The organism is Pandoraea morbifera, from assembly GCF_902459575.1.
GTDB classification, from domain to species: domain Bacteria; phylum Pseudomonadota; class Gammaproteobacteria; order Burkholderiales; family Burkholderiaceae; genus Pandoraea; species Pandoraea morbifera.
Window position 1 is genome coordinate 1 of record NZ_CABPSD010000015.1, and the last position, 102,482, is coordinate 102,482.

The 102,482-nt window shown below is 64.7% G+C and carries 86 protein-coding genes, 1 tRNA gene and 1 pseudogene; 59 read left to right on the top strand and 29 right to left on the bottom strand.

Features of this window, described 5'->3' with window-relative positions; translation table 11 throughout:
- Positions 1–408 (top strand): electron transfer flavoprotein subunit alpha/FixB family protein (locus tag PMO31116_RS19875; RefSeq protein ID WP_217424764.1); only part of this gene is annotated, 408 nt, incomplete at its 5' end.
- 180 nt (positions 409–588) lie between these two features.
- Positions 589–1,710 carry an NAD(P)/FAD-dependent oxidoreductase gene (locus PMO31116_RS19880; RefSeq protein WP_150568204.1) on the top strand — a complete coding sequence of 374 codons (1,122 nt, stop codon included), beginning with the start codon at positions 589–591 and terminating at the stop codon, positions 1,708–1,710.
- 267 nt (positions 1,711–1,977) lie between these two features.
- On the opposite strand, the gene PMO31116_RS19885 is transcribed toward PMO31116_RS19880, so the two are convergent.
- The gene (locus PMO31116_RS19885) at positions 1,978–2,373 is read right to left on the bottom strand and encodes a transposase (protein WP_150568205.1); all 396 of its coding nucleotides are present in this window, start codon (positions 2,371–2,373) and stop codon (positions 1,978–1,980) included.
- Between the two features lie 726 nt (positions 2,374–3,099).
- On the opposite strand from PMO31116_RS19885, the gene PMO31116_RS19890 reads away from it, so the two are divergent.
- The 3 genes from PMO31116_RS19890 to PMO31116_RS19900 all read left to right on the top strand — a co-directional run bounded on the left by PMO31116_RS19890 (position 3,100) and on the right by PMO31116_RS19900 (position 7,233).
- Positions 3,100–3,915 (top strand): IclR family transcriptional regulator, encoded by an 816-nt coding sequence (locus PMO31116_RS19890; protein WP_150568206.1) that lies wholly within the window; start codon positions 3,100–3,102, stop codon positions 3,913–3,915.
- A gap of 790 nt (positions 3,916–4,705) precedes the next feature.
- Positions 4,706–5,788: a porin gene (locus tag PMO31116_RS19895; protein ID WP_150568207.1), complete on the top strand. Its 1,083-nt coding sequence runs from the start codon at positions 4,706–4,708 to the stop codon at positions 5,786–5,788.
- An 89-nt stretch (positions 5,789–5,877) separates the two neighbouring features.
- The gene (locus PMO31116_RS19900) at positions 5,878–7,233 is read left to right on the top strand and encodes an MFS transporter (protein ID WP_150568208.1); all 1,356 of its coding nucleotides are present in this window, start codon (positions 5,878–5,880) and stop codon (positions 7,231–7,233) included.
- 97 nt (positions 7,234–7,330) lie between these two features.
- On the opposite strand, the gene PMO31116_RS19905 is transcribed toward PMO31116_RS19900, so the two are convergent.
- The 3 genes from PMO31116_RS19905 to PMO31116_RS19915 all read right to left on the bottom strand — a co-directional run bounded on the left by PMO31116_RS19905 (position 7,331) and on the right by PMO31116_RS19915 (position 10,975).
- Complete coding sequence (locus PMO31116_RS19905; protein ID WP_150568209.1) at positions 7,331–8,341, bottom strand: AraC family transcriptional regulator; 1,011 nt, start codon at positions 8,339–8,341, stop codon at positions 7,331–7,333.
- A gap of 137 nt (positions 8,342–8,478) precedes the next feature.
- Positions 8,479–9,246, bottom strand: coding sequence for an SDR family NAD(P)-dependent oxidoreductase (locus PMO31116_RS19910; protein ID WP_150568210.1), 768 nt, complete (start codon positions 9,244–9,246; stop codon positions 8,479–8,481).
- A gap of 67 nt (positions 9,247–9,313) precedes the next feature.
- Positions 9,314–10,975 carry an AMP-binding protein gene (locus tag PMO31116_RS19915; RefSeq protein ID WP_246185396.1) on the bottom strand — a complete coding sequence of 554 codons (1,662 nt, stop codon included), beginning with the start codon at positions 10,973–10,975 and terminating at the stop codon, positions 9,314–9,316.
- 444 nt (positions 10,976–11,419) lie between these two features.
- Between PMO31116_RS19915 and PMO31116_RS19920 the strand changes: the two genes are divergently transcribed.
- From PMO31116_RS19920 to PMO31116_RS19930, 3 genes are all read left to right on the top strand, one after another.
- Positions 11,420–12,553, top strand: coding sequence for an acyl-CoA dehydrogenase (locus PMO31116_RS19920; protein WP_150568211.1), 1,134 nt, complete (start codon positions 11,420–11,422; stop codon positions 12,551–12,553).
- 105 nt (positions 12,554–12,658) lie between these two features.
- Positions 12,659–13,843, top strand: coding sequence for an enoyl-CoA hydratase/isomerase family protein (locus PMO31116_RS19925; RefSeq protein WP_150568212.1), 1,185 nt, complete (start codon positions 12,659–12,661; stop codon positions 13,841–13,843).
- A 64-nt stretch (positions 13,844–13,907) separates the two neighbouring features.
- Positions 13,908–14,465 (top strand): YggT family protein, encoded by a 558-nt coding sequence (locus tag PMO31116_RS19930; protein WP_150568213.1) that lies wholly within the window; start codon positions 13,908–13,910, stop codon positions 14,463–14,465.
- On the opposite strand, the gene PMO31116_RS23790 is transcribed toward PMO31116_RS19930, so the two are convergent.
- Positions 14,439–14,849: a hypothetical protein gene (locus PMO31116_RS23790; protein ID WP_174971520.1), complete on the bottom strand. Its 411-nt coding sequence runs from the start codon at positions 14,847–14,849 to the stop codon at positions 14,439–14,441. The genes PMO31116_RS19930 and PMO31116_RS23790 overlap by 27 nt on opposite strands.
- A gap of 424 nt (positions 14,850–15,273) precedes the next feature.
- Between PMO31116_RS23790 and PMO31116_RS19940 the strand changes: the two genes are divergently transcribed.
- From PMO31116_RS19940 to PMO31116_RS20005, 14 genes are all read left to right on the top strand, one after another.
- Positions 15,274–16,413 carry a MurR/RpiR family transcriptional regulator gene (locus PMO31116_RS19940; RefSeq protein WP_150568214.1) on the top strand — a complete coding sequence of 380 codons (1,140 nt, stop codon included), beginning with the start codon at positions 15,274–15,276 and terminating at the stop codon, positions 16,411–16,413.
- Positions 16,410–17,366, top strand: a complete 957-nt coding sequence (locus tag PMO31116_RS19945; RefSeq protein ID WP_150568215.1) for an isoaspartyl peptidase/L-asparaginase family protein — start codon at positions 16,410–16,412, stop codon at positions 17,364–17,366. Before PMO31116_RS19940 ends, PMO31116_RS19945 begins: the two co-directional genes overlap by 4 nt.
- 114 nt (positions 17,367–17,480) lie before the next feature.
- Complete coding sequence (locus tag PMO31116_RS19950; protein ID WP_150568216.1) at positions 17,481–19,367, top strand: dipeptide ABC transporter ATP-binding protein; 1,887 nt, start codon at positions 17,481–17,483, stop codon at positions 19,365–19,367.
- A 207-nt stretch (positions 19,368–19,574) separates the two neighbouring features.
- Positions 19,575–21,134: a glutathione ABC transporter substrate-binding protein GsiB gene (gsiB, locus tag PMO31116_RS19955; protein ID WP_150568217.1), complete on the top strand. Its 1,560-nt coding sequence runs from the start codon at positions 19,575–19,577 to the stop codon at positions 21,132–21,134.
- A gap of 95 nt (positions 21,135–21,229) precedes the next feature.
- Positions 21,230–22,150 carry a glutathione ABC transporter permease GsiC gene (gene gsiC / locus PMO31116_RS19960; protein WP_023596953.1) on the top strand — a complete coding sequence of 307 codons (921 nt, stop codon included), beginning with the start codon at positions 21,230–21,232 and terminating at the stop codon, positions 22,148–22,150.
- Positions 22,151–22,160: 10 nt separating this feature from the next.
- Positions 22,161–23,069 carry a glutathione ABC transporter permease GsiD gene (gsiD, locus tag PMO31116_RS19965; RefSeq protein WP_150568218.1) on the top strand — a complete coding sequence of 303 codons (909 nt, stop codon included), beginning with the start codon at positions 22,161–22,163 and terminating at the stop codon, positions 23,067–23,069.
- Between the two features lie 20 nt (positions 23,070–23,089).
- Complete coding sequence (locus PMO31116_RS19970; protein WP_174971523.1) at positions 23,090–24,220, top strand: DmpA family aminopeptidase; 1,131 nt, start codon at positions 23,090–23,092, stop codon at positions 24,218–24,220.
- Positions 24,221–24,244: 24 nt separating this feature from the next.
- Positions 24,245–25,063, top strand: a complete 819-nt coding sequence (locus PMO31116_RS19975; RefSeq protein ID WP_150568219.1) for a M55 family metallopeptidase — start codon at positions 24,245–24,247, stop codon at positions 25,061–25,063.
- Between the two features lie 255 nt (positions 25,064–25,318).
- Positions 25,319–26,200, top strand: coding sequence for a DUF4118 domain-containing protein (locus tag PMO31116_RS19980; protein WP_174971528.1), 882 nt, complete (start codon positions 25,319–25,321; stop codon positions 26,198–26,200).
- Positions 26,201–26,202: 2 nt separating this feature from the next.
- Positions 26,203–27,072: an alpha/beta hydrolase gene (locus PMO31116_RS19985; protein ID WP_150568221.1), complete on the top strand. Its 870-nt coding sequence runs from the start codon at positions 26,203–26,205 to the stop codon at positions 27,070–27,072.
- A 147-nt stretch (positions 27,073–27,219) separates the two neighbouring features.
- A complete protein-coding gene (locus PMO31116_RS19990; RefSeq protein ID WP_150568222.1) occupies positions 27,220–28,407 on the top strand; it encodes an ABC transporter ATP-binding protein in 1,188 nt (395 codons plus the stop codon).
- 85 nt (positions 28,408–28,492) lie between these two features.
- The gene (locus PMO31116_RS19995; RefSeq protein ID WP_150568223.1) at positions 28,493–29,797 is read left to right on the top strand and encodes an ABC transporter substrate-binding protein; all 1,305 of its coding nucleotides are present in this window, start codon (positions 28,493–28,495) and stop codon (positions 29,795–29,797) included.
- A 93-nt stretch (positions 29,798–29,890) separates the two neighbouring features.
- The gene (locus PMO31116_RS20000; protein WP_246185397.1) at positions 29,891–30,787 is read left to right on the top strand and encodes a carbohydrate ABC transporter permease; all 897 of its coding nucleotides are present in this window, start codon (positions 29,891–29,893) and stop codon (positions 30,785–30,787) included.
- The gene (locus PMO31116_RS20005) at positions 30,784–31,668 is read left to right on the top strand and encodes a carbohydrate ABC transporter permease (RefSeq protein WP_246185398.1); all 885 of its coding nucleotides are present in this window, start codon (positions 30,784–30,786) and stop codon (positions 31,666–31,668) included. The genes PMO31116_RS20000 and PMO31116_RS20005 overlap by 4 nt, the downstream gene beginning before the upstream one ends.
- 107 nt (positions 31,669–31,775) lie before the next feature.
- On the opposite strand, the gene PMO31116_RS20010 is transcribed toward PMO31116_RS20005, so the two are convergent.
- The 3 genes from PMO31116_RS20010 to rarD form a co-directional block, all read right to left on the bottom strand.
- On the bottom strand, positions 31,776–32,237 hold the full coding sequence (locus PMO31116_RS20010) for a universal stress protein (RefSeq protein WP_023873578.1): 462 nt from the start codon (positions 32,235–32,237) through the stop codon (positions 31,776–31,778).
- A gap of 306 nt (positions 32,238–32,543) precedes the next feature.
- Complete coding sequence (locus PMO31116_RS20015; RefSeq protein ID WP_150568225.1) at positions 32,544–32,798, bottom strand: hypothetical protein; 255 nt, start codon at positions 32,796–32,798, stop codon at positions 32,544–32,546.
- Between the two features lie 128 nt (positions 32,799–32,926).
- Positions 32,927–33,847, bottom strand: coding sequence for an EamA family transporter RarD (rarD, locus tag PMO31116_RS20020; RefSeq protein ID WP_150568226.1), 921 nt, complete (start codon positions 33,845–33,847; stop codon positions 32,927–32,929).
- Positions 33,848–34,057: 210 nt separating this feature from the next.
- Between rarD and hisN the strand changes: the two genes are divergently transcribed.
- Positions 34,058–34,867 carry a histidinol-phosphatase gene (gene hisN, locus PMO31116_RS20025; RefSeq protein WP_150568227.1) on the top strand — a complete coding sequence of 270 codons (810 nt, stop codon included), beginning with the start codon at positions 34,058–34,060 and terminating at the stop codon, positions 34,865–34,867.
- Positions 34,868–34,932: 65 nt separating this feature from the next.
- Here the strand turns inward: hisN and PMO31116_RS20030 are convergent, their stop codons facing one another.
- Together PMO31116_RS20030 and PMO31116_RS24145 are read right to left on the bottom strand one after the other, a co-directional pair.
- Positions 34,933–36,264, bottom strand: coding sequence for an MATE family efflux transporter (locus PMO31116_RS20030; protein WP_150568228.1), 1,332 nt, complete (start codon positions 36,262–36,264; stop codon positions 34,933–34,935).
- 36 nt (positions 36,265–36,300) lie between these two features.
- Positions 36,301–36,501: a hypothetical protein gene (locus PMO31116_RS24145; protein WP_246185399.1), complete on the bottom strand. Its 201-nt coding sequence runs from the start codon at positions 36,499–36,501 to the stop codon at positions 36,301–36,303.
- Positions 36,502–36,520: 19 nt separating this feature from the next.
- Between PMO31116_RS24145 and PMO31116_RS20035 the strand changes: the two genes are divergently transcribed.
- The 5 genes from PMO31116_RS20035 to PMO31116_RS20055 all read left to right on the top strand — a co-directional run bounded on the left by PMO31116_RS20035 (position 36,521) and on the right by PMO31116_RS20055 (position 44,748).
- Positions 36,521–36,853 carry a hypothetical protein gene (locus tag PMO31116_RS20035; RefSeq protein WP_246185400.1) on the top strand — a complete coding sequence of 111 codons (333 nt, stop codon included), beginning with the start codon at positions 36,521–36,523 and terminating at the stop codon, positions 36,851–36,853.
- Positions 36,854–37,663: 810 nt separating this feature from the next.
- Positions 37,664–39,352, top strand: a complete 1,689-nt coding sequence (gene aspT, locus PMO31116_RS20040; protein ID WP_150568230.1) for an aspartate-alanine antiporter — start codon at positions 37,664–37,666, stop codon at positions 39,350–39,352.
- A 182-nt stretch (positions 39,353–39,534) separates the two neighbouring features.
- Positions 39,535–41,220, top strand: a complete 1,686-nt coding sequence (aspT, locus tag PMO31116_RS20045; protein ID WP_150568231.1) for an aspartate-alanine antiporter — start codon at positions 39,535–39,537, stop codon at positions 41,218–41,220.
- Positions 41,221–41,355: 135 nt separating this feature from the next.
- A complete protein-coding gene (locus PMO31116_RS20050; protein WP_150568232.1) occupies positions 41,356–42,969 on the top strand; it encodes a bifunctional aspartate transaminase/aspartate 4-decarboxylase in 1,614 nt (537 codons plus the stop codon).
- A 486-nt stretch (positions 42,970–43,455) separates the two neighbouring features.
- A complete protein-coding gene (locus PMO31116_RS20055) occupies positions 43,456–44,748 on the top strand; it encodes a ShlB/FhaC/HecB family hemolysin secretion/activation protein (RefSeq protein WP_150568233.1) in 1,293 nt (430 codons plus the stop codon).
- Here the strand turns inward: PMO31116_RS20055 and PMO31116_RS20060 are convergent.
- Positions 44,732–45,271 (bottom strand): SLOG cluster 4 domain-containing protein, encoded by a 540-nt coding sequence (locus PMO31116_RS20060; protein WP_246185401.1) that lies wholly within the window; start codon positions 45,269–45,271, stop codon positions 44,732–44,734. The two genes, PMO31116_RS20055 and PMO31116_RS20060, sit on opposite strands and share 17 nt — an antisense overlap.
- Positions 45,272–45,582: 311 nt before the next feature.
- On the opposite strand from PMO31116_RS20060, the gene PMO31116_RS20065 reads away from it, so the two are divergent.
- Positions 45,583–46,059, top strand: coding sequence for a hypothetical protein (locus PMO31116_RS20065; protein ID WP_150568234.1), 477 nt, complete (start codon positions 45,583–45,585; stop codon positions 46,057–46,059).
- A 351-nt stretch (positions 46,060–46,410) separates the two neighbouring features.
- On the top strand, positions 46,411–47,259 hold the full coding sequence (locus PMO31116_RS20070) for an EamA family transporter (protein ID WP_150568235.1): 849 nt from the start codon (positions 46,411–46,413) through the stop codon (positions 47,257–47,259).
- Positions 47,260–47,368: 109 nt separating this feature from the next.
- Here PMO31116_RS20070 and PMO31116_RS20075 read toward each other — a convergent pair whose 3' ends face one another.
- The 7 genes from PMO31116_RS20075 to PMO31116_RS20105 form a co-directional block, all read right to left on the bottom strand.
- Positions 47,369–47,602, bottom strand: coding sequence for a formate dehydrogenase subunit delta (locus PMO31116_RS20075; RefSeq protein ID WP_023596929.1), 234 nt, complete (start codon positions 47,600–47,602; stop codon positions 47,369–47,371).
- Positions 47,603–47,839: 237 nt separating this feature from the next.
- The gene (gene fdhF, locus PMO31116_RS20080; RefSeq protein WP_150568236.1) at positions 47,840–50,704 is read right to left on the bottom strand and encodes a formate dehydrogenase subunit alpha; all 2,865 of its coding nucleotides are present in this window, start codon (positions 50,702–50,704) and stop codon (positions 47,840–47,842) included.
- Positions 50,705–50,717: 13 nt separating this feature from the next.
- Positions 50,718–52,310, bottom strand: coding sequence for a formate dehydrogenase beta subunit (locus PMO31116_RS20085; protein ID WP_150568237.1), 1,593 nt, complete (start codon positions 52,308–52,310; stop codon positions 50,718–50,720).
- Entirely contained in the window at positions 52,307–52,774 is a 468-nt protein-coding gene (locus PMO31116_RS20090; protein WP_150568238.1) for a formate dehydrogenase subunit gamma, read from the bottom strand. The genes PMO31116_RS20085 and PMO31116_RS20090 overlap by 4 nt, the downstream gene beginning before the upstream one ends.
- A gap of 561 nt (positions 52,775–53,335) precedes the next feature.
- Positions 53,336–54,049 (bottom strand): GntR family transcriptional regulator, encoded by a 714-nt coding sequence (locus PMO31116_RS20095; RefSeq protein ID WP_039366703.1) that lies wholly within the window; start codon positions 54,047–54,049, stop codon positions 53,336–53,338.
- A 29-nt stretch (positions 54,050–54,078) separates the two neighbouring features.
- Complete coding sequence (locus tag PMO31116_RS20100) at positions 54,079–54,297, bottom strand: hypothetical protein (RefSeq protein ID WP_150568239.1); 219 nt, start codon at positions 54,295–54,297, stop codon at positions 54,079–54,081.
- Between the two features lie 630 nt (positions 54,298–54,927).
- The gene (locus tag PMO31116_RS20105) at positions 54,928–55,944 is read right to left on the bottom strand and encodes a 2-dehydropantoate 2-reductase (RefSeq protein WP_150568240.1); all 1,017 of its coding nucleotides are present in this window, start codon (positions 55,942–55,944) and stop codon (positions 54,928–54,930) included.
- A 752-nt stretch (positions 55,945–56,696) separates the two neighbouring features.
- On the opposite strand from PMO31116_RS20105, the gene oxlT reads away from it, so the two are divergent.
- The 6 genes from oxlT (at position 56,697) to PMO31116_RS20135 (ending at position 64,682) form a co-directional block, all read left to right on the top strand.
- Positions 56,697–58,043: an oxalate/formate MFS antiporter gene (gene oxlT, locus PMO31116_RS20110; protein WP_150568241.1), complete on the top strand. Its 1,347-nt coding sequence runs from the start codon at positions 56,697–56,699 to the stop codon at positions 58,041–58,043.
- 184 nt (positions 58,044–58,227) lie between these two features.
- On the top strand, positions 58,228–60,018 hold the full coding sequence (gene oxc / locus PMO31116_RS20115; protein WP_174971532.1) for an oxalyl-CoA decarboxylase: 1,791 nt from the start codon (positions 58,228–58,230) through the stop codon (positions 60,016–60,018).
- A 25-nt stretch (positions 60,019–60,043) separates the two neighbouring features.
- The gene (gene frc / locus PMO31116_RS20120; protein ID WP_150568242.1) at positions 60,044–61,294 is read left to right on the top strand and encodes a formyl-CoA transferase; all 1,251 of its coding nucleotides are present in this window, start codon (positions 60,044–60,046) and stop codon (positions 61,292–61,294) included.
- 267 nt (positions 61,295–61,561) lie between these two features.
- Complete coding sequence (locus PMO31116_RS20125; RefSeq protein ID WP_150568243.1) at positions 61,562–62,002, top strand: PAS domain-containing protein; 441 nt, start codon at positions 61,562–61,564, stop codon at positions 62,000–62,002.
- A gap of 539 nt (positions 62,003–62,541) precedes the next feature.
- Positions 62,542–63,789 (top strand): formyl-CoA transferase, encoded by a 1,248-nt coding sequence (frc, locus tag PMO31116_RS20130; protein WP_023596918.1) that lies wholly within the window; start codon positions 62,542–62,544, stop codon positions 63,787–63,789.
- 122 nt (positions 63,790–63,911) lie between these two features.
- Positions 63,912–64,682: a fumarylacetoacetate hydrolase family protein gene (locus PMO31116_RS20135; RefSeq protein ID WP_150568244.1), complete on the top strand. Its 771-nt coding sequence runs from the start codon at positions 63,912–63,914 to the stop codon at positions 64,680–64,682.
- Positions 64,683–64,789: 107 nt separating this feature from the next.
- Here PMO31116_RS20135 and PMO31116_RS20140 read toward each other — a convergent pair whose 3' ends face one another.
- On the bottom strand, positions 64,790–65,779 hold the full coding sequence (locus tag PMO31116_RS20140) for a LysR family transcriptional regulator (protein WP_150568245.1): 990 nt from the start codon (positions 65,777–65,779) through the stop codon (positions 64,790–64,792).
- A 264-nt stretch (positions 65,780–66,043) separates the two neighbouring features.
- On the opposite strand from PMO31116_RS20140, the gene PMO31116_RS20145 reads away from it, so the two are divergent.
- From PMO31116_RS20145 to PMO31116_RS20175, 7 genes are all read left to right on the top strand, one after another.
- Positions 66,044–66,418: an HAD family hydrolase gene (locus tag PMO31116_RS20145; protein ID WP_145863293.1), complete on the top strand. Its 375-nt coding sequence runs from the start codon at positions 66,044–66,046 to the stop codon at positions 66,416–66,418.
- 42 nt (positions 66,419–66,460) lie between these two features.
- Positions 66,461–67,591 (top strand): Re/Si-specific NAD(P)(+) transhydrogenase subunit alpha, encoded by a 1,131-nt coding sequence (locus tag PMO31116_RS20150; RefSeq protein ID WP_023596914.1) that lies wholly within the window; start codon positions 66,461–66,463, stop codon positions 67,589–67,591.
- Between the two features lie 15 nt (positions 67,592–67,606).
- Positions 67,607–67,951 carry an NAD(P) transhydrogenase subunit alpha part 2 gene (locus PMO31116_RS20155; RefSeq protein ID WP_023596913.1) on the top strand — a complete coding sequence of 115 codons (345 nt, stop codon included), beginning with the start codon at positions 67,607–67,609 and terminating at the stop codon, positions 67,949–67,951.
- Between the two features lies 1 nt (position 67,952).
- Positions 67,953–69,395: an NAD(P)(+) transhydrogenase (Re/Si-specific) subunit beta gene (locus tag PMO31116_RS20160; protein ID WP_023596912.1), complete on the top strand. Its 1,443-nt coding sequence runs from the start codon at positions 67,953–67,955 to the stop codon at positions 69,393–69,395.
- Positions 69,396–69,509: 114 nt separating this feature from the next.
- On the top strand, positions 69,510–70,460 hold the full coding sequence (locus PMO31116_RS20165; RefSeq protein ID WP_150568246.1) for a LysR family transcriptional regulator: 951 nt from the start codon (positions 69,510–69,512) through the stop codon (positions 70,458–70,460).
- Between the two features lie 423 nt (positions 70,461–70,883).
- Positions 70,884–72,374 carry an ankyrin repeat domain-containing protein gene (locus tag PMO31116_RS20170; protein WP_150568247.1) on the top strand — a complete coding sequence of 497 codons (1,491 nt, stop codon included), beginning with the start codon at positions 70,884–70,886 and terminating at the stop codon, positions 72,372–72,374.
- Positions 72,375–72,637: 263 nt separating this feature from the next.
- Positions 72,638–73,855: an MFS transporter gene (locus PMO31116_RS20175; protein WP_174971536.1), complete on the top strand. Its 1,218-nt coding sequence runs from the start codon at positions 72,638–72,640 to the stop codon at positions 73,853–73,855.
- Positions 73,856–73,907: 52 nt separating this feature from the next.
- Here PMO31116_RS20175 and PMO31116_RS20180 read toward each other — a convergent pair whose 3' ends face one another.
- Positions 73,908–74,669 (bottom strand): 2-keto-4-pentenoate hydratase, encoded by a 762-nt coding sequence (locus tag PMO31116_RS20180; RefSeq protein ID WP_150568249.1) that lies wholly within the window; start codon positions 74,667–74,669, stop codon positions 73,908–73,910.
- Positions 74,670–74,980: 311 nt separating this feature from the next.
- On the opposite strand from PMO31116_RS20180, the gene PMO31116_RS20185 reads away from it, so the two are divergent.
- Positions 74,981–75,697, top strand: coding sequence for a GntR family transcriptional regulator (locus PMO31116_RS20185; RefSeq protein ID WP_150568250.1), 717 nt, complete (start codon positions 74,981–74,983; stop codon positions 75,695–75,697).
- Between the two features lie 19 nt (positions 75,698–75,716).
- Here PMO31116_RS20185 and PMO31116_RS20190 read toward each other — a convergent pair whose 3' ends face one another.
- Entirely contained in the window at positions 75,717–76,391 is a 675-nt protein-coding gene (locus PMO31116_RS20190; protein WP_150568251.1) for a GntR family transcriptional regulator, read from the bottom strand.
- Between the two features lie 186 nt (positions 76,392–76,577).
- Here PMO31116_RS20190 and PMO31116_RS20195 point away from each other — a divergent pair, with 186 nt between their 5' ends.
- The 4 genes from PMO31116_RS20195 (at position 76,578) to PMO31116_RS20210 (ending at position 81,494) form a co-directional block, all read left to right on the top strand.
- On the top strand, positions 76,578–77,372 hold the full coding sequence (locus PMO31116_RS20195) for an enoyl-CoA hydratase-related protein (RefSeq protein WP_150568252.1): 795 nt from the start codon (positions 76,578–76,580) through the stop codon (positions 77,370–77,372).
- A gap of 1 nt (position 77,373) precedes the next feature.
- Positions 77,374–78,612, top strand: coding sequence for a CaiB/BaiF CoA transferase family protein (locus tag PMO31116_RS20200; protein ID WP_150568253.1), 1,239 nt, complete (start codon positions 77,374–77,376; stop codon positions 78,610–78,612).
- A 307-nt stretch (positions 78,613–78,919) separates the two neighbouring features.
- Complete coding sequence (locus tag PMO31116_RS20205; protein ID WP_150568254.1) at positions 78,920–80,788, top strand: glycoside hydrolase family 15 protein; 1,869 nt, start codon at positions 78,920–78,922, stop codon at positions 80,786–80,788.
- Positions 80,789–80,951: 163 nt separating this feature from the next.
- Positions 80,952–81,494 (top strand): hypothetical protein, encoded by a 543-nt coding sequence (locus tag PMO31116_RS20210; protein WP_150568255.1) that lies wholly within the window; start codon positions 80,952–80,954, stop codon positions 81,492–81,494.
- Between the two features lie 91 nt (positions 81,495–81,585).
- Here the strand turns inward: PMO31116_RS20210 and PMO31116_RS20215 are convergent, their stop codons facing one another.
- A complete protein-coding gene (locus PMO31116_RS20215; RefSeq protein ID WP_150568256.1) occupies positions 81,586–82,842 on the bottom strand; it encodes an ABC transporter substrate-binding protein in 1,257 nt (418 codons plus the stop codon).
- Between the two features lie 346 nt (positions 82,843–83,188).
- Between PMO31116_RS20215 and PMO31116_RS20220 the strand changes: the two genes are divergently transcribed.
- Positions 83,189–83,884 carry a response regulator gene (locus tag PMO31116_RS20220; RefSeq protein ID WP_150568257.1) on the top strand — a complete coding sequence of 232 codons (696 nt, stop codon included), beginning with the start codon at positions 83,189–83,191 and terminating at the stop codon, positions 83,882–83,884.
- Positions 83,885–83,890: 6 nt separating this feature from the next.
- Here PMO31116_RS20220 and PMO31116_RS20225 read toward each other — a convergent pair whose 3' ends face one another.
- From PMO31116_RS20225 to PMO31116_RS20245, 5 genes are all read right to left on the bottom strand, one after another.
- A complete protein-coding gene (locus PMO31116_RS20225) occupies positions 83,891–85,669 on the bottom strand; it encodes an ATP-binding response regulator (protein ID WP_174971538.1) in 1,779 nt (592 codons plus the stop codon).
- Between the two features lie 508 nt (positions 85,670–86,177).
- On the bottom strand, positions 86,178–86,936 hold the full coding sequence (locus PMO31116_RS20230; protein WP_246185402.1) for a PqiC family protein: 759 nt from the start codon (positions 86,934–86,936) through the stop codon (positions 86,178–86,180).
- The gene (locus tag PMO31116_RS20235; RefSeq protein WP_150568259.1) at positions 86,933–88,594 is read right to left on the bottom strand and encodes a PqiB family protein; all 1,662 of its coding nucleotides are present in this window, start codon (positions 88,592–88,594) and stop codon (positions 86,933–86,935) included. The genes PMO31116_RS20230 and PMO31116_RS20235 overlap by 4 nt, the downstream gene beginning before the upstream one ends.
- Entirely contained in the window at positions 88,587–89,231 is a 645-nt protein-coding gene (locus tag PMO31116_RS20240) for a paraquat-inducible protein A (protein ID WP_150568260.1), read from the bottom strand. The genes PMO31116_RS20235 and PMO31116_RS20240 overlap by 8 nt, the downstream gene beginning before the upstream one ends.
- Positions 89,228–89,869, bottom strand: a complete 642-nt coding sequence (locus PMO31116_RS20245; protein WP_246185403.1) for a paraquat-inducible protein A — start codon at positions 89,867–89,869, stop codon at positions 89,228–89,230. The genes PMO31116_RS20240 and PMO31116_RS20245 overlap by 4 nt, the downstream gene beginning before the upstream one ends.
- 206 nt (positions 89,870–90,075) lie before the next feature.
- Between PMO31116_RS20245 and fdnG the strand changes: the two genes are divergently transcribed.
- The 7 genes from fdnG (at position 90,076) to PMO31116_RS20280 (ending at position 99,329) form a co-directional block, all read left to right on the top strand.
- Entirely contained in the window at positions 90,076–93,144 is a 3,069-nt protein-coding gene (fdnG, locus tag PMO31116_RS20250) for a formate dehydrogenase-N subunit alpha (protein ID WP_150568261.1), read from the top strand.
- A 9-nt stretch (positions 93,145–93,153) separates the two neighbouring features.
- Positions 93,154–94,104, top strand: coding sequence for a formate dehydrogenase subunit beta (fdxH, locus tag PMO31116_RS20255; RefSeq protein ID WP_150568262.1), 951 nt, complete (start codon positions 93,154–93,156; stop codon positions 94,102–94,104).
- Between the two features lie 2 nt (positions 94,105–94,106).
- Positions 94,107–94,754 (top strand): formate dehydrogenase subunit gamma, encoded by a 648-nt coding sequence (locus tag PMO31116_RS20260; RefSeq protein ID WP_150568263.1) that lies wholly within the window; start codon positions 94,107–94,109, stop codon positions 94,752–94,754.
- 45 nt (positions 94,755–94,799) lie between these two features.
- The gene (gene fdhE, locus PMO31116_RS20265) at positions 94,800–95,837 is read left to right on the top strand and encodes a formate dehydrogenase accessory protein FdhE (RefSeq protein WP_174971542.1); all 1,038 of its coding nucleotides are present in this window, start codon (positions 94,800–94,802) and stop codon (positions 95,835–95,837) included.
- 31 nt (positions 95,838–95,868) lie between these two features.
- Entirely contained in the window at positions 95,869–97,308 is a 1,440-nt protein-coding gene (selA, locus tag PMO31116_RS20270) for an L-seryl-tRNA(Sec) selenium transferase (RefSeq protein WP_150568277.1), read from the top strand.
- A complete protein-coding gene (gene selB / locus PMO31116_RS20275) occupies positions 97,305–99,218 on the top strand; it encodes a selenocysteine-specific translation elongation factor (RefSeq protein WP_150568264.1) in 1,914 nt (637 codons plus the stop codon). Before selA ends, selB begins: the two co-directional genes overlap by 4 nt.
- A gap of 15 nt (positions 99,219–99,233) precedes the next feature.
- Positions 99,234–99,329 (top strand) — tRNA-Sec (locus PMO31116_RS20280).
- A 75-nt stretch (positions 99,330–99,404) separates the two neighbouring features.
- Here PMO31116_RS20280 and PMO31116_RS20285 read toward each other — a convergent pair.
- Together PMO31116_RS20285 and PMO31116_RS20290 are read right to left on the bottom strand one after the other, a co-directional pair.
- Positions 99,405–100,361, bottom strand: coding sequence for a tyrosine-type recombinase/integrase (locus PMO31116_RS20285; RefSeq protein WP_246185404.1), 957 nt, complete (start codon positions 100,359–100,361; stop codon positions 99,405–99,407).
- Between the two features lie 121 nt (positions 100,362–100,482).
- Positions 100,483–100,719, bottom strand: coding sequence for a DUF4224 domain-containing protein (locus PMO31116_RS20290; protein WP_150568266.1), 237 nt, complete (start codon positions 100,717–100,719; stop codon positions 100,483–100,485).
- Between the two features lie 208 nt (positions 100,720–100,927).
- Here PMO31116_RS20290 and PMO31116_RS20295 point away from each other — a divergent pair, with 208 nt between their 5' ends.
- The 3 genes and pseudogenes from PMO31116_RS20295 to PMO31116_RS24150 all read left to right on the top strand — a co-directional run.
- Positions 100,928–101,164: a hypothetical protein gene (locus PMO31116_RS20295; RefSeq protein WP_150568267.1), complete on the top strand. Its 237-nt coding sequence runs from the start codon at positions 100,928–100,930 to the stop codon at positions 101,162–101,164.
- Positions 101,165–101,681: 517 nt separating this feature from the next.
- Entirely contained in the window at positions 101,682–101,915 is a 234-nt protein-coding gene (locus PMO31116_RS20300; RefSeq protein ID WP_150568268.1) for a hypothetical protein, read from the top strand.
- A 469-nt stretch (positions 101,916–102,384) separates the two neighbouring features.
- A pseudogene (locus PMO31116_RS24150) lies at positions 102,385–102,482 on the top strand (DUF1153 domain-containing protein); the annotation flags it as partial.

Genomic DNA, 102,482 nt, shown 5'->3' on the forward strand with positions numbered 1-102,482 from the left:
TCGCAGTTCGTGGGGCGGGAAGTGACGAAGCTGGACCGTCCGGAGCTCACGAGCGCGAAGATCATCGTCTCGGGCGGCCGTGGGCTGGGCAGTGGCGAGAACTACACGAAAGTGCTGGAGCCGCTGGCGGACAAGCTGGGTGCGGCGCTGGGCGCGTCGCGCGCGGCGGTGGACGCGGGTTACGTGCCGAACGACTACCAGGTGGGCCAGACGGGCAAGATCGTGGCGCCGCAACTCTACGTCGCGGTGGGTATCTCGGGTGCGATCCAGCATTTGGCGGGGATGAAGGATTCGAAGGTGATCGTGGCGATCAACAAGGATCCGGAGGCGCCGATTTTCTCGGTGGCGGACTACGGCCTGGTGGGAGACCTGTTCACGGTGGTGCCGGAGCTCACGGGCGCCCTGTAAGCCGGCGAGGGCAGTGAAGTCGTGACGTTGCGGGGCTGGCCTTGGCATGAGCATCCGAGCCGGAGCCGGCCCCGCAACCGATCCGCATGAGGAGGCGTGGCGGTCACGTCGGAGCGTCTTCATGCGAATCGGAAGCGCCGGGGCATTGCCGGGGTATCGAAAGGGAATCAGGGAAGAGCAATGGACAAGGTCGATTGCGTCGTGATCGGCGCGGGCGTGGTGGGATTGGCCGTCGCGCGGGAAATGGCGATGGCGGGTCGTGAGGTGGTCATTCTCGAGGCCGAGCGAGCGATCGGTACCGGCACGAGTTCGCGCAACAGCGAAGTGATACATGGTGGCATCTACTATCCGCCCGGCTCGCGCAAGGCAACGCTGTGCGTCGAGGGGAAGCATCGGCTCTACGAATTTTGCGCTTCGCACGGCGTGGAGCATCGTCGCTGCGGCAAGTTGATCGTCGCGACCACCGATCGCCAGGTGGGCGAACTCGAAGCGATTGCGGCGAACGCGCGAGCCTGCGGCGTCGACGACCTTCAGTGGCTTACTGCCGACGAGGTGTCGTGCCGCGAGCCGGCATTGCGCACGTTCGGGGCGTTATTGTCGCCGTCCACGGGCATCGTGGACAGTCACGGTCTCATGCTTGCCTTGCAGGGCGATGCGGAGAACGCCGGCGCGATGCTCGCGTTCGACGCGCGTGTGGTCGGCGCGCGCGTGGGAGGCATCCACGGCGTCCAAGGTACTCATGGCATCGAGCTGGACGTCGAGACCGGCGGCACGCGCTCGACGCTGCTCGCCGACACGGTGGTCAACAGTGCCGGGCTGTTCGCGGTCGACATTGCGCGCACGTTCGACGGACTGGCGCCCGAGCATATCCCGCAGCGCTACTTCGCCAAGGGCAGCTATTTCTCGTGCGCACAGCGTGCACCGTTCACGCACCTGATCTACCCGGTTCCGGAGCCCGGAGGACTGGGCGTGCATCTCACGCTGGACCTCGCCGGACAAGCGCGTTTCGGTCCCAACGTGGAATGGGTGAGCGAGATCGACTACACGGTCGATCCGTCGGAAGGCGATGGATTTTACGCGGCAGTGCGCCGCTATTGGCCTGGGCTGGCAGACAACACGCTGCAGCCAGGCTACGCGGGCATTCGGCCGAAGATCAGCGGGTCGGGAGAGCCGGCTGCGGACTTCCGTATCGATGGGCCCGAAGTGCACGGCGTTGCCGGGCTCGTCAATCTGTTCGGCATCGAATCCCCGGGATTGACGGCATCGCTGGCGATCGCCAAGGCGGTGCGCGCCTTGCTCTGACGCTGTAATAACGCCAGCCACGGCGACTTTACGCCGGTCAGCGCACGGATTCCGCACAAATTCGGCGTAGGGACGGCGCGGCGTCGAAGCCGCGCTGGCGCAGGAGGCGACAGGCACCGCTGCCGGTCGCGTCCAGTACATGTCGACGCCCTGACCAACCCCGTCGGTCTCGAACCACGGTGCCGCGAGCGTGGCGCGGCATGCCTGAGGTGGGAGAACCTTATGATGGCGGGTGCCGAAGCGGCACTGGCGCCATGCGCGCCTCGTTCAGCGCACGGCGACCGGGGGCTTCCAGGACGCCGGGTTCGTCCAGAACACACCACGCAGGCGATCGGTGTCGCCACACGGCGTGCTGCGCGCCGGCTTGCTGACCTGACCTGCGCAGGCGCTGATGTCGCGGCCCGACTGTTGCAGGCGTTTCAGAATCGTATCGAGCATGCCCGACTCGCGCCATTCGTTCAGCTTGCGGCGGCAAGTCGGAACGGAAGGATACTGCATGGGCAGTTTGGACCAGCTCTCGCCAGTGAACAGCACCCACAAGACAGCATTGGTCAGCGTGCGCTGCTCGACTTGAGGGCGCCCGCGTCGTTCCGTACGGACCGGTCGGTCGCAAATCAGATCACGCAGGGCGTGCCATTCAACGTCGCTCAGTTCAGTAAACATAACACCTCGACCCAAAACAAACGGAGGCGCCGCAGGGGGCGAGTCCGGGCTTCACGATTGCGCGGCACCCGTGCTATCCGGTGCGTGCTTCTCTGTGAAACCTCGGCCAAGGCGGCGTCGTTCCCCGATGCTGGAAATACAAGCAACAAGCATGCCAGGGCATCGGGTTCTCTCGTGAAGAACGCCGAGGGCGGGTCGAACCACACTGCGAAGGGAGCGTTTGGCCAGCAAAAAAACGCCCACTTGGCAGGTGGGCGCAGCTCCTGGGCGGCTATTGGGATAGGCAATCGCAAAAGCGTCAGGAGAAAAGGGATACGGCGGTTTGGCCAGTCCGGATCGTTTGTTTTTCTCGGCTCCGGCCATGATGTCTCGCTCCACTTGCGCCAGCTTGTCAAGCTTGCAGCCGCAATGATGACAAAAAGCGGAAGTCGACGCGCTTCGGAATTACCCCCATTGCGGTGCATGCCCCTCGCAGAGGGCGACTCGCCCAAGATGGGTGCCCGTCTGCGCCCATCTTGGGCACCGTGTCGCGCGAACGGGCGCAACCCGGCACACGAAGGGCGCAACCGGTTATCGCCGGGTGAGAAAGTGGCCCGGCGACCGCTTGCGTCACCGTCATGGTCGGGCGACGAGACCGTAGCCTATAATGTGCGCCTCCCATGGATATCGTCTATCGGTCGCGCGGACTCGCCCGCACGCCGGTCGGCGCCACTGTGCGCAAACGGCATGAGCAACGACAGCGATAATAAATATTCCGTACCGGGCCTCGAGCGAGGCCTGCGCATTCTGATGACGTTTTCGGCGCGTGAGCCGGTGCTCGCCGGCGCGGATCTCGCGCGGCGTCTGGACATTCCCCGCTCGACGGTTTTCCGGCTGTTGCAGACGCTCGAAGCGGAGGGTTTCATCGAGAAGGCGGGCGACGACCGTCATTACCGGCTGGGGGTGGCTGTGCTCCGGCTGGGTTTCGAGTATCTGAATTCGCTGGAGCTGACGGATCTCGGCACGCCGGTTATCGAGAAGCTGCGCGACGCGACGGGCTTCTCGAGCCACATCCTGATTCTGGACCAGCGCGATGCGGTGTTCGTGGCGAAGGCGGCCAGCCGCGAGCTGGTGTTCGGCACGGTGCGCGTGGGCACGCGTCTGCCCGCGCACGCGACGGCCGTTGGGCACATTCTGCTCGGGGATTATTCGCTGGCGTCCCTCAAGCAACTCTACCCGGAGCGCAAGCTCGAGGCCTACACAGCACATACCCCGACGACGGTCGAAGCGCTTTACCGCGTAGTGCAGGAAGATGTCGCTCGCGGCTACAGCATGAGCCAGGCGTTCTTCGAGCAGAATATTTCGACGATCGCCGCCCCCGTGCGCAATCACCGCGGCCAGATCAGCGCGGTGATCAGCGTGACGATTCCCCAGGCCCGTGTGGAAGCGGATCTGTTGGAGAGCGGGATCGTCGAGAAGGTCGTCTCGGCGGCCGACGAACTTTCTCACAAGCTCAATTACCGGGGCCACGGAGCAGAGGCCTTGCGCTCGAGCGCGAAGTAGCGTCGGCTGCCCGATCGGCTGGCGCGTCGTCTCGCGCCAATCCACCGCGGCATCGCACGCCGGTAGGCGGGGGCGCTTGGCCTTGCGCGGCGGCCTCCCGTGCTCTGTGCTTTGCGCTTCGTGGAGGCGTGCTATACGGCGGTGCCTATCGCGTCCTATCGCACCCTCTTGCTTCGCTGCGGTTCCACCCCCGGGCACGCCCATTCCCGAACCGTTGACTCCGCGCTCATGCCCTTTGGGTCTGCTGCCCCGGCAAAATGGGTGTCGACCTCCCTCCCAAGCGCTTCACGTGCCGATGCCTGAGTGGATCGATGACTCCCACCGGTGCCCATAAGATGTCCCTGGCCTCGGCCCGTCGGACCCCGATGCATTCGTCATCCGGCGTCCTGGGCGTATCCCGACGATGTATCGGCGTCTTCGTCCTGTCGCGCTCGCTGCTTTTCTGGTACGCATTCAGGCATGGCCTGCGACGCGATCGCCCCATCTCGTGGGGGATTTCAAGCGAGCACCTGACCTGCCCCACCGCCGGCGCAACTCAATTTCAACGCAGTTCGTTTTCACGAGCGGGCGCAAGTTTTGTCATCAGCATTTGCGCAACATCAACGACCTTCCACTAATTTTCTGCTTGTCTCGCGAAATCCTCTTCGACATAATTGTCTCACCTATTAACCATTGTTTCATAGGTAAGACAAAATGACGCGTTAGACGAAACGTCGAGGACGTCGGCAGTTTCGGCCCAACGGGGGCGCAGCCGGCCCCGACGCGTCAGGAAGCTCAACAGGAGTCGAAGGTGAAGAGACACAGTATTGGCATGGCCTGCGTTTTGGCATGCTTTGGCACGGCACACGCCGCGGGCAATTCGTTGCAGATTTACGGAACGGTCGACGATGGCCTCACGTACGTGAGCAATCAGGGCGGCGGTCGCTTGTTCAAGACGGATGCCGGTATCGGACAACCGGATCGTTTCGGTCTGAAGGGGCGGGAAGATCTCGGCGGTGGACTGGCAGCGGTGTTCCAACTGGAGCAAGGCTTCAACACGAGCACTGGCGCGCTGATCAACAGCGGTGTGCTATGGAATCGTCAGGCATGGGTCGGTCTGTCGAGCGACCGGTTCGGGACGGTGTCGATCGGCCATCAAACCGATTTCATGCAGGATGTCTCGATTCGCTATTCGAACGGCTTCTGGCAACACAATCTGTACGCTTACCATCCAGGAAACCTGGACAATCTGGCCAATTCGTCGCAGATCGATAATGCGGTGAAGTGGAACAGCGCGAGCTTCCACGGTTTGACCGGTGGGCTGATGTACGGCTTTGCCGGCGGCAACGCGCTGGGTCGCACGATGGGTGCGTACCTGAAGTATGACAATGGACCGCTGTCCGTGGCGGCGACCTACGTGAGCATCAATAAGCGGACCTTCGATTTCTCGTCGCGTCTGGGCATCTCGTCGATCTTCGGCCAGTCAGGGCTGTCGGCGACGAATGTCTTCAAGTCCGACGCCGTGAACAATACGGGCATCGGTGCCTCGTACCGTATCTCTTCGCGTTGGAATGTACACGCGCTCTACACGCGCAGCGAGGTTCGCGCCCCGGGCGGCTCGGGCAACATGTTCAATTACGATGTAGGCACCGAGTACCGTGTGACGGAAGCGAATGCGCTCACACTGGGCTATTCGTATTCGTCGTTCAACCACACGCACTACAACCAGATGGAAGCGGGCGATCTGTACTCGTTCTCGAAGCGCACCCAGTTGCAGGCGCAAGTGACGTATATCGCCGCAGCGGGCAACAACCACGCCGCGTCGTATCCGATCGGCGCATCGAGCAATCACGATCAGGTATTGCTGCGTCTGGGCATGTATCACAGCTTCTAAGTCGCCACGTCGTCCGGCGTGGGCGACCGCAGGTTTTCCCGCGGCGGGGTTCGACCCCGCGCGCATTGCCTGATTCAACGAGACTCATCATGTCAGTTTCTCCGACCCCATCATCCTCGCAACGTCCGTCGCGTGTGCGCTACTGGATGCTCTTTCTGGTTTTTGTCGGCACGGTCATCAACTACGTCGACCGGGCCAATCTTTCCGTGGCTGCACCGATGCTCAAACAGGAGTTCGGTCTGGGCCCCGTGGAGCTCGGCTTCATTTTCTCGGCGTATGCGTGGACGTATGTCATTGCCAACATTCCCGGCGGCTGGGTCATCGACCGGTTCGGTACGCGCGCCATCTACGGAATTGCCATCCTGAGCTGGTCGGTGTTGACGTTCCTGCAGGGGTTCACGTCGCGTTTCGCCACGCTCTTCGGCATGCGCCTCGGCGTGGGCGTTGCCGAAGCGCCGACGTTCCCGGTGAACAACCGCGTGGTGTCGATCTGGTTTGCGCAGCGCGAGCGCGGCGTGGCGACGAGCATTTATCTTGTCGGCCAGTACATCGGCATGGCGGCGCTCACCCCGCTGCTGTTCTGGATCGCGCATACGTGGGGCTGGCGTGAGATCTTCTACGCCACCGGATTGATGGGTATCGTCTGGGCCGGTGTCTGGTTCGTGGGCTATCGTGATCCCGACAAGTGCTCCTGGGTGAATGCTGCCGAACTCGCGCACATCCGCAGTGGCGGCGCGCTCGTCGAATCGCGCTCCGAGGCGCGCGCGGCGCCGCAGAAGTTCCCTTGGCGCAAGCTGCTGGTGCTGTTCCGCAACCGCCAGATCATTGCGATCTGCGTGGGCAAGTTCGCGTCGTTGTCATCGCTGTACTTCTTCCTGACCTGGTTTCCGACCTATCTGATCACGGAACGTCACATGACGGTGCTCAAGGCTGGGGGCGTGACGTCGGTGCCGTTCGTCGCGGCGTCGATCGGCGTGGTCTGCGGCGGTCTGCTCTCGGACTGGTTGCTGCGTCGCGGGGTGGCCGTGGGGACGGCGCGCAAGACGCCGATCGTGACCGGACTGTTGCTGGTGCCAACGATGTCGCTCACCGTGCTCACGGACGCCAACTGGCTCGTCATCGCGATCATGTCGTTCGCGTTCTTCGCGCAAGGCGTGGCTTCGGCATCGTGGTCGCTCGTTGCCGACATCGCTCCTAAGGGCATGGTCGGAATCACTGGCGGGGCCGTGAACTTCGCGGGCAATCTCTCGGGCATCGTTACGCCGATCGCCATTGGGTTCATCGTCAAGGCCACCGGATCGTTCGGTTGGGCACTGGGCCTCATCAGCCTGTTCGCGATTGCGGGCGTGCTTTGCTATCTGCTTCTGCTCGGCGAAGTCAAACGCATCGAACTCGATGACGACGCACAGGACAACCCGGCGCAAGCCAAGGCAAGTACCGTCTGAAGTCGGGTTCGCCAAGCGGCTGCAGCCCGGCGCGGTGGGGGCGGGATGACCGGCGTCGGTCAGGTCAGGTCGGAGTGGGGGGCGGTCGCGCCCCGCGTCAGGCCTCCACGGCCTGGCGTCGGTAATCGCCGGGCCGAGCCCCCGTCCACTTTCGAAACGCGCGAAAAAAAGCGCTCGGATCGGCAAAACCCAACGACAGCGCGATCTCCATCATCGGCTTGGACGTGTGGCACAGCGCGTGGATCGCGAGATCGCGACGCAATTGATCCTTGATCGACTGATACGACTGGCCTTCCTCTTCCAGTCGACGCCGCAACGTCGAGGCGGTGGTGTGGAATTCGCCTGCCAACGCTTCGAATGCCGGCCAACTGTCTGTCGGCATCGCCTTCAGCCGTCGCCGCACCCGAGCCACCATTCCCTTCGTATTCTTGTACTTGAGGATGATATTGCCCGGCGCGGCGCGCAGAAAGTCCTTCACCGAGATTTCGTTCTGTACCACCGGCAACGCGAGGCACGTCGCGTCGAATTCGATGGCCGTGTGCGACGCGTTGAAGACCAGCCGCGGCGAGTACATCGTCCGGTATTCGTCGCTGTACACGGTCTCCGGATAGGCAAAGTAGGCGGTGCTCAACGGCACACGGCGGGCGATCAGCCAGCAGGTCAACGCGTAGAACAGAATCAGCAGGGTTTCATGACCGAAGATCCTCGGCGCCCGCGCATCCGCGCGCTCATGCACTTCGAGCCGCGCCAGATCGCCGTCCTGCACGAGTCGCATTTCGAGATCGTCGAGCAGCAGGCCCATGAAACGGCAAGCACGCTGCAACGCCTGCTCCAGCGTATGGCACGCGACAACGCTGTAACACAGCATCGCAAAACTGCCGACTTTCATGCGGCGCGAATCCTGCCCGAAGAATTCGTCGTCGAGTGCGAGGCTGATCAGTCGCCACAAGTGTGCATAGCGGTCGGCCGACACGCGGCCCTGGGGATGGGTGAGCAACGACGGCGCGATGTCGGCGGCACGCAACAGTGCCGCCGGATCGCCGCCGAGCCGTTCGACGTGCGCCAATGCGTTGATAACGAAATGTATCGAGATGCTGCCTTTTTCCATGCGTCGCGAAACGGAACGTCGTAGCGGGAGGACGCAAGGATTCTAGCAGTGCGAGCCTCGTCGACGAATCCGGCGCCATCCGAAACACGGATCGGCGCCGTCCGATTTCGCTTGCGGCGCAGGTTGTTCAGGCGAAATTATTTCGGCGCCATGCGCAGTGCGCCGTCAAGGCGGATCACTTCTCCGTTGAGCATGGTGTTCTCGACGATATGGCGCACCAGCGCCGCGTACTCCGACGGACGGCCCAACCGGGGAGGGAAGGGCACCGAGGCGCCCAGCGCGGCCTGCACTTCCGGCGTCATGCCGGCCATCATGGGCGTCTCGAAAATGCCCGGTGCGATCGTCACCACGCGCACGCCCACGCGCGCGAGTTCGCGTGCCGCGGGAAGCGTGAGGGCGGCCACGCCGCCTTTGGACGCCGCATACGCCGCCTGACCGATCTGCCCGTCGAACGCTGCTACCGACGCCGTGTTGACGACCACCCCGCGCTCGCCTTCGGCGTCCGCCTCGCCTTCTGCCATGGCGGCGGCCGCGATTCGCAGTACGTTGAATGTGCCGATCAGATTGACGTTGATGATCCGCGCGAAGCTGTCGAGCCGGTGCGGACCCTGCTTGCCCAGAATGCGTTCGCCGGTGACGAGGCCCGCGCAGTTGACCACCCCGTTCAGTTGCCCGAAGGCCGACTTCGCCGTGTCGACGAGACGCTGCACGTCCTCCTCCCGGGTGATGTCGGTCGCAACGAAGCGGGCGGCAGTGCCCAACGCGTCGGCCTGTTTCGCGCCCGCCTCGGCGTTGATGTCGCCGAGCACCACGCTGGCGCCGGCCTCGACAAACATGCGGGCGGTGGCCGCACCCAAACCCGACGAGGCACCGGTGACGAGAAAAACACGATCCTTGATTTGCATGAGTTGCGAGTCCTGTAAGTGATATGGCACGGCGAGGCGCGAAGCCCGCGATGTGTCGGGTTGAGACTCAGTGAGTGCCGCCCGACGCCTGTGCGGCCTTGGCGATTTCCTGATTGCGCAGGATGAATCGCTGGAGTTTGCCGCTCGGCGTTTTGGGCAACTCGGCGACGAATTCGACTTCACGCGGATAGGCGTGCGTGGACAGGCGGTGTCGGACATGCTCCTGCAGCTCGCGCGCGAGGGTGTCCGTTGGCGCGAATTGCGGGTGCAGCACCACGAAGGCCTTGACCAGCTCGGTGCGCTCGGGGTCCGGTTTGCCGACCACGGCAGTCTCGACCACCGCAGGGTGCTCGATCAGGGCGCTCTCGACATCGAACGGGCCGATGCGATAGCCCGCCGATGTGATCACGTCGTCGTTGCGCCCGACGAAGCTGATGCTGCCGTCTTCGTTACGCTCGACGGTGTCGCCAGAGAGGTAGTAGTCGCCAACGAATGCCGGCGTTTCCCGCTCCCAGTAGCCGCCAAACCACATCAGCGGCGACTGCTTTCTGTCGAGCGCGAGCACGCCGGGCTGGCCGACCGCGCATTCGCGGCCCTCGTCGTCGAGCACGACCACGCGATGGCCGGGCGAGGCGAAGCCGGCGGCGCCCGCCTGCACGGGATGCGACAGCGCATGATGGTTGCACACCACCATGCCGAGTTCGGTCTGGCCATAGTGGTCGTGAATCGTGACGCCAAGATGCTGCGCGAACCAGCGAATGACCTCGGGGTTGAGCGGCTCGCCGGCGCTCGACACCGCGCGCAACTGTCCCTTGAGTGGGGCGGCCGCCTTGTCGCCGCCGGCGATCAGCAGACGATAGGCGGTCGGCGAGCCTGCAAGGTTGGTGACGCCCAGCTTCTGAATGATCCGGTAGGTGCTCTCGACCGTGAACGGCCCGTCGTAGAAGGTGGTGGGGATGCCCAGCGCCAGTGGCCCCGTCACGGCGTAGTAGAGCCCGTAGGCCCACCCCGGATCGGCGATGTTCCAGAACGTGTCGGTCGGTCGCAGATCGACGGCGTCGCGCATGTAGCCGGCGAATGCGATGATGGCGCGAAGCGGCACCATGACCGGTTTGGCCGCGCCCGTGGTGCCCGAGGTGAACATCATCAGGAAAGGGTCGTCGCCGCGGCGCATGACGGGTTCGAAGTCGGCGCCGTGCTGCTCGACCTCGTGCCAGAAGCTGAAGTCGCCGCGTCGCACGCCCTCGCCGCGGGGGCCGCCGACCGTCGCCACCGACGGGCAGTTGGCCACTGCTTCGAGCTTGGCGCGGTTGGCGCCGTCAGTGACGACGAGCTTGCTTTGCGCGCTGCTCAGCCGGTGTTCGATGGCCTTGGGGCCGAATGCCGTGAACAACGGCTGATACACCGCCCCCGCGCGCCAGGTGCCGAGAATCGTCACGAGCAGCTCGGGAGTGCGCGGGAGCAGGCCGCTCACGCGATCGCCCGGCTGCACGCCCTGTTCGCGCAGGAAGTTGGCGAAGCGTGCGGAGAGTGTCTGCAGTTGCCGGAACGTCCACGTCTGGCTCGTCCCGTCCTTGCCCTCCCAGAAAAGGGCGATGCGCCCGGGCAGCGCGTGGCGGTCGCAGCACTCGACGCAGGCGTTCATCGCCTCGAGATTGCCGTGCAGCACCGCGCGCACCGTGGCATCGAGGTCGAACGTCCGGTACGTGTCGGCGTAATCCGAAATCATGGGTTTGTCTCCTGTAGTCGGAAGCCGGTCGTCGGGGGATTCGCGCATCGGGCGAATCCCTGCCGCCGACCGCCCCTTGCGCCGTCTGAGTAGGGGCGCGACGCTATCGGGGCTGGGTGGGGCAAAGTCGAAATTCATCGTAATGCGTGGCGTCCGGCACAGGCAATGTCCAAACGGGTCAGAGTTGGTGAGGGATTTATCCACTCCGAAACCCGCGTGGGGACCGGGCGACGGGCGTTACAGCGACTTGCCCCGATCATTGTGTCAGACGCGGTAAGGGTTTTACCGAGGGGGAAATCGGCCGATTCCGATGGCAATTCCGCTCATGCAATTTGCCGTTTTTGGCTATGGTGCCAATACGGCGCGATCCCTAAACTGGATCCATCGACATTGCAAAGGCGCCGGCGCTCCATTCGGACAACGTCATGGTGCAGGAGACGGAACATGGATTTCTATACCGAAGATCAACGCATGATTCGCGACATGGCGCGCACGTTTTCCAGCGAGCAGCTGGCGCCGAACGCCGCGCAATGGGACCGGGACTGTGCACTGCCCGACGCCATGGTCGCGCAGATGGGCGAGCTCGGCCTGCTTGGCATGATGGTTCCGGAGCAGTACGGCGGTTCTTACACCGATTACACCGCCTACGCGCTGGCCATGGAGGAAATCGCGGTCGGCTGCGCATCGACCGCGACGATGATGTCCGTCCACAATTCCGTGGGGTGCGCGCCGATCCTGAAATTCGGCACGGATGCGCAGCGCCGGCGCTGGCTGCCTGATCTTGCCGCCGGCCGGAAGATCGGTGCGTTCTGCCTTACGGAGCCCCAGGCCGGATCCGAGGCGAACAACTTGCGTACGCGCGCCGAGCGCCGCGGCGACAAATGGGTGCTCAACGGCAGCAAGCAGTTCGTGACGAACGGCAAGCGGGCCGGCGTGGCGATCGTGTTCGCGGTGACGGACCCGGCGGCGGGCAAGCGCGGCATCTCGGCGTTCATCGTGCCGACCGACACCCCGGGCTTCGAGGTGGGGCGTCCCGAACACAAACTCGGCATCCGGGCCTCCGACACCTGTCCGATCACCCTCGTCGATTGCGAAGTCGGCGGCGACGCGATGCTGGGCGAGCCGGGGCAGGGACTGAAGATCGCATTGTCGAATCTCGAAGGGGGGCGCATCGGCATTGCGGCACAGGCGCTCGGTATTGCGCGCGCGGCATTCGAGGCGGCGCTGCAATATGCGAACGAGCGTCAGCAGTTCGGCAAACCGATCCGCGAACACCAGAGCATCGCCAACATGCTGGCCGACATGACCACGCGCATCAATGCGGCGCGATTCCTGATTCTTCACGCGGCGGCGCTGCGAACGCAGGGCATGCCGTGCCTGTCGGAGGCGTCGCAGGCCAAACTCTACGCTTCCGAGCTGGCCGAGTGGGTGTGCTCGCATGCGATCCAGATCCACGGCGGATACGGGTATCTCGAGGACTATCCGGTGGAGCGTCACTACCGCGACGCCCGTATCACCCAGATTTACGAAGGCACCAGTGAAATTCAACGCCAGGTGATTGCCCGCGCGCTGGGCTGAGCCTCGCAACGTTGCCGGCAGCGGCGCGAGACGAACGAATTCGCGAGACAACCCCCGTTGGTGCGAGCAGCGCATGCCGCGGGGCATGACCCGGAAGGAGGGCGAGTGAATTTGCGTGACGGCGCCGTCGAGGCGCAAGACGAGGTGTTGTTCGACGTGATCAACGGGTTCGGTGTCATTACGCTGAACCGGCCGCGCGCCTTGAATGCGATCACCCATGGCATGGTGCGCAGCATGTGGACGCAGCTCAATGCGTGGGCTCTCGATCCGTCGGTGCGTGCGGTACTGATCGAAGGTGCCGGGGAGAAGGCGTTCTGTGCCGGCGGGGACGTCCGGGCGCTATACGACAGCCGCATCCAGCACCGCGACGCTCATCAGGCGTTCTTCGTCGACGAGTATCGCCTGGACTATCTGATCCACCGATATCCGAAACCGTATATCGCGCTGCTCGACGGCATTGTGATGGGCGGCGGCATGGGGGTTGCGCAGGGGGCCGCGCTGCGCATCGTGACAGACCGCACGCGCCTGGCAATGCCAGAGACGGGGATCGGGTTGTTCCCCGATGTGGGGGCGAGCTGGTTCCTTGGACATCTCGCGCCCACGATCGCACGCTATTTAGGACTGTCAGGGGCGACCGTCACCGCCGCCGACGCTCTGTACTGCGGGCTGGCGGATGTCTGGCTGCAGGGCGATGCACCGGAGCGGCTGCGCGAGTTGATCCGCCGGTTCGATTGGTCCGCGAGGCCCGCGGTCCATCGGGCTGGCGATAGGGTGAGTCATTTGACGGGCAATTTGACGGGCGATCCGTCGGACGCCGACGATCCGCTCGCGCAACTGCGCGCGGCGATCCTGCCGCTGGGCCGGACATGGGCGGACGCCGCGCCGCTCGCGCAAGTGCGCGCCACGCTAGACCGACATTTCAGCGCACTCGATGTGCACGGCATCGTGGCGTCGCTCGCCGAAGATGCGCAGACGCCATGGGCCGCCGAGACACTGGCCATGCTCATGCAACGCTCACCGCTGAGCCTGTGCGTGACCGATCGGCAGTTGCACAAGGGACGCCGTCTCGATCTGGCCGATGCGTTTCGCATGGAGCTGGGGCTCGGCCATCATGCGTTCGCTACCGGAGACTTCGTCGAGGGCGTACGCGCACTGCTGATCGACAAGGACAAGCAGCCGCGCTGGCGTTACGCCACGTTGGCCGATGTCCCGGCGTCCGCCGTCGAGGCTTTCTTTGTCTCACCCTGGACGGACGAGGCACATCCACTCAAAGCGTTAGGACACGATTGAACTCTGGCAAACGCGTGCGACAATGCCGGTTTTGCGGAAGACCGCACTATCCGTTGGAGTCCAGATGCTCGTCGAAATCGCCCGTCTGTTGCTAGACCTCGTGTTCTCGCTGTTCGGCGCCTTGTTGCTGCTGCGTGTGTGGATGCAGGCCACCCGTCTGCCGCCGCGTAATCCGCTCTCGCAAGGGGTATTTCAGTTCACGAACTGGATCGTGTTGCCATTGCGCCGTGTTCTGCCGGGCGTTGGCGGGATCGACTGGGCGTGTGTGGTCGGCGCCTGGCTTTGCGCCATCGTCTATCTGGTGCTGATCACCGCGGTCGTGGGCGTGTCACCCGTATCGGTGTTCCCCCGTGGTCTTCTGGTGGCACTGGTGCTGGTGGCCAAGTGGGGCGCCAACCTCGTGATGTGGCTCACGCTGCTGATGGCCGTGCTGTCGTGGGTCAACCCGCGCGCGACCGCGATGCCGATTCTGCAACACCTGCTCGATCCGCTGCTGCGCCCCATCCGCCGCGTCATTCCGATGGTTGGCGGGTTCGATTTGTCGCCGTTGGGGCTGTTCCTGCTGATGCAGATCCTGCTGATCGTGCTGGCGCGCCTAAGCCTGTTTTTCGCGACGCTCTGACGCGTCGGTGGGCAGCGCCGCTGCCCGCCTCGATTCACGGACGGTTCCGGTTGGAGGCGGCGCGTCGAACGATGCGCTTGCCGATTCGATGTCCGGCCTCGTTGCAAGCCGTCCGCTCCCATGTTTTTCAGCTCCTCCCGAATTGCGCACCATGCGCGACGCGTCGCCGCGTTCGCCAACCGGGCGCTCGAGGCCCAGACGACGCAATACGCGATGACCGTCTTCGGTCACGATCACTTTCGCTTGCCCCGCATCGACGTCGACATGTACCAGGCGCGCCTGTTCGAGCGCGGCAAGTTCCGGCGGCTCGAGCGCGTCGGCATCGATGGGTCCAAGGGATGCGGCTGCCAGCAACAGCGTGGCAATTTCATGCGGGCTCAGCATGGTCCTACTCCTTGAGGCGAATTCTCGTCAGCGTACCGGGCCGAAACCGGCCCTTGGCTACGCGATGTTTACCGCACGTTACGACTCGCCTCCGACCAAGCCTCCCCAGGCGGTCCTGCGACTGTCCGGTGAATTTGCTGCCTGACGTTTCGCGACGGACGCATGGCCGTCGCGAGGTAGTGCGTGGACTGCAACTGTCCTGATATCGGATCGCAAAGCGACCGGCAAGTTCGTGCATTCGGGTTTCCCCTAGTATGCCCGCATTTTACGTATGGCGGGGACGTGTCCCCCTTGTTTTGACAGGGTTTGGAAGGTTTTCGTCCGAGCGGCGTCATGCCATCGCATCATTTGAACTATTTTTTTTCTTTTGACGGGGTGTTGATGAAAATATACTTTCTTTCACTCCGATCGATTACCTACCTTCATGATGGACGCCGACTCGTTGCCCGCCGATTTGCCGCTCACCGAGCGCATCGTGCGAGCGATGCCCGAACTGACGCCCGCGCAACAGCGCATGGCGGCGTTCGTGCTCGACAACACGTTTCGTGCGGCGACCATGCGCATCGACGAATTCGCCGATGCCGTCGGCGTGTCGCTGGCCACGGTCAATCGATTTTCGCGTGCCCTGGGGTTTGACGGCTATCCGCAATGCCGCGCCGCCATGGTGAGGGGGTTCGAAGCCACGCTCGCGCCGATCGAGAGCCTGCGCACGAGCAAGGCACAGGTAAGCGCGAGTGCCGATGTCATGGCGGCAGCGTTGGCGCAGGCGATCGAGAATCTCGACTGGACGCGCCGCAACCTCGATGCCGCGACGTGCGAGCGTGCCGTCGATGCGATACTTCACGCGCGCCGCATCTATGTGCTCGGCCTGGGCGCGAGCGGCTATCTTGCCGGTCTGCTGCACCACGGGCTCGATCCGTATTGCGAAAACGTGCAGGCTGTCGTGGGTGTGGGCGGATCGACGCATGCCGCACGACAACTTTTCAAATTGCGCGAGGGCGATCTGGTGATCGCGCTCGGATTCCCGCGATATGTCTCGGACACCATCACGCTTTGCCGGCGCCTGAGAGGGCGTGGCGTACCCGTGATGGTGCTGACCGACAGCCCGACGTCGCCGCTCGCGCCGCTGGGCGACATCGTGATGTTCGTGCGCAGCAAGCCGCGGTTGTCGAGCAACTCCGAGGCGAGCGTGCTGGCCATGATCGACGCGTTGTGCGACGCCGTGGCCCAGCGCGCCAAACACGCGGTCGATCGCGCTACAGAGATGACGGATTTCCTGTTGCCCTGGCTCGACTCGGCGTCGCTTGCGCCTGCGGTGCCGGGCCGGGCTCCGGTGAACGCGCCGGCCAATGCGCCGGCGGCCACCGCTGCCTCGGTGATGGGACGCGTCGCCGCCGCCCAGGGCGTGCCGGCTGCGAATGCGAGCGGCGCCGCGCGGGCGAGCGCCGGAACGGCGGCTCGGACGACCCAGACAGCCAATGCAACGAGCGTCGCCACGCAAGGCACACCGAACACGCCCCGCCCGGTGCCGGGCAATCAGGACAGAAAGGACAAAGCATCATGAGTCACGCGCAACGCGCGGTCATCGCCATCCACGGCGGTGCCGGCACCATCAGCCGCGATACGCCGCCGGAAGAACTCAAGGCCTATCACGATGCGCTCGCCGAAGTGCTGCGCGCCGGTCAGGCCGTACTGGCCGCGGGCGGCTCGGCCCTCGACGCAGTCACCGAAGCCGTGCGTCATCTGGAGGATTGCCCCCGGTTCAACGCAGGTCGCGGCGCGGTCTTCACGCATGAAGGCACGCACGAACTCGACGCCGCGATCATGGAGGGTGCCACGCTCGAAGCGGGCGCCATCGCGGGCGTGCATCGTGTGCGCAATCCGATTCTTGCGGCACGCGCGGTGCTCGAGCACAGCCCGCATGTGCTGCTCATCGGCGACGCGGCACAAGCTTTCGCCGCCGCCCACGGCGCAGTGCTGGTCGATCCGTCGTACTTTTACACCGAAGCGCGGTACGCTCAGTGGCAGCGCGCGCTGGCGGACAGCGCGGTCGCCCTCGATCACGACTTTCCGCTCAAGCGCGAGCCGATCGACCCGGATACCAAGTTCGGCACCGTCGGGGCCGTGGCGTGCGATGTCCACGGGCACGTGGCTGCCGCGACGTCCACGGGCGGGATGACCAACAAGGCGGTCGGTCGCGTGGGCGACTCGCCGCTGATCGGCGCCGGTTGTTATGCCAACGACGCCACCGCCGCCGTGTCGGCGACGGGCACGGGCGAAGCGTTCATTCGCACCGTGGCCTGCTACGACGTGGGGGCGTTGATGGCCTATGCCGGATTGTCGCTGGCCGACGCGGCCGAGCGCGTGATCCATGAGCGCTTGCCGCGCGTGCAGGGCCGCGGCGGCCTGATCGCCGTGGACGCCCAAGGCAATGTGGCGCTGCCGTTCAACACGGAAGGCATGTATCGGGGAGTGGCGCGCGTGGGCGAAACGCCCGTCACGGCCATCCACGCGTAGGGACGCACGTAGGACACCCGTAGGACACGCGCGAGCGGACACGGGCCACTTGGCAGTGGCAAGACCCCGCGCATCAGAATCAGATTCAGCAAGCGAAGATTAGCGAGGACAGGCGTGGCAGAGCGCAAGACAACCCCAACGATTTCGTTGCCCGACGAGCGCGTGCTCGACGTGAGCGGCATCACCGTGCAGTTCGCGACGTCCGAGCGCGTGGTCACGGCCGTGCGCGACCTGTCCTTCCATGTCGACCGCGGCGAAACGCTCGCCATCGTGGGCGAATCGGGCTCGGGCAAGTCGGTGACGTCGCTTGCTGCGATGCGTCTGGTCGAGAACGGCGGTGGCCGTATCACGCAGGGTTCGATGATCATGCGCCGGCGCAACGGCAAACTCGTCGACCTTACGCGCGCGAGCGGTCACACCATGCGCAGCATTCGCGGCGCGGACATGGCGATGATCTTTCAGGAGCCGATGACCTCCCTCAATCCGGTGTTCCCGGTGGGGGAGCAGATCGCCGAATCGATCCGGCTGCACCAGGGCAAGGACGCCGCCGCCGCGCGCGCCGAGGCGTTGCGCATGCTGGAGCTCGTGCGCATTCCGGAGGCCCGGCGTGTGCTCGGCCGCTTCCCGCATCAGCTCTCGGGCGGCATGCGCCAGCGCGTCATGATCGCGATGGCGCTGTCCTGCAAGCCCGGACTGCTGATCGCCGACGAGCCGACCACGGCGCTCGATGTGACCATCCAGGCGCAGATCCTGCAACTGATCCGCGCACTGCAGGACGAGATGCACATGGGCGTGGTGTTCATCACGCACGACATGGGCGTGGTGGCCGAAGTGGCCGATCGGGTGCTGGTCATGCATCGGGGCGACAAGGTGGAGGAGGGGCCGTCGGCCGAGATCTTCGCCGCGCCGCGCGAGCGCTACACGCAGGCACTGCTCTCTGCCGTGCCGCGTCTGGGTTCGATGCAGGGCACCGACCTGCCGGCACGTTTTCCGCTGTTGCGCTACGACGCCCCGGCGGACGCCAAGCCCGCTGCCGAAACGCCGCAGCAGACCGTGCGTACCGACGCCGGCCCGATCCTGCGCGTCAAGGACCTCGTGGCCCGGTTCGACGTGCCGTCGGGCTTCTTCGGGCGCGTCAGGCAACGCGTGCATGCCGTCGAGCGGGTGAGTTTCGACTTGTATCCAGGTGAGACGCTCGGCCTGGTGGGCGAGTCCGGCTGTGGCAAGTCGACCACGGGGCGCGCGCTGCTGCGCCTCGTCGCCAGTCAGGGCGGCTCCATCGAATTCGGCGGCAAGCCGATTCACGATCTCGCCGGTCGCGCACTGCAAACGTTGCGTCGCGATATCCAGTTCATTTTCCAGGATCCGTTCGCGTCGCTCGATCCGCGCCTGACCGTTGGCTTCTCGATCATGGAGCCGCTGCTGGTGCACGGGGTGGCGAGCGGTGCGCAAGCCGAAAGGCGCGTGGCGGAGCTTCTCGAGCGCGTGGGATTGCCGGCCGAGTATGCCCAACGCTATCCACACGAATTCTCGGGTGGACAGCGTCAGCGCATCGCCATTGCACGAGCCCTCGCGCTCAAGCCCAAGGTCGTGATTGCCGACGAATCCGTATCCGCACTCGATGTCTCGGTGCAGGCCCAGATCATCAACCTGATGCTCGACCTGCAAAAGGAGTTCGGCATTGCGTTCCTGTTCATCTCGCACGACATGGCGGTGGTGGAGCGTATCAGTCACCGCGTGGCGGTGATGTATCTCGGCCAGATCGTCGAGATCGGGCCGCGCCGCGCCATCTTCGAGAATCCGCAACATCCGTACACGAAGAAGCTGATGTCCGCCGTGCCGATCGCCGATCCGGCCCGCCGTCACGCCAAGCGCGAGTTGCTCACCGAAGAGATCCCGAGCCCGATTCGCGCGATCGGCGACGAGCCGCAGGTGCAACCGCTCGTGGAAGTCGGTGCCGGGCATTATGTCGCGCGTCATCGCGTGGCCGGCGCCTATTGAGCCGCTTCGACGCATCGGGGCGGCGTCCGGGCGCATCCGGAGGGCCGTGCCCGATGCGAGTTTTGCCCGGAACGTCGATCGATGCGACGTTCCGGCGGTTCAGGTAGTCCCAAGTTGCAGTGCAAGTCGTAGCCATTATGCCCGCCAAGGTGCGCAGTCCCGAGACTCGCTCGCGGCGAACCCGTCAGACCAGAAGGAGAAAGACAGATGTCGAAAAACGCTTTGTTGGGCGCTCGCTGGAAAACCGCGCTCGCTTCCGTCGCCGTGGCGTCCGCCGTATTCGGTGCAGCCCCGGCGTTCGCTGCCAAGGATGTCGTGATGGCCGTGCAGTCCACGTTCACGACGATGGACCCGTACGACGCGAACGATACCCTGTCGCAAGCCGTTGCCAAGTCGTTCTACGAGGGCATGTTCGGTTTCGACAAGGACATGAAGCTCATCAACGTGCTGGCCGACAGCTACACGGTGTCGCCCGACGGGCTCGTCTACACGATCAAGCTCAAGTCCGGCGTGAAGTTCCAGGACGGCACGAATTTCGACGCCGCTGCCGTCAAGGCGAACTTCGACCGTGTGACGAACCCCGAGAACAAGCTCAAGCGTTACAACCTGTACAAGGAAATCGCCAAGACCGAAGTGGTGGATCCGCATACGGTGAAGTTCACGCTCAAGGAGCCGTTCTCGCCGTTCATCAATACGCTGGCCCACCCGTCGGCCGTGATCATCTCGCCCGAGGCGCTCAAGAAGTACGGCAAGGACATCGCCTCGCACCCGGTCGGCACGGGCCCGTTCGAGTTCGTCGAGTGGAACCGCACCGACTACGTGAAGGTGAAGAAGTTCGACGGCTACTGGAAGAAGGGTTACCCGAAGGTGGACACGATCACCTTCAAGCCGGTGGTCGACAACAATACCCGTGCCGCCGTCATGCAGACTGGCGAGGCGGGCTTCGCCTTCCCGGTGCCGTATGAGCAGGCTGAAGGTCTGAAGTCGAGCGGCAAGGTCGACGTGATCGCCGGCCCGTCCATCATCCAGCGCTACATCAGCTTCAACACGAAGCAAAAGCCGTTCGATGACGTGCGCGTGCGCCAGGCCATCAACTACGCCATCAACAAGGATGCCCTGGTGAAGGTGGCCTTCGCCGGTTACGCCACCCCGGCCGACGGTGTGGTGCCCAAGGGCGTGGACTATGCGGCCAAGACCGGCCCGTGGCCGTACAACCCGGCCAAGGCGAAGGAACTGCTCAAGGAAGCGGGTTACCCGAACGGGTTCGAGACCACGCTGTGGTCGGCCTATACGTACACCACTGCGCAGAAAGTGATCCAGTTCGTTCAGCAGCAACTGGCGCAGGTCGGCATCAAGGCGCAGGTACGCGCGCTCGAGGCCGGTCAGCGTGTCGATCTGGTCGAGTCCGCTCCGGACCCCGAGAAGGCGCCGGTGCGTATGTACTACGTGGGCTGGTCGTCGTCGACCGGCGAAGCCGATTGGGCGCTGCGTCCGCTGCTGTCCTCCGAGTCGTTCCCGCCGAAGCTGTTCAACACGGCGTACTACAAGAACGACACCGTGGACGCCGACTTCAACAAGGCACTGCAAACGACCGACCGTGCAGAGAAGACCAAGCTCTACACCGACGCGCAGCAGAAGATCTGGAACGACGCGCCCTGGGCGTTCCTCGTGACGGAAAAGCTGCTTTACGCGCGCAACAAGAACTTGTCGGGCGTGTACACCATGCCTGACGGTTCGTTCAACTTCACCGACATCTCGATGAAGTAAGCGCATCGCGCTGAAGTGAAGTTCCCGCGCCGCCCGAACCGGGTGGCGCGGCCAACCGCAAGACTTAGTTTGGCAAGACGTTCGGCAAGACTGCGATGCTCAATTACTTTCTCAAACGCCTGCTCGGCCTGATCCCCACGCTGCTGATCGTGGCAGTGCTGGTGTTCGGCTTCGTGCACATGCTGCCGGGCGACCCGGCGCGTCTGGCCGCCGGGCCTCAGGCGGACGAGGCTACAGTGGCGCTGGTGCGCCAGGATCTGGGTCTCGACAAGCCGCTGCTCACCCAGTTCACCCATTTCATCACGCACGCGGCGCGCGGCGACTTCGGGCTGTCGATGCGCAGCAAGCAACCGGTCTCCGAAGAGATCGGCAGCCGGTTCATGCCGACCCTATGGCTCACGCTGGTAAGCATGATCTGGTCGGTGATCATCGGCATGGGTCTCGGCGTGGCCTCGGCCGTCTGGCGCAACCGTTGGCCCGACCGGCTGGGCATGACGTTCGCCGTCTCGGGCATCTCGTTCCCGGCGTTCGCGCTGGGCATGCTGCTCATGCAGGTGTTCTCGGTGCAGCTCGGCTGGCTGCCCACGATGGGCGCCGATTCGTGGAAGAGCTACATCCTGCCGTCGATCACGCTGGGCGCCGCGGTGGCCGCCGTGATGGCACGTTTCACCCGCTCGGCCTTCGTCGAAGTGCTGCACGAGGACTTCGTGCGCACCGCTCGTGCGAAGGGCCTGAACGAGATGCGCGTGGTGTTCAAGCACGCGCTGCGCAACGCGATGATTCCCGTCGTCACGATGATGGGATTGCAGTTCGGCTTTCTGCTCGGCGGCTCGATCGTCGTCGAAGTGGTGTTCAACTGGCCCGGTCTGGGGCGCTTGCTGATCGATTCGGTCGAGATGCGCGACTACCCGGTGATCCAGGCGCTGGTACTGCTGTTCTCGCTCGAGTTCATTCTGATCAACCTCGTGGTCGACGTGCTGTATGCCGTCATCAACCCGACCATTCGCTACAAGTGAGGCACGCATCATGAACGCGGGTCAAACCACTACCGCCGCCAATGGCGCGGCCGTCGCCAGCCAAGGTCGCGTGCGCACGCCGTGGCGCGAATTCTGGCGCAAATTCAAGAAGCAGCACATTGCCATGGTGGCCGGGGCGTTCGTGCTGCTGCTGGTCATCATCGCGATTCTCGCACCGCACCTCGTGCCGTTCGATCCGGAAAACTACTTCGACTACGACGCGCTCAATGCGGGGCCGTCGGCCACGCACTGGTTCGGGGTCGACTCGCTCGGTCGAGACATTTTCAGCCGGGTGCTGGCAGGCACGCGCATTTCGCTGGCCGCCGGCTTCGGCTCGGTCGCGCTCGGCGCCGTGATCGGCACGGTGCTCGGACTGCTCGCCGGATACTACGAGGGCTGGTGGGACCGCATCGTCATGCGCATCTCCGACGTGCTCTTCGCCTTCCCGGGTATCTTGCTGGCCATCGGCGTGGTGGCCGTGCTGGGCAACGGCATGATCAACGTGATCGTGGCGGTGGCGATTTTCTCGATTCCGGCGTTCGCTCGCCTGGTGCGCGGCAACACGCTCGTGCTCAAGCATCTGACGTACATCGAGGCGGCTCGCTCCATCGGGGCCTCCGACTGGACGATCATCATGCGTCACATCCTGCCGGGCACGGTGTCGTCGATCGTGGTTTACTTCTCCATGCGTATCGGCACGTCGATCATCACGGCGGCAAGCCTGTCGTTCCTGGGACTCGGCGCGCAACCGCCCACGCCGGAGTGGGGGGCCATGCTCAACGAAGCCCGCGCCGACATGGTCAACGCGCCGCACATCGCGATCTTCCCGAGCCTCGCCATCTTCCTGACGGTGCTCGCTTTCAACCTGCTGGGTGACGGGTTGCGCGACGCGCTCGATCCGAAGCTCGACCGACACTGACGATCCCGCCGGAGCGTGACATGACGCAGCCGTCCGACACTCGCGAGGCCTTGTTCGGCGCCCCCTATGTGGGGCTTCTGCCCGCGGGGCCGCGCCAGGCGATCTCGGACGTACCGGGTGTTTTCGTGGGGCACGCCACGCTGGCCGACGGTCCGTTGCAGACCGGCGTGACCGTCGTGTGTCCAACGCCTTCCCCGTCCGGCGGCGGTGCGGCAGCGTCGCTGGCGGCCTCGGTCCCCGATACGCGATGGGACCCGTTCCGCAGCAAGATTCCGGCCGCCACCGCGGTGATCAACGGTTTTGGCAAGAGCGTCGGTCTGATGCAGATCGACGAGCTCGGCGTGATCGAAGCGCCGGTCGCGCTTACCAACACCTTTTCCGTCAGTCATGTGGTGCTCGGCCAGTTGCGCGAGGCCATCTCCGCCAATCCCGAAATCGGGCGAGGCGGTCCGTCGCTCAATCCGACCGTGCTCGAGTGCAACGACGGGTACCTCAATGACATGCAGGCGCTTGCCGTGACCGAGGCGCACTATGCGCAGGCGCGCGCGAGCGCGCAAGCCGACTTCGCGCAGGGCGCGGTCGGCGCGGGGCGCGGCATGTCCAGCTTCGGGCTCAAGGGCGGCATCGGGTCCGCATCGCGTGTCGTCGAGACGGCCGGGGCGACCTTCACCGTCGGTGTTCTCGTGCTGTCGAATTTCGGGCGCCCATCGCAGTTGACGATCGCCGGCCGCCACGTCGGGCCGGTGCTCGACGAGCGGCTCGCACAGCCGGCGCAGCGCGCGGCGCCGGAGCGGGGGTCGATCATCATGCTGGTGGCGACCGACGCGCCGCTCGACGCGCGCCAGTTGCGCCGCGTGGCCACGCGCACCGGCGCCGGGCTGGCGCGTACCGGGTCGGTCTACGGACACGGCAGCGGCGACGTGGCGCTGGCGTTTACCACCGGCTACACCGTACCGCACGATGCCATGGGGCGCGTCGCCCCGGTCGCGCTCGTGCCCGACCCCCTTCTCGATCCGATTTTTCAGGCCACGGCCGACGCCACCGAACAGGCGATTCTGCACGCACTCTTCGCGGCGGAATCGGTGCTCGGGCGCGACGGGCACGTGCGACGCGCCCTTGCCGACGTCCTGCCCGACTGGGCGACGCTGTGAGCCTTTCCCGACAGGGCTGACATCATGCGAATCCTGATCTCCACCGATATCGAAGGCGTCGCCGGCGTATTCCACGCCGAGCAGACCCGCGCCGGCAACGGCGAGTACGAACGTGCGCGCCGCTGGATGACGCGCGAAGCGAACGCGGCCGTCGAAGGGGCCTTCGCGGGCGGGGCCACCGAAGTCATGGTGAACGACTCGCACGGCGGCTTTCGCAACCTGCTGCCCGACGAACTCGATCCGCGCGCCCGCCTCGTGCTGGGCAAGCCGCGTTACCTCGGCATGGCCGCCGGGGTCGAGGCGGGATGCGACGCCATGTTCATGATCGGTTATCACGGCAAGTCGCAAAGTGCGGGAATTCTGGCGCACACGATCAACAGCTTCGCCTTCGCACGTGTCTGGCTGGCCGGCGTGGAAGCCAGCGAGGCCGCGCTCTACGGCGCGCTCGCGGGCGAGCGCGGGGTGCCGGTGGTCATGGCCAGTGGCGACGATGTTTTCTGCGAAGAAACGCAACTGATCTTCCCGCACGCGCGCTTCGTGCAGACGAAAGCGGCCTGGGGGCAGGGCAGCGGCATGACGCTCAGCCCCAGCGAGTCCTGCGACCTGATCCGCGACGCGGCCAGGGAAGCGCTCGCCGATCCGCGCAAATGGCATGCGTTCAAGGTGGAGACGCCGGTGGAAGTGCGTTTGCAGGCGCAGACCACGGCACTGGCCGATCTCTTTTGCCAATGGCCGACGCTGGAGCGGATCGACGGCGTGACGCTGCAGTTCCCCGCACCGAGCGTCGAAGCGGCCGTGCGCATGCTCAATTGCCTCTCGGCCATGTCGTTCATGCTGCGCTGAACGATGCGGCTGCTGGGGGAATCCGCGCGGTCGGGCCTTCGTGATTTCCCTGACAACCGCGTCGGCGCCGCGCGCGAACCCGCGCCGATGCTGGGCCGCCTACGCCTTGTTGTTAAGGCGCCACTGAATTAGGGTTCCCCGCGTCGGAACGTCAAGGGGCGGCGTGCGATAATCCGTAATATTTTGTAACAGCAGCACCGTATGATCGGTGCCAAGTGCGGATCATCGAGCGCCGGGACATATCGGCGAGGAATCATGGATATCAAAAACGCCCGACGCTGGGCGGAGCCCGGCGCGAAACGATACGTCGGCGCATTAATGGTGGTACTGGCAGCGTTCCTCGTTCGCAGCCTTTTGCATCCGGTGCTCGACCACGCGATGCCAGGCATATTTTTCGCCTGTGCGGTCATTATCGTCGAATTCCTCTGGGGACTCGGGCCGGCGGTCATGGCGATGATCGTCAGCATCCCCATCTTCGATTTCTTCTTCGTGCCGCCGTTTCGCGACGTCACCCAACTGGACCGTCGCGACGCGATGATCGTCGCGGGCTTCCTGATGATCACGCCGCTCGCGGTTGCCCTGATCGAGCGCTTGCGGCGCGCCCAGTATCGCGCGGAGTTGCTTGCCGAGGTATCCCAGACGCGCTACGAAATGCTGCTGCGCGCCGAGAACGAGCGCATGGTGCTGTCCGATTCCGTGCAATTGGGCAACGCACTCATGACGTATCTGACCCGACACCTCGATACGATCTTCTATCTGGCCAATCCGGCCACCCACTACGAATTCCTTGACGAGCACTTCCGGCTGGCGACCGGTGTGGCCCCGGACGTCGCCAGGCGCGACGGCTTGCGGGCCTTGCTCCACCCGGACGATGCGGTGCGACTGGCAGGGCTTTTTTCGGCGGACGGCGAGCGCCCGCAACACGGTGCGCACAATCTGCGCATCCGCACTCGCGAAGGCGGCTACGAGATGTTCCATTGCGAGCTGCAGTATTTTCGCGCCCACGTGGGCACGTACGTGATTCTGCGTCTGCACGCGGGGCCAACCGTGCGTCCCGTCACGCCGCTGCATGCGCTCGCGCCGGCGGCCAATGCGCGCGATGTTCATGAGACGCCGGTCGTCTCCGGCGGGGTTTGACGATGTTCCAGGAAGATATCTTCTACAAGGGCGGTGAGCACGCCGTACTGCTGTTGCCGGGGCTCTCCAGCACGCCGCTCGAGATGCGTCCGGTGGCCAAGGCGTTGCAACGTGACGGCTATACCGTATCGGTGCCGCATATTGCCGGTTACGGACTTGGCTCGCCGTGCACGGACTGGCGTGCCTGGATCGAAGCCGCGCGCGCGAAGTTTCGCGCGCTGCGCGAGACGCACGAGACGGTATCGATCTGCGGTCTAAGCATGGGGGCCACGCTGAGCCTGGCGGTCGCGCAGGCGGAGCCGGACGTGACGGCGCTGTCGCTGTTGGCCGTCACGCTGGTGTATGACGGCTGGACCATCCCCTGGTATTACCCGCTTATCGACCTCGTGTTTCATACGCCGCTGCGCCATCGCTATCGCTATCAGGAGAAGGCGCCCTACGGGCTGAAGAATGAGGCGTTGCGCGCGCGCGTCGCGAAGTCGATGTCGTTGCACGATGCCTCCGAGATCGGATCGGCCTCGTTGCCCCTCGCGCATCTCTATAATGCGCGGCGGCTTGCCGCGCACGTTCGCGCAGGCCTCGAACGTGTAACGGCGGACTGCCTGATCGTGCACGCGGTCGACGACGACACCGCCAGCCCGCACAATGCGCGCATCGTGTACGACGGCGTGTCGTCCGAAGTCAAGCAGAAGTGCCTGCTCGGCGAGAGTTATCACATCCTCACGATGGACAACGAGCGTGAGACCGTGGCGGACGAAACACGTCGCTTCTTCCGCGACGCGATTACCCGGCACACCGGGGCCGCGAGCCCCGAGACCCGCATCATTTCCAAGGCACTGCTGCGCGCCAAACGCCGTCAGGCCGTGGCCTGACGGTTGCCCGCACGGGCAGCACGTCGCCTCGCCGGCGGCCTTCATCGGGGCTAGCGCGACCGTAATGTCATCAAAATGCCATCGATCGGCGGTTAATGTCGGGCTTTTCCGATTTCGCCGTCTCCGAACGGCCGCCGCGCGCCTGCCATGTCATCGCTCGTCATCGAATCCGTCAGCAAGCAGTGGGGCAACACACACGCGCTCGACGACGTGAGCTTTACCGCCGATGCCGGCACGCTCGTCGTTCTGCTCGGTCCGTCGGGTTGCGGTAAATCGACGCTGCTGCGCATGATCGCTGGGCTCGAGACACCCAGTGCCGGACGCATCCTGATCGGCGGCAACGACGTGACCGGACTGCCGCCCGCACGCCGCAAGCTCTCGATGGTGTTTCAGTCCTACGCGTTGTTTCCGCATCTGTCGGTGCGCGAGAACCTGCTGTTCGGGTTGCGCGTGCGCGGCGAGCCGGCACGGGACTATGCCCGGCGTCTGTCGCGCGTGGCGTCGTTGCTCGGCCTGGAACCCTATCTCGAGCGCAAGCCGTCCCAGCTCTCGGGCGGTCAACAGCAGCGCGTGGCGCTGGGCCGGGCCGTGATCGCCGAAACGTCGGTCTGTCTCATGGACGAACCGCTCTCGAACCTCGACGCGCAATTGCGCCAGGAAATGCGTCGCGAGATTCGCGCGCTGCAACAGCAGCTTGGCATGACGCTCATCTACGTCACGCACGATCAGACCGAGGCAATGAGTATGGCCGACCGCGTCGTGCTGCTGCGCAATGGCCGCATCGAACAGAACGATGCGCCGCACGCGCTCTACAGCACGCCGGCCACGCGCTTTGCCGCAAGCTTCATCGGCACGCCGCCGATGCACCTGCTCGAGCTCGAGCGCTGCGGCGATGCGCTCGTGCCCGCTGGGCAGACCGGTCCGGCGCTGGCGCCAGCCGGACCGCTCGACGCCGCGTTGCTCGGCCTGCGTCCGGAGGATGTGCGTGCGGTGTCGCCGACGTCGATGGGGGCGGTGCTCGCCACGGTGAGCGCCGTCGAATACCTCGGGGCGGACACGCTTGTCGCCTGCAGGCTGGGCGCGGCGGGAGAGGTCGCCACACGCGTGCCGGGGCACCGCCCCTTCGTGCCGGGCGACGCCATCGGGTTGCAGTGGCGTGTCGAGGACCAGCATCTGTTCGACGTGACGACCGGCGTGCGCATGAACCTCGACGCGCCGCGTGCAAAGGTCGCGCCGCCCGGTGCGCGAACGAGCGGCGCGCAGGCAACGTCCCCGGCGGCGCTCGCACTGGCCCCGACGGTCGCGGCGGCGTATGCGCCGGAAACGCACGCCTGAGCCTGGGCCCAGGACCGACGGGCCATCGTGGCCCACATCCATTTCAGTCACACCACCACAACGCTTACATGGGGAACCAAGCGATATGCGACGCACGATTCTGAAAACGTTTGCAGCCACTCTGGCCACGCTGGCATTGGGCGGCCTGACGGGCACGGCCGTGGCACAACAGAAGCCGGTCGAACTGACGTTCTATTACCCGGTCGCGGTGGGCGGGCCCGTCACGAAGATCATTAACGATCTGGTGGCGGACTTCGAGAAGACGCATCCGACGATCAAGGTCAAGCCGGTGTACGCCGGGACGTATCAGGATTCCGTCGTCAAGGCATTGACGGCGGCAAAGGCGGGTACGCCGCCGCAGGTCGCCGTGCTCGCCGCCGCCGACGTCTTCACGCTGATCGACGAAGACGCCGTGGTGCCGATCGACAGCATTGCGAACACACCGGCCGACAAGCAGTGGCTCGACAGCTTCTACCCGGCGCTGATGATGAATTCGCGCATCGACGGTCACACCTGGGGCGTGCCGTTCCAGCGCTCGACCATCGTGATGTACTGGAACAAGGACATGTTCCGCGAGGCCGGCCTCGACCCCGAGCGCGCACCCGCGAACTGGACCGAGCTCGCCAGCTACGCACAGAAGCTCACCCGGCGCGATGCTTCGGGCAACGTCACGCAGTGGGGCATCAAGGTGCCGTCGACGGGCTTCGGCTACTGGCTGTTCCAGGCGTTCACCACGCCGGCCGGAATCGAGCTGATGAACGCGTCGGGCAACAAGACGTTCCTCAACGCGCCGCAGGCCGTGGAGTCGCTTCAGTTCTGGGTGGATCTCGCGGCGAAGTACAAGGCCATGCCGACGGGATCGATCGAATGGGGCACCACGCCGAAGGACTTCCTGGAGAAGAAGGCGGCCATCATCTACACGACGACCGGCAACCTGACCAACATTCGCACCAACGCGACGTTCCCGTTCGGCGTGGGCAAGATGCCGTCGAAGGCGCGGGGCGGCAGCCCGACCGGTGGCGGCAACTTCTACGTATTCAAGAAGAGCACGCCGCAGGAGAAGGAGGCGGCGATGACGTTCATCAAGTGGGCCACCACCCCGGAGCGCGCCGCGCAATTCGGCATCGACACGGGCTATGTGGCGGTAACCCCAGCCGCGTGGGAGACGCCGGCGATGAAGGACTATGTGCGGAAGGTGCCTGCCGCCGCGGTGGCGCGCGACCAGCTCGGCAGCAGCGTGGCGGAGTTCTCGACGCACGATAATCAGCGCGTGACGAAAGCCCTCAACGACGCGCTCCAGGCGGCGTTGACCGGCACCAAGTCGCCGAAGCAGGCGCTCGACGACGCGCAGCGCGAAGCGGATCGCATCTTGCGTCCGTACGCACGCTGATCGCCGCCGCCATGCCATGACTTGTGGGGCCGGCGCCGTGCGTCCGACATCGCTCGTGCGCCGGTCCCACGCATCGATTCGATGGACCGTTCCGTGAACCGTACCTTGACTCGCGCCGATCTGCGCTCCCCGTCATGGGTGCCGTGGCTGCTGCTGGCGCCGGCGCTCGTGCTGCTCGTTGCCTTCACGCACTATCCGGCCGTCGCCACGGTGTGGCACAGCGTCTTTTCGACCGCGCGCGCCGGCGCGCCGTCGATCTTCGTCGGCACCGAGAACTATCAATTGCTGCTCGATGACCCGGTCTTCTGGCAGGCGCTGCGCAACAACGTGCTGTTTGCACTGGTCACCGTGCCCGTGGCGATCGGGCTGTCGATCGCCATGGCCTTGTGGGTGCATCGCGAGGTGCCCGGGCGCGCGCTGCTGCGTCTGGCGTATTTCACGCCGGCGATCCTGCCGATGATCGCGGTGGCGAACATCTGGCTCTTCTTCTACACGCCGCAGTACGGACTGATCGCTCAGATCTCGCAGGCGCTGGGCTGGGGCGATCACAACTGGCTCGGCCAGCCCGGCACGGCGCTCCCGGCACTCATGGTCGTGACGATCTGGAAGGAAGCCGGCTTCTTCATGATCTTCTATCTGGCCGCGCTGCAACAGATCTCGCCCACGCTCGCAGAAGCCGCCGCACTGGAGGGCGCCTCGCGCTGGCAGTTCTTCCTCAGGGTGCAATGGCCGCTGCTCATGCCCACGACCGTTTTCGTGGTGATCAATGCCCTCATCAATGCGTTCCGGCTCGTCGATCATGTGGTGGTGATGACGCGCGGCGGGCCGGACAACGCCACGCAACTGCTGCTGTACTACGTCTATCAGGTGGCCTTCAGCTTCTGGGACACTGCCTATGCGGCGGCACTCACCGTCGTGTTGCTCACCCTGCTCGCCATCGTGGCCCTCGTGAAATTCCGTCTGCTCGACTCACGCACGCACTATCAATGACGACTTCCGCCCATCCGTGCGCCGCGCGCGGCGCATCGGCCAGCGCCCGCGCCGCGCAGCCGGCGTTTTCCGTGACCGGCCACACCGGTTTTCCCGACGTGGCAGGGGCCTGGCTGCTCGGCCTGCTGTGGCTGCTGCCATTGCTCTATGCGTTGTGGAGCGCGTTTCATCCGTCGGCCTATGCCACGCGGTTCTCGCCAAGCGCACCGCTCACGCTCGAGAACTTCGTGCATGCATGGCACGCCGCGCCGTTCGGGCGTTATCTGGTCAACACGTTCGTGCTTGTGACGGTGATCCTGGCGGCTCAACTGGTACTCGCCACGCTGGCGGCCTACGCGTTCGCTCGCTTCACGTTCCGAGGTAGCGAGGTCGCGTTCATGGTCGTGCTCCTGCAATTGATGGTGATGCCCGACGTGCTGATCGTGGAGAACTACCGCACGATCGCCTGGATGGGATTGCGCGACACGATCCTCGGCATTGCGCTGCCGTATTTCGCCTCGGCATTCGGCATATTCCTGTTGCGTCAGGCTTTCAAGACGGTGCCGCGCGAGCTCGACGATGCCGCGCGTGTGGAAGGGGCCAGTGCGTGGCAAGTGCTTTGGCGGGTGTACGTGCCGCTCGCGCGTCCGGTCTACGTGGCCTATGCACTGGTATCGATCAGTCACCACTGGAACAACTTCCTTTGGCCGCTCATCGTGACGAACTCGGTCGAGACGCGACCGCTCACGGTCGGGTTGCAGGTGTTTTCGTCGACCGATCAGGGCATCGACTGGTCGCTGATCACGGCCGCGACGTTGATGACGGCAGCGCCGCTGTTCATCGCATTTCTGCTGTTCCAGCGCCAATTCGTGCAGTCGTTCATGCGCGCCGGGATTCGCTGACGGCGCGGTGCTGACGCCGCGCCAAAAAACAACGGCACGCGCGAGGCGTGCCGTTTTCATTTGCGCCGGACGTATCGGCCGGCGTATGCGCGTGCGGGCTTGCGAAGTTACTTGTCGCTCGCCTTCACGAGCAGCACGGGCAAGGTGGTGATGCGCAGCAGCGTTTCCGCCACGCTGCCGAGCAGCAGGCGGTTGATGCCGCGTCGGCCATGCGTGCCCAGCACGATCACGTCGGCGTTCCATTCCTGCGCTTCGCGCAGTACGGCGTCGGCGATTTCGTCGGTGCCGGCCTCCAGCGTGATCATCTTTGTCTCGGCGTCGACACCGCGCTTCTTCAGGTCGGCCTGCGCCGTGGCGAGAATCTCGTGCGTTTCCTTCTCGAACGACTCCTGGCTCTCGAGCGGCACGAACCCGCTGTAGGCGCCGGCGGCGTAGGCGTTGGCGAGCGACGGAACAACCGAGACCAGGCGGATCTTGCCCTGGCTGAGCGCGACGAGCTTGACCGCTTCGTCGATGGCACGGTTCGAGGGCGTGCTGCCGTCGATCGAAACCAGAATGCGTTCGTACATGATGGTGTCCTCTTTGGGCTGGGATTGCGTGAGATGCCTGCCTGACGTGATGCCGCTTCGACGTCGCTCCCCAAGGGGCGGGGGAGGCGGCCGGATGCTTTCGTAGCCGGGTGGCCGGCGGGAACGCTTCAGGATGTTTTCATTCTCGCACCGCGCGTGGCCAAAGTCATCCCGCGCAACGACGGGGAGTTGACCGCGCGCAATAACGCATCGTAATGCCAACGGCCGGCGCTTGCACGCCAGAGGTGTGCGGTTCCGGCAGGTGGTACGCCCCGGAGCGGGGCGATAACGTGCCAACGACCGCGATCAGCTCGGCTGGCAGGCAATCACGATATTGGCGATGCCGCCGCTCACGTCGCGCGTGAGCACGTCGTAGCCCTTTTGCTGGCATTGGGTGCGCGCCCGCTGGTCGCAATCGCCGGCCACGGTGGCCGAGCATTGGATTTGCTGGGTCGGACGGCCGTCCGACGTAAACAGCGGGGCAGACGAGCCGCAGGCGGACAGGGTGGCGGTGAGAAGCCCCGAGGACAGCAGAATGGCGATCTTGGCGAGAGTTTTCATAGTGGTCGTCTTACAAGCTCACGCGAGTATAACGCGGCGATTCGACAGTGCACGCCGGGCGGCCGGCGGTTTTCGCCGCGTCGGTTTCCGAATGCGCTGGCCGACTGCCCGGACCGCCGGTCCCCCGGTCAGGTCGACGGCGGCGTACCCCCGATTGCGCCGACGACCCGCTGGCGGCGCAGCGTGCGCAGGCTGTCGAAGACGATCAATGCCACGCCGATCCAGATGGGGACGTATGTCCACAGGCCGCGTTCGGTGAAGGCCTCTCCCAGCAGGAAGACGGAAACGGCGAACAGCAGCACCGGCTCCACGTAGCTGAGGATGCCGTACACGCCGATGGGCAACATGCGCGCGGCGGCCAGCGTGCTCGCGAGCGCACTGGCGCTGAGCAGTCCGAGCGCGGGTAGCCAGAACCAGAAGCGCGGCTCGGCGATCACACGGGCGTTCTCCGGCCATGCCTGCCACAGCACGACCGCGGCCACGGGCGTCATGGCAAGCAATTCCATGATGAACGCGCTCAGCGCGTCGAGCCGCAAGCGGCGGCGCAGCATGAAATATGGCGGGTAGCCGAACATGATGAGCGCGGTGACCCACGACACGGCACGCGTTGCCCAGAGTTCGTGGGCGACGCCCAGCGCGGCGGCGGCGACGGCGGCCGTCTGTAGCGCGGTGAGCCGTTCCTGGTAGACGGTGCGGCCCGCCAGCACCATGGTCAGCGGCAAGAGGAAGTAGCCCAGTGAGACGTCCAGCATGCGTTGCTGTAGCGGTGCCCAGACGAAAAGCCACAACTGGACGCTCAGCATCGCGGCGCAAAGCAGCACGGCGCCAAGCAGGCCGGGGCGATGAAAGACGTGGGAAAACGTGCTGACGAGCACATTCGTGCGGCGCAGCGCGGCCACGATGACCAGGGTGCCCGGCAGCGTGAGCAGGATACGCCAGGCGAAAACGTCCAGCCCCGACAGGGGCGCCAACTGCGCAACGAGCGCCGGCATGACCGAAAACATGACCGACGCCGAGACGGAGAGCATGACGCCGCGACCGGAAAGCATGGGAATCCTGTGAGATGAGGCTGAATGGGGCGGGGCGCCCCCGGAATCAGGCCGCGAGCATAGCAAATTTGCACCAGATTCGGGCGTTTGTCATACATCCGGCCCAGCCTGGCACGTTCGTACGCGCGTATGATCGCGCTTGATCGAACGTTTTACGAAACGTTTCCCATTGTTGCCGCCTCGTGCGGCTTCCCAGCAGGAGATTCGTGTATGTCGTCCGCCCCCGCCACCCCTGCCGTTGCCGAATATGCTGCGTTTGCCGCCTCGCTCGCCGACGCCGTACGCCCGCTGTCGCTGGGTTGGTTCCGTCGTCGTCTTGCCGTGGACGACAAAGCGGACGAGAGTCCGGTCACGATCGCCGACCGGGAGGTTGAGACCGCGCTTCGCGACAGGATCGCGGCGCGCTATCCGTCGCACGGCATCTGGGGCGAGGAGTTCGGAAAGACCGGGCTCGATGCGGAGTACGTGTGGTCGGTCGACCCGATCGACGGCACGCGCAGTTTCATCACGGGCCATCCGTTGTGGGGCACGCTGCTCGCGCTGCTGCACCGCGGCAATCCGGTCGTCGGCGTGATCGATATTCCCGCTACGGGGGAACGCTGGGTCGGCATCAACGATGCCGAAGCGGGGTTGCGCGAAGCCCGTTTCGGCGGCGAGGCGTGCACGACGAGTCCGGTCACGGCGCTTGCCGACGCGACCGTGTACGCCACGTCGCCCGACATTTTCGATGCCGCCGAGTACGCACGCTTCGAGCGGTTGACGAAGGCGGTCAGTCGGCGCCGGTTCGGGGGCGATTGCTACGCCTACGGCCTGCTCGCCAGCGGGCACATCGAGTTGGTCATGGAGGCTGGACTGCAGACCTACGACTATCTGGCCGTGGCGCCGGTCATCGAGGCGGCCGGCGGCGTGATCACGGACTGGGATGGCAAGCCGCTCACGCTCACCTCGCAGGGGCGCGTGCTCGCCGCGGCCAACGCGACCTTGCACGCCGCCGCGCTGGCGTGCATTCGCGGCGACTGACATCGCCGGCAATGCCGCCTGCCGGCACCCGACCTGCGCTGTGGCGCCGGCGGCGTTGTGGCCGGTCAGGCGGGCCGATGCGGCAGGCCGCGCCAGATGCGCGGCAGCAGCACGCCGAGCACGATGCCGCGCGTGGCGAGAAACGCCATGAGCGCGACCCACAGGCCGTGATTGCCCCAGATGTCGAGCGTGAAGGGCATCACCGCGCCGAAGACCAGCAAGCCGACCAGCGACGATGTGAGCAACTCGCGGGTTCGGGTCGCGCCGATGAACACGCCGTCGAGTTGAAAGCACCACACGGCAACGATCGGCGAGAGCACGGCCCACGGCAGGAATTCGCGCGCGGTCTCGCGCAAGACCGGTTGGTCGGTGAGGGCGTCGATGATCGCCCCGCCCGCCACGGCATAGACCAGCGCGAACCCGCTCGCGCATGCCAGCGCCCAGCCCAGCGACAGCCGGATCGCGCGCAGCAATGCCTGTCGCTCGCGCGCGCCCACGTAGGCGCCGACCAGCGCCTCGGCCGCATGCGCGAAGCCGTCGAGGCCATAGGCCATGAACGTCTGGAAGTTCAGCAACAGGGCGTTGGCCGCCAGGGTGGTGTCGCCGAGCCGGGCGCCGACGCGGGCGAACCAGGCGAACGCCAGTTGCAGGAACAGCGTACGGAGGAAGATGTCGACATTCAGGCGCAACAGACGCCACAGGGCGCTGCGCTCGGCGAGCTCGGCCAGACGCAGCGGCGCCAGCCCGCGGGTGCGCGAACGCCACAGCAACCCGGCGCCCAGGGCGAATCCCAGGACATCGGCCAGCGCCGTGGCCGCGGCAATCCCGGCCACGCCCTGATCGAAGCCGCGCACCAGGATCAGCACGGCCGCGACGTTCACCAGGTTGATGAACACTTGCACCGCCAGGCCCTGACGCACGCGCTGGCACGCGAGCAGATAGCCGAGCACGACGTAGTTGCCGAGGGCGAGCGGTGCGGCGACGATACGGATGCTCGCATATTGGCGTGCCAGCGACTGCACCTGCTCGCTGCCGCCGAGCCACGACACGCCGAGCGATACGAGCGGATGACGCAGCAGAAGCAGCGCCGCGCCGATGAGGAAGGCGAGCGTCAGCGCGCGGGCGAGGGTGTCGCGCAGTCCCTGGGCGTCGCGTGCGCCGAATGCCTGCGCGGCGAGCCCGGTGGTGCCCATGCGCAGAAACGAGAATCCCCAGAAGATCAGGTTCAGCAGCAGCGCGCCCAGCGCAACGCCGCCCAGATAGGCCGGGCCCGGCAGATGACCGGCGACCGCCGTGTCCACGGCCGAGAGCAGGGGCTGGGTGAGGTTGGCGAGCACGATCGGCAGCGCCAGGCGAAGCAGTTGCCGGTGACCGGCGGCCGCGGGGGCAGGGTTCATGGGATGTGGATGCGGCGACCGTTCATGGCGGCCCCGTCAGAAGCCGCTTGCGGCGGCAGGTTGAGCATGCGCCAGATTATAAAGTCCGGGCGATACAATACAGGACTTCTCCGCCATCACTGATCGTGTGCGTATGTCGTCTGCGTCGCTCCCCACCGCGTCCGTGTCTTCTTCAGGCTCCGCCTCCGCTTCGTCCAGCGCGTCCCGGTCGCTCACGACATCGGCGAGGCGCGTCATACGCGCCGCCGCGTCGCTCGTGCATCGCCGTCACGCGCTGGCGGCCGTGTTGTGTCTGGCAAGCCTGCCCGCGCTTGCCGATGTGACCTTGCAGCGAGGCCCGCCGCCGCCGCGCTTCGAGAATCCCCCCGCCGCCCCGAAGGGGCAGTTCTGGGTACCGGGCTACTGGCAATGGAAAGATGGCCGCTACGACTGGGTCGACGGTCACATGGAGGCCAGGCGTCCCGGCATGCGCTACACCGCACCGCACTGGGAAGAAACGGGAGCGCACGAATGGACGTTGCGCGACGGCAAGTGGGATCGCAGCGGCTGGGGGCCAGGCACGATCCACGAAATTCGCGCCCCCGAGTGACGTGCCTCCCGCTGGCTTCCGACGCGAATACTGTTCGAGTGTGACAACACTGTGACAGGACGTCGCGGCCAGTCGCCCGTTTGACGCCTTTTCACCGTTGCGGTCGACGCGCCGCGACCGCTAACCGAACTTCCCGATACCGCTGTGCCGCGCCGTCATCGACGTCTCCGCACCGTCATGTGGGCGCCGCAACTTTAGTCAGTATTCCAATTCAATGTGAAAGGTGCGGCACGTGACGCACACGAGATGCGCTTGTTACGCGAAACATATTGACACGTCCGGAACGTTGAACAACACTATGCCGACACCGCGTCGCCACGAAACGCGGAACAGTCGCAGATCGCGTAATTTTTATGACTGGCATGTTCCGTCGCGCGCATCGCGCAGGCGCGGAAAGTGTCGGATTGCGTGACGTGCGGCTGGAGAGGTATCGCCTGAAGGCTTCCGGGAGGGGGCGAGCGTAATCGATTATCGGGTTGTCTCAACGCCTTGGGATCCGCTATGAACGCCGTACGCTTTGACCGAAGTGTCCCGTGCCGGGCACGCCTCCTCTTCCAGTATCTCGTGGTTCCCACAACATCGCCCGGCGGATTCACGTCGAGGCGCAATGCCCAAGCAGGTTAGGCCGGAGATCCCGGCCTGATGTCTCGATCCGCTCGTCCGGTGTCATCCGGTCTGTCGTCTTCTGAATTTTCCCTGGCCTGCTCCGCACCGGGAAGCCCGGTGTCAGTCGGTCGCGTAGCGAAGCTCGTCGTGTCGTCGGTTGTGGATCCCCCGGGGATCCATCGTGCACCTTAGGCAGGAGCCTTTATGCAGTGTTCGATTCCGCTGTTCGATGCCGTGCCGTTGATCACCGTGTTCGTCTGTGTGGTGCTGGGCCAGTGGCTCGGGCGCATCAGGCTCGGCCCGATTCAGCTCGGTGGCGTGTGCGGTGCGTTGCTGGTCGCGCTGCTTGTCGGACAGACCGGCTGCATGGCAGAGGGGTCGCTCAAGGATTTCGCGTTCGCGCTTTTCATTTTCGCGATGGGCTTTTCCGCCGGGCCTCAGTTCGTGCAGAACCTGAACCTGCGCGGGCTACGCTTCGGCGTGCTCTCCATCATCGAGGTGGTGTTCGTTTTCGGCATCGTGATGATCGCGGTGAAGCTGCTGGGGCTCGATCCAGGCACGGCCGGCGGTCTTGCAGCGGGCGCGGCGACCGAGTCGGCGATGGTGGGCACCGCCATCGAGGCGCTCAACCGGCTCGGCCTCGCGCCGGACAATTTCAATACCTGGCAGGCGAATGTGGTGACGGCCTACACGCTCACCTACGTTTTCGGCCTGATCACTATCGTGCTCTTCACCAATTTGCTGGCGCCGAAGTTGCTGGGCATCGACCTCAAGCAGGACAGTGCGCGGCTCGCACATGAGATGGACGAGGACAACGGCGATGCGCTCGGTGCGCCTGCCGCCCCCGATCTGGTTGGGCGCAGCTATCGCGTGGCGCATCCCGGCCTGACCGTGGCGGCCGTCGAGGGCGCGTTCGAGGGGCGGGTGGCGGTCGAGCGCGTCTGGCGCGCCGCGTCGGCGGTGGCGGTGGCCCAGCCGCTCGCGCTGGAGGTGGACGACGAACTGCTCCTCGTGGGGCGCCGTGACGCCATGCTCGAAGCGCATGCGCTCGTGGGCCCGGAAGTGGCGGGCACGCAAACCAGCGAGATCGTACTCGTCGAGCGCGACTATGTCATGACGAACAAGGCGGCCGAGGGACGTACGGTCAGCGAATTGCGCCGCGAAGCGCCGGTGGAGGTGCGCCACGGCGTCTTCGTCAAGTCGGTGAAGCGCATGGGGTTGCCATTGCCGTCCCTGGGCAAGATTGCACTGCAGATCGGTGACGTCGTGACCTTGCAGGGGCTGCAAAGCGACGTCGATCGCGCGGGCGAGGTGCTCGGCAAGCCTGTGCCGCACGGCAACAAGACGAGTCTCGTGTTTGTGGGCCTCGCGTTGATTGCAGGTCTGTGCATCGGCCATCTGTCGGTGCGCATCGGCGGCGTGCCGATGACGCTCGGCTCGGGCGGCGGCGCGCTGCTCAGCGGGCTGGCCAGCGGCTGGCTGCTCTCGCGGCGTCCGACGTGGGGGACGTTTCCGCCGGCAGCCTACGAATTGCTCAAGGATCTCGGCCTGGCCGTCTTCGTGGTGTGCGTCGGCTTGTCGGCCGGACCCCAGGCGGCCGTACTGCTGCGCGAGCACGGGCTGGCGTTGCCGGTGATCGGGATCTGCGTCTCGCTCGTGCCCGCGCTGGTGTCGCTCTGGGTCGGCCACAAGTTGTTGCGCATCGAAGGGCCGATCCTGATCGGCGCGATTGCGGGGCAGCAGGCAAGCACGCCCGCGATCAGCGCGGTGGTGCAAACGGCGGACAGCGCATTGCCGGTGGTGGGGTACACGGTGACGTATGCCCTGTCGAATGTGCTGCTGCCGCTCATGGGGCCGGCGGTGGTCTTCGTGGCTCATCAGTTCGCGCGTTGATGCATCGGCCCATGTCGCATGGCTGCATGCACGGCCGAATGCACGGCTGAAGCATCGTCGTTGCCTCCCGGTGCGTGGCGGCAAGCAGGGAAGGACGCAAGAACTCATCGGCAAACGGCGGCCTCGCGGACACGATCCGGGGCCGATGCGCGCCGCCCCCAATTCTTGACGGAGGTTCTGTCGTGGAACTCGTGCATTCGATTCTCAATCACGTCCCGGAGGTCGCGATCTTTCTGTCGCTGGCCATCGGGTACGCCATCGGGGCGATCAAATTCGGCTCGTTCCAGTTGGGTGGCGTCGGCGGCTCGCTGCTGGTCGCCGTTTTTGTTTCCCAGATCGGCATCTCGGTGGACGCGGGCGTGAAGAGCATCATGTTCGCGCTGTTCATCTACGCCGTGGGCTACGAGAGCGGTCCGCAGTTCTTCAGCTCGCTCTCGCGCAAGACGCTGCGCGAGATCGCGATGGCCGTGTTCCTCGCGGTGTCGGGCCTCGTCACAGTGCTCATCTGCGCGAAGCTCTTCGGCTTCGACAAGGGGCTTGCCGCAGGCGTGGCCGGGGGCGGACTCACGCAATCGGCCATCATCGGCACGGCGGGTGACGCCATTTCGCGACTCGGCCTGCCGGTCGAGGAAGTCAAGCGGCTCCAGTCCGAGGTGGCCATCGGTTACGCGGTGACTTACATCTTCGGCAGCCTGGGGGCAATCATCGTGTGCGCGTCGCTTGTGCCCAGGCTCATGGGTCGCACGCTCAAGGAAGACGCAAAGAAGGCCGAGCTTGCGATGGCCGGTGGACGCGCGGTGCTGTCGGCGGATCAGGTCGATTCGCTGCCGGCACTCGTCGGACGCGTGTATCGGGTGACGACCGGCGCGGGCAAGCGCGTGATCGACGTCGAGAAGCAACTGACCGACGGCGTGACCATCGAGCGCCTGCGGCGCAACGGCAAGATCATCATCGCCACCGACGATCTGGTGCTCGAAGCGGGCGACGACGTGATGCTCATCGGGCGACGCGAGGCTGCCACCGATGCGTGGCGCCTGCTCGGCGACGAGCAGCGCCCGTCGCAGGATCTCGATATCGCGCTGCGCATGCAGGACGTGGTGTTCGCCCGCAAGGGCGGCAATGGCAAGACGCTCGGCGAACTCAAGGCCGGCGTCGAGCGCGACGTCAAGCACGGCGTGTACATCGCGAAGATCATGCGCATGGGACAGCCGGTGCCCGTGCTCGACGACACGGTCGTGTACCACGGCGACGTGGTGACCCTTTACGGCGCCGACAGCGACGTGCAGCGCGCCGCGGAGGAGGCCGGTTATCCGGTGGCCTATTCGGTGAAGACCGACTACGTGTACATGGGCATTGGCATCGTGGTCGGTTTGCTCATCGGCTACATCGTCGTCAAGGTCGGCGGTATTCCGCTCACGCTCGGCAGTGGCGGCGGCGCGCTGCTCTCGGGCCTGGTGTTCGGCTGGCTGCGCGGCAAGCACCCGACGTTCGGTGCCATGCCGCTTGCGGCGAGTTCGTTGCTCAAGGAACTGGGGCTGGCCACGTTCGTGACCTGCGTGGGGCTGTCGGCGGGTGCACAGGCGTGGCAGACGCTGCAGCAGAGCGGCGTCTCGATCTTCATCGCCGGGGTCATCGTCACCATCGTGCCGCTACTGCTCACATACCTGTTCGGGCGCTACGTGCTGCGCTACGACAACGTCGCCATTCTGGCCGGCGCACTGTCGGGGTCGCGCAGCGCGAATCCCGCGTTCGGAGAGATTCTGGACAAGTCCGAGAGCAACATCCCGACGGTGCCGTTCGCCATTACGTATGCCATTGCCAACGTGCTGCTCACGCTGCTCGGACCGCTGGTCGTGTCGCTCGCCTAGCGGCGGGCCCAGGACAGGATGTCGTGAGGACATTTACCCGGATCGTCCGTCGTCTTCCCCCGGCCTGACGCAAGCGTCAGGCCTGTGCGACGGATTCGTCATCGGTTGTTACTGGTTGTTCATGGAGAAATCGCTATGAAATCGAAGGAACTCGACGCACTCGCCAAACTCAGCCCGTTCGAATTCAAGGACACGCTGATCGAACTCGCGCAGGACAACGGGGCGCAGCGCTCGATGCTGAACGCCGGTCGCGGCAATCCGAACTTCCTCGCGCTTGAACCGCGCCACGGCTTTTTCCAACTGGGCCTGTTCGCCCTGTCGGAGGCGCAGCGCCAGTTCACCTACATGCCCGAAGGCGTCGGCGGCATTCCGCCGGGCAAGGGCGTCGAAGCCCGTTGGCAGGACTTCGCGCGCGAGAATCAGCACGCGCCGGGCGTGAAGTTTCTCGAGAAGGTGATCTCGTATGTCCGCGACCAGATGGGGCTCGTCGTCGAAGACTTCCTCACGGAGATGGTGCACGGCATTCTCGGCTGCAACTATCCGGTGCCCGACCGCATGCTTCGCAACACCGAGAAGATCGCCGCGAAATACCTGCGCCGGGAGATGGTCGGCAAGCACCCGTTCGTGGGCAACTTCGACGTGTTCGCGGTCGAAGGCGGTACTGCGGCCATGACTTATCTGTTCAACACCCTCAAGACGAACCATCTGCTGCAGGCGGGCGACGCCATCGCGCTGGGTATGCCGATCTTCACGCCGTACATCGAAATTCCGGAATTGTCGGACTATCAGTTGCACGAAGTGAACCTGAACGCTGATCCGGCGCTGGGCTGGCAGTACTCGAAGAAAGAACTCGACAAACTGCTTGACCCGAAGATCAAGGCATTCTTCCTGGTGAACCCGAGCAACCCGCCCTCGGTCAAGCTCGACGACGCTTCGCTCGAACATCTGGCCGGCATCGTCAAGAAGCGCCCGGATCTCATCATCCTCACCGACGACGTGTACGGCACGTTCGCCGACGATTTCCGCTCGCTGTTCGCCATCGCGCCTTACAACACCATTCTCGTCTACTCCTATTCGAAGTATTTCGGTGCCACGGGCTGGCGCCTGGGCGCGATCGCCACCCACGAGAAGAATCTGCTCGACGACAAGATCGCCAAGCTGCCCAAGGCGCAGCGAGAGGGCCTCAACGCCCGCTACTCGTCGATCACGACCGAACCCGAAAAGCTCAAGTTCATCGACCGCCTGGTGGCCGACAGCCGCGCCGTGGCGCTCAATCACACCGCGGGGCTGTCCACGCCGCAGCAGGTGCAGATGGCGCTCTTCTCGCTGTTCTGCCTGATGGACGAGCCGGAAGCCTACAAGCACGCCGTCAAGCGCATCATCCGCCGGCGCAAGGCCGCGATGTACCGCGCGGCGGGCATCACGGAGGAGACCGGGCCGAACGCCGTCGACTACTACAACATCCTCGATCTGGAGGTATTGGGCACGAAGATCTACAGCAAAGGCTTCGTGGATTGGTTCATGAAGACGATCGATCCGACGGAGGTGCTGTTCCGTCTCGCCAAGGAAAGTGGCGTGGTGCTGCTGCCCGGGAGAGGTTTCGGCACGCTGCACCCATCGGGCCGCGTGTCGCTCGCCAACCTCAACGAGCCCGACTACATCCAGATCGGCGCAACGGTGCGCAAGCTCATGGATGAGTACAACGAACGGTATCTGGCGGGCGGCGGCAAGACCGGCAAGAAGAAATAGGCCGCGCCGCACGACGTCCCGAAGATTTCGGTGCCGCGCGAGCGCCGCGCGGCATCCGTTAGCCCCCTCGATCGTCCCTCCATGGCGATCGACCATTGCCCGGGAATCGCTTCCTGGGCTTTTTTCAATAAAAATGCCCGCGCGGGGCGGGCAAAAATCACTACAGGGGAAGTCACGCGGTATGAGTGGCAAAGGGGACAAAGAGTTCCCGGCAATTTCTGATGTTTTCAGACTGGCAGGGCGACATGCGATCGACGTAAAATAGCGGCTTGTCGCTATATCGCCTCTCGTGTCGGAACCGGTGCAGAACGCCGAGGGACGACGCCAGCGTGGGGCGGGATTTCCAGGTGTCGAATGTCGGTAAAGCCGGTCGTGCGGAGTCGCCTCCTGCTGGCCGCGTGCCTGAGTGCCGGACTCCCGGTGGGCGCGCACGCACAATCCTTGTTCTCGGATCCCAATCCGCCCTGTTTCACTGAGCAGAATGCCGTGTCCTACGGACTGTGGGATCGTGGCCTGTCGCCTCAGTATCTCGTGCCGCCTCCGCCGCCCCCGCCACCGCCAGCGCCGGTGACACAGGACCCGGGCGCCGCCACCGATCCGATCGCGCTGTTCGCAGGCGCCGACCCCGGCGCTGTCGCCGCCACAGTCGACAGCGAGGCGGCGTCGCGTGCCGCCGCTTCGGCCGCTTCGGCCGCTTCGGCCGCTTCGGCCGCCTCCGCTGCCTCCGCCCCGTCCACGCCTTCCGCAACTTCCGCCGCTTCCGGTGACGCGATAGCCCAAGCGCCGCAACCCGCGTCTGCAGCGCCGGCCGCCAATGCGTCGTCAGCGGACGCGCAAGGTGTGGCCGGCGCGGCGCTCGCGGACGGCGCCGCGCCGGTTGTCCCTGCCTCGCCACCGCTGCCGGCTGCGGATTTCGCCGTCGCGCCGGAGTTGAGTGCCGACGGCACTGCGATTTCCGCCGTCGACATCGACGCCGCATCGGCACCCGCGGCAGCGACCGAGCCTGCACCGCTGCCTGACGTCGCACCGCCGAACGCGTTTCTCGCGCGCGCGTCGTGCTGGCGCGGCATGCCGCGCCACGAAAGCCTCGCGAATCGCAACATTCGCATGCTCATGCGTCGCGGACTCGTGGTGCGCGACGAACCATTGCCGTTGATCGTGACGCGCAGTCGCACGAGCGGGGAGGGCGCCGTCGGTCTGCAGGTGCTCAACGAGCAGCCCTACCAGTTCAACGTCGGCGTGAACAACAGCGGCATGACCACCACGGGCAAGATGCAGGGCACCGCGAACCTGTTGATGAAAAATCCGCTCGGCATGTATGGACAGTTCAACACCACGGTGCGCCAGGATTTGCAGAACGCGCGTCGCGACGCCATGAACCGCGATCTGACGGCCAACTACTCCGTGCCGCTCGATTCGGACTGGACTGTCGGAATCCGGGGTTCGACCAATGCGGCCACTGACCAGGTCGCCGACGGCACCACGCAGACGCAGACCCTGCAGTGGCGCGTGCGCCGCGCGTTCGACGTCACCTCCAATGGGACGACCGGGATCGAGTTGCGCTACAACCGAAGCCGCACCGAGGATCCGAACGCGATCCACACTTACGACAGCTATGCCGAGGTGGGCCTGAGCCACACGCATTACCTTGGCACGTCGAAGCTCGACCTGTCGGTCATGCAGCGGCTGAACGCCCCGTGGATGCCTTCGTCGGCCGGCCCGCCCGGGTGGTCCTACCGCTTCCAGTCGATCGACGCGAAGCTCACCGTGCCGTTCTGACGAACGCCATCACGGTATCGAGCGAAGTCGTTCGCACGAGCATTGCCGGCATGTCCGCGAAGTGCTCGGTATCCCCGAAGAGAATCACGGGCTTGCCAAAGCGCACGGCGAGCCCGACCTCGTCTCGGGTGCCGTGCGCGCCCGGCAACGCCACGATGACGTCGCTCGAGAGCACGTTGATGTGATTGCGTGAGAGCGTCCCCGCAGGCGCATCGGGCCGATGGCGCGGCAACGGGCTCACGATGGGAACTTCGACGAACGGATTCGGATAGCCGGGCAGTGGGCGGTACGTACCGTCGTCACCCGTGGGCTCGGTCGGCACGACGCCGATGCAGCGTCCGGCGCGCTGCGGCACCGCGCAGAAGGCTTCGCTCACGCTCGCCATCACGCCCTGGCCGCCGCCGGTCAGCAGGTGATAACCGGCCAGTGCGAGGGCGCGGCCCAGTGGCGCGGCGAGCTCGATCCACGGCTGTTTGCCGGAACCCATGACGCCGACGGTTTGCGTACGTAGGACAGTGGACATGGCGGTTAGCGGAGTGAGAGCGGTGCCGATGATAAACGAATCGGCGTTGCCTTATGAGGCGGAGAGGCCGATGAGGCCGATGAGAGCGCCGGGCCGTCTGCGCGCGAGGGGCGAAAAAAAACCCGCCGGGTCGGCGGGCTGAGGAAGCAGGCCTCCCACGGGGAAGTGAAAGCCTGGCCTCGCGAGGTGTGTGCGAGACCCGTGTAGTATCGTGATCCTGATGGCGCTTGGCTATGGGCCAAGTCCTAAACTGCGTGTAAGACGCTTTCCAATTCCGTTTCCTAAACTTTCTGACGCTCCAGGGGCGAGAGATGACCGAACCGATTGATACCCTCCCGGCCGATGCCGCCCAGATTGCCGCGATGAAGACGCTTCGCGGCGCGCTGCTTGCACAACACAAGGTGCTCATCGACAACGATCGTCAGCAATACGAAGCAGTATTCGGACCGGTGCCGACGGGGCGTTTCGTGCAGTTGCTCACGGAAGATCCGTGGTTCCGCTGGCTCGATCCGCTCTCACGCCTGATCGTCGCGATCGACGAGTGGATGGAGCAGAAGCCGCCGGTTGCGGACGCGGGCATCGCGCTCGCCGACGAAGCCGCGAAGCTGTTCCGCAACGCCGACGCCGAGTTTGGCGAGCGCTATCGCCTGGCATTGCAGCAGGCGCCGGACGCCGTGCTCGGCCAAAGCCAGGTCGTTGCCGCATTGCGCGCCGTGCCGCAGTCGCCGGCCGACGGATCGCGGCCCACGGCCTCGTCCGCGTCCGACAAAACGGTCCCGAATGCTTAAGCAGGAGGCCGATATGTCGGCAAGCCAGGGGGAGGGCGCTTGAGCAGGGAGGGGGCAGACCGTCAAGCCTAATATTTGTTCCAGTGCTGATCGTTTTTTGAGCAAGGCTCTTGACAGCCCCTGTTCACGGGGCATCCGGAAAGGTGGTGGCAGGTTATCCAGTGGGTTATCCACAAAGGGTGTGGACAACTTTTGCGTGCCCTGGCCTCCAGGGGTGTCTGGCTCCGTGGGAATCCGCCCTGTTGGCTCTATGTCGAAAACCTGGCCGCTGCGACAATGGCCGTTTTCCCCCGTGCCGGAGCTCTACGCTGCCGTGCGTTTTCCGACACGCTCCCGCCACCTCCCATCGACATGACCACTTCGCCCGTCGTGCTGCTGGTGCTGCTCTCGGCACTCATGCATGCCACCTGGAACGCATTTCTCCACGCAAGTCCCGATCGTCTCTGGCAGGTGGGCATGATGGCGGTGCCCCAGTTGATCGCGGCGGTGGTGGGCATCTGCTGGCTGCCCATGCCCCCGATGCAGGTGTGGCCGCTCATCGTGCTCTCGGCGTGCGCGCAGGTGGCCTACACGGCGGCGCTGATCCGGGCGTATCGTGTCGGCGAGTTCGGGCAGATCTACCCGATCGCGCGCGGCATCTCGCCGCTGCTCATCTCGGGGGCGGCGCTGCTGCTCGCGGGGGAGTGGCCGACCTGGATCGCGATGGCGGGCATCGCCTGCATTTGCATGGGCATTCTCTCGCTGGCGTTGCGTGGCCGTCGCTTCTCGGGCGACAGCGTACCGGCGGCCCTGCTCACGGGGGTGTTCATCGCGACCTATACGATCATCGACGGATTCGGTGTGCGATTGTCGAGCGGCAACGGCTTCGGCTATATCGCGTGGGCCTATTTGTTCGCGAGCGTGCCACTCGTCCTGGCGGTCTGGCGATTGCGCGGCGGATGGCGAGGCATGTTGCTCGCCCCGCCACGCCGCGTGAGCGAAGCGCTCGGCGCGGGCATCGTTGCGCAGTGCGCCTACGGCATGGTGGTGTTCGCGCTGCAGTACCTGCCGATGGGCGTGGTCTCGGCGTTGCGCGAATCGAGCGCGATCTTCGCGGTCTTGCTGGGCTGGTTGTTCTTGCGCGAAAAGCTCAATACCCGCCGCATCGTGGCATGCAGCCTTGTCGTTGGCGGTGCGATTCTGATCAAGCTGGGCGCCTAGGGCAGCCTCGGCAGCAAGTGCGCCCGGTACGTCCGATGCATCGGGCGCATCAGGCGCGCAAGCCTTCACCCGCCGCCGGGGGGCGGGTGAGTTCCTCGCGGCGCGGGCATCAGCCGCGCGGCCAAAGCTCGGCGCGATGTGCGTTGATCGCGGCCACGACGATTTCACGCATGCCGTGACCGTCGGTGGCTTCGAGGTGTTCGAGAATCGTCATGCGCATGCGCGGCGCCCAGAAGCGCCGCAGGTGTCCGGCGATGTTCTCGAGCGCTTCGGTGCGATCGGGCATCGTCTCGAAAAAGTCCCCGATCTGATTGGCCATCTTGACCAGGTTGTCGGTGTCCATGATGTTTCTGTCCCCTGAATTCGTTCTCTGTTCGATGGGTGCGTGCCGGCCAGTGGCGCCGGGTGTTGCGCGTGCTGCGCTTGCGTCGCGGCGTGGCCAATGGCCAATCTCGCGTCCGCCGCGCCATCTGTGGCAATAGACGGCGAGGCTCGCCGGCGCGATTCGTCTACCGGCAGTGGACGCGGATTGTCCATGTCCGCGTGCCGCCCGGCGTTCCCCTGCCGGGCGGCCCTCGCCTCAGTTGGTACCGGCTTGCGCCGCTGCGACAGCGTGATCGAGGAACGCTTCCTGCTGGCGATTGAAGTCCGAGTACTGGCGTTGCCATTCCGACGGCTGCGCCACCGGCGTGACCTGCACCGCCGTGACCTTGTACTCTGGGCAATTCGTCGCCCAGTCGGAGTTGTCGGTGGTAATCACGTTCGCCCCCGATTCCGGGAAGTGGAATGTCGTGTACACCACGCCCGGCTGCATGCGATCGCTCACCACGGCGCGCAGTACCGTCTCGCCCGCCCGGCTCTGGATGCCGACCCAGTCGCCATCCTTCACGCCGCGCTCCTCGGCATCGTGCGGATGGATCTCGAGTCGGTCCTCGTCGTGCCAGTGGTTGTTGGCCGTACGACGGGTCTGCGCTCCCACGTTGTACTGGGACAGGATTCGGCCGGTCGTGAGGATCAGCGGGAAGCGCCTGGTCACCTTCTCGTCGGTCGGCACGTACTGCGTGATCAGGAACTTGCCCTTGCCGCGCACGAACTCGTCGATGTGCATGACGGGTGTGCCGTCGGGCGCGTTCTCGTTGCAAGGCCACTGGACGCTGCCCACGCGATCGAGCTTCTCGTAGCTCACGCCGGTAAACGTCGGGGTGAGACGGGCGATCTCGTCCATGATCTCGGACGGGTGCGAGTAGTTCATCTCGTAGCCCAGGCGCTTGGCGAGCTGAATCGTCACTTCCCAGTCAGCGTAACCGGCGCGAGGCGGCATGACCTGACGCACGCGTGAGATGCGGCGCTCGGCGTTGGTAAACGTGCCGTCCTTCTCGAGGAAGGACGAACCCGGCAGCAGCACGTGCGCATACTTGGCGGTCTCGTTCAGGAAGATGTCCTGAACGACGATGCACTCCATGTGCTCGAGCGCATGCGTGACGTGTTGCGTGTTCGGGTCCGACTGCACGATGTCCTCGCCCTGGCAGTACAGGCCCATGAAAGTGCCCGCGAGCGCGGCGTCGAACATGTTCGGAATCCGCAGTCCCGGCTCGGCCTGCAGCTCGACGCCCCACTCGGCCTCGAACAGCGCGCGCGCGGTCGAATCCGACACGTGACGATAGCCCGGCAATTCGTGCGGGAAGGCGCCCATGTCGCACGAGCCCTGCACGTTGTTCTGGCCGCGCAACGGGTTCACGCCCACGCCTTCGCGGCCGATGTTGCCCGTGGCCATGGCCAGGTTGGCAATGCCGATCACGGTCGTCGACCCCTGCGCGTGCTCGGTCACACCGAGGCCGTAGTAGATCGCCGCGTTGCCGCCGGTGGCGTAAAGGCGTGCGGCGCCGCGCACGAGATGCGCGGGCACGCCGGTATGCGCTTCGGTGGCTTCGGGCGAATTCTCGGCACGCGCAATGAAGTCGCGCCACTGGTTGAACGCGCGATCTTCGCAGCGTTCGGCGATGAATTCGTCGGCCATGAGCCCTTCGGTGACGATCACGTGCGCCAGCGCATTGATCATCGCCACGTTGGTGCCGGGGCGCAGTTGCAGATGGTAGTCGGCCTTGATGTGCGGGCTTTGGACCAGATCGATGCGACGCGGGTCGATCACGATCAGCTTGGCGCCCTGACGCAGACGCTTCTTCATGCGCGAGCCGAATACCGGGTGACCATCCGTCGGGTTCGCACCCATCACGAGGATCACGTCTGAATGCTCGACGGACTTGAATGTCTGCGTGCCGGCCGACTCGCCCAGCGTGGCCTTCAGGCCATAGCCGGTGGGCGAGTGACAAACGCGTGCGCAGGTGTCGACGTTGTTGTTGCCGAACGCCGCGCGCACCAGCTTCTGCACGAGGTAGTCCTCCTCGTTCGTGCAGCGCGAGGACACCAGGCCGCCGATGGAGTCGCGGCCGTACTTGGCCTGAATGCGCTTGAATTCGGACGCCGCGTAGTCGAGTGCCTCGTCCCACGACACTTCCTGCCACGGATCGGTGATCTTCTTGCGAATCTTGGGCGTGAGAATGCGGTCCTTGTGCGTGGCGTAGCCCCAGGCGAAACGACCTTTCACGCAGGCGTGGCCCTCATTGGCCTGACCGTCCTTGTGCGGCACCATGCGCACAACCTCATTGCCCTTCATTTCAGCCTTGAACGAGCAGCCCACGCCGCAATAGGCGCAGGTCGTGATCTTGGCGTGCTCGGCCTGGCCGAGATGAATGACGGACTTCTCCTGGAGTGTGGCGGTCGGGCAGGCGGCCACGCAGGCGCCGCACGATACGCACTCCGACTCCATGAACGGCTGGTCCTGCCCCGCCGACACGCGCGCTTCGAAGCCGCGACCCGAGATCGTCAGGGCGAAGGTGCCCTGGGTTTCTTCGCAGGCCCGTACGCAGCGGTTGCAGACGATGCACTTGGAGGCGTCGTAGGTGAAGTAGGGGTTCGACTCGTCTTTCTCGCTGTCGAAGTGATTGGCACCGTCGAAGCCGTAGCGCACCTCGCGCAGACCGGTCACGCCGGCCATGTCCTGCAGTTCGCAATCGCCGTTGGCGGCGCAGGTCAGGCAGTCGAGCGGGTGATCGGAGATGTACAGCTCCATCACGCCTTTGCGCAGTTCCTGGAGCTTCGGGGATTGTGTGCGCACCTTCATGCCGGGCTCGACCGGCGTGGTGCACGACGCGGGGAAGCCGCGGCGGCCCTCGATTTCCACGAGGCACAGGCGGCATGAGCCGAACGGCTCGAGCGAGTCGGTGGCGCACAGCTTCGGAACGTTGACGCCACCCTCGGCGGCGGCACGCATGATCGAGGTGCCGGCGGGCACGGTGACCTGCTCGCCGTCGATCTCCAGCGTGACTTCCTGCGTCGATTCGCGGCGCGGGGTACCGTAATCCTTCTCAAACATCGGGTCCATCATGGTGGGCGGTCTCCTAGGCGGCCTTGGTCGGCAGATTCGACGGTTCGGCCGCGCCGAAGTCTTCCGGGAAATGGTTCAGCGCGGACAGCACGGGGTAGGGCGTCATGCCGCCCATTGCGCACAGCGAGCCGGCGAGCATGGTGTCGCACAGGTCGCGCAGCAACTTGATTTGCTTCGGACGGTCGCGTCCGTCGATGATCCGATCCATCACTTCGACGCCGCGCGTCGAGCCGATACGGCACGGCGTGCACTTGCCGCACGATTCGATGGTGCAGAACTCCATCGCGTAACGCGCGAGTTTGGCCAGGTCCACGGTATCGTCGTGGGCCACGATGCCGCCGTGTCCGAGCACTGCCCATAGCGCCGCGAACGCTTCATAGTCGAGCGGCGTGTCCCATTGCGATTCCGGCAGGTAGGAGCCGAGCGGGCCGCCGACCTGGACGGCGCGCAGCGGACGCCCGGTGATGGCGCCTCCGCCGTAGTCGTAAAGGATTTCGCGCAGCGTCACGCCGAAGGCCTTTTCGATGAGGCCACCGTACTTGATGTTGCCGGCGAGCTGGATCGGCAGTGTGCCGCGCGAGCGTCCCATGCCGAAGTTTTTGTAGAATTCGGCGCCGCGATCCATGATGATCGGCACCGACGCGAGCGAGATCACGTTGTTGATGACCGTCGGTCGCCCGAACAGACCCTCGATGGCGGGCAGCGGCGGCTTGGCGCGCACCACGCCGCGCTTGCCTTCCAGGCTCTCGAGCAGCGCCGTTTCCTCGCCGCAAACGTAAGCGCCCGCCGCCTTGCGAACTTCGAGATGGAAGGTCTGGCCCGAGCCCAGGATGTTCTCGCCGAGGTAGCCCGCGCTCACGGCATTGGCAATCGCCTCATTGAGCACTTCGATGGAATGCGGATACTCGCTGCGCACGTAGATATAGCCGCGCGTGGCGCCCACGGCGATGCCGGCAATCGTCATGCCCTCGACGAGCACGAGCGGATCGCCCTCCATGAGCATGCGATCGGCGAACGTGCCCGAGTCCCCCTCGTCGGCATTGCAGACGATGTACTTCTGGTCGGCGGGCGTGTTGAGCACGGTCTTCCACTTGATGCCGGTCGGGAACGCCGCGCCGCCACGGCCGCGCAGCCCCGATTCGGTGACTTGCGCGACGATGGCCCCGCCGTCCATGGCGAGTGCGTTGCGCAGTCCCTTGTAGCCGTCGTGGGCGACGTAGTCGTCGACAGAAACCGGATCGGTCACGCCCACGCGGGCGAACGTCAGGCGTTCCTGCTTCTTGAGATAGGGAATCGCTTCGGTCAGCCCCAGCGCGAGCGGATGATCGCCGCCGGCGGTGACGTTGGCGTCGAACAGGCCGGCGACGTCATCGACCTCCACCGGACCGTAGGCAACGCGTCCGGCAGGCGTCTCGACTTCGAGCAGCGGCTCGAGCCAAAGCATGCCGCGCGTGCCATTGCGCACGAGTTCGATCTCGACGCCGCGCTTGGCGGCCTGCGCACGGATGGCGTCGGCGACTTCGTCGGCGCCCAGTGCGAGCGCGGCGGAGTCACGCGGGAGATAAAGGCGCACCGGGGCCTTGGCGGAAGGGGTGGCTTGGCTCATACGGCATCCTTGGCGCGGGCGACCAGACGGTCGAATTTCTCGGGAGTGACGCGCGCGTGCAGCTTGTCGTCGATCGTGATGGCCGGCGACGTGGCGCACTGGCCCAGACAGAACACCGGCTCCAGCGCAACATCGCCGCTGTGGCTGTGCATCGTGCAGCCGAGCACGCGTTCGGCATGCGCGACCAGGGCGTCGGCCCCCATGCTCTGGCACGCCTCGGCGCGGCAAATCTGCACGACGTGGCGCGGCGGCGGGCTGGTGCGGAAGTGGTGATAGAACGTGATCACGCCATGCACTTCGGCGCGGGACAGGTTCAGGGCGTTGGCAATGACGGGCACGGCATCGGGGGGAACGAAGCCGAAAGCTTCCTGAACGTCATGGAGGATCGGCAGAAGGGGGCCTTCCTGAGCTGCATGGGCGTCCAGAATCGCTTGCACCGTCGCGACGGAAAAAGCCTCGCGCATGGCTGATGTCTCCTGTTTGGCACGCCGTGGGGAACGGTGTGCCTGAGGGTGTTGGGTTATCTGTTCTTGTCCTGCCCCGGGGCGAGAGACCCAATGGTCACATCCGGCGACGCTGCTCGGGTCTAGCGATCAGCGCGGCGCCGGACGAGCGTGCGGCACATAGCCCCCACCATATGCCGCACGGGTTCGGTCTCTCGCCCGTTGCTTACTTCGTCAACTCTTGGTACCGGTGCCGAAGCGTCAGTATGTGAAACACGATATATGATATACGGTATACGTGCAATAGATTCGGACCGGCTTTGGCAGGATCGTTTACCCGTAATTCGGCGTCGTGATGCATATGCGCGGGCTGACGATGCCGCGCCGCTTACCGGGGGTGGGAAATGCGGGAGAGGGCGGTCGGGGCGCTGGACATTCCGGAGGCGGGCGAGGCGGGAAGCGGGGCCGCGGCCAGAAGGCCGGAGACGGAAGGCGGGAATGAAAAAGCCGGCGACACGTGCATGTCGCCGGCTTCCTGTCGAGCGGACGTCGCCGGATGCGCGGCGTTGTACGCCGGCGGCATTACTCGAGGAAGTCGCAGTGCTCTTCGACGAAAGCGGCCAAACCCAGCGTGTGATCGCGCGCGAGTTTCTCGGCCAGTTCGGTGTCCCGCTTCTCGAGCGCCGTGATGATCTTCAGGTGGTCGACAATGGAGCGGGCGGCCCGGTCATTCTGCGCAATCGTCACTTTGCGAATGGCGCGCACGTGAATGAACAGGTTCTTGATCGTGTTGGCGATGGCCTGCGAACCGCCGAGGTTGATCAGCGCCTGGTGGAAGTCGATGTTCGCGTCGGAATACTCTTCAATGTGGTCCGTCGGCGGCGCGTTCACGAACTCGTCGAAGAGATGGCGCAGCTTGGCGATCTCCTCGTCGCTCGCGTGCAGCGTGGCCAGCCTCGCGGACATGCCTTCCAGGGCGGCCCACATCTGAATCATTTCGACGATTTCGCGCTTGGTCTTGCGGATGATGAAGATGCCTCGTCGCGGCACCGTGCGCAGGAAGCCTTCCTGCTCCAGCAACGTCATGGCTTCGCGAATCGGGGTGCGCGAAACGCCGAGCACCTGGATGAGCTGGCGCTCATCCAGGCGAATTTCTTCTTTCTGGTTATAGATATCGGCATCGGCGATCGCTTTTTTCAGCAGCGCATACGCCTGATTGCGAAAGCTCGTGGTCGTATCGATCGGCTCCAGCACGAGCGGAGTCACGCGTGCCGGAGTTGGGGTGATCAGGGACATGCAATAGTCTCCTAGGTATTACGGCCCCTTCAGAGGCGCAATGCTTGCTGCCCCACGATAGTTGCCGGCTTCGTGACGAGTTTACCCGATTCGTTTGCCTGCGTGGTTTCCGGCAGGTACGCGAAACGACCGTTGGTTTCGGCCTTTTCGAGCATCGAGGCCGGCAGCGCGACGAAGAGGTGAACCATCGCGACACCGGCGGCGAGGGCGGAAGCCAAGGCAAGCAGAGTAAGTGCAGTGACCAACATGATGAAGCTCCTGATGAACGTTGAACGGTAAGCCAAAGTGGGGGAGAACCTGCTTTGCATTGTATGTCGCAACGCAACAAGTCTCAAGATATACCACATACCGAATATCAAAATTCATCATTTTTCGGGACGTTCTTCAGGTCACCGGACGTTCCTGCCGTCCAAATTTGTCTCTTTTTCCGATAGTCATCAGTGACTCGATAATGGCTGTGAACCTCCTTGGATGTCCGTCCGGCTTGCGTTAGTGCAAATTTCGGGACGCGATGCTCGCGCACGGTTCCCTTCGGGGGAGGCGAAACGTTCGGGGTGATGCCAACCTGCGTTATTGCGTTGCCGCGAAGCCACATCCGCGTGTCCCACTTATCGTTCGCGTCCACCGTGTCGACGATGGTCCGATCGTGAGGTGCGACGCCATCGGTCAGGCAAAAAATCGGCCGCGACCGGTACCCGGCGGCGGCGCATGTCGGCGATTGCGGGCAACGGGCGCGGGCGCGCGGCACGGCATCCCACGCCGCCGCTCGCATCCGCTGTGCCGCCTATATATATAGGCAGTGCGAGCGGGAAGCGATCGGCGTCCCGCCCGCAAAATGTTTCAATTAAGCAACGCGCGTCGGTTGCCCCGGGTCATCGTCAGGCGGCCTTGGCGGCAAGACGCTCCTGCGCGGCGGCGACCGCATCGGGTTGCGTCATGAATTCACGCTGCTTGATCAGGGCGAGCACCACGTCGAGCGTTGGCGTCGGCACGTTCGCCAGTCGGCCCATCTCCTGCACGACCGACACGAGCGGATCGATTTCCATGGCGCGACCGCGCTCGAGATCCTGGAGCATCGACGTCTTGTGCGCACCAACGGCGCCCGCGCCATTGATGCGGCGCTCCACGTCGACCCGGAAATGCACGCCGAACTTGTCGCCGATGGCCTTCGCCTCGAGCATCATGGCCTTGGCCACGGCACGCGTTCCCGGATCGCTGGCGATGATGTCCAGCGTACCGTGCGTGAGGGCGGAAATCGGATTGAAGCAGAGGTTGCCCCAGAGCTTGAGCCAGATCTCGTCGCGGATGTTGTCGCGAATCGGCGCATCGAGTCCGCCGGCGGTCATCATTTGCGAGAGCTTCTCCACGCGCTCGGTACGCTCGCCACTGGCTTCGCCCAACGGGAACTTCGTGCCGTACACGTGCTGAATCACGCCGGGGGCCACGACTTCCGTTGCCGGATAGACGACGCAGCCGATTGCGCGCTCCGGACCGAGCTCGCGCCACTGGCGGCCACCCGGATCGATGCTCTCGAGCGTCGTGCCTTCGAGCGCGCCGCCGTGTTTGTAGAAATACCAGTAGGGGATGCCGTTGACGGCGGTCACCACGGCGGTGTCCGGGCCCAGCAGCGGTTGCATCGCGTCGAGAACCGACGGCACCGAGTGCGCCTTGAGGGCGATGATCACGTAGTCCTGCGGGCCCAGCTCTCGCGGATCGTCCGTGCATCGCAACTGGGCGACGCGCTCTTCGCCATCGATCAGCAGCTTGAGTCCGTTCTCGCGCATGGCCGCAAGATGCGGGCCACGTGCGACCAGACTGACTTCGGCTCCGGCGCGCGCGAGTTGCACGCCCAGATAGCCGCCGATGGCACCGGCGCCATAGATGCAAATCTTCATGAAGTCTCTCCCTCCAAAGGTCAATCGAAACCTGGGGCCTGGTATGGGCCGTTTGTTCTTCTAGTTTTTACTAATACCAAATGTTGTATATCGTATATCACAAGAAGGGTAGCGCCAAGCGTCTGCGGGCGAAATGCCCTCATGGTTTCCCCGCAGACGGCCGAGAAACGGGGCAGTCGATCTGTGAGCCCAACGGCAATGAAACGGGGGCATCGATTCGCGCCTGGCGTCGAATGAGTGAATTATTACGGTGTGTTACAGAGAGGACGAAGAGGGGGCGCACACGCACTCTTGTGAGTTAAATTATCAAAAATATCGTCTTGTGCTGGTTTTAAAAATTGCCAAGGAGCCCGATATAAAAGGGCGGAGCGCCTTGTTTGGCAAGCTCCTGGGATCGGGTTAACTCCTTAGTGTTTTCGCATTGCGTTGTTGCGGCGCTTCGTCCTACAGTGGCGTTACTGTATCTAGCCGCCACTTAGAACAGTGCCTCGCGTGCCGGAGTTGTTGTCGATGCAATGGACGAAAACGACTTCGGCACGCGAGGAGAAAAACGAGGACAGCAATAAATTAGTGTTGACTTATATCTGATATATCGTATATTTCGTTCGGTATATTTACGGGAAAATGCAATGGACGCCCGTAAGCATCAGAGACAAGTCGACGAGGCAAAGACCTCGTAAAGCATACCCAGGGGGCACAGACCCCATCCGGAAGGTGTTGTTGTTGTGAAGCTGCCAAACAACTGGAAACCGATGGAGGAGGTACAAGTGGAGACGACTAATCAACACGGTAAGCAATCCGTGTTCGCGAGCCCTTGGGTTCAGCTCGTGTTCGGCGTGATTTGCATGGCGATGATCGCCAACCTGCAGTACGGGTGGACGCTGTTCGTCAACCCGATCGACGAGAAGTATCACTGGGGCCGCACGGCCATTCAGGTGGCATTCACGATCTTCGTCGTGACCGAAACCTGGCTCGTGCCGATCGAAGGGTATCTGGTCGACAAGTTTGGCCCGCGCCCGGTCGTGGTAGGCGGTGGTTTGCTGTGCGGCGTGGCATGGGTCTTGAACGCCTATGCGTCGTCGCTGCCGATGCTGTATTTCGCGGCGGCGGTCGGCGGTGTCGGCGCCGGTGCGGTGTATGGCACCTGCGTGGGCAACGCGCTGAAGTGGTTCCCGGATCGTCGCGGTCTCGCCGCGGGCCTGACGGCTGCCGGTTTCGGCGCGGGTTCGGCGCTGACCGTCGTGCCGATCGCCAACATGATCAAGTCGAGCGGCTACGAGAACACGTTCCTGACCTTCGGTCTGGGGCAGGGGATCATCGTGCTGGTGCTTGGTCTGGCGCTCGCCAACCCGCCGGCATCGATCGAAGCGCTCAAGAAGCTGGCTCCGGGCGCCATGCGCTACAACGCCAAGCCGACGGAAGTCATGCGCTCGCCCGTGTTCTGGCTGATGTACCTGATGTTCGTGCTGATGGCGGCCGGTGGTCTGATGGCAACGGCCCAACTCGGCCCGATCGCCAAGGACTACGGTCTCGATCAGGCGCCGGTGTCGATTCTCGGCCTCACGCTGCCCGCACTCACCTTCGCACTGGCCATCGACCGTGTGCTCAACGGGGTGACGCGTCCGGTGTTCGGCTGGATCTCGGACAAGATCGGGCGTGAAAACACGATGTTCATCGCCTTCGCGATGGAAGCCGCGGGGATCTACGCGCTGGCGAAGTTCGGCCAGCACCCGGTGGCCTTCGTGATCCTGACCGGTCTGGTGTTCTTTGCCTGGGGCGAAATCTATAGCCTGTTCCCGGCAACGTGCGCCGACACGTACGGCTCGAAGTACGCCGCGACCAACGCGGGGATGCTGTACACCGCGAAGGGGACCGCCGCTTTGCTGGTGCCCTTCTCGAGCATCATCACCACGTCGACCGGGAGCTGGCAGGCCGTGTTCATGATCGCTTGCGCGATGAATGCCTTTGCCGCCTTCCTTGCCCTGTTCGTACTCAAGCCGATGCGGGCTCGTCTGGCACAGCGTTACGCCAACGACTACCGGGAGCAATCCGGCGAGACGATCGTGAAGCCCGCGGACCTGAGCCGCAGCACCACGTAAGCAAGGCATCGAGAAGCAGCCTGGCTGAATGGATTAGCGAAATGTTTGACCGGCGTGCAATCCGAGTCCTCGCGGGCCCGGTTGCACGACCGGATGAGCAAGTAGAGAAGTTGGACAGGAACACCCACTAATCGTCAGACAAGACGACGCAACACTGAAACCGGAAAAATTGGAGGAGAGAATTATGTCCATTGCGATGACCGTGCCAGTCGGCAAGGCGGAAAACCACACCGCGGGCGACACGCTCAAAGACAGTAGCCGACACGCGAACATCGTGTCCGAGGCAGAAACGACCGATGGCTTCCATCTGGTCATCGATGCTCTCAAAGCGAACGACATCGACACCATCTTCGGTCTGGTGGGGATTCCCATCACGGACCTTGCCCGTCTTGCACAAGCCGAAGGCATGCGCTTCATCGGCTTCCGCCACGAACAGCATGCGGGCCATGCCGCGGCCATCGCCGGCTACATGACGCAGAAGCCGGGTATCTGCCTGACGGTGTCTGCACCGGGCTTCCTGAATGGCCTGACGGCACTTGCCAACGCCACGACGAACTGCTTCCCGATGATCCTCATCAGCGGTTCGAGCGAACGTGAAATCGTCGACCTGCAGCAGGGCGACTACGAGGAAATGGATCAGCTCAATGCGGCCAAGCCGTATTGCAAGGCGGCCTACCGCGTGCTGCATGCCGAAGACATCGGTGTGGGCCTGGCCCGCGCCATTCGTGCTGCCGTGTCCGGCCGTCCGGGCGGCGTGTATCTGGATCTGCCGGCCAAGCTGCTGGCCCAGACCATCGACGCCAAGAAGGCCAAGGAATCGCTCATTCGCGTGATCGACGCCGCACCGCGCCAGATCCCGGCACCGGATGCCGTGGCACGCGCACTCGACGTGATCAAGGGCGCCAAGCGTCCGCTGATTCTGCTGGGCAAGGGCGCTTCGTATGCACAGGCCGACGCCGACATTCGCGCGCTGATCGAGAAGACCGGCATTCCGTACCTGCCGATGTCGATGGCCAAGGGCCTGCTGCCGGACACGCACGAGCAGTCGGCTGCCGCCGCACGCTCCTTCGTGCTGCAAGAGGCCGACGTCGTCGTGCTGATCGGCGCGCGCCTGAACTGGCTGCTCGCGCACGGCAAGGGCAAGACCTGGGGCTCGGCGCCGAAGAAGTTCGTGCAGATCGACATCTCGCCGACGGAAATCGACAGCAACGTGGCGATTGCCGCGCCGGTGATCGGCGACATCGGCTCGTGCGTCTCGGCGCTGCTCGGCGGCATCGACGCCAGCTTCCCGAAGCCTTCGTCAGAGTGGACGGGCGCCATTGCCGAGCGCAAGAACAAGAACCTCGCGAAGATGGCGGCCACGCTGGCGCAGAACCCGTCGCCGATGAACTTCCACAGCGCGCTCGGTGCCATTCGCGACGTGCTCAAGAAGCACCCGGACATCAACCTGGTGAACGAAGGCGCGAACACGCTCGATTACGCGCGCAGCATCATCGACCAGTACCAGCCGCGCAAGCGCTTCGACTCGGGTACGTGGGGCGTGATGGGCATCGGCATGGGCTTCGCCATCGGCGCGGCCGTGACGAGCGGCCTGCCTGTCGTGGCCATCGAAGGCGACAGCGCGTTCGGCTTCAGCGGCATGGAGCTCGAGACGATTTGCCGTTACGAGCTGCCGGTCACCACCGTCATCTTCAATAACAACGGCGTCTATCGCGGCACCGACGTGAACCCGACGGGCGGCAAGGACGTGGCCCCGACCGTGTTCGTGAAGGACGCACGCTACGACAAGATGATCGAGGCCTTCGGCGGCATCGGCTATCACGTCACCACGCCGGAAGAACTGACGAAGGCACTCGAGGCGTCGATCGCTTCGGGCAAGCCGGCGCTCATCAATGCCGTCATCGACGAGGCCGCCGGTACGGAAAGCGGCCGTCTGACGAACCTGAATCCGCAAAGCGCGGCGATGAAAAAGTAATCCGAGTCAATTTAGGAGACATCACATGAGCAAACCCCTCGAAGGCATCAAGATCATCGACTTCACGCACGTGCAAGCGGGCCCGGCCTGTACCCAGTTGCTGGCGTGGTTCGGCGCGGACGTGATCAAGGTGGAGCGCCCGGGTTCGGGCGACGTCACGCGTAACCAGCTGCGCGACATCCCCGACGCCGATGCCTTGTACTTCACGATGCTCAACAGCAACAAGCGCTCGTTGACCCTGGATACGAAAACGCCGGAAGGCAAGGAAGTGCTCGAGAAGCTGGTCAAGGAATCGGACGTGCTCGTCGAGAACTTCGCTCCGGGCGCCCTGGATCGCATGGGCTTCACGTGGGAGCGTCTGAACGAACTGAACCCGAAGCTGATCGTGGCATCGGTCAAGGGCTTCTCGGACGGTCACCACTACGACGACCTGAAGGTGTACGAGAACGTGGCCCAGTGCGCCGGTGGCGCCGCCTCGACGACCGGCTTCTGGGACGGCCCCCCGACGGTGTCGGCCGCGGCCCTGGGCGACAGCAACACCGGCATGCACCTGGCCATCGGCATTCTGACGGCGCTCATCGGTCGCGGCCAGACCGGGCGCGGCCAGAAGGTCGCCGTCTCGATGCAGGATTCGGTTATCAACCTGTGCCGAGTGAAGCTGCGCGACCAGCAGCGTCTGGACCGTGTCGGCTACCTCGAAGAGTATCCGCAGTATCCGCATGGCGAATTCACCGACGTGGTGCCGCGTGGCGGCAACGCCGGCGGTGGCGGCCAGCCGGGCTGGGTGCTCAAGTGCAAGGGCTGGGAGACGGACCCGAACGCGTACATTTACTTCACGATTCAGGGCCACGCGTGGGAGCCGATCTGCCGCGCCATCGGCAAGCCGGAATGGATCGACGATCCGAACTACAACACCGCGCAAGCTCGTCAGCCGCACATCTTCGATATCTTCGCGACCATCGAAGCGTGGCTGGCCGACAAGACGAAGTACGAAGCGGTCGACATCCTGCGCAAGTTCGACATTCCGTGCGCACCGGTGCTGTCGATGAAGGAAATCGCGAACGATCCGTCGCTGCGTGCGTCGGGCACGATCGTCGAAGTGCCGCACAAGCAGCGTGGCTCGTATCTCACCGTCGGCAGCCCGATCAAGTTCTCGGGTCTGAAGCCGGAAATCACGGGTTCGCCGCTGCTCGGTGAGCACACCGACGAGATTCTGTCCGAGCTGGGCTACAGCAAGGATCAGATCGCCAGCCTGCACGCATCGCGTTCCGTCTGACGACGGGCGGCGGCTCGCCGCCGCCGCATCCGTCGCATCGCGCGCGCCGGATCCGCCTTTGGGCGGAGAGGGCGCGTGCCGTGCGACGGATGCGAAGCAAACAGGTCAAGCGTGTTCATGGGTGCGGCGCCGAACGGGGCGCGCACCCATTTTTATTTTCGGGACCGGATTGTCCTTTAATTGATGTAATTTATTGGCATGTTTGGCGGTCGTTCGAACCCGCCGAAACCTGTCTTTTGTCATTCCTACAATCGTCCTGGAGACATCATGAGCGCATCCGTCGACGTCAATCAATTGGTGCAGGTGGTGGGCGACGCCATCGTCGTTGCCGACCCGAACAACATCATTACGCTGTGGAATTCAGGGGCGGAGAAGATGTTCGGTTTCTCGGCGGACGAGGCCGTCGGCCAGCCACTCGATATCATCATCCCCGACCGTCTGCGTGCACGTCACAACGAGGGTTACGCGAAGACCATGCAGACGGGGCAGACCAAATACGGCAGCGACCTGCTGAAGGTCCCGGCAGCGCACAAGGACGGTCGCGCGATGTCGATCGCCTTCACCGTTGCGCTGCTGCACGGCGCGCAAGGCGAAGTCACTGGCATCGTGGCCGTGATTCGTGACGAGACCGTGCGTTTCCAGGAGGATCGCCAACTGCGCAAACGCATCGCCGAACTCGAAGCCAAGGTGGCGGCCACCGCGGGCTGAGTTTCATCGCAGGCGCGCATGGCGCGCGCCGACGCCGATGACAGGAAGCACCGATGTGCGACATCCGAAAGGGGGTGTCGGACATCGGTGCTTTTTTCATTTCAAGACGACAGTCGGCGTGGAAAATCGCTTATGGGTATTTTGTATTCAATATATTCAAGGAGTCATCCACACGATCTGCATCAATTCGCGTGGTTTCAGGCGGCGGGCGCATGCCTGTAAACCCCTAGAACACGGATAACCAACGGAAGATGCTGCAATGCGGATCCCCTGTATTCACGGGGGTGGCGGACATTCTTGCATGATTACCCCGCAACACAGCAAAGCGTATCGGCAACAAAAAGCCGTTGATAAAATATCGTGTATGAAATACCGTATATCACAATAAGCGGACAGCGACGTGAATGGCGCCCAAAGAGGCGACGCGCGTCGTCGATTCCGGCGAGACTTCCGGCGCTGACGTCCTTTCCGGCCGCATGCCTGCATGTCTCGCGCACCGATCACATAAACGACGTCGCTTCAGGAGGAGACAAACCACCATGGGCAAAGCACTTGAAGGTGTGCGCATACTCGACTTCACCCACGTGCAGTCGGGACCTACGTGTACGCAATTGCTGGCATGGTTCGGCGCCGACGTGATCAAGATCGAACGGGCCGGTCACGGCGATGTCACGCGCGAGCAATTGCGCGACATCCCCGACGCGGACAGCCTGTACTTCACCATGCTCAATAGCAACAAGCGCTCGATCACGCTCGACACGAAGCACCCGGAAGGCAAGGCGGTGCTCGAGCGCATGATCCGCGACTGCGATGTGCTGGTGGAGAACTTCGCCCCGGGGGCCCTGGATCGCATGGGCTTCACGTGGGAGCACATCCATTCGCTCAACCCGCGCATGATCGTGGCCTCGGTCAAGGGTTTCGGTCCCGGGCCGTACGAGGATTGCAAGGTCTACGAGAACGTGGCGCAATGCGTGGGCGGTGCCGCATCGACGACCGGTTTCGACGATGGCCCGCCCATGGTCACGGGGGCGCAGATCGGCGACTCGGGAACGGGGCTGCATCTCGCGCTGGGCATCGTGACGGCGCTGTATCAGCGCACGATGACCGGCGAGGGGCAGCGCGTGCTGACCGCCATGCAGGACGGCGTGCTTAACCTGTGCCGCGTGAAGTTGCGCGATCAGCAGCGCCTGGAGCGCACGCGGGTCATGGAAGAGTATCCGCAATACCCGAACGGCCAGTTCGGCGACGCGGTGCCGCGTGCCGGCAATGCCTCGGGCGGCGGCCAGCCCGGCTGGATTCTCAAGTGCAAGGGCTGGGAGACCGATCCCAACGCCTACATCTATTTCATCACGCAGGCCCCGGTGTGGGGTTCGATCTGCAAGGTGATCGGCAAGCCGGAGTGGGTCGAGCATCCGGACTATGCGACGCCGCGCGCGCGTTTGCCTCGGCTGCGTGAGATCTTCGACACGATCGAGCAATGGACCATGACGAAATCGAAGTTCGAGGTCATGGGCATTCTCAACCAGTACGACATTCCGTGCGGGCCGATTCTGTCGATGAAGGAAATCGCCGAAGACATGTCGCTGCGCGAGACCGGGACGATCGTGGAAGTCGATCACCCGACGCGCGGCAAGTACCTCACCGTCGGCAATCCGATCAAGCTCTCGGCCAGCCCCACGCACGTGGAGCGCTCGCCGCTGCTCGGCGAACACACCGACGACGTGCTCTCCGAATTCGGCTACAGCGCGCAGCAGATCGCCGCGCTGCGCGAAGTCGGCGCGGTCTGAGCCGCGCCGCAAGCGCACGAGCGTCTGCACGAGGCAGATGTGCATGACACCGAGACATCGTGTCCGGCGCGCATACGGCGAACGCTGCCGTGCCGCCGGGCCGCTAAAGGAATGGCAATCGCATGAAACTCTGGACCCGCTTCAAGACTGCGCACGGGCGCATCGGCTTTGGCCTGCTGCAGGACGATCAGATTCTCGAGCATCGCGGCAGTCTCTACGACACACCGATCGCGACGGGGGCGACGCTCGCGCGCGACGCGGTCGACCTGCTGTGTCCGTGCGAGCCGACCAAGATCGTGGCGCTGTGGAACAACTACCACGCGCTCGGCGCGAAGCTCGGCAAGGCCGCGCCGTCGCATCCGCTGTTTCTCATCAAGCCTGCGACCACGCTCAACGGGCCCGGCGCGGTGATCCGACGTCCCGCGTCGTATGCCGGCAAGATCGTTTTCGAGGGCGAACTGGGCGTGGTAATCGGCAAGACGGCGAGTCACGTGAGCGAGGAGGCCGCGCGCGATCACATTCTCGGCTACACGCTGGTCAACGACGTGACCGCCGCTGAAATCATCGAGCAGGACGGCAACTTCGCGCAGTGGACACGTGCCAAGGGCTTCGACACGTTCGGCTGCCTGGGGCCGGTCATCGCGCAGGACTTCGACTGGCGCGAAGCCGAACTCGTCACCCGTCTCGACGGGACGGAGCGACAGCGCTACCCGCTCGCCGACATGATCTTCAACCCGTGGCAGCTCGTTGCGCGCTTGTCGCAGGACATGACGCTGCTGCCCGGCGATGTGATCGCGGTGGGCACGTCCATCGGTGTGGGCTCGATGAAAGAGGGCGCACTGGTGGAAGTGAGCATCGACGGTCTGGGCACGCTGGCCAACCGCATGGGCTGACGCGCGGCGGATCCGCAACCGATTTCACGGTGGTCGGCCGGGGTGGCAATGGCCTGAGTCGATCGCCCTTTTTCATTCTGACCTGACGTTGCGTCAGGCCACCGGCATCAGCGATGCGAGCGATCGCCATGTTCGCCGTCGATGTCGACGGCGTTCGCGACCGGCGGTGGCACCGGGCTCTTGTAGGCCATCATGCCGTCGATGAGCATGGCGCCTTCGTCGAGGAGGAACTGACGAAACGCGAGCGCCACGGGCGGCAGCCGTTTGCTGCGGCGGTGCACGACGTACCAGCTTTGCCACGCGGGAAAGCCCTCCACGTCGAGCACCGTCAGTTGGCCGGTCCGCAATTCCATGCCGACGGTGTGGGCCGACAGAAAGCTGATGCCCATGCCCGCCACGACCGCCTGCTTGATGGTCTCCGTACTGGCGATTTCCATCGTGATCTTCAACTGCTGGGTGCGCTCGCCAAACGCATCCTGCAGGGAGTTCCAGGTGTCGGAGCCACGCTCGCGGCTGATGAACGGCTCTTGCGTGAGACGGGAGAACGGAATCTGGCGTTGATCGGCCAGCGCATGACCGGGCGGCGCCACGATGACATAGGGGTGCGGTGCGAAAGCCTCGTTGATCGTATCGATTTCGTGAGGCGGGCGCACCATCACCGCCAGGTCGGTGAGGTTTTCGGTGAGCTGGTGCAGCAGTTCCTCGCGGTTGTGCACGGTGAGGTTGAGCGTTACGCCGGGATGGCGAGCGGTGAACGCGGCGAGCAGACGGGGAAAGAAGTAGTCTCCCGCGCTGATCACGGCCACGTTCAGCTTGCCGCCCGTAATGCCCTTGAGGTGGTCCATTGCCTCTTCGGTCTCGCGAAAGAGCGCAATGATCGCGCGGCTGTAGTGAAGCATTTCGCTGCCCGCCGGGGTGAGAAAGACCTTCTTGCCCAGTTGTTCGAAAAGCGGCAGCCCGGCGTGCGTCTCGAGTTGCTTGACCTGCGTGGAGACGGCCGGTTGGGTGAGATGCAGTTCTTCGGCGGCGCGCGAAAAGCTCAGATGGCGCGCCACGGCTTCGAAGACCTTCAGTTGGCGGAGCGTGGCGTGTTTCATGCGGCGTGCTTCCAGGAAGTCGGTCGGGCAAGGCCGGGCAGGCAACGTCGCATCGCGACGCGCGCAGCGTTGGCGTACCTGGCAAAGTATAAGTAATCGTAGATGGTTTGCATAATTAACTTTAACTGTCTTTTATACGTCGGGCTGCGTAATCTGCAATGGCAGCCCGGATGAAGGTGGTGTGACAGCAAAGCGTCGGTGACGCGTCATGCCAGGCGAGCGCGGGACTGCGAAGACGAACACTGATTCTGGGAGAACACCATCATGTCTGTCATCGAAACGCATATCAAACCCGCCGCCCTGGCACCGGTTGCCGACGCGCATCTGCACGCGTTCAACAACGCATTCGTTGAACTGGGTCTGGACTGGTATTGGGATAACCACACGTACACCCGCTTGCTGCACACCACGGGTAATCAGGATTTGCCGCTGGCGTATCTCGAGGGCGCTTCGGCGCAGGCGCTGCGCATGGCCGAGCTGGTGTTGATCGGGGCTTACCTCGACGGCCATCAGCCGCACTTGCTGCGTGCCTACGAACCGGAGTTCCTGTGCGATCTGATTCATTGCACCAAGGTGCGTTGCTTCGAAGCCGCCAATGAAGGACGTTCGATGCAGGCACCGCGAGCCGCCGCGGCCTGAGTTTCACAACACGACAGGGGCTCAGACCCCGAGATAATAACTATGCATATTGGCATTCCAAAGGAGACGGCCGGCGGCGAATCCCGCGTCGCGGCCACACCGGAAACGGTGAAGAAACTGGTGGGCGCGGGACATCGCGTCACCGTGGAGCATGGCGCCGGCGAGGCGGCGAGCGTACCCGATGCGGCCTACGTCGCGGCCGGTGCCTCGAGCGGCAGCGCGGCCGACGCCCTTGGCGCCGAACTCGTGCTCAAGGTACGTGCACCGTCGATCGCGGAAGTCGCACAGATTCCGCGCGGCAGCGTCGTGGTCGGCATGCTCAATCCTTTCGATGCCGAGAACAACGCGCGCATGGCCGCGGCCGGTATCGTCGGCTTCGCCCTGGAGGCCGCGCCGCGCACCACGCGTGCGCAAAGCATGGACGTCTTGTCCTCGCAGGCCAATATCGCCGGCTACAAGGCCGTGATGCTCGCGGCCAATCTCTATCAACGCTTCATGCCGATGCTCATGACGGCCGCGGGCACCGTGAAGGCCGCGCGCCTGGTCGTGCTCGGCGCCGGTGTGGCGGGCTTGCAGGCGATCGCCACCGCCAAGCGCCTGGGCGCCGTGATCGAAGCCTCGGATGTGCGACCGGCCGTGCGCGAGCAGATCGAATCGCTCGGCGCCAAGTTCATCGACGTGCCGTTCGAGACCGACGAAGAACGCGAGATCGCCAAGGGCGTGGGCGGCTACGCGCGCCCGATGCCCGCCGCATGGCTCGCGCGTCAGGCCCAGCTGGTGCACACGCGCCTCACGCAGGCCGACATCGTGATCTCCACCGCCCTGATCCCGGGGCGCGCGGCGCCCACGCTGATCGCCGAAGACACCGTCAAGGCCATGAAGCCCGGCTCGGTGATCATCGATCTGGCGGCCGGACGCGGCGCGAACGGCGGCGGCAACTGCCCGCTGTCGGTGGCCGACGAAGTCGTCAAGGTCCACGGCGTGACCATCGCCGGCTACACCAATCTGGCGGGCATGGTCGCGGCGGATGCGTCCGCGCTGTACGCGCGTAACGTGCTCGACTTCCTGAAGCTGGTGATCGACAAGGAAGGCAAGCTCGTCATCGATACCAACGACGACATCGTCAGCGCGTGCCTGATGTGCCGCGACGGTCAAGTGCTGCGTGCGGCTTAAGGGGGAGCGGACATCATGGAAATGATCAATCACACGGTGATCAATCTGATCATCTTCGTGCTGGCGGTGTACGTCGGCTATCACGTGGTGTGGAACGTCACGCCGGCGCTGCACACGCCGCTCATGGCGGTGACCAATGCGATCTCGGCCATCGTGATCGTGGGGGCCATGCTGGCGGCGGGCCTCACTGAAGGCGCGCTCGGCAAGACGATGGGCGTGGTCGCCGTGGCGCTGGCCGCGGTGAACGTGTTCGGGGGCTTCCTCGTCACGCAGCGCATGCTGGAGATGTTCAAGAAAAAAGACAAGGCCCCGGCGAAGACGGCGGCGAACGACGAAGCCGCGGCAAAGGGAGCGCACTGACATGAGCATGAATCTTGTGACGCTGTTGTACCTGGTCGCGTCGATCTGTTTCATTCAGGCGCTCAAGGGCCTGTCGAATCCAAAGATGGCGCGCCGGGGCAATGCCTTCGGCATGATCGGCATGACGATCGCCGCGCTGACCACCGTGGCGCTGATCTTCGAGTTGCGTAAGCTCTCGAACGGCAATTTCTCGGGCCTCGGCCTGATTCTGGCTGGGCTGGTCGTCGGTGGCGGCATCGGCGCATTTGTCGCCCGCAAGGTCGAGATGACGAAGATGCCGGAGCTGGTCGCGGCAATGCACTCGCTGATCGGTCTGGCGGCCGTGTGCATCGCGGTGGCCGCGGTGGCGGAACCGGCCGCGTTCGGCATCGTGCCGGCCGGCGAGACGCTGCTGCCGCCGGGCAACCGCATCGAGCTGTTCATCGGCACGTTCGTGGGCGCGATCACGTTCTCGGGCTCGGTCATCGCCTTCGGCAAGCTCTCGGGCAAGTACAAGTTCCGACTGTTCCAGGGTGCGCCGGTGGTATTCAAGGGCCAGCACATGGTGAACCTGGCGCTGGCCATCGCGATGCTCGGCTTCGGCATCGCCTTCTTCGCCTCGCAGAGCTGGACGCCGTTCGTCATCATGACGGCCATCGCCTTCGTGCTCGGCGTGCTCATCATCATCCCGATCGGCGGCGCGGACATGCCGGTGGTCGTGTCGATGCTGAACTCGTACTCGGGCTGGGCGGCCGCGGGGATCGGCTTCTCGCTGAACAACCCGATGCTCATCATCGCGGGATCGCTGGTGGGGTCCTCGGGCGCGATTCTCTCGTACATCATGTGCCGCGCGATGAATCGCTCGTTCTTCAACGTGATCCTGGGCGGCTTCGGTGCGCAGGCCGGCGCCGGCGCCGCGGGTGGCGAGCAGCAGCAGCGCCCGGTCAAGTCGGGCTCGCCCGACGACGCCGCGTTCCTCATGAGCAACGCCGAATCGTTGGTGATCGTGCCGGGATACGGCCTCGCCGTGGCACGGGCCCAGCACGCTCTCAAGGAGCTGACCGACAAGCTGGTGGAGAAGGGCGTGAGCGTGCGCTACGCGATTCACCCGGTCGCGGGCCGCATGCCGGGGCACATGAACGTGCTGCTGGCCGAGGCCGAGGTGCCGTACGACCAGGTGCTCGAGATGGACGAGATCAACGGCGAGTTCGGGCAGACGGACGTGGTGCTGGTGCTCGGGGCGAACGACGTGGTGAACCCGGCTGCGAAGAACGATCCGCAGTCCCCGATCGCGGGCATGCCGATTCTCGAGGCGTACAAGGCCAAGACGATCATCGTGAACAAGCGCTCGATGGCTGCCGGCTACGCCGGTCTGGACAACGACCTGTTCTATCTCGACAAGACCATGATGGTGTTCGGCGACGCGAAGAAGGTCGTCGAAGAGATGGTCAAGGCGGCTGCCTGAGCGCCGGCAGCGGCGGCAGGCGACGTTTGAAGCGTAAGGGGCGCGCCGCCCGGTGCGGCGCGCCGGAGTCATTCCGGTGGCTCGTTGGCTCACTTCCTCGCAGGGCACTAGCACATGAACGTATCGCTGAGACAACTCAAGGTCTTCATGGTCGTGGCGCGCAGCAAGAACTTCAGCCGCGCGGGCGCCGAGATCGGTCTGACACAACCGGCCATCAGCCGCTGTATCAACGAACTCGAAGGTCAGCTTGGCCTGCGTCTGGTCGATCGCACGACGCGTGAAGTCGCGTTGACCGACGCCGGTATCACTCTCGCGAGCAGTCTCGATCGTGTGCTCGACGAGCTCGAAATCGCGTTGCTGCAGACGCATGGCGCCGAAGCGCGCACCACGGGCCGCGTGCGCATTGGCGCGGCTCCGACGATTTCCGCCACGCTCCTGCCGCGCGTGCTGCTGGCGTCTCAGGCGACATATCCCGACATTGCGCTTGCGCTCGTGGACCAGATGCAGCGCGCCGTGCTCGACAGCGTGCGTGCAGGCGACGTCGACTTCGGCATCGTGGTCGCCCCGCAGGGGGCTGACGATCTCACGACTGAACACCTGATGAGCGAGCCGTTCTGCCTGGTGTGCCGAAGCGATCATCCGCTCGCGGAGCAGGGCGCGGTGCACTGGTCGGAACTGTCTGGCGAAAACCTCGTGCTGCTCAATCAGAGCTCGGGCAGTCGGCCGCTGATCGACCGCGCGCTCACGACGCAAAAGGTCCAGGGCAACATCACGCAGGAGCTCGGTCACGTGAGCACCATTTTCCGCATGGTGCAGGAAGGACTCGGCGTGAGCGTGCTGCCGCCGCTGGCATTGCCGCTGCCCGAGAACTCGACGCTCGCCGTGCGCCCGCTGCTGCCGGCGTTCGAGCGCAACATCGTGCTCGTTCGGCGCAAGAACCGCTCGCTCTCCCCGGTGGCGCACACCGTCTGGGAACTGATCCATCGTGTCGTGCGCGAGCGCAACAAGGGATTTGCGATGGCGGCGGCGCGCGAGGTGACTGCCCATACCACCTCGACCGAATGAATCCACGAATCGAATCAATGACTTGTATCCATTCATCAAGCACTTGTCCACAGACTTGAACACAAAATCTGTGGATAAGACGGAGACGCGGGCGGGCTGTCTGCCCACCTGTGCCTGGGCCTGACGCCTCAGAGCGAAATTTCCTTTTCGATCAATCAGTTGTGCATGCTGCGCCGTTCGTTGTCCACAGCTTTGTGAACAAAAACGGTGGATAAGTCCTCGCCATCTCGCACTCCCGTCCTTCGACGCCTGTCCCGACGATCCCCACATCGCGGGCCGGCGACCACTCCCCATAGCGCAGCGTCGCATTGCCAAGATGCGTCGCCGCATCGATGCCTAGGATGCCCAATGGCCCCCTCCCGGCACCGGGCGCGGCACGTTGTGGCTTGACCCGGGGTCTCGTTCCTCGATCAGGAGTGTTCGATGTTTCCTTCCCTGTCGCCTTGCGCGCCTTCCGCGCCTTCCGCATCTTCCGCATCTTCCGCATCTTCCGCATCTTCCGCGCCCGCCGCACCGACGTCCGCCTCCGCGCTTGCCGACCTCGGCCGCATCGCCGATGGGGCGCCGCATCACGACGACACGCGGCCGTGTGCCGCACAGGCATGCGCCCCGGCATTCGATCGCGAGGCCTGCTGCCAGCTTTGGCAGGCCGACGTGGCGGCCCTGCGCTGGCAATTCGCGGCGTTGCCGCCGTCGAGCACGCAGCGCGCCGCACTGCGCTCGGCGGCGGTTATGCCGGTGGGCAAAATTGCGGCGTTTCTGGAACCGCTGCTGGCCCGCGGCCCGGCCGGGCAGGCATTGCTCGGCACGCGCGAGCAACTGGCTTTGCGGGAAGTGATTCTGCTGCCGGCTGGCCATATCGGCATCGACCTGCTGCGAGACGCCGGACTGTCGGAGGAGGCCGCGCATGATCTGTGCGACCTGCTGCAGGATGCGCCCGAAGACGCGGTCATGGAGACGCTCGTCGAGTTCGGTGCGTCGCCGTCTCCGCTCACGACGTGGTGGACGCAGGCAACGCCGGCCGACGATCTCGGGTCGCGCGACGCTTGCCGGGCGCTTCGCATACTGCAACTGGCAGGCTACCGCCAATGGCCCTTCGACGAGCCGATCTGGCGCGGGGCGGTCATGCTTGCGGCGCAGGCGTTGCGGCTCGATCCGGCGTCCGGCGTGCCTCGCAACCCGTACCTGGGGCGAGCGTTGCTCGATCTGCTGCCGCGCAATCCGCATGCGCAACGGCTGATGACGACGTTTACCGGCGAGCCCGTTCTGCTGTTCGCGATGCGCCACGGCATGCCCGCGGCGGCCGTCGACATCATGTTGTCGCTGGGGTTCGATCCCAATGTGCCGTCGCCTCACGCGTGCGCGGTGTCCGGCGACGCGGTGCCTGTCTTGCCGGAAGCGCGTGCGCTGCACTACGCGGCCATCCACGGGGATGTTTCCACGCTCGGGTTGCTGGCCTGCCATGGCGTCGACGTCAACGCGCGGGACGCGCGCGGGTATCCGCCTATCCTGTATGCGAAAGCGGGCGCGGCGACGCTGCACGGCGGCAATCCCTCGACAATCCTGCGCATCGCGGGACGCACCGATCCTCGGTTGCGCGACGATACGGCCACCGTGGTGCGCACGCTGCTGACCCTGGGCGCCGATCCGCGCCTGTGCGGTCGCGACGGGCTGGGCGTCGGGCGGACGTTGATGCTCTCGGTCATGGCGGCGCGCGACGGCGGCGGGCGCGCGCATTGGCCGGAGTTCGAGGCGCTGATCGTCAAACTGCGCGATCTGGGCGTGCACTTCGATACACCGCATGGCTGTGGCGTGCCCGAAGTCATGGCATTCGCGTCGAGTCATGCGGCACAGCGTCCGGATGACGCCATCTGGTCGCTCGGCGAATTGTTGCGCAAGCTGGCCGCCTGGTAATCCCGAGGTCTCGGCAGCGGGGGGGCGGCGTTCTCCCGCCGCTCCCCCGCGTTTCCATTCATGTGGCAGTGCACGGCAATGTCACGCAGAGTGCGCTAGAATCGTTCCCAGCGAGTCCCGCATCGCGCCGGAACTCCGTCACGGTTCTCTTCTCACGACAACGCAGTGTTCTCTGCCGCGTCATTCCTGTTTTCGTTGCGATTCCCATGACTTCTGAAACGACGAAGCCGCGCGGGGGCTTTTGGCCTGCGCGCGCGGCGACGATGGCATTGCTGTTTTGCAGCGGCTTCCTGTATGCGACATGGGGCGTGCATGTGCCCACGGTCAAGGCCATGTTCGACCTGAACGATGCGAACCTTTCGGTGGCGATGTTCGCGGTCGCCGGCGGCGCGCTCCTGACCATGTCGCGCATGGCGCGCTGGGTCGGGCGCGCGGGAAGCCGTCGGGCGAGTCTGCAATCCGGCATCGCGCTCGCCCTCACCAGCGCGTTCATTCTGTCGATGCCGAACTACTGGGGCCTCGTGGGCTGGCTCGCGCTCTACGGCGCGGCGAACGCCACGTACGACGTGGCCGTCAACGCGCAGGCCGCCACGCTCGAAGCGCGTTATCGAAAGCCGATCATGGCGTCGCTGCACGGGTGCTTCAGCCTCGGCGGCATGTCCGGCGCGATGGTCGGCGGCGCGTGGCTCGCGCATCAGGGCTCGCCGCAGTGGCACGTCGGTCTTGCCGCATTGGCCTGCGCGCTGGTGATGGTGGTCGGCGCACGCTATCTGCAACCGGACATGCTGCCGGGCGAGGCGCCGGTCGACGCGGGCAAGTCGGGCAAGTCGGGCAAGCCGGGCAAGTCGGGCGATATGCCCGCGGCGCGCACGCCGCAGCCCGCGCGCGACGAGGCGTCGCGACGCAAGTTGCATCGACGGCTCACGGGCTTCGGCATCCTCGCGTTTCTCGGCCTCGTGGTAGAGGGTGCCATGTACGACTGGACCGCCGTGTACATGCGCGAGGTCGTGTCGGCACAGGGCGCCTGGATCGGCGCAGGCTACGCGGCGTTCTCGCTCGGCATGGCCGGAGGCCGCTTCGGCGGCGATCCGGTGCGCGCCCGCATGGGAGGGGCGCGCCTGTTGCGTGTGAGCAGCCTGGTTTGCGTGGCCGGTGTGTTGATGGCGCTGCTCTGGCGAGTCCCGGCAGCGGCCGTCGCCGGCTTCGCGCTCGCGGGACTCGGACTCTCGAACGTCATGCCGGTCATGTTCGCGGCGTCGGGCGAAGCGGCCCGCGCGGGCGGCATGGCGAGTGCCGAGGCGATCGCCGTCATGGCACGCCTGGCCTATCTCGGATTGCTCGTGGGACCGGTCGTGATCGGGGCGATGGCGCACGGCGTCAGTCTGCCGTTCGCGTTGGGTGCCGGTCTGCTCTGCATCGTGCCGATCGCGCTGCTTGCCCCGACGATGCTGGCGGGCGTCGACGCTCGCGCCGGGCATTGACGCCCGGTCGCGTCGGACGTCCGAGCATGCCTCGCGCCGAGGCACATGGGGGTTACGTCAGGGTGACCGAGACCTCGCCGATCCCGTCGATGGTACCGCGCAGCAGACCGGGGCCGCTCGCCGGAATCATGCCGACATAGGAGCCGCAGGTCACGATCGCGCCGGCGCGCATGGTGATGCCGCGCTTGCCATTGTGGTTGACGAGCCACGTGAACAGTTCGCGCGGATCGCCGCCGGTGTTATGTCCCGCGCGCAACGGCGTGATGGCGGTGCCGTCGAGCGTGAACGACAGCTTCGGCTTCATGTATTCGAGCGAGCCCGTGTAATCGCGGCCGCTGCCAACGACCAGCGCACCATTGTTCTGCAGGTCGGCAAGCGAGAAGCGACTGTCCAGCCCGGTCTGGGCGAAGCGGCTGTCGGTGATCTCGATGGTGGTCAGCGTTTCGCCGACGTAGAGCAGCGCGTCGCGCTCGTCATAGCGCCCCGGCTTGATATCGCGCGCCAGTCGGAATGCGATCTCCAGCTCCAGCCCCGGGCGGAAAAAGTCGTCGAGCGCCAGCGCGCCACCCGCCTCGCTGACCACCGAGGCGGGGATCGGCGCGCAGTTGTGCACGTCCATCGGCGATTTCGCGCCGACTTTCCACGCGGCAATCGTCTCGCCGAGCAGATCCAGTGTGCGCAATTGCACCGCATAGGCCGCATTGGTATCGACCGGCAGCCATGCGACCGGCGCCGTTGCAATGGGCGTGTCGCCGCGGCGCGTATCGGCCAGCAACTGCGCGAGCGATTCGACGGCGGGGGAAGTATCGAACATGGACGGTGTCTCCGAAAATATAGGGCGGCGTGAGGCCGGAACGGCCGTGCACCGGCGTCGCGCGTCGGCAGCACATTGCCCCACATCCTATACAAGATCGCGGAAATATTGCGCAGTGCAGCGAACTGTTGCGTACTCAGTGAAAACACCAGCTAACGTAGTCAAAGTCACGCTGATCTGCGAGAATCGGACTTCGTAATATTTCGTAATATTTCGTGCGGCATGGCATCGGTCGTGGTCGCCGTGGCCCGCGAAAGTGCAGTGCGTGCAGTCGACGACCTTCCCTTCAAGCGAACGACCTGGCCGAGCCTATGCACTCCGTGACCCTGAGCGCCGTACGAGATCCCGCCGTCCACCCGCCGGACGACACGTCGCAACCCATCAGCCGACGTGCGTTGCACCTGGCCGTGATGGACCGCCTTCGCAGAATGATTACCGAAGGCGTGTTGCCGCCCGGCGCCCACCTGAACGAGCGGGCCCTGTGCGAGCATCTCGGCGTGTCGCGCACGCCGTTGCGCGAAGCGCTCAAGATGCTGGCCGTGGAGCGGCTCATCGAGTTGCTGCCGAATCGCGGCGCGCGTGTCGTCATGCTCTCGTCGACGGACATCGCCGATGCCTTCGAATTGCTCAGCGGGCTCGAATCGCTCGCGGGCGAACTGGCCTGCGAGCGAATCACACAAGCGGAAGTCGACGAGATTCAGGAATTGCATTGCGCGATGGATGCCTGTCACGCCAATGGCGATCTGTCCGGCTATTTCGACTGCAACCAACGCATTCACGATCGCATCAATGCCGCGGCGCGCAATCCGTCGCTCACCCAGATGTACCAGTCGGTGAATGGCCGCCTGCAGGCGCTCCGGTTCGGTTCGAATCTGCACGCCGGCAAATGGGAGCGGGCCATCGACGAGCACGTCGCCATGCTCGAAGCGCTGCATCGACGCGACGGGGCTGCGCTAGGGCGTCTGCTGCGCGCCCACCTCAAGGCCAAGTGCGCCACCGTGCTCGCCAACAGGCGCGCCGCCGCCTGATCGGCGCGCTTGTCCGGTATCAGGCGGCGCGACGCGTACTCACCAATCCCTCGTTGAGCATTGCCGCAACGTAAGCGTCGGTCTTGCTGCGCAAATGCGCTTCCATCAATACCCGCAGCCGCTTGCCGTCGCGCCGGCGCAGCAACGCGAGCATTTCCGCGTGTTCCTCCACGGCCTGACGCCAGCGCTCAGGCGTTGGGGTCAGGCGCTCGCGCACGTGCCGAAGCCGTGCGTTGAGATTGTGGAAATACTCGGCGAGCGGCGCGTTGTCCGCCATGCGCAGAATGCTTAGGTGAATCTGCTGGTTCAGTGAAAAATACGCCGCGTGGTCGGTGCGGGCGTAGGCCGACTCCATGGCTGCCTGCAGCCGCGCCAGTTCGTCGAGGTCGGCGTCCGTCGCCTTCTCGCAGGCCTGCTCGCCCGAGAGTCCTTCGAGCACGGCCATGACCGCAAGCAGATTCACGACCTCGTCCACACTCACGCGCGCCACGCGGGCACGGCGTGTTTCCGATATCTCCACGAGCCCTTCGTTCGCCAGCCGCTTGAGCGCCTCGCGCAGCGGCGTGCGCGATACGGCCAGCGCGTCGCACAGCGCGCGCTCCGAAAGTGGAGCACCCGGGCGCAACTCGCCGCGCACGATGCGCGCCTTCAGGGCCTCGTACGCGGTGGCGTTGAGCGGAGCGGATGTGCTCATGCGTGGACTCGTTAAAAAATGGGATGCCAATTTTGATGAAGACACGAAGCAACGTCAATGGGGGGAGCGCCGGATTTTCCACGTTAACCCCTAATTCATCGATTCATTCTTGCCAATCAGCCACGGATGATTCTATCGTTTACAAAAAATTGGTATACCAAAATCTCTGACGGCCAACGACCGGCAATGCAAGGAGGCAATGTGACATCGACTGTTCTGACCGAGCGACTGGGCGCCATCGTGGTCGTGACGCTCAATCGTCCCGAAAAGCTCAACGCCCTGACCAAGCCGATGTGGCGGGCACTCGGGGACACGATTCTGACGTTGTCCGAAACACCGGACGTGCGCTGCATTGTGCTGCGCGGTGCGGGACAGAAGTCGTTCGCCCCCGGCAACGACATCGCGGAGTTCGAGACGGATCGCGCCAACGTGGAGCAGGCGCGCGCTTATGGCGCCCTGATGCACCGCACCCTTGAGGCGCTCACGCAGTGCCCGGTGCCGCTTGTGGCAATGATTCACGGCATTTGCGTGGGCGGCGGCATGGAAATCGCCTCGGCCTGCGACGTGCGCATCTGCGGCGAGTCGAGCCGGTTCGGCGCGCCCATCAACAAGCTGGGGCTGGTCATGGCGCATGCCGAACTTTCGGGGCTCGTGCGTCTGCTAGGGCCCGCGAGAGCGCTCGAGATCCTGCTCGAAGGACGTATTTTCGATGCCCGGGAGGCGGCGCGCATCGGTCTGGTCACGCGTGTCGTGTCTGACGCCGACGTAACGCGCGAGGCGCTCGCGAGCGCGCAGCGCATCGCCGATGGGGCGCCGTTGGTGGCGCGCTGGCACAAGCGTTTCGTGCGCGAGCTCACGAGCGGCGAGCCGCTCACGCCGGCGCAGATCGACGAGGGGTTCGCGTGCTTCGGCACGGCGGATTTCCGCACGGGTTATCGCGCTTTCCTCGCGAAGACGGCCCCGGTTTTCGAGGGGCGATGACATGGGCGAATCGACGAAACGGGCAAGCGGGCCGCTGCAGGGCGTCAAGGTGATCGAGTTGTCACACATCATGTCGGGCCCGGTGTGCGGAATGATGCTGGCCGACATGGGCGCGGACGTCATCAAGGTCGAGAAGATGGACGGCGACGATGCGCGCCGCTTCGCACCGATCCTCTCGCACGGCGAGTCGGCATCTTTCATGATGCTCAACCGAAACAAGCGCGGCATTGCGCTCGATCTCAAGACGGCGGGAGGGAAGGCCGTGCTGCGCAAGATGCTCGCCAGCGCCGACGTGGTGACGGAAAACTATCGCAAGGGCACGATGGAGAAGCTCGGCATGGGCTACGAGACGTTGCGCCAGGCGAACCCCGCGCTCATCTATTGCGCCATTTCCGGTTACGGGCGTACCGGTCCGTGCGCCGACAAGGGCGGCTTCGACCTGATCGCGCAGGGACTCTCCGGGCTGATGAGCGTGACGGGAGAGCCCGGGCAGGCGCCGATCAAGGCGGGCTCGCCGATTGCCGACATCAACGCGGGCATTCTGGCAGCACTCGGAATTTCCGCGGCCTATGCCCATCGGCTGCGCACGGGGCAGGGGCAGATCGTCGACACGTCGCTGCTCGAAGCCGGTTTCCAGCAGATGTACTGGGCGGCGGCCAACTTCTTCGCGAGCGGTGAGAATCCGCCCAAGCTCGGCTCGGCCAATCCGACGAGCACGCCTTACCAGGCGTTTCGCACGAAGGACGGATGGGTCAACATCGGCGCGGCGAACCAGGCGAACTACGAGCGATTGCTGCAGGTGCTCGACGCCCCCGAGATCGCGCACGACCCGCGCTTCGCGACCAACGCCGGACGCACCGCGCATCGCGCCGAACTCGTCGAACGGCTTACCGCGTACCTCGTGCGAGATACCACGCAGCACTGGGTCGAGCGTCTGGACGCGGTTGGCCTGCCCGTCGGACCGGTGCTGTCGATCGCCGAAGCCGTCTCTCATCCGCAGATCGTAGCGCGCGACATGGTGGTGGAAACGCTGCACCCGCTCGACGGCCCTACACGCAGCATCGGCCTGCCGATACGCTTCTCCGAGACCCCGAAGTGCATCGGAGGACCCGCGCCGCGCCTCGGTGAACATACGCGCGAAGTGCTGGCCGAGTACGGGTTCGACGCCGGGCAAATCCGTGATCTGTTGGCGCAGGGAGCGGTGCGTGCGCTGCAAGAGGGCACCTCGACGAGCACCTGACGTATTGGCCGCGTCACGCATGCGGATTTCCCGCGTGTTGACGTGTGATAGCGAACTTCCCTTCTGTCGGCCGGTCGGTTTTTGAACGGGTGCAACATTGGCCACCGACAAACTTGATCCGACGTCGTCGCAAGGAGGGAAGGCATGACCCCTGGCAGCATCTTACGCAGACACCTTTCATCACCGAACCTTCCCCGGCAAGCCCGATGGCCGCGCGCGCGCGACGCGCGTACCATAGGGCTCCATGCGCTTGCGCGCCCCCAGTCGCAGACGGGGGCCGCGTTCCTCTCCTGTTCGCGAGGTGAGCATGCCGGCACGTATTGAAGATTACGCAATGATTGGCGATTGCCGCAGCGCCGCGCTCGTGGCGCGCGACGGCTCCATCGACTGGCTCTGCTGGCCGTATTTCGATTCTCCGGCCTGTTTCGCGGCCCTGCTCGGTGGCCCCGAGCACGGCCGGTGGAAACTCGCCCCCGACGATCCGCATGCGACCTGCACGCGGCGATACCACGACGACACGCTGATTCTCGAGACGCGCTTCGAGACCGTCGAGGGCTGCGTGGCTGTCATCGATTTCATGCCGCTGCGCGACGGCGCCGCCGACCTCGTGCGGCTCGTCAAGGGGATTCACGGCACCGTGTCGATGTCGATGGAGCTGATCCTGCGGTTCGATTACGGAGCGTCGGTGCCATGGTCGCGTCCGCTTGACGAGGACGATCCCACGGGCCCCGGCATGCGCCTCATCGCGGGCCCCGACAAAGTCGTGCTGCGCACCCCGGTGCCGATCGAGGACGTTCCCGGCCGGCTGCGAGCGCGCTTCGACGTGAACGCGGGCGATACGGTACCGTTTGTGCTCTCGCGCGCGCCCTCCCATCACGCCGATCCGCGCGAGATCGATCCCCTGGCCGCGCTCACGGACACCGAGCGGTATTGGCGCACCTGGGCGAATCGCTGTCAACTCGACGGTCGCTGGGCCGAGGCGATCCGCCGCTCGCTGATCGTGCTCAAGGCGCTCACGTTCGTGCCGACCGGTGGTGTGGTGGCCGCGCCGACGACTTCGCTGCCCGAGCAGCTCGGGGGGGAGCGCAACTGGGACTATCGCTACTGCTGGCTCAGGGACGCCACGCTCACGCTTCAGGCGCTGATGCTCGGCGGCTACTACACCGAAGCGACCGACTGGAGCCAGTGGCTGGTCCGCGCGGTGGCCGGCGCGCCCTCGCAGGTGCAGATCATGTACGGGCTGGCCGGCGAGCGACGCCTGCCCGAATGGGTGGTCGACTGGCTGCCCGGCTACGAGGGGGCGAAGCCGGTGCGCGTGGGCAACGGCGCGGTCGGTCAGCTGCAGCTCGATGTGTATGGCGAAGTGATGGACGCCCTGCATCAGGCTCGTCTGGGCGGACTGCCGCGCGACGAGGCGACGTGGGAGGTGCAGACCAAGCTCGTCGCGCACCTGGAGACCGTATGGCGCGAGCCCGATGAGGGGATCTGGGAAGTGCGCGGTGGTCGTCAACACTTTACGTATTCCAAAGTGATGGCGTGGGTGGCGTTCGATCGTGCGATCAAGTCGGCCGAGCGCTTCGGATTGCCGGGGCCGGTCGATCGGTGGAAGCAACTGTGCCGGGAAATCCATGCCGACGTGTGCGCCCACGGCTTCGACAGGGAGCGCAACGCGTTCATGCAGGCGTACGGGTCGTCCGAAATGGATGCGAGCGTGCTCATGATTCCGCTCGTCGGCTTTTTGCCGGCCGACGATCCGCGGGTCGTCGGCACTGTCGAGGCGGTCGAGCGCGAGCTGATGGAGGGTGGGTTGGTGCAGCGCTATCGAACGAGCCGTGTCGACGACGGTCTGCCGGCCGGCGAGGGCGCCTTTCTCGCGTGCAGTTTCTGGATGGTCGATTGCCTGGTGATGCTGGGCCGTCAGCGCGACGCGCGCGCGTTGTTCGAGCGCTTGCTCGCGTTGCGCAACGACGTGGGACTGCTCGCCGAGGAGTACGACACGCATCATCAGCGTCAGGTTGGCAACTTCCCGCAGGCGTTCTCCCACATTGCGCTCGTCCACGCGGCCATCCGTCTCGATGCGCTGGCCAACGAAGAACGCAAGGATGGCGACGACGGTGTCGCAGCGGTCGACGAGGAGCGCTTCGAGCACGTCGGGTACCGGGCCATTCGCGCCTGAGGGGGTTCCGGGAGCGGGGGCATATCCGAGGACCGCCCGCCCCGCACGAGTGCGGGCCACGGCGGGAGGGCGGTAAGCACGGTTAAAGGAATTAATTAAGGATGCCGTAATACCTTTCTAATCCTTACCGAAACTTACCGACCCTTTCACGGGGCCCCTCCGTATGGCGACCATCATTCCGATCAAGGGCAGCGCGACGTCCGGCCTGCTCGACGTGTGGCAGGCCCACATTCAGCAACAGCAGGCCGACAGGGTGCAGACGGCATCCAGCGCGACGAACGCCGTCGGGCAACCCGATTCGGCCAATGTCGGCAGTGTTACCGGAGCGGCGGCGAAGGGCGGCGGCGACGATGACAGCGGCGACAACAATAACAACACCGATTCGCGCAGGATCGACGCCAATATGGTCGAGATGGTGCGCGGCGCACGCGAGGGTGCGCGCCAGACGGGCAAGGCGGTGAGCGACGTCGGTGACGCGAGCGGCGTGGATCCCGTCGTGGCGCAGACCCTCAAGAAGCTCAAGGCGATGCTCGCCAAGGTGATGGCGCAGCTCGACGCGGTGCGTAACAATGACCGCATGCCGCCCGATGAAAAGCGCCAGATGACGGCCAGCCTTTCGGCGCAGGCCATGTCGATTCAGGCGCAGATTCTCGCGCTGATGAATCCGTTGCAGACACGAGGCAGCAAGGTCGACACGACGGCCTGAGCGCTTCGCAAGCGGCAGGCCGCGCGCGTGCGCCGCCAGTGGCGGCGCACGCGCGGTGGGTGCGACCGATCCCGAGTCGCGAGCGTATGGCTTACTTCTTCACCAGCGCACACTTCGATTCGGCTAGCGGCGCGAATGCCTTGTCGGCCGGAATGGTCTCAAGAATCTTGTACAGATCCCATTCCGACTTCGATTCGGCGGGCGTCTTGACCTGCACCAGCAGCATGTCGTGGACCAGCTTGCCGTCGGCGCGAATCTGACCGTTGCGAATTACCGGGTCATCGATCTTCATCGACTTGAGCTTGGCCATGACGGCGTCCGAGTCATCGGTGCCCGCCGCCTGAACCGCCTTCAGATAGTTCAGCACGGCCGAGTAGACGGCAGCCTGCATCATCGTCGGCATTTTCTTGTGCTGCGCGTAGAAGCGCTGGGCGAAGGCACGCGAGCGGTCGTCCTGATCCCAGTAGAAGCCGTTGGTGAGGATCATGCCCTGGGCATTCTTCAGACCCATGCCGTGCACTTCGGTAATGAGCGAGAGCAGCGGTGTGAAGACCTGTTTGCCGCCCTGGATCATGTTGAATTGCGACGCCTGCTTGACGGTGTTGAGCGTGTCCGTGCCCGAGTTCGCCAGCGCGATCACCTGGGCGCCCGACGTCTGCGCGCGCAACAGATACGACGACAGGTCGGGCGAGTTCACCGGATGCTTCACCGATCCGACGACCTTGCCACCCTGGCGCGCGAGAATTTCGCTCGCGTCCTTCTCGAGCGCATGGCCGAACGCGTAGTCGGCCGTGATGAAGTACCACGATTTCAGTCCGCGCCGCAGCAGCGCCTGCGACGTCGAGTTCGCCAGCGCATACGTGTCGTACATCCATTGCACGCTGTGCGCCGTGCACTGATCGTTGCTGATGGCCGACGAGCCGGCGCCCGTCACGAGCGCGATCTTCTTCTTCTCGTCGGCAATACGGTCCACCGCCAGCGCCACGTTCGAGAAGGTGAGGTCGGTGATCATGTCCACCTTGCCGCGGTCGTACCACTCGCGCGCGATGGTCGCGCCCGTGTCGGTCTTGCCTTGCGAATCGGCGGATACCAGTTCGATCGGTGCGCCAAGCACCTTGTGCTCACGCGAAAAGTCGTCGATGGCCATCGACGCGGCCACCACGCTGCCTTTGCCTGCGTTGTCGCTCGACACGCCCGACAGGTCCGTGAGCACGCCGATTTTCACGACGCCGTCGGAAACGTTGCCGCCGGATGCGGCGTGTGACGCCGTCGCCGAGACGGCAGAGAGAACCGTGGCGCAGGCCGCCACGGTGATCGTGCGGCGCAGGTGGCCGGTGAAGCTGGACATGGCTTGTCTCCAATGTTCGAGTTATCGTGATCCGCCGGCCGTCGTCTCTCGTTATCGTTCTGGAAGCGTAGGTCGCCGGGTCTCGAACATCTTAAACATCACGTAATCGATTGCGCAATCCGTAATTCGCGATGCGCGCATCGGGGTTTCCCTGACCTTTCGTGTTTGGCGCAACGGGCGTATGCATGCGCATCATGCACCGTTTCGGCGTGGGACATTGGCAGATGGCGGGAATCGCTGCGGGACGGGTGATCGAAAACACGACTTTCGGTCAGTAATGCGACATAATCCCCCGCATTGAAGACGTTGGACACAAGCAGGCGCGATCGCGCGTCCCGACTCCCGAATGCCGACTGTTTTTCTGATCGACGATCATGCGATGTTCCGAGAGGGCCTGCTGCTCGCGTTGCGAACGGCCGAGCCGGAACTCGACTTCGAAGCCTTCGCCGACGGCGCGCAGGCGGTGACTGCGCTCGCCGGCCGGCCGGACGTGCGTGTGGTCATGTCCGACTATTACCTGCCCGACCTGGCGGGAGCGGCGTTGCTGGGACGCTTGCGCGCCACCCGCCCCGATCTGCGACTGCTGGTGATCTCCGCGTCGGAAGACCGTCAGGACGTGCGCTCGGCCTTCGCCGCCGGCGCGCATGGTTTCGTGCACAAGTCCGCCGACAGTCGAACATTGGTGAAGGCCCTGCAGACGGTGCTGCGTGGCGAGCGATACGTCGCGGCGGGGTACGGCGCCGGGGACGTCGATCGCGACACCGATGCAGATCTTTCCTCCGGCCGTGGCGCCGAGCCGGCCGGGTTGGCCGATGACCGGTCGATCGCCGAGCGGGTGATGGCACTCACACCGCGCCAACGCGAGGTTCTGACGCTCGTGTGCGACGGGTTGCGCAATGGGGAAATCGCCGTCCGGCTCGGCATGACGGAAAAAACGGTCAAGGCCCACGTCTCCGCGATACTCGCGGGTCTGGGCGCGCTCAATCGCACGCAGGCGGCCGCGCTTGCACGTCGCGGCGGCCTGCTCGGCAAACCGGCCTGACGTGTTTCACGCGTCGCGCGCGTCGAGCGCCTGTTCGATCGTGCGTCTGAGCAATTGCGCATCGACCGGCTTGTGCAGCAGTGGCCATGCTCGAACCGACGCTTCCACGATTCGCTGCGGATCCGTATCGCCGCTCACCAGAATCGCCGGAATGGTGTCGTCGGCGAATTCTTCGTGCAGACGGTCGATCGCGTCGATCCCGGTTTCATGCTCGCGCAGCCGGAAGTCGCTCACGATCAGCGCGGGCCTGGCGCGCGCCGCCACGGCCGCGCGCACGATTTCGTCGCCGCTGACGCCGCTCACCGTGCGATAGCCCCAGGTTTCGAGCAGCAGACATAGCCCGTGAAGATTTTCCGCATCGTCCTCGATGACGCACACGAGCGGTGCGTGGGGCTGTTGCGTCGCTCCAAAGGCGGAGGTTTCGTGCGAGGCCAAGTCGGACCCGGCGCGGACCGCGCGCGGATCCGCGACCGGCACGCTCAGCATGAAGACGCTGCCGCGCCCCGGCTCGGATCTCACGGTCAGCGCATGGCCGAGAAGATCGGCGGTGCGTCGGACGATGGCCAGCCCCAGACCCAGGCCTTTCGAGCGGTCGCGCTCCGGGTTGCCGACCTGATGAAATTCCAGAAAGATCTTGTCGATGTCGGCGTCCGCGATGCCGACGCCAGTGTCCCAGACCTCGATGCGGATGTCGCTGCCGCGAGTGCGCCAGCCGATCAGCACGCCGCCTTGCACCGTGTGCCGGATGGCGTTGTCGAGCAGGTTGCGCAAGACCCGCTCGAGCAGTACGGCGTCCGAGCGCACGACCGGTGCGTCGCTGTCGCGTGAGGTGTGCACCCGCAGGATCAATCCTTTCGCGGCGGCCTGCGGTGCGTATTCCAACTGCAACTGATCGATCAGCGGTGCGAGCCGCAGCGCGCGTGGCTTGGGCTGGATCACTCCCGCGTCGAGCCGGGAGATGTTGAGCAAGCCGTCGAAGAGCTGTCCCATCGCGTTGGTCGCGCGGCCGATGTGATCGACCAACTGTCGGCTGCGGGCGTTGAGCTGCTGCTCGCGCAACACCCCCACATACAGGCTCAGCGCGTGCACCGGCTGGCGTAGATCGTGGCTGGCCGCGGCGAGAAAGCGCGACTTGGCCAGATTGCTGCGCTCGGCGGCGTCGCGCTCCACCGCCAGGCGCGCCATGAGGTCGTCGTTCTCGAAGCGCATCGATAGCGAGTCGATTTGGGTGCGGTACATCCGATAGGCGAACGCAAACGTCACTGCCAGGTAGACGACGCCCGCGCTGGCCAGCGTCGTCGGAATGGTGCCACCCAATGCCGCCAGCGCGACGAAGCTCGGCGCGTAGTAGGGCACCTCGAAGGCGAGCAGGACCGGTGGATGGATACAGTAGGCATAGATTGCGCCGGTGCCCAGCGTGAGCAGTCCGACGATCAGGAACATTTGCTGCGCCATCGGCGCGTGCCAGAGCCAGAATGCGTAGGGAACGCCCCAGAGCAGGCCGGCGGCGAGCGCGCCCGCGCGCACCCGGGAGTCCCAATGCCGCAACGCTGCGATGTCGACGCCGCTGGCGTCGGCGCGGCTCGCGCGCTCATGGCGGCGGCGTCTCACGCCCGGGTATCGGCCGAGCGCTGAGGCCCGCCAGACGGCGAGCAGGGCCTGAATGCCGCCCCAGAGTAGCAGGTGCCGCAGCGGAAAGACTTCGTGGAGCACGGCGACGATCAGCCACACCGTCAGGAACGAACCGGCGAGCGACACAGGCAGGTTGGCGTGCAATGCCGCCATGCGCGCGACGTAGACGTCGGTGGCACGCGTGTCGAATGCGCGCCTGTCCGTTGACGATGCCGGCCTGCACGACCCGTCGGCTGGTGTCGGCGTGGCGGGCATGTTCGAGCGGGGTGGGCGTCTCGAAGGGGCGTCGGGAGCGTGTGAAGTCACGAAGCGGCTTTTGGTGGGGCGACGCGTGCCAGGCGGGTGCGTCATCGAACGTCAGTCGAGTCTCGCACAAAATATTGCGGGGTGCATGGGACTTTAGTCCAATGCGTGTCGAGCGCACGGGCACTACGATGTCGTCAGGTTCACGGCGCCGCCATCCCTGTCCGATGACGCAAGGAGGACGCCGCCGCCGGGCCCGATTGGAAATGTCGCGGTACAGCGGGGTTCGGGGATTCCGGGGGGAAACCCCTGGGCCGCGCGGGAATGGGCCGGTCGTGCCTGGGCGGTGCGACCGGTCGTTCTTCGCGGCAGGCACACCGCCGTGAAGCCGCGTGCACGCGGCACGCGCTGTTGCCGCTCAGTCCTGGCAGCGAGGCGGGGATCCCGCCGATCCCTGTGCGCTGGTCGCGATGGCGCGGCCAATACCCTCGGCCAGCCGGTCGACGAGCCTGCGCTGGGCCGCCACCACTTCCGACACGCCACCGCTGGCAGGCTCGGTGCCCGCGAAACGGCACGTCAGCACGAGGTCGCCCGGCACGCGGCGAACACTCCACACGGCCGTGAGCGCAGCCTGCTCGCCGGGGACGGACTCGAAGCGTTGTACCGACGTCGACACGCGGTACACGGTCAGGCCGTCGGCGCGCGGCAGCCCGTAGACGTCCATCGCGCCAAGACGCTGCGTGAGGTCGCGCGAGATCGTCGAGGTGAGTTCGGTCTTGAGCGGCGCCGACCAGCGCGACGCTTCCAGAATATCCACGCGACCGCCCCCGCGCGTGATCACGATCTGCGGTCGGTCGACCTGCTCAGGCACGGCAACGGGCGAGACCTCGATGGCGTAGGGCGTGGCCGGCGCCGCGGCAGCGGTCGTCCGAGCGCCGGAAGCCCCTGAACCGCCGGTGGCCGTGCCGACGCCGGTGACGCCGGTGGCGCCGGGCGCATCGCTCAGCGTGTAGAACGTGGGCGTGGGCGATGCACAGCCGGCGAGCGCGGCGGCGAGCATTGAGGCGAGCACTGCGAGGGCGCGCAGGCCTGCCGGACGTCGGGCGACGCGGTGGGCGTCGGCCATCGGTGTCGCTCGGTGGCGCGCGATGCGATTCATCTCGGTCGGCCTGGTCATGGTTGCGGATCCTTCGGTTTGCCGCGCAGCAATGCCTCGGGATGCTGCTGCAAATAGTCGGCGAGCGTGTTGAGTGAGCGCAGCGTCCTGGTCAGTTCCTGCATCGCCTGACGCACGTCCTGCTGTACCGGCGAGTCTTCGGAAAGCGTGCGCTCGGCGGCGCCGAAGCTCTTCTTCGCCTCGCCCAGCGTGGCCTTCGCCTCGGGCGCGATTTCACTGTCGAGCTGACGGAACAGCCCCTGCGCGCTCTCGAGCGTCTTGTCGAGCTTGCGCAGCGACGCGTCGAGATTCTGGCCGATGCTGTCGAAGGGAATCTTGTCGAGCTTGCTGGCAATGTCGGCGATCTGGAGCTGCAACTGGTCGAGCGTGTTGGGTACTGTCGGCATGACGAGCACGTTGTCGACTTCTTCGGCCTTGGCCGGCTTCGCATTCGGGAAGAAGTCGAGCGCCACGTACAACTGGCCGGTAAGCAGATTGCCCGTGCGCAACTGACCGCGCAGACCGCGCGAGACCAGCGCGTTGAGGATCTGGCGGCTGGCGAGTTCGTTGGGCGGAAGGTTGTTCTTCGGATCCCGGCGGCGCAGGCGATCCGGGTACACCATCACGGTGACCGGCATGTTGATCTGCTTGGTTGCGGCGTCGAATTCGACCCCGATCGACGTGACTTCGCCGAGCGTAATGCCACGGAAGTCCACCGGCGCACCCACGACGAGGCCGCGCAGCGACTGCTGGAAGCGGAACACCACCGTGACGGGGTGGGTGTCAGGGGCCTTCATGGCCGTGGCCTCGTCGGGGGCGAGCCGGAATTCCTGACCCGCCTTCGCCATCACGCCCGCCCCCGCATCGTTGGGCGCCTGGAAGGCGATGCCACCGATGACCACCGACGCCAGCGATTGCGTATTGACCTGGAAGCCGCTCGAGTCGAGTCGAAGGTCGATGCCGCTCGCGTGCCAGAAGCGGGTGTTCGAACCGACATACTGGTCATAGGGGGCCTGCACGAAAATACGCAGCGTCACGCCCTTGCCGTCCGGGTCGAGCGAATAGGCTTCGACCTGACCGACCTGAATGCGGCGGTAATAGATCGGCGAACCGATGTCGAGCGAGCCGACGTCGCTCGCGTGCAGCACGAACGGCTTGCCCGGCTGACCGCTGGAGACCACCGGCGGCACCTCGAGGCCGGTGAAATGGGAGACCGATTCCCTGGACTTGCCGGCATCGGCGCCGATGTAGGCACCCGAGAGCAACGTCGACAGACCGGAGACGCTGCCGCCGGCAACGCGCGGGCGCACCACCCACCAGCGCGAGTCCTTGACGGCGAAGCGCTTGGCGTTCTTGGTCAGATCCACCGTGACACGCACGTGCGAGAGATCGTCGGAGAGTTCGATGTTCTTGACCGTGCCGATGTCGACTTCCTTGTACTTGACCTTGGTCTTGCCCGCCTCCAGGCCCTCGGCAGTCTTGAAGTCGATGACGACGGTCGGCCCGCGCTCGATGAGCGCCTTGGCCACGAGCGAGAGCCCGATCACGGCGGCGACCAGCGGAATCAGCCAGACGAGTGACGGCGCCCAGCGCTTGCGCGGCTCGATGGTCGGTGTCGGCAGCTCGCTTGCCTCGGGCGGCGGCGCCTTCGGGGCCTGCGGGTCGTTCGGTTCAGTCATGGTCGTCCTGTTCGATATCGTCGTCGCGAATCTGATCCCAGATCAGCCGGGGATCGAACTGCATGGAGGCCAACATCGTGAGCACGACCACGGAGCCGAACGCCACGATGCCCGGGCCGGCCTGGATGACGGCCAGCGACTGAATGTTGACGAGCGCCACCATCAGCGCGACGACGAAGACGTCGAGCATCGACCAGCGGCCGATGAACTCGATCATGTGATACAGCCTGGTGCGTTGATGCGGTTTCCAGCGCGCGCCGCGCTGCGCGGTGAAGCACAGCAGCGACAGGGCGATGAGCTTGAGCATCGGTACGAGAATGCTCGCCGTGAACACGACGACGGCCAGATCGTACTCGCCGCTGGTCCAGAAATAGATGACTCCGCTCATGATCGTGTCGCTCGAATTTCCGAGCAGCGAGCGCGTCTGCATCATGGGCAGTACGTTGGCGGGAATGTACAGGATCGCCGCGGCGATGAGCAAGGCCCACGTGCGCGCAAGGCTGTCCACCTTGCGCTGGTGCAGCACCGCTCCGCAGCGCGGACACCGTTCCTTTTCCACGGTCTTGACGTCGCGGGAAAGTCGCCCGCAAACGGTGCAGGCGACAAGGCCGGCGGCTTTGGCTGAGAGATATCTCATCGCGGCACCCGCGACGGTGCGGTGCCGGGCGCACTCGGATCCGGCGTGCGATCGATGACGAGCCACAGATTGCGCAGGTCGTACGACAACACCATGGCAAGCAGCACGGTGAGCGCGCCGAATGCCCACAGCGCAATGCCCGGGAGCACGCTCGCCATGGCCGAGAGTTTGACCAGCGAGACGAGCACGCCGAGCATGAAGACCTCGATCATGCCCCACGGCCGGCAGAACTCGATGGCGCGCATCACATGGAACACCGCGTACGGTCGGCGGCCGACCGACAGCGGGGCCGTGAGATGCACCAGGGCGACCAGTTGCGAGAGCGGAAAGAGCACGGTCGTGGCGAAGACCAGCAGCGCGACAAGCCACATGCCTTCGCGGTACAGCGCCCAGGCGGCACCCACGAGCGTGGTCTCGGTGTAGATGCCCTGCACCTCGATTTCGACGATCGGGAAGGCATTCGCGATGGCGAACACGATCAGGCAGGTCAGGGTGAGCGCGAGCACCCGCGACAGTCGCAGGTCGGGGGCGCGGTAGAGCACCGAGTGACAGCGCACGCAGCGCGCTGTCTCACGCGGCGGCAAGTCCGTGCGGCGGTGCAGCGTGTCGCAGTTCGGACAGGCGATCAGGTCCGTCACATCATCTTCTGGGGGCAATGTGTCCATTACCGGGGACGGTGACCAAAGTGACGCTCAGAATACCAAAATGTCAAGGAAGTTCCCAATAATCGGGAGGTGACGCAACACGAGGCATGGTTTGTGCTAGTTCACGGAAAACGTTGGCGCTTTGCTCTATACTCAACGGACTCCCGCAAAGTTTCCGAAAATTTGAGGAGAATTCCCCCATGCTTAATATGTCCAGGCGCCAGTTCCTCAAAGTGAGTGGCGCAACGCTGGCGGGGTCCAGCCTGGCAATGCTCGGGTTCGCGCCCGACGCGGCGCTGGCGGAAGTCCGTCAGTTCAAGCTCGCACGCGCGACCGAGACCCGTAATACCTGTCCGTACTGTTCCGTGGCCTGCGGCCTGCTCATGTACAGCTACGGCGACGGCGCGAAGAACGCGAAGAAGAGCGTTTTCCACATCGAAGGCGACCCGGACCATCCGGTCAATCGCGGCACGCTGTGCCCGAAGGGGGCCAGTCTCATCGACTTTATTCACAGCCCGAACCGCCTCACCCACCCGGAATACCGCAAGCCCGGCTCCGACAAGTGGGAGCGGATTTCTTGGGACGATGCGCTCGATCGCATTGCGAAGCTGATGAAGGCCGATCGCGACGCCAACTTCGTCGAGAAGACGGACGACGGTCTGACGGTCAACCGGTGGCTGACGACGGGCATGCTTGCCGCGTCGGCATCGAGCAACGAGGTCGGTTACCTCACGCACAAAGTCATCCGCAGTACCGGGATGCTGGGATTCGACAACCAGGCACGTGTCTGACACGGCCCGACGGTGGCAGGTCTTGCCCCGACGTTTGGCCGTGGCGCGATGACGAACCATTGGGTCGACATCAAGAACGCGGATCTGGTACTCATCATGGGCGGCAATGCGGCCGAGGCACACCCTTGCGGTTTCAAATGGGTGACCGAGGCGAAGGCGCACAACAAGGCGCGCCTGATCGTGGTCGACCCGCGCTTCAACCGTTCGGCATCGGTCGCGGATTACTATGCCCCGATCCGTACCGGCACGGATATCGTCTTCCTCGGCGGGCTGATCAATTACCTGCTCACGAACGACAAGATCCAGCATGAATACGTCAAGAACTACACCGATTTCACCTTCCTGGTGAAAGACGAGTTCGCGTTCGAAGACGGTCTCTACTCGGGCTACAACGCCGAGAAACGCACTTACGACAAGAGCTCCTGGGACTACCAGAAGGGCGCGGACGGCTACGTGCTGACCGACCCCACGCTGCAACACCCGCGCACGGTGTTCCAGCTCATGAAGCAGCATTACTCGCGCTACACCATCGAGACGGTCGAGCGCGTGTGCGGCACGCCGGCCGAGAAGGTCGAGTACATCTACAAGCAGATCGCCGAGTGCTCCACCCCCACGCGCACCATGACCATCATGTATGCGCTGGGCTGGACGCAACACTCGATCGGCTCCCAGATGATTCGTACCGGCGCGATGGTGCAACTGCTGCTGGGCAATATCGGCGTGGCGGGCGGCGGCATGAATGCGCTGCGCGGTCACTCCAACATCCAGGGGCTGACCGACCTGGGACTGATGACCGACCTGTTGCCGGGCTACATGACGTTGCCCAAGCAGGCCGAGCAGACCCTCGAGCAATATCTGACGGCACGCACCCAGAAGCCGCTGCGTCCGAACCAGCTCAGCTACTGGCAGAACTATCCGAAGTTCTTCGTGAGCCTGATGAAAGCCTGGTGGGGCGACGCGGCGACCGCCGAGAACCACTGGGGCTACGACTACCTGCCCAAGCTCGACAAGCCGTACGACCTGCTGCAGGTGCTCGAGCTGATGAACCAGGGCAAGATGACCGGCTACATCGCGCAGGGGTTCAACCCGATCGCGGCGGCGCCGGCCAAGTTCAAGTGGGATCAGGCGCTCGCCAAGCTCAAGTTCCTCGTCATCATGGACCCGCTGGCGACCGAGACATCGGAATTCTGGAAGAACTTCGGCGAGCACAACAACGTCGATTCCAGCAAGATCCAGACCGAGGTGTTTCGTCTGCCCACGACCTGCTTTGCCGAGGAAGACGGCGCGCTCGTGAACTCCGGGCGCTGGCTGCAATGGCACTGGAAGGGGGCCGAGCCGCCGGGCGAGGCGCGCACCGACATCGAGATCATGACCGGGTTGTTCTTGCGTCTGCGCGAGATGTACAAGACGCAGGGCGGCAAGTACCCGGACCCGATCGTGAACCTGTCGTGGCCCTACGCGCAGCCGGAAAGCCCGTCGCCCGAAGAGCTCGCCAAGGAGTACAACGGCCGTGCGCTCAAGGACCTCGTCGATCCGAAGGATCCGACCAAGGTCACGCGCAAGGCTGGCGAGCAGCTCGCGGGCTTCGCGGAGCTGAAGGACGACGGCAGCACGTCTTCGGGCTGCTGGATCTTCGCCGGTGCGTGGACGCAGGCGGGCAACCAGATGGCGCGTCGTGACAACAGCGACCCGACCGGCATCGGCCAGACGCTGAACTGGGCATGGGCGTGGCCGGCGAACCGCCGCATCCTGTACAACCGCGCGTCGTCGGACCTCGCGGGCAAGCCGTTCAATCCGAAGCACAAGCTCGTGTACTGGAACGGCAAGGCCTGGACCGGGTCCGACGTGCCGGACTTCAAGGTCGACGAAGACCCGGCCGGCGGCATGGGGCCGTTCATCATGAACCCCGAGGGCGTTGCGCGGTTCTTCGCGAAGGGTGCCATGGCGGAAGGGCCGTTCCCCGAGCATTACGAGCCGTTCGAGACGCCGCTGGGATACAACCCGCTGCATCCGAAGCAGCCCAAGGCCACGAGCAATCCGGGCGCCCGCGTGTTCCCGGACGATCTGGCCACGATGGGCACCGCCGACAAGTTCCCGTATGTCGCGACCACGTACCGTCTGACCGAGCATTTCCATTACTGGACCAAGCACGCGTTGCTCAACTCGATCATCCAGCCGGAGCAGTTCGTCGAAATCGGCGAGGCGCTGGCCAAGGAGATCGGGGTGGCGGCGGGCGACATGGTCAAGGTGACCTCCAATCGCGGCTTCATCAAGGCCCGCGCGGTCGTGACCAAGCGCATTCGCGCGCTCAAGGTGGAAGGCAAGACGATTCACCACGTGGGCATTCCGATTCACTGGGGCTTCAAGGGACTGACCAAACCCGGGTTCCTCGCGAACACGCTCACGCCCATCGTGGGCGACGGCAATTCGCAGACACCGGAGTTCAAGTCGTTCCTGGTGAAGGTCGAGAAGGCATAAGGGGGCGCCATGGCATTGCAATCTCTGGATATCAAACGGCGCTCGGCAACCACGCTGCCGTCACCCTCGGAACGCGAGGCGTACACGGGTGACGTCGCCAAACTCATCGACGTCACCAAGTGCATCGGCTGCAAGGCTTGCCAGACCGCCTGCATGGAGTGGAACGACCTGCGCGACGAAGTGGGCACGAACGTCGGGGTGTACGACAACCCGGCTGATCTGACGTCCGATTCGTGGACGCTCATGCGCTTTACCGAGTACGAGAACCCGAAGGGAGACCTCGAGTGGCTCATCCGCAAGGATGGCTGCATGCACTGCGAGGACCCGGGCTGCCTGAAGGCATGTCCGTCGCCCGGGGCGATCGTGCAGTACGCCAACGGCATCGTCGACTTCCATGAAGAGGCGTGCATCGGTTGCGGGTACTGCATTACCGGCTGCCCGTTCAACATTCCGCGTATCTCGCAGAAGGATCACAAAGCGTACAAGTGCACCCTGTGTTCCGATCGCGTGTCCGTGGGACTCGAGCCGGCGTGTGTGAAGACCTGTCCGACGGGCGCGATCATGTTTGGCACGAAGGACGCGATGAAGGATCAGGCGGCCGAGCGCATCGAAGACCTGAAGACCCGGGGCTTCGACAACGCGGGGCTGTATGATCCGGCCGGCGTGGGCGGCACGCACGTCATGTACGTGCTGCACCATGCCGACAAGCCGTCGCTCTATCACGGCCTGCCGGACGATCCGCGCATCAGCCCGATGGTCACGTTCTGGAAAGGCATCGCCAAGCCGCTGGGGGTCGCCGCCATGGCGCTCACGGCGATTGCCGGCTTCTTCCACTACATCAAGACCGGCCCGAACGAGACGACCGAGGAGGATGAAGAAGCGGCTCGCCGCTTCGACGCGTCGCGCAAGGGTAGCGGGCCCGATGGACAGAAGGGCGCCATCACGCACGAGGAGGTCTGACCATGTCCTATGAACGAAGCGATCGTACGGGAGACAAGGGCGATCTGATCGAGCGCTACAACGCCTCGGAGCGTATCAATCACTGGATCGTCGCGGGCACATTCATCTTGCTCGCGCTTTCCGGGCTGGCGCTGTTTCATCCGTCCATGTTCTGGCTCACCAACCTGTTCGGAGGCGGCCCCTGGACACGGGTGCTGCATCCGTTCGTCGGTGTGGTGATGTTCGTCGCGTTCGTGTGGCTCGCACTGCGGCTTGCCCGCTATAACAAGTTCGAGTCGCGCGACGCCGAGTGGATGAAGAAGATCGGTGACGTGCTGGACAACCGCGAGGAAAATCTGCCGGAAGTCGGGCGCTACAACGCCGGGCAGAAGCTGCTTTTCTACGTGATGGTGCTGTGCATGATCGGCCTGCTGCTCTCGGGCATCGTGATCTGGCGAGCCTACTTCGCGTTCTACTTTCCGATCTGGGCGATTCGGCTGGCGTCGGATGTTCACGCGGTGTGTGCATTCGTGCTGATTTGCGGCATCATTACGCACATCTACGCGGCGATCTGGATCAAGGGCTCCGTGCGCGCCATGACGCGCGGAACCGTCACCCGCGGCTGGGCGTGGAAGCACCATCGCGCCTGGTACAAGCAGCTCAACAAATAAGTCCGGCCGGATCGGTGGCCGGACGCTCATACGAGGCCGGCCACCTTGCAACGCATTCTCGAACCCGGACAGATCGAGTCGCTCGATCGCACCTCCATTCCCCGTATACGCCTGCCCCAGCGCGCCGAAGTCTTTTCGGCGCGTGCGGCGCGGCTTCGTCAATTGGCCGACGGTCATCCACTTGGCGATTACCTGCGACTGATGGCCGCGCTCGTCGACGCGCAGCAGCGCGTGCTCGACAACTTCACGCCGCCACCGCCCTCGCCCGAGTCGATTGCGCAGGCGCAGCAGCACTGCATGCCGCTCGTGCCCGCGACGGGTGGCTACGACGCCGGCCGGTGGCAACCGCTTCTCGCCCCGCTGCTCGACGCCGTTGCGGCGCAGCCCGACCTGCCCGCCGCCGTACGCGGTGTGCTGGCGCGGGTTCGCGCGGCTGATCCGGCCGCGCTCGAAGCCGGCGCCCAGTCGTTGCTCGCCGGGCATGGCAAGGGCGTCGACGCCGCGAGTGCGCCGTTCATCATGGCCGCGCTGCAGGTCCTCTGGACCGGTGTGGCGAGTACCTTCGACGCGGGCGACGTGCCGATGCTGGACGTCCCCAATGTCTGCCCGGTGTGCGGCACGCTGCCGGTGGCGAGCGTGGTTCGCATCGGCGGCGCGTACGAGGGCTATCGTTACCTTGCGTGTGGGCTTTGCGCGACCGAGTGGCACATGGTGCGCGTGAAGTGCACCCATTGCGAGGCCGGCGAGCACGTGGCGTATCACGTCGTCGACAAGGGGGGAGAGGCCACCGCATCGGGCGACGCCATGCTCGCCGCGAGTTCGGGGGGCGAGATACTCAAGGGCGAGGACGGGCGTCCGAAGCTCGATGACGCCGCCAGGCGTGTCGCATCGTCGCCCATCCGGGCCGAATCGTGCGACGACTGCCATGGCTACCGGAAGATCTTCTATCAGGACAAGGATCCGTTCGTGGAGCCGGTCGCCGATGACCTGGCGAGTCTCGCGCTCGACGTGCTGATGGGCGAGGCGGGCTATGCGCGAGCCAACGGCAATCCGTTGCTATGGCAAAACGCCGAAGACGCCTGAGGGGAAAGACGCCATGACGGAAACGACGGCGATGACGAGCCGGCCGGCGGACGATGACGCACTGGCGGGCGCGGCGGATTTGCCTTCGGTCGACCGGTTGCTGGGAATGCCGGTCTTCGAGGCGGCGTTGGCCGACTACGGACGTGTGCAGGTCACCGCCGCGTTGCGTCGTGATCTCGATGCGTGCCGTGCGGCGGCGCTGGCAGGCGCGCTTACCCGCGATGCCGTGACGCCCGCTGCCTTCGGCGAGCGGGTAACGCGCGCCTTGACCGAGCGCAACCGTGCCGCACTGCGGCCGGTTTTCAACCTGACGGGCACCGTGCTGCATACCAATCTCGGACGCGCGTTGCTGCCCGAGTCGGCCGTCGAGTCCGTGATGCAGGCGCTCACCGCCCCGGCGAATCTCGAATTCGATCTGGCGACTGGCGGACGCGGCGATCGCGACGACCTCGTCGCGCCGTTGCTATGCGAGTTGACCGGCGCGGAGGCGGCCACGGTCGTCAACAACAATGCCGCCGCGGTGCTGCTCATGTTGGCGACGCTGGCCAGGCGTCGCGAAGTTGTGGTCTCGCGCGGCGAACTGGTCGAGATCGGCGGCGCGTTCCGCATTCCCGACATCATGACGCACGCGGGGGCGCGGTTGGTCGAGATCGGCACGACGAATCGCACGCATCCCGCCGACTATCGCAATGCCATCGGCGAGAAGACCGCGTTGCTGATGAAGGTGCATTGCAGCAACTACGAAGTCACGGGCTTCACGCGGAGCGTGGACGTGGCCGAGGTGGCGGAGATCGCAAGGCCGCATGGCGTGCCGGTGGCGGTCGATCTTGGCAGCGGCACGCTCGCGCGGCTGGAGCAATGGGGGTTGCCGCACGAGACCACCGTTCAGGAGACGATCGCGGCAGGTGCCGACCTCGTGACCTTCTCCGGCGACAAGCTGCTGGGCGGTCCGCAGGCGGGCATGATCGTCGGGCGCAAGGACCTCATCGCCAGAATCAAGAAGCATCCGCTCAAGCGCGCGCTGCGCGTGGGCAAGCTCACGCTGGCCGCGCTGGAGCCGGTGCTGCGGCTGTACCGGGACCCGGATCATCTGATCGAGCGGCTGACCACGCTGCGACTGCTCACCCGGGCGCGCGCGGACATGGCGGCGCAGGCCGAGCGTCTCGCGCCGGTGCTCGCGGCCTCGCTGGGCGAGGCATACGCCGTGCGTGCCGCGCCCATGATGAGCCAGATCGGCAGCGGTGCGTTGCCGGTGGAACAACTGCCGAGTTTCGGGCTGGCGATCGTGCCGGCGGGGGGCGGCAAGCGCGGCAGCGGCCGTGCGCTTGCCCGGCTCGAGGCGGCGCTGCGCGCGTTGCCGTATCCGGTGATCGGTCGCATTTCGGATCAGACGCTGTGGCTCGACCTGCGGTGTCTCGAAGCGAGTGACGAGGCGCGGTTGTCGCTGCAGTTTGCGGAGTTGCGCGCATGATCGTTGGCACGGCAGGACACATTGACCACGGCAAGACGAGTCTCGTTCGCGCGCTCACCGGTGTCGACACGGATCGTCTGAAGGAAGAAAAGGCACGCGGCATTTCCATCGAGCTGGGCTATGCGTACACGCCATTGCCCGACGGCGACGTGCTCGGGTTCATCGACGTGCCCGGTCACGAGAAGCTGATTCACACCATGGCGGCTGGCGCCGTCGGCATCGACTTCGCGCTGCTGGTGGTTGCGGCGGACGATGGGATCATGCCTCAGACGCGCGAGCATCTGGCCATTCTTTCGATGCTGGGTGTGCGACGCGGTGTGGTGGCGTTGTCGAAGGCCGATCGGGTCGACGCTGGGCGGCTGGCCACGCTCACGCAGGAAATTCACCGGTGGCTGGCCGGCACGCCGCTCGCGCGATCGGAGGTGGTGCCGGTGTCGTCGACCACGCCGGACGATGCGGGCGTGGCGGCACTGCGCGAGCGGCTGGTTGCGGCGGCACAGGCGCTCAAGGCGTCGGGCAACGCGATGCGACGCGACGACGCTTTGTTTCGTCTGGCGGTGGATCGCGTGTTCACCTTGCCGGGACACGGCACGGTCGTGACCGGTACGGCTTTCGCGGGGACGGTGCGCGTAGGCGACACGCTGCGCGTGATGCCGCAGGGAGTGCCGGTGCGCGTTCGCAGCATTCACGCGCAGAATCGTCCCGTCGATGCGGGCAGGGCCGGCGAGCGTTGCGCGCTGAATCTGGCCGGTGTGGAGCGCGATCAACTGGGGCGAGGCGACTGGATCGTCGCCGACGGTCTGTCGGCGCCTTCGACGCACATCGACGTCGACCTGCATTGGTTCGAGGGCAGCGCACCGCTCACGCAGTGGTTTCCATTGCATGTGCATCTGGGCACGACGCACGTTCAGGCGCGCACCGTTTTGCTGGGGGGCGACACGCTCGCCCCGGGCGGGACGATGCGCGTGCAGTTGGTCTTCGATGCGCCTGTTTGTGCGATGCCGGGCGATCGCTTCATCGTGCGCAATCCGCAGGCGACGGCGACCGTCGGCGGCGGGCGGGTGCTCGATCCGGCTGCGCCGGAGCGAAAGCGCCGATCGGCGGCGCGATTGGCGTGGCTCGATGCCGTGGCGAAGTTTCTCGACGGTGACGGGCTCGAAGCCCTCCTGTCGCAGTCGCCGTTCGGGCTGACGAGCGCCCAGGTCGTGGCGCTGAGCGGGTTGCCGCCGGGGCAATGGCGGTGGCCGTCGGACGCGGTGGTGCTGCCCGGTTCGGAGGGCGAGTCCCTCGCGTTTGCGCCCCGGGCGTGGGAAGCCGTGCGGGCGCGCGTACTCGACGCCCTGCGCGATTATCATGCGCGCCTGCCCGACGAGCCCGGGCTCGATGCGGCGCGCCTGGGACGGATGACGTGGCCGGCGCTGGACGCGCCGCGCTGGCGCATGGCCATGCAGGCGATGCTCGGTGAAGGTGGGTTGGCACGTACGGGCGCGTGGTGGCATCTGCCCACGCATCGCGTCGAAATGACGGATGAGGAATCGGCACTGGCGCAGGCGCTGCTGCCGAAAGTGGCGCAGGGCCGCTTCGATCCGCCGTGGGTGCGCGACATGGGGCGCGAGCTTGGTCTGCCGGAGGAGCGCGTGCGTGGGGTGCTTCGCAAGCTTGCCCGGCAGGGCCGCGTGCATCAGATCGTCAAGGACCTCTTTTACGACGAAGCGTGTGTGCAGACGCTGGCGGACATGATCGCGCATGCGAACGGCGCGGTCGAGGCGGGTACGTTTCGGGATGCCACGGGGTTGGGGCGCAAGCGCGCGATTCAGATTCTGGAGTTCTTCGATCGTGCGGGATATACTCGCCGCGTTGGCGATCGCCACGTACGGCGTCCCGGTGTGACATGGGGCGCGGCGTCCTAGGTCGCTTCGTCTGAAGGAAGGCATCCGTATCCGGTGATGCGGCCGGGCTTCAAACCCGGTTGGGGGCGTCAGCCGCTCCCAGGTAGGTTCGACTCCTGCTGCTTTCCGCCACAAGGCTTTGGCGGATTTTGACTGCCCTGAACTTTGCCAAGTTTTTTCCGCAAACTTTGACTTGTTCCGCAAAATTCATTTCGTTGGCTTCACCTTGGTGCCACGGCGATTGCGCACATAGTGCTCTGTCATCGTAACTGACGTGTGTCCGAGTTGCTTCTGCGCTTGGCGGATGTCGCCAGTTGTGTCCGTCTTGTCGGTGCCGGCCTTCGCTCGCAAATCTCGCATCTGAAATGCGTCGTCAGCCACTCCTGCCGCGCGTCGGGCATGCCGAAAGCGCCGCTGCAGGGTGTCGAGCGTCATGGATCGACCCCGCTCATCTACGATGAGGGCAGTGCTGACAACCTTGTAGGCACGCTTTCTTTGATGAATACGCTCGATGACGCGGGCAAGTTCTCCGACGACTGCTATGCGTAGCTTTATTTTCGTTTTCCCCTGTTGAAACTCGAGATCGCCGGCGGCGCTCAGATGTCGCTCGTCGAATTTGAGTACGTCTTGCGGTCGTTGACCCGTCAGATACATCAGATCCATGGCGTCTCTCGTTGCGGTGTCAGCGACTTCGTAGACCGCCGCGAATACCTCGTCTTCAACGTAGATATCGCGGCCAGTCTCGCGATTCATCTTCACGCCCATGCATGGGTTCGCAGCTTTTGTAAGTCCGACTTCCCGAGCGTAATTGAATGCATGGCTTAGAACCTCGATATCTCTGTTTGCCCGAACGTATCCCGCATCTGTAGGCGCGACCTCCTTCCGCGATTGGTACCAGGCGACGGACCGCTTGTGTCGCCAGTACATGTATTGCTTGACATGGACAGGCTCAATTTCGTCAAGCGGGGCATCCTCCCCGAAGAACTCGTAAAGCAACGCGATTTGGTCGAGATTGTCTTTCTGGCTACGAGGAGCTTTGCCGGGGATGATGTCCCGTATATAGATGGTGAATGCATTTTTTAGCGTAGCCGCCGCAGATTCTGGAACGTTGGCGTGCTCTAGCTCAGACCACTTCCTGACCGCAAGGACGAAATCGGTTCCCAAGGGCAACTCTTTCCTGGGCTTGCCTCCAATATCGTAGAAGTAGTACGTTTTCGATCCTCGATGTCGAGCCCGCATTTTGGGCGGTAAGTTTCTGTTTCTACTAGGCTTGCGTCCCATTGTGTTACCCCATTGCGGTCAATCTCGGTTGCCATTTTTTCTTCGGTGGCTCTTCCCCGCGATACCTTCCTTCGATCGCGACCCGTGCAACGATTGGTCGGCCTCGGGCATTGACCCAAAACGGAATTCCTACTGTGCGCAGCCACAGCGCTTGCCGCGCTTCGCGGGATTGTCCGTTCCGCCCAGAGCGAATGCCGGACAACTCTGCTACCTCCTCTTCCGTGAGAAATGTGTCGCTCATATTTTTTCCTCAAATTTTTTCGCCGTATATCGCAGAATCGCCTCAATTACGTTGGGCGTGTCATAGGGTCGGCAGGCCAATTCCGTCGCGCTGCCCGAAATTCTTCAGATCGATCTCTGGGAGGCAATATTTGAGGAGTAACATCTTTACCTCGAGCGATGTAATGCGCTTTATGCGTGCATTGTTCATATTGGTGGCGGAGGTGCCCATGCAAAGAACGATTGAGTACCGTGGCTTCGAGATACACGTCGAGCTAAAGCAGACCACCAAGGACATGTTCGACGTGTGGTTTCGTGTGGACGGCCCGATCAAGCCAGTTGGCGTTATGGCCCTAGGCACGCCGATAAAGGTGCGCAATGGGCCGTTTTCCCGCCGATGGGCGTATCTAGTGGCGGAAATCTCCGGCCAAGCGGCGATAGACGTGATACTTGGCGCACCAGAATGAGTGGTTGACGTGCTTGCCGTGGCATTGCGCGGGTATTCCTTAGGCCTGAACCATGTGTTTGGGCGTACCCTGTTCTGACCGATAGCCAATTGCCCCCGGCGAACCGGATTCAAGCCCTCTCAATTTGGTGGGCTTCTTTTTGCCAGAATCGACTAGTCGTACCTTACGACGGGGCATTCGCAGGGAGGCGCAAATGGGAAGGTGTGTAGCATGCGAGCATCTTGCTGGCACAATGCCCGACGGAACCGCGCACGATGATCTGGTGCAGACGGGTACGGCGCGTAGGAAGCACTTTGCACAGGCAGTCGGCGATTTGATTTTCTACCGTTGCAGAGTTTGCGGGCAACGCTGGGAGCTTGAGTCCGGCAGGCGAGATCCAAATATTGGCTGGGCGCTTGCTTCGAAGTAACGGGATATGAGTTTTTGACGAACTCGTCAACCACCGATTCTCTGAAAACACGGAACGTTACTTTCTCAATAGGTGATTCATCAGGCAACTTTGTCTGCCGTTCAACCCATGTGGTCCATCAACTTCATGTATCGCGGTTGCAACGTCGACATCGAGATCGGCGAGCGTGCGACCCTGTGGGACATCACCATCGAGGTGACGCCGCTTGATGGCGTCGAGCTCATCGAACCGTTCGGCGCCCGCAAGCTGAAGCTGGCGAAGGTCGAGGAACTGGACGAGATCCAGGCGGCGCTTGTCGAAGAGATCCAGACGGCGATCGATCATCGGCTTGTCGGCTGCTGAGTGGCCTTTCTGTGTTTCGGCCGTGGCCGGGTGGGTGGTCATGCTGCTTTCATCCTCTCCATCGCATCACCGGCGCGGCGAGCAACTTCGCATAGCCATCTCGCAAACTCTCGTGGTGTTGCCTCGAATTCCGATTTCCTGATCGATGGTCTGGCCTTCGACTTGTCGCGCCCGCTCCATAGCCCAACGGTATGGGTCGCTTCACCAAGCACCATTGGCATCGTCGGCAGCTCGTTTGGTGAGCATCCTACGATGTACAACTTCGTCCGCTTCCGCGCTCTATGACCGAACCACTGCTGGTCAACGATCAACGTCCAACCGCCATACTCATCTTGGTTGCCAATCTCTGGAAGACTTGCAACATTCCATAGCGTCGAGAGCTGAGGGTGCTCGAGAACCCCCCCATATCGCCGCACGTGTAATGACCCACTGAAAACCTGCTCAGGTGTTAACCTTCGAGGACAAACACATGAGCATGAAGATGGAAGATGAGATCAAGCGTTGGACGGCCAAGCGCAAGAGCGCGTTGGTGCTCGACATTATTCAAGGCAAAACGACGGTATCTGA

Coding starts and splice junctions, on each gene's coding strand:
- PMO31116_RS19880 (WP_150568204.1), top strand. CDS start 589: ATGGACAAGGTCGATTGCGTCGTGATCGGCGCGGGCGTGGTGGGATTG.
- PMO31116_RS19885 (WP_150568205.1), bottom strand. CDS start 2,373: ATGTTTACTGAACTGAGCGACGTTGAATGGCACGCCCTGCGTGATCTG.
- PMO31116_RS19890 (WP_150568206.1), top strand. CDS start 3,100: ATGAGCAACGACAGCGATAATAAATATTCCGTACCGGGCCTCGAGCGA.
- PMO31116_RS19900 (WP_150568208.1), top strand. CDS start 5,878: ATGTCAGTTTCTCCGACCCCATCATCCTCGCAACGTCCGTCGCGTGTG.
- PMO31116_RS19905 (WP_150568209.1), bottom strand. CDS start 8,341: ATGGAAAAAGGCAGCATCTCGATACATTTCGTTATCAACGCATTGGCG.
- PMO31116_RS19910 (WP_150568210.1), bottom strand. CDS start 9,246: ATGCAAATCAAGGATCGTGTTTTTCTCGTCACCGGTGCCTCGTCGGGT.
- PMO31116_RS19915 (WP_246185396.1), bottom strand. CDS start 10,975: ATGATTTCGGATTACGCCGACACGTACCGGACGTTCGACCTCGATGCC.
- PMO31116_RS19920 (WP_150568211.1), top strand. CDS start 11,420: ATGGATTTCTATACCGAAGATCAACGCATGATTCGCGACATGGCGCGC.
- PMO31116_RS19930 (WP_150568213.1), top strand. CDS start 13,908: ATGCTCGTCGAAATCGCCCGTCTGTTGCTAGACCTCGTGTTCTCGCTG.
- PMO31116_RS23790 (WP_174971520.1), bottom strand. CDS start 14,849: ATGCTGAGCCCGCATGAAATTGCCACGCTGTTGCTGGCAGCCGCATCC.
- PMO31116_RS19940 (WP_150568214.1), top strand. CDS start 15,274: ATGATGGACGCCGACTCGTTGCCCGCCGATTTGCCGCTCACCGAGCGC.
- PMO31116_RS19945 (WP_150568215.1), top strand. CDS start 16,410: ATGAGTCACGCGCAACGCGCGGTCATCGCCATCCACGGCGGTGCCGGC.
- gsiB (WP_150568217.1), top strand. CDS start 19,575: ATGTCGAAAAACGCTTTGTTGGGCGCTCGCTGGAAAACCGCGCTCGCT.
- gsiC (WP_023596953.1), top strand. CDS start 21,230: ATGCTCAATTACTTTCTCAAACGCCTGCTCGGCCTGATCCCCACGCTG.
- gsiD (WP_150568218.1), top strand. CDS start 22,161: ATGAACGCGGGTCAAACCACTACCGCCGCCAATGGCGCGGCCGTCGCC.
- PMO31116_RS19970 (WP_174971523.1), top strand. CDS start 23,090: ATGACGCAGCCGTCCGACACTCGCGAGGCCTTGTTCGGCGCCCCCTAT.
- PMO31116_RS19975 (WP_150568219.1), top strand. CDS start 24,245: ATGCGAATCCTGATCTCCACCGATATCGAAGGCGTCGCCGGCGTATTC.
- PMO31116_RS19980 (WP_174971528.1), top strand. CDS start 25,319: ATGGATATCAAAAACGCCCGACGCTGGGCGGAGCCCGGCGCGAAACGA.
- PMO31116_RS19985 (WP_150568221.1), top strand. CDS start 26,203: ATGTTCCAGGAAGATATCTTCTACAAGGGCGGTGAGCACGCCGTACTG.
- PMO31116_RS19990 (WP_150568222.1), top strand. CDS start 27,220: ATGTCATCGCTCGTCATCGAATCCGTCAGCAAGCAGTGGGGCAACACA.
- PMO31116_RS19995 (WP_150568223.1), top strand. CDS start 28,493: ATGCGACGCACGATTCTGAAAACGTTTGCAGCCACTCTGGCCACGCTG.
- PMO31116_RS20005 (WP_246185398.1), top strand. CDS start 30,784: ATGACGACTTCCGCCCATCCGTGCGCCGCGCGCGGCGCATCGGCCAGC.
- PMO31116_RS20010 (WP_023873578.1), bottom strand. CDS start 32,237: ATGTACGAACGCATTCTGGTTTCGATCGACGGCAGCACGCCCTCGAAC.
- PMO31116_RS20015 (WP_150568225.1), bottom strand. CDS start 32,798: ATGAAAACTCTCGCCAAGATCGCCATTCTGCTGTCCTCGGGGCTTCTC.
- rarD (WP_150568226.1), bottom strand. CDS start 33,847: ATGCTTTCCGGTCGCGGCGTCATGCTCTCCGTCTCGGCGTCGGTCATG.
- hisN (WP_150568227.1), top strand. CDS start 34,058: ATGTCGTCCGCCCCCGCCACCCCTGCCGTTGCCGAATATGCTGCGTTT.
- PMO31116_RS20030 (WP_150568228.1), bottom strand. CDS start 36,264: ATGAACCCTGCCCCCGCGGCCGCCGGTCACCGGCAACTGCTTCGCCTG.
- PMO31116_RS24145 (WP_246185399.1), bottom strand. CDS start 36,501: ATGACGCGCCTCGCCGATGTCGTGAGCGACCGGGACGCGCTGGACGAA.
- aspT (WP_150568230.1), top strand. CDS start 37,664: ATGCAGTGTTCGATTCCGCTGTTCGATGCCGTGCCGTTGATCACCGTG.
- PMO31116_RS20050 (WP_150568232.1), top strand. CDS start 41,356: ATGAAATCGAAGGAACTCGACGCACTCGCCAAACTCAGCCCGTTCGAA.
- PMO31116_RS20060 (WP_246185401.1), bottom strand. CDS start 45,271: ATGTCCACTGTCCTACGTACGCAAACCGTCGGCGTCATGGGTTCCGGC.
- PMO31116_RS20065 (WP_150568234.1), top strand. CDS start 45,583: ATGACCGAACCGATTGATACCCTCCCGGCCGATGCCGCCCAGATTGCC.
- PMO31116_RS20070 (WP_150568235.1), top strand. CDS start 46,411: ATGACCACTTCGCCCGTCGTGCTGCTGGTGCTGCTCTCGGCACTCATG.
- PMO31116_RS20075 (WP_023596929.1), bottom strand. CDS start 47,602: ATGGACACCGACAACCTGGTCAAGATGGCCAATCAGATCGGGGACTTT.
- fdhF (WP_150568236.1), bottom strand. CDS start 50,704: ATGATGGACCCGATGTTTGAGAAGGATTACGGTACCCCGCGCCGCGAA.
- PMO31116_RS20085 (WP_150568237.1), bottom strand. CDS start 52,310: ATGAGCCAAGCCACCCCTTCCGCCAAGGCCCCGGTGCGCCTTTATCTC.
- PMO31116_RS20090 (WP_150568238.1), bottom strand. CDS start 52,774: ATGCGCGAGGCTTTTTCCGTCGCGACGGTGCAAGCGATTCTGGACGCC.
- PMO31116_RS20095 (WP_039366703.1), bottom strand. CDS start 54,049: ATGTCCCTGATCACCCCAACTCCGGCACGCGTGACTCCGCTCGTGCTG.
- PMO31116_RS20100 (WP_150568239.1), bottom strand. CDS start 54,297: ATGTTGGTCACTGCACTTACTCTGCTTGCCTTGGCTTCCGCCCTCGCC.
- PMO31116_RS20105 (WP_150568240.1), bottom strand. CDS start 55,944: ATGAAGATTTGCATCTATGGCGCCGGTGCCATCGGCGGCTATCTGGGC.
- oxlT (WP_150568241.1), top strand. CDS start 56,697: ATGGAGGAGGTACAAGTGGAGACGACTAATCAACACGGTAAGCAATCC.
- oxc (WP_174971532.1), top strand. CDS start 58,228: ATGTCCATTGCGATGACCGTGCCAGTCGGCAAGGCGGAAAACCACACC.
- frc (WP_150568242.1), top strand. CDS start 60,044: ATGAGCAAACCCCTCGAAGGCATCAAGATCATCGACTTCACGCACGTG.
- PMO31116_RS20125 (WP_150568243.1), top strand. CDS start 61,562: ATGAGCGCATCCGTCGACGTCAATCAATTGGTGCAGGTGGTGGGCGAC.
- frc (WP_023596918.1), top strand. CDS start 62,542: ATGGGCAAAGCACTTGAAGGTGTGCGCATACTCGACTTCACCCACGTG.
- PMO31116_RS20135 (WP_150568244.1), top strand. CDS start 63,912: ATGAAACTCTGGACCCGCTTCAAGACTGCGCACGGGCGCATCGGCTTT.
- PMO31116_RS20140 (WP_150568245.1), bottom strand. CDS start 65,779: ATGAAACACGCCACGCTCCGCCAACTGAAGGTCTTCGAAGCCGTGGCG.
- PMO31116_RS20145 (WP_145863293.1), top strand. CDS start 66,044: ATGTCTGTCATCGAAACGCATATCAAACCCGCCGCCCTGGCACCGGTT.
- PMO31116_RS20150 (WP_023596914.1), top strand. CDS start 66,461: ATGCATATTGGCATTCCAAAGGAGACGGCCGGCGGCGAATCCCGCGTC.
- PMO31116_RS20155 (WP_023596913.1), top strand. CDS start 67,607: ATGGAAATGATCAATCACACGGTGATCAATCTGATCATCTTCGTGCTG.
- PMO31116_RS20160 (WP_023596912.1), top strand. CDS start 67,953: ATGAGCATGAATCTTGTGACGCTGTTGTACCTGGTCGCGTCGATCTGT.
- PMO31116_RS20165 (WP_150568246.1), top strand. CDS start 69,510: ATGAACGTATCGCTGAGACAACTCAAGGTCTTCATGGTCGTGGCGCGC.
- PMO31116_RS20170 (WP_150568247.1), top strand. CDS start 70,884: ATGTTTCCTTCCCTGTCGCCTTGCGCGCCTTCCGCGCCTTCCGCATCT.
- PMO31116_RS20175 (WP_174971536.1), top strand. CDS start 72,638: ATGGCATTGCTGTTTTGCAGCGGCTTCCTGTATGCGACATGGGGCGTG.
- PMO31116_RS20180 (WP_150568249.1), bottom strand. CDS start 74,669: ATGTTCGATACTTCCCCCGCCGTCGAATCGCTCGCGCAGTTGCTGGCC.
- PMO31116_RS20185 (WP_150568250.1), top strand. CDS start 74,981: ATGCACTCCGTGACCCTGAGCGCCGTACGAGATCCCGCCGTCCACCCG.
- PMO31116_RS20190 (WP_150568251.1), bottom strand. CDS start 76,391: ATGAGCACATCCGCTCCGCTCAACGCCACCGCGTACGAGGCCCTGAAG.
- PMO31116_RS20195 (WP_150568252.1), top strand. CDS start 76,578: ATGCAAGGAGGCAATGTGACATCGACTGTTCTGACCGAGCGACTGGGC.
- PMO31116_RS20200 (WP_150568253.1), top strand. CDS start 77,374: ATGGGCGAATCGACGAAACGGGCAAGCGGGCCGCTGCAGGGCGTCAAG.
- PMO31116_RS20205 (WP_150568254.1), top strand. CDS start 78,920: ATGCCGGCACGTATTGAAGATTACGCAATGATTGGCGATTGCCGCAGC.
- PMO31116_RS20210 (WP_150568255.1), top strand. CDS start 80,952: ATGGCGACCATCATTCCGATCAAGGGCAGCGCGACGTCCGGCCTGCTC.
- PMO31116_RS20215 (WP_150568256.1), bottom strand. CDS start 82,842: ATGTCCAGCTTCACCGGCCACCTGCGCCGCACGATCACCGTGGCGGCC.
- PMO31116_RS20220 (WP_150568257.1), top strand. CDS start 83,189: ATGCCGACTGTTTTTCTGATCGACGATCATGCGATGTTCCGAGAGGGC.
- PMO31116_RS20225 (WP_174971538.1), bottom strand. CDS start 85,669: ATGGCGGCATTGCACGCCAACCTGCCTGTGTCGCTCGCCGGTTCGTTC.
- PMO31116_RS20230 (WP_246185402.1), bottom strand. CDS start 86,936: ATGACCAGGCCGACCGAGATGAATCGCATCGCGCGCCACCGAGCGACA.
- PMO31116_RS20235 (WP_150568259.1), bottom strand. CDS start 88,594: ATGACTGAACCGAACGACCCGCAGGCCCCGAAGGCGCCGCCGCCCGAG.
- PMO31116_RS20240 (WP_150568260.1), bottom strand. CDS start 89,231: ATGAGATATCTCTCAGCCAAAGCCGCCGGCCTTGTCGCCTGCACCGTT.
- fdxH (WP_150568262.1), top strand. CDS start 93,154: ATGGCATTGCAATCTCTGGATATCAAACGGCGCTCGGCAACCACGCTG.
- PMO31116_RS20260 (WP_150568263.1), top strand. CDS start 94,107: ATGTCCTATGAACGAAGCGATCGTACGGGAGACAAGGGCGATCTGATC.
- selA (WP_150568277.1), top strand. CDS start 95,869: ATGACGAGCCGGCCGGCGGACGATGACGCACTGGCGGGCGCGGCGGAT.
- selB (WP_150568264.1), top strand. CDS start 97,305: ATGATCGTTGGCACGGCAGGACACATTGACCACGGCAAGACGAGTCTC.
- PMO31116_RS20290 (WP_150568266.1), bottom strand. CDS start 100,719: ATGAGCGACACATTTCTCACGGAAGAGGAGGTAGCAGAGTTGTCCGGC.
- PMO31116_RS20295 (WP_150568267.1), top strand. CDS start 100,928: ATGCAAAGAACGATTGAGTACCGTGGCTTCGAGATACACGTCGAGCTA.
- PMO31116_RS20300 (WP_150568268.1), top strand. CDS start 101,682: ATGTGGTCCATCAACTTCATGTATCGCGGTTGCAACGTCGACATCGAG.